The organism is Pseudomonas sp. Leaf129 (assembly GCF_001423465.1).
In the GTDB taxonomy this organism is placed as follows: domain Bacteria; phylum Pseudomonadota; class Gammaproteobacteria; order Pseudomonadales; family Pseudomonadaceae; genus Aquipseudomonas; species Aquipseudomonas coleopterorum.
Window position 1 is genome coordinate 172383 of sequence record NZ_LMOC01000008.1, and the last position, 115343, is coordinate 287725.

The following is a 115343-nucleotide window of genomic DNA, read 5'->3' on the forward strand; positions in this document are numbered from 1 at the left end:
GCCGGGCAGCCGTTCGGTGTTGCCACGGTCGTCGATCCAGGCCGAGCGCACGTCGGCCAGGCCCTTGCGCACGTCAATGACGACATTGGGGTCGGTGTAGGGGCCGGAGGTGTCGTAGACGGTCACCGGCGGATTGATCTCGCCGCTGCTGTTGCCGGTGGAAAAGTCAGTCGGGGTGACGTCCAGGCTGATTTCACGCATGGGCACACGGATGTCTGCCCGCGAGCCCTGGACGTAGATCTTGCGCGAACGGGTGAAGGGCTGCACGGAGCCTGAATCGACTTGGGCCGATTCGCTCAAATGCACGGTGTTTTTTGCTTTTGTATTCATCACAGGCTCTCCAGACGGCATCCAGCAGGGAATGTCGGAGCGAACCTGAAAGGCACGGATGCACCCTGTGAACGGATGCTGTGCTTGTACGCGAGGTGCTGTGCAGAAATGCGCGAGACCTCGGACGAAGCACAAGAGGACTCGCCGCAAAGACGAGAAATCTTGTTCCCTACGCAGGCGTTAACCTGATCAGGTTCAACGGGATCCGGATTATCCGATCTCAGCCTCATAGCAAGGCACCCCGACAAGAACGTGCACAGCATAGACGCCCTGCACACGGAACGCCAACCCCGCCTGCAGGTCTTGATGCAGGTCTTGATAGTGCCCGTTGCATCGGACCGATTGTTGTGCGGCGCGCCGCGCTCTACACTCGCCCTGCCCCAAGCCTCTTTCCACAGCTGATGTCCAGACCCAGCTTACAGACCAAGGATTGCCCCCATGCTGCGCAGTAGATTTCCCTCGGCAACGGCCCTCGCCCTGGCCGTGTCCGGTGCCATCCCAGGCCTGGCCCTGGCGCAGCAGGCACCGTTGGCGAGCATGACCGATCTGGTCAGCGTCTATCAGGAAGCGGTACTGAACAACGCCGACCTGGCCGCCTCGCGGGCCGACTATGCCGCGCAAAGCGAAATCGTGCCGCAGGCGCGCGCCGGTTTGCTGCCCAACCTGTCGGCCGGTTACGACATCAACGACACCCGCACGGCGCTGGACCAGCCCTCGGCGGTGTACAACCGCAGTGGCAATTCCTACCGCGCGCAATTGAGCCAGCCGCTGTTCCGTGCCGACCGCTGGTTCCAGCTCAAGGCGGCCAAGGCGGTCGACGAGCAGGCTGCAGTGCAGTTGTCGGCCACCGAGCAGAACCTGATTCTGCAAAGTGCCCAGGCCTATTTCTCGGTACTGCGCGCCCAGGACAACCTGGCCACCGCGCGCGCCGAGGAGAATGCATTCCGGCGCCAGCTCGATCAGTCCCAGGAGCGCTTCAACGTCGGTCTTTCCGACAAGACCGACACCCTGCAGTCCCAGGCCAGCTACGACACCGCCCGGGCCAACCGGATCATCGCCCAGCGCCAGGTGGAGGATGCGTTCCAGGCCCTGATCACGCTGACCAACCGTGAATACAATTCGATCCAGGGCATCGTTCACACCCTGCCCGTGCTGGCGCCGATACCCAATGACGCCAGTACCTGGGTCGATACCGCTTCGCGGCAGAACCTCGATCTGCTGGCCAGCAACTACGCCGTGGAAGCCGCCGAGCAGACCTTGCGCCAGCGCAAGGCTGGGCATGCGCCGACGGTGGATGCGGTCGCGCAATACCAGAAGGGCGACAACGACAATCTGGGTTTCAGCAACCCATCGACCCTGCCGGGCGTCAGCTATGGCAGTGATGTGTCGCAGCGCAGCATCGGCGTGCAGTTGAACATTCCGATCTACAGCGGTGGCCTGACCAGCTCGCAGGTACGTGAAGCCTACGCACGGCTCACGCAAAGCGAGCAGCAGCGCGAAAGCCTGCGTCGGCAGGTGGTGGAGAACACGCGCAACCTGCACCGCGCGGTCAATACCGATGTCGAGCAGGTGCAGGCGCGCAAGCAGTCGATCATCTCCAACCAGAGCTCGGTGCTGGCCACCGAGATCGGCTATCAGGTGGGGACGCGCAACATCGTCGACGTGCTCGACGCGCAGCGTCAGCTGTACAGCTCGGTGCGCGACTACAACAACACCCGCTACGACTACATTCTGGACAACCTGCGCCTCAAGCAGGCGGCAGGCATCCTGAGCCCGGGCGACCTGCAGGACCTGACGCGCTTCCTCAAGGCCGACTACAACCCGGACAAGGATTTCCTGCCACCGGACCTGGCCAAGGCCGCCGAAGCGCTGCTCAAGCCGCCAGCGAAACCATGACCTGACGCGACGCTGCTGAACGGCTTGCGCAACCCTGTAGCAGCGGCGCGAGCCGCGTTGGGCGGTGATGCGGGGTGTCAGGTGAATCGCGTCGTCAGTGACGCGGCTTGCGCCGCTGCTACAGGGGGGGTGTGAGCAGCGTCGGGCGGTGATGCGGGGTGTCAGGTGTGCGGCGTCTGGCGGCCGGCGGTGATGCGGGGAATATTCGGGAGTGGAAAAAAGAAAACCCCGCCGAAGCGGGGTTTTGCAGACTGTTTCCCATGACATCCATTTCCGTCCGCCGTCCTGGCAGAAATCCTACGTGTCCCTGTTATATCTAGGCGCATCCTGCGCAACGTCCTTGGAGAGAAGATTAACCGTGGATCCAATCCTCGGATATAGCTCAAAGACACCGCGTGACGTAAGCCAAAGCTTACACCGTCAGAACTGCGCCTCATCCAGCAGAAACAGCGACGTACTGCCGGCATCGACGGCGGCCGCCAGCGAGTGAACCCGTGGCAACAAACGCGCGAAGTAAAACCGCGCCGTGCCCAGCTTGCTGGCGTAGAACGCCTCGTCCTGCCGGCCCAGCGCGGCGCCGGCCATCCTTGCCCACATGTAGGCATAGGCGGTGTAGCCAAAGGCCTGCAGGTACTCGACGGACGCAGCACCAATCTCGCGCGGATCGTTCCCGGCCCGGTCCAGCACCCCGGCGGTCAGCGCATCCAGACGGTCCAACGCCTGGATCAACGGCTGGGTGAACTCCTGCAATGCGCCTTCGGCCTGGGTCGCGTAAGCCCGTACCTCCTCGGAGAACAGCTGATAGAACGCGCCGCCGTTGCCCACGACCTTGCGCCCCATCAGGTCCAGCGCCTGGATACCGTTGGTGCCTTCGTAGATCTGGGTGATGCGCACATCGCGGACCAGCTGCTCCTGGCCCCATTCACGGATATAGCCGTGGCCGCCGAATATCTGCTGCCCATGCACCGTGGTTTCCAGGCCCAGGTCGGTCAGGAACGCCTTGGCCACCGGTGTCAGCAAAGCGACCATATCCTCGGCGCGCTTGCGCGTGGCCGGTTCTTCGCTGTACTTGGCCGTGTCCAGTTGCAACGCAACGTAGGTGGAAAAAGCACGCCCACCTTCGTTGCAGGCCTTCATGGTCAGCAGCATGCGCCGCACGTCCGGGTGGACGATGATCGGGTCGGCCATCTTGTCGGGCTGGGCAGCACCGCTGGGTGAGCGACTTTGCAGCCGGTCGCGGGCATATTCCACGGCGTTCTGGTAGGAGCGCTCGGCCGACGCCAGACCCTGGATACCAACACCCAGGCGCTCGTAATTCATCATGGTGAACATGGCCGCCAGACCTTTGTTCGCCTCGCCGATCAGGTAACCGGTGGCGCCGTCGAAGTTCATCACACAGGTGGCCGAGGCCTGGATGCCCATCTTGTGCTCGATGGAACCGCACGACACGGCATTTCGCGCGCCCAGGTTGCCGTCGGCATCGACCATGAACTTGGGCACCAGCAGCAACGAGATGCCCTTGGGACCGGGCGGTGCATCGGGAAGCTTGGCCAACACCAGGTGAATGATGTTCTCGGTCAGGTCGTGTTCGCCGCCGGTGATGAAGATCTTCGTCCCGCTGACCTTGTAGCTGCCGTCGGCCTGCGGTTCAGCGCGGGTGCGGATCAGGCCGAGGTCGGTGCCTGCATGGGCTTCGGTCAGGCACATGGAGCCGGCCCAGGTGCCCGCATACATCTTGGGCAGGTAGGTCCGTTTGAGCTCGTCGCTGGCGTGAGCGTTGATGGACAAGCAGGCACCGGCCGTCAGCATCGGGTACAGGCCGAACGCCAGGCTGGCCGAGTTGACCATCTCCTCGACCTGCGCCGAAATCACCTTGGGCATGCCCATGCCACCGTGGGCGGGCTCGCCGCCGACGCCGACCCAGCCGCCCTCGGCATAGGTCTGGTAGGCCTGGAGGAATCCAGCCGGGGTGGTGACCACGGTATCGCGCCAGTGACAGCCCTCTTCATCGGCCGCACGGCTCAACGGTGCGATCGCCTGGGCCGTGACCTTGCCGGCCTCTTCGAGGATCGCCTCCATGGTTTCCACGTCGACGCTGTCGGCCAGGCCCGGCAGTTGGGCCCAGTGACTGGCGACGTCGAATACTTCATTCAGAACAAAGCGCATATCGCGCAAGGGAGCTTTGTAGTCCGCCATGGCTAACTCGCAGGAATTCGAGGGCTGAAGTTCGAAAGCCGGGCGGCGCGCTCGGGTCGACGCGCGCCGCAGGCTGGTTGGCCTGTCAGTAGGAAAGGCCGAAGTGCGCTTCGTCCATGGCCATCAGGTTGCCTGCGCCGGACAGCATGGCGGCAACGTGAGTGCGGGTGCGCGGCAGGATGCGCTGGAAGTAGAAGCGCGCAGTCTGCAACTTGGCCGTGTAGAACGCCGCATCGCCATGACCCTCGGCAAGTTTCTGCGCCGCTACGCGAGCCATGTCGGCCCAGAAGTAGGCCAGGCAGGCGTAGCCCGAATACATCACGTAGTCGACCGAGGCGGCGCCGACTTCTTCACGGTCCTTCATGGCGGCCATGCCGACCTTCATGGTCAACTCGCCCCACTCCTTGTTCAACTGCGCCAAGGGGGTGACGAACTCGGCAACCGCTTCGTTGCCTTCGTTGGCCTGGCAGAACTTGTGCACGATGCGGGTGAAGCCCTTGAGCGCCTCGCCCTGGGTCATGAGCACCTTGCGGCCCAGCAGGTCGAGCGCCTGGATACCTGTGGTGCCTTCGTACAGCATGGAAATGCGGCTGTCGCGTACGTTCTGCTCCATGCCCCACTCGGCGATGAAGCCGTGTCCACCGTAGATCTGCACGCCGTGGTTGGCGGCCTCGAAGCCCACTTCGGTCATGAACGCCTTGGCGATCGGGGTCATGAACGCCAGCAGGGCATCGGCACGTTTGCGCTCTTCCTCGTCCTGGCTGAACTTGAGCACATCCACCAGCTTGGCGGTGAAATAGACCATGGCACGCGTGCCTTCGGCGAAGGCCTTGATGGTCAGCAGCATACGGCGCACGTCCGGGTGCACGATGATCGGGTCGGCGGCCTTCTCCGGCGCCTTGGGGCCGGTGAGAGAGCGCATCTGCAAGCGGTCGCGGGCATAGCGCAGACCACCCTGGAACGCCACTTCGGCGTGTGCCAGGCCCTGCAGAGCGGTACCCAGGCGCGCGGTGTTCATGAAGGTGAACATGCAGTTGAGGCCCTTGTTGGCAGGGCCGATGAGGTAGCCGGTGGCGCTGTCGAAGTTCATCACGCAGGTGGCGTTGCCGTGGATGCCCATCTTGTGTTCCAGCGAGCCACAGCTCACCGCATTGCGCGCGCCGATCGAACCGTCTGCGTTGGACAGGAACTTGGGCACGATGAACAGCGAGATGCCCTTGGTGCCAGCCGGGGCATCGGGCAGGCGTGCCAGGACGATGTGCACGATGTTGTCGGCCATGTCGTGTTCGCCGGCAGAAATGAAGATCTTCGTGCCGCTGATCGCATAGCTGCCGTCGGCCTGGGGTTCGGCCTTGGTGCGCAGCATGCCCAGGTCGGTGCCGCAGTGCGGCTCGGTCAGGCACATGGTGCCGGTCCACTCGCCGGACACCAGCTTGGTCAGGTAGGCCTCTTGCTGCTCGGGGGTACCGTGGGCGGAAATGGTGTTCATCGCGCCATGGGACAGGCCGGGGTACATGCCCCAGGACCAGTTGGCACTGCCGATCATCTCGCTGACCGCAAGCCCCAGGGATTCGGGCAGGCCCTGGCCGCCGTGCTCGACGTCATGGGCCAGACTCGGCCAGCCGCCTTCGACGAACTGCTTGTAGGCTTCCTTGAAACCGGTCGGCGTCTTCACGCCGTCCTCGCTCCAGGTGCAGCCTTCGATGTCACCCACGCGGTTCAGCGGTGCCAGTACCTGTTCACAGAACTTGGCGCCTTCTTCGAGGATGGCATCGACCATGTCCGGCGTTGCGTCCTGGCAACCGGGCAGGCTTTGATAGTGCGCTTCGTAGCCGAGCAGCTCGTCGCGGACGAAGCGAATATCACGCAAGGGGGCCTTGTAATCAGACATAGCGATAAACCTCTGCTGAACTCCGGTGGGTTCGACCTGCGACAGGTTGTCGCTATCAAACGGGTGTTTGAAACATACGTTTACGCCTGGGCAAAGTCAATACCCGCCCGGCGCCGGACGACGGCATCGCGCCTGCCAGTAGCAGCGCGCATCCGGCCTGCAGAAACGGGTACAGCGAGGTATTCAGCGGGTAGCGTGCGGGTTAGAGCGGCGTGCCGAGCAGCACGTTGGCAGGATCGAACCAGACATTGACCGGCTCGCCCTCACGGACCGGTCCGAGCGGTGACAGTGCGCAGAGGGTCTGCCCATTGGCCAGCCCGATGCGCATTTCACAGGGCCCCTGGTCCTGGAGCAGAACTTGCTCCAAGAGCCCTTGCAGGCAATTGTGACCGGGGACACCGGCGACATCCACCGGCAGCACGCAGAGCCAACCGGCCTTGATCAAGGCCACCACCCCGGCGCCCGGGGCCAGCGACAGGGTTTGCGTGCTGTCATGGGTGATCTGGGCACGCAGGTTCAGCCCTGCACCAAGATCAAGGGTGATGTGGTCGTTGCGACCTTGCGCCTCGATGGCACTCACACGGCCATGCAACTGGTTGCGCGCACTGGTGCGCAGCATCAGTCGGCCGAGCAGGTCCAGGTCGTTGGCGTCTTCGGCGGCTTCGAGGACCTGCGCCTGCAGCGCTTGAAGTTTCTGGTAGAGGCGCAGCATGCGCTGCCCTTCCTCGGACAGTCGGGCGCCCCCGCCGCCCTTGCCGCCCACGACGCGCTCGACCAGGGGCGTGTGAGCCAGGTTGTTGAGTTCGTCGATGGCGTCCCAGGCGCCTTTGTAGCTCAGGCCGGCGGCCTTGGCGGCGCGGGTGATCGAACCCTGCTCGGCAATATGCCGCAACAGCTCGATGCGTTGCGGACGACGTGCGATGTGTTGGGCCAGCAAAGGGGACAAGGTCATGGTTCAAGGCTACTCGGCCTTGGCCGTGCGCGCCAGACAGTAGACGTCCACGCGCGCGGCGCCGGCCTTGCGCAGCAACACTGCCAGGGCCTGGGCCGTGGCGCCGGTGGTGATCACGTCGTCGACCAGGGCCACGTGCAGCCCTTCCAGCCTCGCGTGAGGCATCACGGAAAAAGCGTGTTGCAGATTGTGCAGCCGGGCCTTGGCACCCAGTTCCTGCTGGGCTCGCGTTTCGAGCGTGCGCTGAACGAGGGTCGAATCGCAGTCGATATGCAGCGCCTTGGACAGCCAGCCAGCGAGCATTTCAGCCTGATTGAAACCGCGCTTGCGCAGGCGTTTGCGGCCCATGGGCACCGGGATCAGCAATTGCGGGCGCGGCAGATCCTCGTTGAAACGGTGGTCGAGCCAGTGGCTGGTCAACTCTGCCAGCAGGCGCCCGTAGGGCCACTGGCTGTTGTGCTTGAAACGTGTGATCAGGCTGTCGACGGGGAAACCGTAATGCCAGGGGGTTTCCACCTTCTCGAAGGCGGGCGGGCGCCGCCGGCACGGGGCGCAGGTGAATCCGCACATGGCCAGCGGCAGGGCACACACCACACATTGCTCGTCCAGCCAGGGCAGATCGCATTCGCACGACTCGCAGAGGGCATAGGGGTTACCCGAAGCGCCATCACACAGCAAGCAGGACTGATCACTTTTTATCCACTTGTAAACTGAGGTATTGACAGCAGGTTGACAGTACATGGCGCTTCCTTAATCATGCCCGCATTCGACTCAATAGCCGCGTTGCGCCCATGGACATTCCGTGTCCTGGGCTTGACCGAGCATAAACAAGGAATCGCCGATGAGCGCCAGTACAACTGCAACCGTTCGTCACGACTGGACCCTGGCCGAGGTCAAGGCGCTGTTCGTGCAGCCTTTCAACGACCTGCTGTTTCAGGCGCAAAGCGTGCATCGCGCGCATTTCGACCCCAATCGGGTCCAGGTCTCGACCCTGCTGTCGATCAAGACCGGCGCCTGCCCCGAAGACTGCAAGTACTGCCCGCAGTCGGGGCACTACAACACCGGGCTGGAAAAAGAAAAGCTGATGGAAGTGCAGAAGGTGCTCGAAGAAGCCGCCCGCGCCAAAGCGATCGGTTCGACACGATTCTGCATGGGCGCGGCCTGGAAGCACCCCTCGGCCAAGGACATGCCGTATGTGTTGCAGATGGTTGCCGGGGTCAAGGCCATGGGCCTGGAAACCTGCATGACCCTGGGCCGGCTGGACGAAGACCAGACCAAGGCACTGGCCCAGGCCGGGCTGGACTACTACAACCACAACCTGGACACCTCGCCGGAGTTCTACGGCAGCATCATCACCACCCGCACCTACGGCGAGCGCCTGCAGACCCTGGCCCACGTGCGCGACGCCGGCATGAAGATCTGCTCGGGCGGCATTCTGGGCATGGGCGAGTCGCTGGACGACCGCGCCGGGCTGCTGATCCAGTTGGCCAACCTGCCGGAGCATCCCGAGTCGGTGCCGATCAACATGCTGGTGAAGGTCGCCGGCACCCCGCTCGAGAACGCCGAGGATATCGATCCGTTCGACTTCATCCGCATGCTGGCCGTGGCGCGCATTCTCATGCCGCAATCCCACGTGCGTCTGTCCGCCGGGCGTGAGGCGATGAACGAGCAGATGCAGGCACTGGCCTTCCTGGCCGGGGCCAACTCGATCTTCTACGGCGACAAGCTGCTGACCACCGCCAACCCGCAGGCGGACAAGGACATGCAGTTGTTCGCCCGCCTCGGGATCGCCCCAGAAGCGCGCGAAGAACACGCTGACGAAGTCCATCAAGCGGCCATCGAACAGGCCCTGGTCGAACAGAAGAGCAGCGACCTGTTCTACGACGCTGCTTCCGCCTGACCCTGCGCCGGCCCAAGCGGCCGGCGTTCGCCCACTGCCATTCGAGGCCTGCATGCCCTTCGACCTCAGCGCGCGCCTGGCCGAGCGCCGCGCCGCCGACCTCTATCGTCAGCGTCCATTGCTGCAAAGCCCGCAAGGGCCGCGCGTGGTGGTCGATGGCCAACCGCTGCTGGCCTTCTGCAGCAACGACTACCTAGGTCTGGCCAACCACCCCGACGTGATCAAGGCCTGGCGCGAGGGCGCCGAGCGCTGGGGTGTGGGCGGCGGCGCGTCCCATCTGGTAGTCGGCCACAGCAGCCCTCACCATGCGCTGGAAGAGGCCCTGGCTGAATTCACCGGGCGCCCGCGGGCGCTGCTGTTCTCCACCGGCTACATGGCCAATCTGGGGGCGGTCACTGCCTTGGTGGGGCAAGGCGATAGCGTGTTGCAGGACCGTCTCAACCATGCTTCGCTGCTGGACGCCGGGCTGCTCAGCGGCGCGCGCTTCAGCCGTTACCTGCACAACGATGCAGCCAGCCTGGAAACACGCCTGGCCAAGGCCGTCGGCAACACGCTGGTGGTGACCGATGGTGTGTTCAGCATGGACGGCGACCTCGCCGAGCTGCCACGACTGGCCGCCGTTGCCCGCGCCAAGGGCGCCTGGCTGCTGGTCGACGATGCCCACGGGTTCGGTGCCCTGGGCGCTACCGGCGGCGGTATCGTCGAGCATTTCGGGCTGGGGATGGACGATGTGCAAGTGCTGGTCGGCACCCTGGGCAAAGGCTTCGGCACTGCAGGCGCGTTCGTGGCGGGCAGCGAGGAACTGATCGAGACCCTGGTGCAGTTCGCTCGGCCCTACATCTACACGACCAGCCAGCCACCGGCGCTGGCCTGCGCCACCTTGCGCAGCCTGCAACTGCTGCGCAGCGAACACTGGCGACGCGAGCACCTGGCGAGCCTGATCACCCAGTTCCGACACGGCGCTGCCCAGTTGGGCCTGACCTTGATGGACAGTTTCACGCCCATTCAGCCGATTCTGGTCGGCGATGCCGGCCGTGCCTTGCGCTTGTCGCAGCTGTTGCGCGAGCGCGGATTACTGGTGACGGCCATTCGCCCGCCGACCGTGCCTGCCGGCAGTGCGCGGTTGCGGGTGACGCTTTCGGCAGCGCACAGCAGTGCCCAGGTCCGGCAATTGCTCGATGCGCTGGCTGAATGCTACCCGCTGCTGGGAGCCGAACATGTCTGATCGCCTGATCCTGCTGCCCGGCTGGGGCCTGGGTACAGATGCGCTGGAGCCGTTGGTCGCTGCGCTGCAGCAGCTCGGTGAACCGGTGCCGGTGCAGATCGAACCCTTGCCCACGCCAGACGCTGCGGGGCTTGCCGGTTGGCTGGATGCCCTCGACGCACGCCTGCCGGACGGTGTCTGGCTGGGTGGCTGGTCGCTGGGGGGCATGCTTGCCGCCGAGCTCGCGGCGCGCCGGGGTGAACGCTGCCCCGGCCTGTTGACCCTGGCCAGCAACGCTTGTTTCGTGGCCCGCGCCGACTGGCCGGATGCAATGCCCGCTGAGACGTTCGAAGCCTTTCTGGCCGCTTGCGCGGCGGATCCGAAAACCCTGCTGAAGCGCTTCGCGTCGCTCTGTGCGCAAGGCGGCGCTGATCCCCGCGGGCTTTCTCGGCGACTGGCGGTTGCTGAGCCGGCTTCGACACAGACGTTGGTCGAGGGCTTGCACGTGCTCGCGGAGCTGGATACCCGTGCCGCGTTGCAGGCGTTTGCCGGGCCGCAACTGCACCTGTTTGCCGGGAGCGATTCGCTGGTGCCCGTCGGGGCAGTGAGTGCATTGCGCAAGCTGGTGCCGGAGGCCCAGATCGGCGTGGTCGAGCGGGCCAGTCATGGGTTCATGCTGGAGGACCCGGATAGGGTCGCCGGTGCAATTGGGGCCTTTGTGCATGAGTAAGAGGAACGGTATTGCGTTTGGCGCGAGGTCTGGGGTGGCAGATGACGCGGCTTGCGCCGCTGCTACAGGGGGTGAGGTGAGGCGGGAGACTGCGCTCGGGTTGCCGGAAAAGCGGCTGGTGGCGGCGTCGTTCTCCAAGGCGGCGGCGAGCTATGACAGCGTCGCGCAATTGCAGCGGGACGTGGGTCACTCATTGCTCACTCGACTGCCAGACGACCTGCAACCCTGGCAATGGCTCGACCTGGGCAGCGGCACCGGCTACTTCAGCCGTGTTCTGGCCCAGCGTTTTCCAAGCGGCGTCGGTGTGGCGCTGGACATTGCCGAAGGCATGCTCAGCCACGCGCGGGTACAGGGTGGTGCCACCTGGCATGTGGCTGGCGATGCCGAGCAACTGCCGTTGCGCGACGGCAGCTGTGGTCTGATCTATTCCAGCCTGGCGGTGCAATGGTGCAGCGACTTCGCCGCCGTGCTCGCCGAGGCTCGCAGAACCTTGCAACCCGGCGGCGTCCTGGCCTTTGCCAGCCTGTGCGCGGGTACACTGCACGAGCTGCGGCAAAGCTGGCGAGCGGTGGATGGCCGAGTGCACGTCAACCGCTTCCGTGAATTCGCCGACTACCAACGCCTGTGCGCCGACAGCGGCCTGGAGGTGCTGGGCCTGGATAACGTATCCCATGTGCTGCACTACGCCGACGTGCGTGGTCTGACCCATGAACTCAAAGCGCTGGGTGCGCACAACCTCAACCCCGGTCGCCCCGACGGCCTGACCGGCCGCGCGCGCATGCTCGGCCTGTTGCAGGCCTATGAAGCCTTTCGTGTACCCCAGGGGCTGCCAGCCACCTACCAGGTGGTCTACGCTGTGCTGCGCAAACCCGTCGAGCAAGGACAATCCTGATGAGCGCCTATTTCATTGCCGGTACGGACACGGACATCGGCAAGACCACCGTGGCCGCCGGCCTGCTGCACGCTGCCAGCCTCAAGGGTCTGAGCACGCTGGGCGCGAAGCCCGTTGCCTCGGGTTGCGAGGTGACCCCCAAGGGCCTGCGCAACAGCGACGCGTTGGCCTTGATGGCCCAGAGCTCGCTCAAGCTTGAGTACGCGCAGATCAACCCGGTCGCCTTCGAACCTGCAATCGCCCCCCACATCGCCGCCCGCGAGGCCGGCGTGGCCCTCACCGTCGGCTCGCTGTTGGCCCCCATGCGTGAGGTGCTGGCCCGGCAGGCCGACTTCACCCTGATCGAAGGCGCTGGTGGCTGGCGCGTGCCGCTGTCCGACCAGGCCAATCTGTCGGACCTGGCCATTGCCTTGAAGCTGCCGGTGATTCTGGTGGTGGGCGTGCGCCTTGGCGCTATCAGCCATGCGCTGCTGAGCGCGGAAGCCATCGCCCGCGACGGCCTGCAACTGGCCGGTTGGGTGGCCAATATCATCGAACCGAAAACCTCACGCCTGGAAGACAACCTCGCCACCCTGGCCGAACGCCTGCCGGCCCCTTGCCTGGGTCGCGTGCCCTACCTGAAGAACGCCAGCGCACAGAGCGTGGCCGAATATCTGCATATCGAGCTTCTTGGGTAGCAAGGCTCAAACCTGCAACGCGGGTGCGCCGTATTGACTCGATAGTGCGTCGGCCGTCAGTAGCTGCATGCTTTCCAGAGTGGCTTGGGCAAACAGCAGGCGGTCGAATGGATCGCGGTGAATGGGCGGCAGCTTTTCAACGGCCATGCCATGGGCTGCCGTGATCGGCAGTTCGTGGTAGCCATTGAGCAATAGCTGACGGCGCAGACCCGCCGTATCGATCACTATACCGCTGCGGCTGAGGCCGTTTTTGATAGCCACTTCCCATAGGCTTGCCGCGCTAAAGTAAACCTCGTGATCCAGATTGGCGATCAAGGATCGAGCCTTTGAGGAAAGCATTGGGCTGTCCTTGGCGACCCAGATCAGGATATGCGTGTCGAGCAGTAACTTCACACCTTGCCCTCGAAGAGATTGGTGACCTCATTGTCGAGCTCATCAAAGTCTTCCGGAACCACAAGATCAAGCATGAAACCGATACGCTTTGCTTCGCGCTGCTCTGGCGCATCATAGGCCACCAGCTTGGCAATGGGCTTGCCGGCCTTGGCGATGACCACCACTTCACCGGCTGCGGCTTGTTCGAGCAGGCGCGACAGATTGCTCTTGGCGTCGTGAGTGTTGTGGATGGCCATTGGTGGCGACTCCTTTAGCAGGACAGACGATCTGTTGCAGGAAAAGTGATCTCTGCAAGGCAAAACCATGCGATGCATGTAAAGTCTAGCCTAGCCCGACTTCTTAGCTAATGCATTCTTGTGTGTCATTTTCAAACGCGGGTGCGAAGTCGAAGGCCGCTTTGCGTATCTACTGCTCTCCCGCGCCACCAGTTCGCAGTCGAGCAGCTCCAGATGCGGCGGCTCGCCCTCGATGATGCCCAGGCTTTGCAGGACACGAGTCGCCGCCAGCACGCCAATCTGCAGCGCAGGCGGCCTGATGGTGGTCAGGCTGGGCAGGAGCATTTCGGCGAAGGGGTAGTCGCCGAAGCCCATCACCGCGCAATCCTGTGGAATGCGCAGCCCGGCGCGCTGGGCCGCCAGCAAGCCGCCAGCGGCCAGGTTATCGTTGGCGAAGATGATCGCATCCGGTGGTTGCGCGCTCGCCATCAGGGCATGCAGGGCCTGTTTGCCGGCTTCGAAAGGCGCCAGGGAGGGATCGGGAGCGAACACCTGGGGTTCCAGGCCCAGCTCGGCCAGCGTCGCGGCATAGCCGTCTCGACGCTCGAGTGCGCTCAAGTCGCCCGCTGCGCTGTTCTGGACGAAGGCGATGCGCCGGTAGCCTTCGCCGTACAGGTAGCGCACCGAAGTGACGCCCACCTGAGCATGCGAGAAGCCGATCTGCATCGGCGTGCGTTCGGGTTGATAGTCCCAGGTTTCCACCAACGGTATCTGCGCTTGGGCCAGCATCTTCTCGGTGCCGACGCTGTGGAAGTGGCTGGTCAGCACCAGGGCCGCAGGCGACCAGCCAAGGAAGGCACGCACAGCGTTCTCCTCCTGCTCGGCGCTGAAATAGCTGGACGCCAGCAGGACTTGGTAGCCATGCCTGCTCAAGGTATCGCTGAAGCCTTGAATGGTATGGGCGAAGATCGGCCCGGAAATGTTCGGGATGACCATGCCGACGATCTTGCCCCGCGCCGACGCCAGCCCTCCGGCCACCAGATTGGGAACATAACCCAGCTCCGTCACCGCTTGGGCGATGCGCTGCCGATGCTCGTCCGATACCAGGTCCGGTCGATTGAAATAGCGCGACACGGTCATGGCAGAGACCCCTGCGTGGGTGGCCACGCTGGCCAGTGTCACGCGGCCAGCACCACGGCGCTTGCGCTGATGCTTGGGATCGGTCATCTGCCCGCCTCTAATAACTAAAAACCATAAACAGTAGAAATTACGGTATTTGACCGTATAAGCGTTCATCGCCACTATTCGCCATGTTAGCGCTAACCAGCTGACCTGTCTGCTACTCGCTCGAGCGAATGCTGCGCCAATCAAAACAATGTCCAGCCCCTGTTCGAGCGACTCGCCATGCCACAGCGTCAATCTTTCGCGATCAAGACTTCCGTATTGTCCCAAGCCGTCGCTGCGGCCATCACCTTGAGCGCAATGCCCGCCTTTGCCGCCCAGGGCGATGAAGAGTCGGTCAGCCTGCAGGCCGTCACGGTCACGGCCACGCGGCGTGCCGAGTCGCTGCAGAAAGTGCCCGTGGCGGTGTCGGTGGTCGACGGCGAGCAGCTGGAACGGGACAACCGCAACGGCGTTGCGAGCATCGTGCAACAGGTGCCCAGCCTGAATTTCCGCACCGGCGCCTCGAACAAGGACACCTCGCTGTTCATCCGTGGGGTGGGCACCATTTCCACCTCCCCCGGCGTGGAGCCCACCGTGGCCACGGTCATCGATGGCGTGGTGTACGGGCGCCCCGGCCAGGCCACCCTGGACCTGTTGGATCTGGAACGCATCGAAGTGCTGCGCGGCCCGCAAGGCACGCTGTTCGGCAAGAACGCCTCGGCCGGCGTGTTGAACATCGTGACCAAGGCGCCCACCCAAGAGACCCACGGCTACATCGACCAGTCGTACTACAGCGGCAACGAAAGCCGCACCCGCTTCGGCATCGGTGGCAGCCTGATCCCCGACACCCTCAAGGGCTCGCTGACCACGCTGTTCGGCAGCTACGACGGCAACGTCGACAACCGCGCCAATGGTCACGAAGTCAATGGCTACAACCGCAAGGGCGTGCGGGGGAAGCTCGAGTTCACCCCCAATGACGACCTCACTCTTACCTTGGCCGCCGACTACATGCAGAGCCACGACGACGCGCCCAATGGCGTCGTCAGCAAGGCACTCACTCCCGCGTTCGCGGGCGCCCTGGCGCCTGTGTCGGCCAGCGGCCACAGCCGTGATATCGCCAGCGACTACCGCAGCCATGTCGAGGACATCAACAAGGGTCTGTCGGCCCAGTTGGACTGGAACCTGGGCGACTACACCCTGACCTCGATCACCGCCTGGCGCGGCTGGGACAACACCCAATGGCAGGACGGCGACCGCCTGGCGACCATCACCAGCGCCTTCCCCGGCACGGAAGACAAGGGCGACCTGAGCTACGACCAGTACTCACAGGAAGTCCGCCTGGCCTCGCCCAAGGGTGAGTTCGTGGAGTACGTCGGCGGGCTGTTCTACATGCACGGCAAGGACGACGAAACCTACCGCCGCACCTTGGTGACACCGACCGGCAGCCAGCGCGGCGTGGCCGACTATACCACCACCAGCGACAGCTACTCGGCCTTCGGTGAGACCACCCTCAACTTCACCTCGCGGCTGCGCGGCATCGCCGGTCTGCGCTGGACCCACGACGACCTGGAATACGATCACCGTCGCGTGTCGACCTCGGCCACCACCGTCAGCGGCATCCAGCCGGGCACCCGCAGCTCAGGCTCGGTGGATGAGGATGGCTGGTCCGGACGACTGGGCGTGCAGTACGACCTCAGTGACGACGTCATGGCCTATGTCACCTATTCACGCGGGTACAAAGGCCCAGCCTACAACGTGTTCTTCAACATGCAGCCGCGCGACACCGACGCGCTCAAGCCGGAAACTTCCAACACCTGGGAAGCGGGGATCAAGGCCAGCGCCTGGGACAATCGCCTGACCAGCAATCTGGCGGTCTTTCATAGCGAGTACGACAACTACCAGGCGAACTTCTTCGACACCGTGGCCAACCAGGTGGTAACGCGACTGATCAACGCTGGCAGCGTCAGCACCGAGGGCGTCGAGCTGGACTACGCCCTGCAGGCCACGCAGAACCTCAAGCTCTCCGGCGCACTGGCCTACACCCGGGCGCGTATCGATCAGTTCAGTTGCCCGGCCGGCGCGGCCGCTTCCTGCAACGTCGACGGCAAGACCCTGCCCTACAGCCCCGACTGGAAGAGCTACGTGCGCGCCGACTACAGCATTCCATTGGCCAATGGCCTGGATGTGGAGCTGGGGACCGATTACAGCTGGCAGAGCGAAGTGCAGTACGACATCAGCCAGAACCCGGACACCAAGCAAGGTGCCTATGGCATCTGGAATGCCAGCATCGCCTTGGCCGACTACACCAATGGCTGGCGTGTCGCGCTGCTGGGCAAGAACCTGGCCGACAAGTCCTACTCGCCGATGCTGGCCAGTGGCAGCGGCTATATCTACCGCGCCCTGCCCCGTGATGACGAGCGCTACTTCGGCGTGCAACTGCGCAAGGATTTCTGACATGAGCGCCAGACAGATGAAACTGGGTGCCTTTCTGATGGCCACCGGGCACCACGTGGCTGCCTGGCGCCATCCCCAGGTGCCGGCCGATGCAGGGCTCGATTTCCAGCATTATCGGCACCTGGCGCAGGTGGCCGAGGCGGCCTGCTTCGACACCCTGTTCCTGGCCGACAGCGTGGCAGCAGCCACCGGCGACAGCGCCAGCCAGATGGCCCGCTCCGACCATTTCGAACCATTGACCCTGCTCTCGGCCCTGAGCGTGGTCACCGAACGCATCGGTCTGATCAGCACGGTCACTACCAGCTACAACGAGCCCTATCACGTGGCGCGCAAGTTCGCCTCGCTGGATCATCTGTCCGGTGGCCGCGCCGGCTGGAACCTGGTGACCTCGGACGCCGCGGCCGAGGCCGGCAACTTCGGCCGCGACGAACACATCGGCCACGCCGAGCGCTACAGCCGGGCGCAGGAGTTTCATCAGGTGGTCACGGGTCTCTGGGACAGCTGGAGCGCCGATGCCTTCGTGCGCGACAAGGCCAGCGGCCAATACTACGACCCGGCCGGGCGCCGCGAGCTGAACCATGTCGGCGAGCACTTCAAGGTCAAGGGCCCCCTCAACGTCGCCCGCTCACCGCAAGGGCGACCGGTGGTGGTGCAGGCCGGTTCGTCCGAAGCCGGCCGCGCGCTGGCGGCACGGACCGCTGATGTGATCTTCACCGCGCAGCCTTCATTGGCCGCCGCGCAAGCGTTCTACGCCGACCTCAAGAACCGCGCGGCCACGTTTGGTCGTGCCGCCGATGAGCTGAAGATCATGCCTGGGGTGTTCGTCGTGGTCGGCGAAACCCAGGCCCTGGCGCAGGCCAAGTTCGAAGCATTCCAGGACCTGGTGCAACCCGAGGTCGGGGTTGCGCTGCTGGGCCGCATGCTGGGCAACTTCGACTTGTCCGGCTACCCGCTGGACGGACCGCTGCCCGAGCTGCCGCTGACCGACAGCGGCCAGCGCAGCCGTCAGCAACTGCTCAGCGAACTGGCCGAGCGCGAGCACCTCAACCTGGCGCAACTGGGTCGCCGAATCGCCGGGGGGCGTGGGCATTTCAGTCTTATCGGCACTGCGGCGCAGATCGCCGACCAATTGCAGCTATGGTTCCAGAACGGCGCCGCCGATGGTTTCAACGTGTTGGTGCCGCATCTGCCCGGCGGGCTCGAGGACTTCGCACGCCAGGTGGTGCCCGAACTGCAACGCCGCGGCCTGTTCCGCACCCACTACACAGGCACCACGTTGCGCGAGCATCTGGGCCTGCCCGAAATCAACGGGCGCTGATCGGGCGCCCTTCGACATACCTTGAAGCGAGGCTTTCCATGACCTACATCGCTGCCGAACATCGCTACCAGCGCCTGCCCTACCGCCGTGTCGGCCGCAGTGGCCTGGTGTTGCCAGCACTGTCCCTGGGGTTGTGGCACAACTTTGGCGACAGCACCCCGATCGACACCCAGCGCAGCCTGTTGCGCACCGCCTTCGATCTGGGCATCAACCACTTCGACCTGGCCAACAACTACGGCCCGCCCTATGGCAGCGCCGAGATCAATTTCGGCCGTCTGCTGCGCGAGGACTTCAAGCACTACCGTGACGAGTTGATCATCTCCAGCAAAGCCGGTTGGGACATGTGGCCCGGCCCGTACGGCCAGGGCGGCGGCTCGCGCAAGTACATCCTGGCCAGCCTGGACCAGAGCCTGCAACGGCTGGGCCTGGACTATGTGGATATCTTCTACTCGCACCGCTTCGACCCCGACACGCCGCTGGAGGAAACCGCCAGCGCCCTGGCCACGGCGGTGCAACAGGGCAAGGCGCTGTACATCGGCATTTCCTCGTACTCCGGGGTCAAGACCCGTGAGATCGCCGCCCTGCTCAAGGAGTGGAAGGTGCCGCTGCTGATCCACCAGCCTGCCTACAACCTACTCAACCGCTGGGTGGAGAACGACCTGCTGCAGGTCACCGACGAACTAGGCGCCGGTGTCATTGCCTTCACGCCGCTGGCGCAAGGGCTGCTCACCGACAAGTACCTGCAAGGCGTGCCGGCCGATGCGCGGGTCAACCGTCCCGGCGGCGGCTCTTTGCTGCCTGGGCATTTGAGCGAGGCCAACCTGACCCACGTTCGCGCGCTCAACGAAATCGCCCGCCGCCGCGGCCAGAGCCTGGCGCAATTGGCCCTGGCCTGGACCCTGCGCGACAGCCGCGTGACCAGCGCCCTGATCGGCGCCAGCCGTCCCGAGCAGATCATCGAAAACGTCGGCGCACTGGACAACCTCAGCTTCAGCGCCGAGGAACTGGCCGAGATCGACCGCCATGCGGTGGAAGGCGGCATCAACCTCTGGGAAAAACCCTCGACTGCGCAATAAGGGATCGATCACATGAAGACACTCGCTCGCGTGGGCGCCGTGCTGGCCTTGCTGGGCCTGGCTGGCGCCGCTCTGGCCGATCCGGCGGCGCTGCGCATCGGCTATCAGAAGGGCTCGATTGCCCTGGTCCTGGCCAAGCAGCATGGCCTGCTGGAAAAACGTTTCGGGCAGACCCAGGTCCAGTGGATCGAATTTCCCGCGGGCCCGCAGATGCTCGAGGCCTTGAACATCGGCAGCCTCGATGTAGCGGCCACGGGAGATATCCCGCCGCTGTTCGCGCAGGCAGCGGGCGCGGACCTTGTGTACATCGGTGCCGAGCCGGCCAAGCCCCAGGCCGAGACCTTGCTGGTCAAGGACACCAGTACGTTCGCTCAGGTCGCCGACCTCAAAGGCAAGAAGGTCGCCTTTCAGAAAGGCTCCAGTTCGCACAACCTGATCCTGCGGGCGCTGAACAAGGCTGGCCTGAGCTATCGGGACATTCAGCCGGTGTACCTGAGCCCGGCCGACGCCCGGGCGGCCTTCGAACAAGGCAGTGTCGACGCCTGGGCAATCTGGGAACCCTACTCGTCGCTGGCCCTGAGCCAGGGTCATGCGCGGCTGTTGGCCGATGGCAGCGGCCTGGGTCTGGGCGGGCCGATCTACACCGCACGGCGTGCCTATGCCCAGGCCAACGGCGAGTTCATCCACAACCTGCTGGACCAACTCAGCAGCGCGGAGGCACTGACTCGCACCGAGCATGCACAGAGCATCGCAGTGCTGGCCCAGTCCATGGGGCTGCCGGAGTCAGTGGTCGAGCGTTATGTGGACAACCGCCCACCCTCCCCCCGTACGGCCTGTGGATAACGCCGTGATCCAGACCCAACAGGCGACTGCCGACCTGTTCTACCAGAACAAGCTGCTGCCCAGGGCGCTGGATGTTGGCCAGGTGGCGCAGTGAGCCTGTGCGAGGATTAAGCCACGACCTGCAATCTGTTCGTCACAATCCCTCCTTAAGGTACTCGCTGACCTGAAGGGAGATCACCATGAGCCTGTTAGAAGAACACCAAGCCACCGACCTGGAAAAGATCACCGGCCTGAGCCGTCGCCGCTTCATCGGCGCTGGCGCCCTGTGCGGTGCCGCGATGTTCCTGGGCGGCAACCTGCTGACCCGCACGGCCATGGCCAACGCGGTCAGCGCCGGCAACAGCGCATTGCTGGGCTTCACCGGTATTGCCGCGGCCACCAGCGATACCATCAGCCTGCCGCCCGGCTACCAGGCCAGCGTGCTGATCAGCTGGGGGCAGCCACTGCAGGCGGGTGGCCCGGCCTTCGATCCCAGCGGCAACGGCAGCGCCGAGGCCCAGGAAGTGCAGTTCGGTGACAACAACGACGGCATGAGTCTGTTCCCCTTCCCCAACGACGCCAATCGCGCGTTGATGGCAATCAACAACGAATACACCAACTACCGCTACCTCTATGCCCACGGCGGCAGCCCGCAGTCGCCTGAAGAAGTACGCAAGGCCCTGGCCTGCGAAGGCCTGTCGGTGATCGAGATCCAGCGCAAGGGCGGCCACTGGCATTTCGTCCAGGGCTCGCAATACAACCGCCGCGTTCACGGCAACACGCCGATCCGCGTCAGCGGCCCGGCGGCCGGTGATGCCCTGCTCAAGACTGCGGCCGACAGCACCGGGCAACTGGTGCATGGCACCTTCCAGAACTGCGCCAACGGCAAGACCCCCTGGGGCACCTACCTGACGTGCGAAGAAAACTTCACCGACTGCTTCGGCAGCACCGACGCTACCCTGGCGTTCACTCCCGCGCAGAAACGCTACGGGGTGGTCGCGGCGAGCAAGGAAATCAACTGGCACCCCCACGACCCGCGCTTCGACATGGCGCGCAATCCCAACGAACTCAACCGCTTCGGCTGGGTCGTGGAAGTGGACCCGTTCGACCCGACCGCCATGCCGGTCAAGCGCACCGCGCTGGGTCGCTTCAAGCACGAGAACGCGGCCCTGGCCGAAACGCGCGATGGTCGCGCGGTGGTGTACATGGGCGATGACGAGCGTGGCGAGTTCATCTACAAGTTCATCAGCCGCGACCGCATCGACCACCACAACCCCAAGGCCAACCGTGACCTGCTCGACCACGGCACGTTGTACGTCGCCCGTTTCGACAATGGCGACGGCAACCCGGATCGTCCCAAGGGGCATGGCCAATGGGTGGAGCTGACCCATGGCAAGAACGGTCTGGACGCCAGCAAGGGCTTCGCCAGCCAGGCCGAAGTGTTGATTCACGCACGGCTCGCTGCGAGCGCCATGCAGGCCACGCGCATGGACCGCCCCGAGTGGATCGTGGTCAGCCCCAAGGATGGCCAGGTCTATTGCACCCTGACCAACAACATCAAACGCGGCGACGACGGCCAGCCGGTCGGCGGCCCCAACCCGCGCGAGAAGAACGTCTACGGGCAGATCCTCCGCTGGCGCGAAAGCGGCGACGAGCACGGTGCCATGGATTTTGAGTGGGACCTGTTCTTGGTGGCCGGCAACCCCAGTGTGCATCCTGGCCAGGCCAAGGGTGGTTCGTCCAACATCAACCCGCAGAACATGTTCAACAGCCCCGATGGCCTGGCCTTCGACGATGCCGGTCGGCTCTGGGTGCAGACCGATGGCGACACCAGCAACGCCGGTGACTTCGCCGGCATGGGCAACAACCAGATGCTCTGCGCCGACCCGGCCAGCGGCGAGATTCGCCGCTTCATGGTCGGCCCGGTGGGCTGCGAAGTCACCGGCGTGAGCTTCGCCCCCGATCAACGCACCCTGTTCATCGGCATCCAGCATCCAGGTGAAAACGGTGGTTCGACCTTCCCCGAACACCTGCCCAACGGCAAGCCACGTTCTTCGGTGATCGCCATCAGCCGCGAAGACGGTGGGGTGATCGGCGCGTAACATGCCCACCGCTACTGTCGCGTCTGCGCTACCATGGCGAGCCGGACGCGGCAGCCTGCCGCGCGCAGGAGTTCGCATGGCCCACCCTTTTGAAACACTGACCCCAGACCTGGTGCTCGACGCCGTGGAAAGCATCGGCTTTCTCAGCGATGCACGGGTGCTGGCGCTCAACAGCTACGAGAACCGCGTCTACCAGGTGGGCATCGAAGATGGCCAACCGCTGATTGCCAAGTTCTACCGTCCCGATCGCTGGACCAATGCGGCCATCCTCGAAGAACACGCCTTCACCGCCGAGCTGGCCGACTGTGAAGTGCCGGTGGTTGCGCCGATGGTGCACGAGGGCCAGACGCTGTTCGAGCACGCCGGCTTTCGCTTTACCCTGTTTCCTCGTCGCGGCGGTCGCGCGCCGGAGCCGGGGAACCTCGACCAGCTCTATCGTCTGGGCCAGTTGCTCGGTCGTCTGCACGCCGTGGGTGCCACGCGCCCGTTCGAGCACCGCGAAGCGTTGGGCGTGCAGAACTTCGGCCACGATTCGTTGCAGACCCTGCTCGAAGGCAACCATGTTCCGCGCAGCCTGCTGCCCGCCTACGAGTCGGTGGCCCGCGACCTGCTCAAGCGCGTGGAAGAGGTCTACAAGGCCACGCCACACCAAAACATCCGCATGCACGGTGACTGCCACCCCGGCAACATGATGTGCCGCGACGACGTGTTCCACATCGTCGACCTCGACGATTGCCGCATGGGCCCGGCGGTCCAGGACCTGTGGATGATGCTCGCTGGCGATCGCCAGGAATGCCTTGGGCAGCTTTCCGAACTCATGGACGGCTACAGCGAGTTCCATGACTTCAACCCCCGTGAACTGGCACTGATCGAACCGCTGCGGGCGTTGCGCCTGATGCACTACAGCGCCTGGTTGGCGCGCCGCTGGGAAGACCCGGCCTTTCCGCGCAGCTTCCCCTGGTTCGGCAGCGAGCGGTACTGGGGCGACCAGGTGCTGGCGTTGCGCGAACAACTGGCAGCGCTCAACGAAGAGCCACTGAAACTGTTTTGAGCACACACGCGAGGCGTTGTGTCTCACGGCCCGATGTGTAAAGTTGCCGACCACCGCTCAATAACAAAACCATGCAAGCAGGGAGCTCCATGCAAGTCGCCAATCCCCGCCGGGGATACATCCTGGGCCTGAGCGCCTACATCTGCTGGGGGTTCATCCCCCTCTACTTCAAGACCCTCTCGCACTACCCGGCCGTGGAGATCATTGCCCAGCGGGTACTCTGGTCGGCGCTGCTCGGCTCGTTGCTGCTGCTGGTGTGGAAGCATCCCGGCTGGCTGCGCGAACTGCGCGACAATCCCATGCGCCTGGCGATACTGGTCGGCAGCGGTTGCCTGATCGCCGCCAACTGGCTGGTCTATGTCTGGGCAGTGACCCACGACCGAGTGCTCGAGGCCAGTCTGGGCTACTACATCAATCCACTGCTCAACGTCGTGCTCGGGTTGCTGATCCTGCGTGAGCGGCTGCGCCCGCTGCAGTGGGTCGCGGTGGCGCTGGCGGCCATCGGCGTGGCGCAGCAGGTGTGGCAAGTGGGCAGTCTGCCGTGGGTGTCCCTGGCGCTGGCCCTGACCTTCGGTTTCTACGGCCTGATTCGCAAGCGCGCGCCGGTGGCAGCGTTGCCGGGGCTTGTGATCGAAACCTGGTTGCTGGTGCCGCTGGCTGCGGGCTGGCTGCTCTGGCATGGCGATGCCGCCAGCGTCCAGCCAGCGTTCTGGACCACCAGCGAGGCCCTCTGGTTGATGGCCGCGGGCCCGATCACCCTGGTGCCGCTGCTGTGCTTCAACGCAGCCGCGCGCCACCTGCCCTACACCACACTGGGTTTCCTGCAATACATCGCGCCCACCCTGGTGTTGCTGCTGGCCGTTCAGGTGTTCGGCGAACACCTGGCGCCGGCAACGCTGGTAACGTTCATCTTCATCTGGGCGGGGTTGCTTATCTACAGTGTGGATATCTGGTGGAATCGGCGCCAGCGCAGCTGATCAAAAAACGCTCACATGGCTGCAGGCCAGGCCATACAAGACCTGCAGCGAGTTACGCCTAGGTTATCCACAGGCTGGTCCACCTGGATTGTGCACAAGCCCGGCACAACTGTCCGTTTTTTGATCAACGCTCGCAAACCGTTGCAGGCTGTGGGCTCCAGGGCTATCGACACAGGTTATCCACAGCCACGCTCAGGATAAACGTGGATAACCTCAAGGCGCCCCATCCAGTCCCAGCTCTTCACGCGCCAGTCTGACCAACGTATTCATGTCGATCGGTTTGAGCAGAAAATCCACCACGCTGAAGTGCATCGCAGCAATCGCATCCTTCACGCTGGCATCACCGGAAATGATGATGATCGGCAACGCCGCGCGCTCCGATTCGCGCACTTCACGAATGAGATCCAGGCCCGACTCGGGGCCCATGCGCAGGTCGGTGATCAGCAACCCGATGCGTAGGTTGGCGCGCAGTTGGCCCATCGCGCCCATGGCGCTTTCGGCCTGCACACAGGGGATGCCGTGCGCCTGCAGAATCTGCGCGAGCACGTCCCGCGTGTCGCGATCGTCATCGACCACCAGCGCCAGTTGGGGCGGTGTATCCTGAACCTGGCCCAACTCGCTGAGCGCTTCACGCTCGGCATCACTCAACAATGATTCGTGATCGGACATACGTTTCCCGTCATCCATTACCTATCCATCGGCCTTTTGAGCGCCGTTCCACCTTTTAGACTTACGTCCAATGGGCACGTTCGCTCATGCAGTCGACCATGGCCAAACAATAAAGCCAAATTCTCAATAACGACAATTTCCGATTCGACTTATCGGGCGGTAACGGCCATGAGCAAAACCGACGCCTTCACCCAGGCGGGCAAGACCGCAGTGCTGCAGAACATTCACGGTACCGTGCAGTTCCTGCAACGCTTTCCACCGTTCAACCAGATGGAAAACGCCCATCTGGCCTATCTGGTCGAACAGTGCCAACTGCGCTTCTATGCCAGCGGTGAAAGCATCATCAAACCGGCCGACGGCGCTGTCGAGCACTTCTACATCGTCAAGCAGGGTCAGGTGGTGGGCGAACGGCCGCACAGTGCACGTCGCGGGACCGAAACCACGTTCGAGATCACCGCGGGCGAGTGCTTCCCGCTCGCCGCGCTGCTGGGCGAGCGCGCCACGCGCACCGAGCATCTGGCGGCCGAAGACACCTTCTGCCTGCAATTGAACAAACCGGCCTTCATCAAGCTGTTCGCGCTGTCCACGGTGTTCCGTGATTTCGCCCTGCGCGGGGTGAGCAGCCTGCTCGACCAGGTCAACCAGCAGGTGCAGCGCCAGGCCGTCGAAACCCTGGGTACGCAGTACTCGCTGAACACCCGGCTGGGCGACCTCGCCATGCGTCATCCCGTAACCTGCGCCGCTTCGCTGCCGCTGCGCGATGCCGTGCGCCTGATGCACGAACAGCAAGTGGGCAGCATCGTTATCGTCGACGACCTGAAAGCCCCCCAAGGCATCTTCACCCTGCGCGATCTGCGTCAGGCCGTGGCCGATGCAGCCACCGATTTCGGCGCAGCCATCGAGCGGTACATGATTCCCCGGCCCTTCCATCTCAGCCCGGAAGCCAGTGCCTTCGATGCCGCCGTGGCCATGACCGAACGGCACATTGCCCACGTCTGCCTGGTCAAGGACCGGCGCCTGTGCGGCGTGGTGTCCGAGCGCGACCTGTTTTCCCTGCAGCGGGTAGATCTGGTGCACCTGGCTCGGACCATCCGCCACGCTTCGCGGCTTGAACAACTGGTCGCGCTGCGCGGGGAAATCAGCGCTCTGGTCGAGCGCATGCTGGCTCATGGCGCCTCATCGACGCAGATCACCCAGCTGATTACCTTGCTCAACGATCACACCGTCTGCCGGGTGATCGAGCTGGTGCTGCAGGAGCGCGGCGATCCGGGCGTGCCCTTCAGTTGGCTGTGTTTCGGCAGTGAAGGCCGCCGCGAGCAGACCCTGCATACCGATCAGGACAACGGCATCGTCTTCGAAGCCCGTGACGCTGCCCACGCTGCCGAGATCCGCGGCAAGCTGCTGCCGCTGGCGCATCAGATCAACCTGGCGCTGGCGCAGTGCGGCTTCAGTCTGTGCACGGGCAACGTCATGGCGAGCAATCCCGAGCTGTGTCTGTCGCGCCTGGAATGGGCGCGGCGCTTCGCCGGTTTCATCCGCGAGGCGAGCCCGGAAAACCTGCTCAATTCGAGCATCTATTTCGACCTGCGCACGGTATGGGGCGATGACTCGGCCTGTGCACAACTGCGCCGCAGCGTGCTGGAACAGGTCGCGGACAACAGCCTGTTCCAGCGCATGCTGGCGCAGAACGCCTTGCGCCAGCGGCCTCCGGTCGGGCGCTTTCGCGACTTCGTACTGACCCGCCAGGGTAGCGACAAGGCACCCACCCTGGATCTCAAGGTGCAAGGCCTGACGCCCTTCGTCGACGGCGCACGCCTGCTGGCCCTGGCCAACGGCATCGACACCGGGAACACCCTGGAGCGCCTGCGCCAACTGGTCGCAAAAGAGGTCATCGACGCACAGGACGGCGCCGCCTATGAAGAGGCCTACCATTTCATTCAGCAGACGCGCATGCAGCAGCATCAAGCCCAGGCCCGGCAGCACCTGCCCTATTCCAATCGCGTCGACCCGGCCGAGCTCAACCAACTGGACCGGCGCATCCTGCGTGAATCCCTGCGCCAGGCCCAGCGTCTGCAGGCCAGTCTGAGCCTGAGGTACCAGCTGTGAGCCTATTCGACTGGCTACGGGCCAAGCCTGCCTGCGTGCTGGACGCCACTTTGCAGCAACGTGTGGCAGCACTGCCCACGGCTCAGCCTTGGCAAACCTGCAGCCTGCGCGAGCAGCGCTGGGTGGTGCTGGACCTGGAAACCAGCGGCTTGAACCTGAACAAGGATCAGGTGCTGTCGATCGGCGCGGTGGTCATCGAAGATGGCGCGGTGGATTTCTCCCGGCAGTTCGAACGCACGCTGCTGCGCGAGCAACCGCGGCTGGGTGCCAGTGTCTTGATCCATGGTCTGGGCCCCGACGCGATTGCCGCCGGGGACGACCCGGCCGAGGCCTTGCTGGACCTCATGGCCTTCATCGGTGACAGCCCGTTGCTGGCCTTTCACGCGCCCTTCGACGAGCACATGCTCACGCGCGCGCTCAAGCAAAGTCTGGGCTACCGCTTGCAGCACCCATTCCTGGACGTCGCCGCCCTGGCGCCGATGCTGTGCCCGGATGCGGCCCTGCGCGAAGCCGGGCTGGATGACTGGACCGCTCATTTCGGCCTGCAGGTCGGTGAGCGCCATCATGCCAGTGCCGATGCGCTGGTCACGGCAGAGTTGGCCATGCTGCTGTTCAGCCGTGCCCGCCGCCAAGGCCTGGACAGCCCCAGCGCCCTGGCCGAGAAAGTGGCTCAGTGGCGGCGGCGCCAGCAGACTCAGGCGTTCTGACCCGCGAGAAATTGTGGATGCACATGAACGCTACCTGACACGCCTCGATTGCGTTGGCCACTGGCCTTTTTCCCGCTGCCTGTACGTATACTGGTGCGACTACAGGTCGTAACGTCCTGACACCTGATGCTCCATGACCCAGCCATCCCTGCGCGGACGGCTGGGTTCTTTTTGCAGGCCCTGAAATGAAAAGCACCACCATCCGCCGCTGGTCCTTCATCCACACCTGGACCAGCCTGATCTGCACCCTGTTCCTGTTGATGCTGGCTATCACCGGCTTGCCCCTGGTGTTCCATCACGAGATCGAACACCTGCTGGGCGACGAGCCACAGTTCCGCGACATGCCTGCCGACACGCCGCAGCTGGACCTGCAGCAACTGGTTCAGGCCGCTCAGGCCCACCGTCCCGACGAGGTGGTGCAGTATTTCGGCTGGGACGAAGACGACCCTCATGGCGTGTTCGCCATCACCGCTGCCACAGCTAACACCGAGCCCAACCTGTCCCACACCTTCATGCTCGACAACCGCACCGGCGAGGCCATGGAAATGCCATCGGCCAACGGCGGCTTCATGATGGTCATGCTGCGTTTGCATGTGGACATGTATGCCGGGCTGCCCGGCAAGCTGTTGCTGGCGTTCATGGGGCTGCTGTTCGTGCTGGCCATCGTTTCCGGGGTGGTGCTGTATTCGCCGTTCATGCGCAAACTCTCGTTCGGCACCGTGCGCAATCAGAAGTCCACCCGTACCCGCTGGCTCGACCTGCACAACCTGATCGGCGTGGTCACCCTGACCTGGGCCTTGGTGGTAGGAGTGACGGGCGTGATCAGCGCCTGCGCCGACCTGCTGATCAGTGCCTGGCGGGCGGAAAGCCTTACGGCCCTGATCGAACCCTACCGCGACGCACCACCGCTCACGCAACGGGCGCCTGCCACCCGCCTGCTGGACATCGCCCACGGCGCCGCGCCGGGCATGACACCCGACTTCATCGCCTTTCCCGGGACGCGCTTTTCCAGCGAACACCACTACGCGGTATTCATGAAGGGCGGCACCCACCTGACTTCGCACCTGCTGACGCCGGTGCTGATCGATGCCACCACCCTGGACGTCACGGCAGTGGTCGAACGGCCCTGGTACATGGATGCCATGGGCCTGTCGCAGCCGCTGCACTTCGGCGACTACGGCGGCATGCCGATGCAGATTCTGTGGGCAGCGCTGGATGTGCTGACCATCATTGTGCTGAGCAGTGGCGTGTACCTGTGGTGGGTCCGCCGCCGCGCCGCCAAGGCCGCTGGCGTGGAGGCCGCGGCGTGACGAAACGGAAGAAGTCGACGTTCTGGCCGGTGTTCGGCATTCCGCTGGCGATCGGACTGATCGGCGCGGCCGGATTGTTCGCAGCCCTGCTGGGGGATGGCTGGTGGGATGCCCTGGCGTGGGTGGGGTTGGGGATTCCAGCGGTGCTGGGGGGGTGGGGGTTGGTCAGGAGGGGCTGAGGTGGGCCGTGCACCGGTGGGGTTATCTGCGCTTAGGTAACCCAGGATCAGGATGCGCTCCGCACCGCACGGGAACGAGCTATCAGGTTTAACGAGCCGCACCTCAGCGGCTCGCCCCTTGCCAGAGGGCAAGGATCCGATCATGAGTCAGTGAGTCCAGACACAAAGCCGGATGTCCCTCGATCTTCAGGCAGCGTACTTCGTCGGAACCAATTGCCAATAGGTACTCCCGCTTGCCCGCTATTCGCGAATAGTAACCCGCCGTGTAACCGTACATTTTGATACCATTATCTCTATGAAACTCTTTGAGTGAATGTGCACTCCAGGTTGCTTCGAGTATCTTGGCTGGCCAGCGCTGCTGATAGAAACCCGCGCGTAGGGTGAGTTGATTGCCTTCGAGCGTTGCCCGGTTGAAGCCAAGCTGCCAGATCAGAGCCAATGTCAGCCCTGACACAATCGTAGTCACGATCCAGACCGCCAGTGACGAAGCTTCAGTGCTACCAGAAATGCTTTCCAGCAGTATAAAGAAGAGAATGAAAACAGCGAGGCCGGCGACATTGACCAGAATAATTTTACTGTCAACCGCTAGTGTGATTTCCTGATTCATACGATGGCCACCTCCAGTGTTAACTTGCCAATAGACATGCGGTATTTTGCCGAAATGCAGTGAAACTATGGACTTCAAGGATTATTACGACATTTCCGAAGACGCTAGCCGATTGCGTTTGCAGACGGCGTGTGTCCAATGGCTACAAACAATCATGTGATTGGGCTATTTCAAAATATGAAATATTTCAGAACATTTCATTGCACTGGAAAATCTTTGCTTTCGATACGGGACCAAAGACAGCTCACCCGACCAGGTGATTACTGGCCGTTGCAGGACGCCGAATCGGCCAATTGCGCAAATCGATGCGGTTCGGCGCATGTGTGTGTGTGTGTGTGTGGATCAATGCAATCGCTGGAGCAGCTTGCGCAGTTATCATAGGGATACCTCGCGAAGGCGATGGCTTCGTGCATTCGGCGTATGGCCTGATGATGTGTATTGCGAACATAGGCCTCTTCGCGGGCAGAGCCCGCTCCCACAAAAAATCCGCTCACCCGACGCTGTCGAGTCCTACAGAATAAACCGCTCTGCTTTGAATAACTGAAGATTGCGTCCTACTTTGCAGCTAATTCGTCTGATATTCCACTGTTAAAAATCCTACAGTTTTTCGGGACGTAGGGCTGTGCGTAAACGTTGTGTATGACTCAACTCGGTGATATTTATCTGCACCTGGTATCGATGCCAACGGTTTGCTTGGCCTGAACTTCTTGTTTGGCTCGACAGCGCTTCTATCTGAGATAAGGACCCATCAATATGAGGCATTTCCTGACTCAGGCCATAACGCAAAGGCCAGCCCTGTTCGGGGCTACCTTGATCACTGTATTCATCCTGAAGCTTTCGCTGTTTGCACCTGCGCTCTTGCTCGGTGCTGTTATTGACAACCTGTCACTCGACAGCAGCGCTGAAAGCCTGACGATCCCTTATCTGCTTTGTGGTTACGCGCTGGTCATACTGGTGACAGCCGCGGTTGCCCCCATCCAGACGTATGCACTGACTCGACTGGTCCAGCAAACGGTCAAGGATCGATCCATCAGTTGGATAGCAGAAATCTTCAAGAAAGAATTCTGCGTCTTTAATAATTTACGAATAGGCCATTTGATCAAAGCAACGGATCGCGGCATTACCGCTCATGAGCAGATATTGAATTTCTTTATCACCGTTGGGCTGCCCCTGATCATCGAGATCCTCGTCGTCAGCATTCTATTTTTGCACTTTGGCGGCGCCCAACTCTTCGCAGCGCTGTTGACGGCATCGCGCATCTATTTATATGTGTGCCATAGAATCATTCAGTGGCGTACTCGACATATCAACGAGGTCAACGACAGCGAAGACGAAGTCTCTGAACGTCTGTTCAGCACGCTGCGCGCAGCCAGTTCCATCAAGCTGGAAGGGGCTGCTGAACAAACGCTATCCCCGCTCAATCTGGCATTCGAGCGCTACGCGCGTTGCGCTACCACCGTCGCGAGTTCGGCGGCGGCGCTGGGGTCCGCGAAAATGCTCTTCATCGGGCTTTCCACGTGTGGACTTCTGGTGTGGGGCGTTCGAAACCAGGGGATGACAAACCCGACATTGACTATCGGCGAGCTGGTTGCGCTGTGCTCGATTGCGGGTGGATTTCTCACCAACATATCGGGCATCGCCGAAGCCTATCGTTCGGCCCATCAATTCATGGCTGACAAAGTCAAACTGCAGCAGACCCTCAGCCTTCCGCGATTCGATGGACCGGACCGATCCCTGGAGCCTCCGGCAACGCCCATCTCCTCTCTGGAGCTGGCCGCGTGCGAGGTGGCAGGCCGACATCTGACGCTCGACGCCTCCCTGCGGTTCAAGTCCGATGAAAGCGTGGCCATCACCGGCCCCAGTGGTGCAGGCAAGTCCACACTGCTCGAGTTGCTGGCGGGTATGGATGCGGTCTATCGACAGCACCTCTCTCTCAACGGCATGTGCGTTCAGCGGATCCGCGGCGCCTCACAGCTGCGCGCCCTGCGCTACTGCCCGCAAAGTCCGGTATTCCTGCCGGGCGATCTGGAATCCGGCGTGATGTATGGCCATGCCGCCGGACCTGAAGTGCTGGAGCAAGCGCGGAAGTTGTCATTGGAGGCACTTCTCAGCCAGTTGAATCTCAACGATACCGCGTCCAATCTCTCCGGCGGACAGGCCAAGCGACTCAGCCTGCTTCGGCTGCTCAACAGGCCTGGACGCTTCAATCTCTTCGACGAGCCAACCGCTTCGCTCGATCAAGAGCTGGCCATGGCAACGTGGGACACCTTGATGGATGCATTCAAAGGAAAAGGGTTGATCTGCGTCACTCACGATATCGAAGCGTTGGCGCGTTTCGATCGGGTACTGGTTATCCAGCAGGGCAGGATCGTTGCCGATGGGCCATGGCATCTGTTGAGAAGGGAGCAAGGTCTGCTCAACGGCATAGCGGAAATGGCAGAACGCTGAGCGTCAGCCCTGTGCATAACTCGGGCTACGAGCCTGCATTCCTGGCCAAGACAATCCAGGTCCGAGAGCGTTGGATCACAATCAAGTTGGGACGGCTTGACCCCATCTTCAAGCTGATACAGGGTAACTCCTTATCCAAGGAGAACACCTCATGCCCGCCATGACGCTCTATCACAACCCCGCCTCCCCCTTTGCTCGCAAGGTCATGGTGCTGCTGTATGAGACCGGTCAGTTGGAGCGGGTCGCTCTGAAGACGGTGGCGTTGAGCCCTGTCAGTCCGGATGCGTCAGTGAACCAGGACAACCCGGCCGGGAAGATTCCGGCGTTGGTGCTCGAAGACGGCACTACGCTGCATGACAGCCGGGTGATCCTGGAGTATCTGGATCACCAGCATGTGGGCAACCCGCTGATCCCTCGGGAAGGCGCGTCGCGCTGGCGGCGGTTGACGGTGGCGTCACTGGCGGATGCGATGCTCGACGCGGCCGTGCTGATTCGCTACGAGAAGGCCCTGCGGCCGCCTGACCTGCACTGGCCATTGTGGCTGGATAATCAGGCCGAGAAGATCGAACGGGGACTGGCGTATCTGGAGGCCACGGCGGTCGCGGAGTTGAGCGCAGCGTTCGATATCGCCGCAATCGGTGTGGCCTGTGCGCTGGGGTATGTGGATTTTCGCATGCCGGAGTCAGAGTGGCGGCAGCGTTATCCGGGGTTGGCCGGGTGGTTTGCCGAGGTGAGTCAGCGCGAGTCGCTACGCTCGACTATGCCGTCGGCGTGACACGAGCAGGGGTGCTCACGCGACCTCGCACCAGTCCTGTACCTCAAGCCCCTCGACCAAGCGAAACGCCTTGTCACTGGTGACCAGCGTCATCCCGAGCGAAAGGCTATGGGCGGCGATAAGGCCGTCCAATGCGCCCAGACAGTGCCCAAGACTCTCGCCCGTGGCTCGGCTCGAACCATAGGCCTGGGCTGCCTGGCTGCCCCACGGAAGAATATCGATGGTTTTCAGGAACGCGGTCACAATCCCCGCCAACCGCTGCGCAGACGGCCGCTTGGCCAGGCCATAAAGCAATTCTGCCTCGGTGATGGAGGAGATGCACACCGATGTCATGGGCACAGCGCTCAGGTTCTTGATGACACCCGGATGCCCCTTGAGCAGGTGGCTAACGGTATTGGTGTCCAGCATCAGTTGCTTCATTCGGGAATACCGTCGAGTGGATCGCGGTTTCCGCGAGCCATCTGCGTGCGATCGTCGGCGCTCAGGAAATCGTCTGGAACGCCGCCTTGAGCGACAAGTGCCAGAAACTCATCCCATGAGTCGGGCTTTCTGGACAAAATCACATCGCCGGTCTCGGGATCGCGCCGTATGAAGACTTCATTGGTATCGAATCGGAAGGCGGCAGGCAAGCGCACGGCTTGGCTTCGGCCGTTAACGAAGACTTTCGCTGTCTGTGACATATCCATCTCCAGTGCAGGTATACATCATAATATATACCCGCATTGGAGCATGGAAAACGGGAGATTGTTGCTTGCTTTGTAGGCACGCCTATCGGGACGACTGCACGTCGGCCTGCCCCGGCCAGAATCAGCAGTCCGGCTTGTCGGCGACGAAACGGCGGGCGGGGTTGACCGCGGCCTTGAACTCGCGCAGGCCTTTGGCGCCGATCAGCAGGGGGTAGTTGAACTTGCTGCGGTCGACCAGGTTGACCTCGATGGTGCGCTTGACGTCGCCCAGGCACAGTTCCAGGTCCACCACGGGACGCTGCGAGACTTCGGCGCCCTCGCCGTCGTCGTCTTCCTCGGCGCGGTTCTTGATCTTGCTGATACGCGAGATCTTGTGCTCGTACACCTTGTTGTCGGCGTCCTTGGTGGCCAGGCGAAAACGTACCCAATCGTCGCCGTCGCGGGTGAAGGTCTGGATGTCCTTGGCCGACAGCGAGGCAGTCAGTGCGCCGGTGTCCATCTTGGCCTTGAAGACCTGACCACCGATTTCCGGCAGTTTGATGTATTCAAAGCGACCATACAGCGTGGGTTCGGCGGCCATGACCGGCAGCGCCAATACGGACAGCAATGCGAGAACGGATTTCACTGAAGCTTTTCCTTGAGCGAGGGCCGGTGAAGGCGATCGGTGCTGCAAACGGTATGGGTTCAGCATACCCAATGAAAAGTGAAACATTTGTTGACGAAACCGCGTGCCGGAATTGGCTCGGCACTCGCTTGTGCTTATGATTGCCGGCCGTGAATACCCCCGAGTCGTTCTATGCGTCGCCTGCTCACCGGCTGTATGACTGCCCTGCTGCTGTTGCTCAACACCCTGGTGTTCATCGGCCCCCTGCTGGTGTTCGCCCTGATCAAGCTGGTGCTGCCCATGCGTTATCGTGACTGGGCATCGGCAGCCGTGGTGTGGATCGCTGAAACCTGGGCCGAGATCGACAAACTCATCTTCGCTTTGTGCGTGCCGACCCAGTGGGACATACGCGGCGCGGCGGATCTGCGCCAGGACACGTCCTATCTGGTCGTGAGCAACCACCAGTCGTGGGTCGACATTCCGGCGCTGATTCAAGCGTTGAACCGGCGGGCGCCGTTCTTCAAGTTTTTCCTCAAGAAGGAACTGATCTGGGTGCCGCTGCTGGGCCTGGCCTGGTGGGCGCTGGATTACCCCTTCATGAAGCGCTACAGCAAGGCGTTTCTGGCCAGGCATCCGCAACTCAAGGGCAAGGATCTGGAGATCACTCGGGCCGCATGCGAGCTGTACAAGCGCCAACCGGTGACGGTGGTGAACTACCTGGAAGGTACGCGTTTCAGCCCGGCCAAGCGCGATGAGCAGGCGTCACTGTTCAACTACCTGCTCAAGCCCAAGGCCGGTGGCGTGGCTTTCGTGCTGGCGGCCATGGGGCCACAACTCGACCGTCTGCTGGACGTGACGGTGGTGTATCCGGGCACGGCCATTCCGGGATTCTGGAACCTGCTGTGTGGTGATGTGCCGCGGGTGATCGTGGATATCCAGTCGCGCGCCATCGACGCGGAGCTGATCGATGGCGACTACGAAAATGATCCGGACTTCCGCTTGACCGTCCAGAACTGGGTCAACCAGCTCTGGACCGAAAAGGATCAGCGCATCGACGCCTTGCGCGCCGAACTCGATCGCTGATCCAGCGCAGGCTTAGCTGCCCGTCCCGGTGCCCCAGACGCTGCCCAGGCTCTTGAGCAGCGGACCACCGACGCCCTGTTGCCCCAAATATTGCAGAATCACTGGCGCGAACTGGCCGACCATGCCGCTGTTCATGCCTAGCGCGCTGAAGGCGTTGTTCATGTCGCTGGTGGTTTTGACATCGCCCAGGGCGTTGTTCAGGGCGCTGATGTTCTTCTGGTCGGATTTGCCGAGCAGACCGCTCAGACCGCTCAAGCCACCCAGGGCATTGTTGCCCGAAAGCTTGTCGATGCCGGGCACGGACTTGCTCAGTTGTGCATAGTCGGCGGTGCTCAGCTGGTTCTTGGCCAGGCCCAGCATGGCGCCGGTGCCGCCGATGGCCTGGGTCGGAGTGATGTTCAGGGTCGAGCCCAAGGTGTTGAGCAGGCCTGCGGCTTCCGGTGCGGCAGCCACGGCAGCGTTGTTGCCTTGCTTGCCGTTCTGCAGGGTGGCAGCGGCGTTGACCGCGTCGTTCAGGTTGAAAGCGAAGGCCGGACTGGTGGCAACGGCCATCAGGGAAGCCAGGGCCATGGCGCGAGTGATGTTCATTGTGCAGCAACCTCGGGGACAGATAGGCGGACCGTCGTCAAACGGCAGTTCGGTCCCATTATGTTCCTTGAGGGTGAAAATTGTGTAATGGCGGGGAGTTGCGGGAGAGTTCCCCCGGTAGGAGCGGTCGGTGGCCGCGAAAGCAGCACCGCGGTTGTTCAGGAGCACCGCAGCGATTTTTCGCGGCCGATGACCGCTCCTACAGGGTGGGTGTGGGAGCGGGTGTGATCAGGCGGCGCTGAACAGTTTGTGCGGGTCGATGACGAATTTCTTCGGTACGCCCGCGTCGAATTCGCCGTAGCCGCGCGGGGCGTCGTCCAGCGAGATGACTTCCACGCCGACGATGTCGGCGATCTTGATGCGGTCCCACATGATGGCCTGCATCAGTTGCCGGTTGTATTTCATCACCGGCGTCTGGCCCGTGTGGAAGCTGTGCGACTTGGCCCAGCCCAGCCCGAAGCGGATGCTCAGGCTGCCCATCTTCGCCGCTGCATCCACCGCGCCCGGATCTTCGGTGACGTACAGGCCGGGAATGCCAATCTTGCCGGCCACGCGCACCACACCCATCAACGAGTTGAGCACGGTCGCCGGGGCTTCCGCCTTGGCGCCGCTGTGGCCGTGACCGCGTGCCTCGAAGCCCACCGCATCGACCGCGCAATCCACTTCCGGCTCGCCCAGCAAGGCGGCGATCTGCTCGTGCAGTGGGGTGTCCTGGGACAGGTCGGCGATCTCGAAGCCCTGAGCCTTGGCGTGCGCCAGGCGCGTTGGGTTGACGTCACCGACGATGACCACGGCGGCGCCCAGAAGGCGCGCGGAGGCCGCGGCAGCCAGCCCGACCGGCCCTGCGCCGGCGACGTACACGGTACTGCCGGGGCCGACGCCTGCGGTCACTGCACCGTGATAACCGGTTGGCAAAATGTCGGACAGGCAAGTCAGGTCACGGATCTTCTCCATGGCTGCATCGCGGTCGGGCAGTTTGAGCAGGTTGAAGTCGGCATAGGGCACCAGGACGAACTCGGCCTGGCCGCCGACCCAATCACCCATGTCGACGTAGCCATAGGCGCCGCCCGGACGCGCCGGGTTGACGGTCAGGCAAACGCCGGTGTGCTGCTCCTTGCAGGAGCGGCAACGACCACAGGCGACGTTAAAGGGTACGGACACCAGATCACCGACCTTCAGGTGCTCGACGTCGCGACCGGCCTCGATCACCTCGCCGGTGATCTCATGGCCCAGTACCAGGCCGACCTGAGCCGTGGTACGGCCGCGGACCATGTGCTGGTCGGAGCCGCAGATGTTGGTCGAGACCACGCGCAGGATCACACCGTGTTCGATGCGCTTGCCCCGCGGGTCCTGCATTTTGGGAAAATCGATGTTCTGCACTTCGACTTTGCCGGAGCCCAGATACACCACTCCACGATTACCAGACATGCTTTCACCTCGCTGTTTATTGTTGTTGAGCTTGGGTTTTGCGTGCTGCGGTCATGCGTTGATTCGTGTGCTGCCCTGACGCGGTACACCTGACACATCACATCAGGGCCGGACGCGGCTTGCGCCGCTGCTACAGCACCACCGTGCGGTTGGCGTTGAGGAACACGCGGCGCTCGATGTGGTAGCCGATGGCTCGGGCCAGGGTCAGGCATTCGATATCGCGCCCCTTGGCGATGAGGTCTTCGGGGTAGTGACTGTGATCGACCACTTCTACACCTTGGGTGATGATCGGCCCTTCGTCCAGGTCATTGTTGATGTAGTGCGCGGTCGCCCCGACCAGCTTGACGCCTTTGTTGTAAGCCTGGTGGTACGGTTTGGCGCCCTTGAAACCCGGCAGCAACGAGTGGTGGATGTTGATCGCCCAGCCGTCCAGGCGGCGGCACAGCTCCGGTGACAACACCTGCATGTAGCGGGCGAGGATCACCAGTTCGGCGCCGGCCTGTTCGATGACCTGCAGCACCTTGCGCTCCTGCGATGGTTTGTCCTTGGGGTCCAGGGGGAAATGGTAGTAGGGAATGTCGTGCCAGCGCGCCAGCGGCTCGAGGTCCGGATGGTTGGAGATCACCGCGACCACGTCCATGGGCAACTGGCCGATGCGCTGACGATAGAGCAGGTCGTTGAGGCAGTGGTCGGCCTTGGACACCATGATCACCACCTTGGGCCGATACTGCGGCGCAGTCAGCTCGAAGATCATGCCGAAGCTGGCACCGCGTTCGGCCAGCCCGGCGCGAAAGGCGGCCTCGTCGAAACCGTCGGGCTGACGAAACTCCACCCGGATGAAAAAGCGCGACGACAGCCGGTCGTCGAACGAATGGTGCTCGGTGACATAGCAGCCCTGCTCGAACAGGTAGCGCGTGACCGCGTCCACCGTGCCCAATACGCTTGGGCAATCGGCGGTGAGGATCCAGGTATCAGGGGCACGGCTCATGGGTAGTCCTTTGGTGTCGAGGTCGAAACAACTGTAGGAGCGGTCATCGACCGCGAACGGCGCACCGTGGTATGTCTGATGCACCGCGGCGCCGGGTTCGCGGTCGATAACCGCTCCTACAGGGCTGTGAAATTCCGGCGCTGTCAGGCCTGGATGCTCAGCCCATACTCGGCCGAAGCATCCTGCAACCACAGCCACCAGTAGTCGGCGAAGCTGCGGCGGATCAGCAGTTCCCAGGTTTCCTCGCCCGTACGGCGGATGACCAGTTGGGACTTGGCGAACACTGTCCCCACCGCCTTGCCCACCGGGAAGTTGCTGGGGTGCACGTCGTAGCTGGTGGACTTCATCAGCACGTCGCGCACGTTCGGCCCGCTGAGTTCGATCAGCGACTGGCCACCACTGACGTTGACCACCGCCACATGCAGCCCGGCCAATGCCTCGCGCAACCGCTGCTCGGCGGCCAACTCCTCGCCACTGGGGACGATCAGCAGCCACTCGTCCGGGCCTAGCCACTGCAGCGATGTCTCGCCGTTGCTGACCAGGCTCAAGGCGCCCGGCAGTTCCAGGCCGGTGGCCTTGTGCACGGCGCCGGCGAAGGTCGCATCATGACCGTCGCCGCGCAGGGTCAGGTGACCCAGCAGCTTTTTCTCGCGCAGGGTCACACCGGCACCCTGGCGGCCCTTGCCGACCAGGCTGGCGAGGTCGGCGTGGTGAAGCGGGTCTTCGGCCTTGGCGCCCGAGGTGGGGCGTTGCTGGTATACGTTGACTGTGGTCATTTTGCTGCACCTGTCAGTGAATGCTGTTGAAGCCTGCAAGAAGGTGGTGAGCTCCCGTAGGAGCGGTCATCGGCCGCGAAGGGCCTGCTGCAGTTGCCTTGGCACACTGCGGCGGGCTTTTCGCGGCCACTGGCCGCTCCTACAGGCGCCCTGTGCTAGATGTTCTGCCGCTCGCCCTTCGGATCGAAGAACACCGAGGAAACGATTTCGGCTTCGATCACGCTGCCATCGGCCTGGGGCGAGAACACCCGCTCACCCATGCGCTTGAGGCCACCCTTGACCACACCCATGGCGAACGAGTAACCCAGCGAGTTGCTGGCGTAGCTCGACGTCACGTGGCCGACCATGCTCATGGGGATCGCCTGCTTGGGGTCGAACACCAACTGAGCGCCTTCGGGCAACCATTTGTTCGGATCGATCGGCTTGAGGCCCACCAACTGCTTGCGCTCCTCGCGCACGGTGTCTTCGCGATTCATTCCGCGCCAGCCGATCCACGAGAACGGCTTGGTTCGGCCAACGCACCAGCCCATGTTCAGGTCGTCCGGAGTCATCGAGCCGTCGGTGTCCTGGCCGACGATGATGAAGCCCTTCTCGGCGCGCAGCACGTGCATGGTTTCGGTGCCGTACGGGGTCAGGTTGTACGGTTTGCCCGCCTCGATGATCTTCTCCAGTACGCCCATGGCGTAGTCGGCCTGGATGTTGACCTCGTACGACAGCTCGCCAGTGAAGGAGATGCGGAACACCCGCGCCGGCACGCCTGCTACCTGCCCTTCCTTCCAGGTCATGAACGGGAAAGCGTCCTTGTCCAGGTCGATATCGGTCACTTCGCCGAGCAGCTTGCGGCTGTTGGGCCCGGACAGGGTCAGGGTCGCCCAGTGGTCGGTGACCGAGGTGAAGTACACCTTCAGGTCCGGCCACTCGGTCTGCTGGTAGATTTCCAACCATTGCAGAACACGTGCGGCACCGCCGGTGGTGGTGGTCATCAGGAAGTGGTTGTCGGCCAGACAGGCGGTGACGCCGTCGTCGAAAACCATTCCGTCTTCCTTGCACATCAGGCCGTAGCGCGCCTTGCCCACGTCCAGTTTGGTCCAGGCGTTGGTGTAGATGCGGTTGAGGAATTCGCGCGCGTCCGGGCCCTGGATGTCGATCTTGCCCAGGGTCGAGGCGTCCAGCAGGCCGACGCTGTCGCGCACCGCCTTGCATTCGCGGGCAACGGCGCAATGGATGTCCTCACCGCGCTTGGGGAAGTACCAGGGGCGCTTCCATTGGCCGACGTCTTCGAATTCGGCGCCATTCTTCACATGCCAGGCATGCAGCGCGGTGAACCGCACGGGCTCGAACAGGTGGCCGCAGTGACGCCCAGCCACCGCACCGAAGGTAACCGGCGTGTAGTTGGGGCGGAACATGGTGGTGCCCATTTCCGGAATGGTGACGTTCAGTGAGCGGGCGGCAATGGCCAGGCCGTTGACGTTGCCCAGCTTACCCTGGTCGGTACCGAAGCCCAGCGCGGTGTAGCGCTTGACGTGCTCGACCGACTCGAAGCCCTCACGGGTGGCCAGCTCGATGGCGGCCGCGGTGACGTCGTTCTGCAGGTCGACGAACTGCTTGGGCGCACGTGCCGTGTCCTTGTCGTGGGGGACTTGGAACAGCGCAAGGGTGGGCTCCTCGACGCGGCTCAAGACCTTGGGCAAGGTGCCTTCGACAATGCCGAAACCGGTCTCGGACGCGGCCCTTGCCCCGCCTTCGAACCCGTCGGCCATGGCATCGGCCAGGGCATACACGCCGTTCACGCCGCCCACGCACACGCGTTTCTGCGGGGCTTCGCCAGGCACGAAGCCGAGGATGTCTTCACGCCAGATCGGTTTGCCGCCCAGGTGCGAGGCCAGGTGGACCACCGGGCTGTAGCCGCCCGAGCTGCCGATCAGGTCGCAGTCGAGCCACTCGCCGGGGCTGGCCACCTTGTGTGCCCTGACGTCGATGGCGGCGACGCGCGCTGCCGTGACGTGCTTGCTGCCACGGGCTTCGATCACTGCGCTGGACGTGAGGATACGGATGCCCTTGGCGCGGGCTTCCTCGACCAGCGCACCACGCGGGTTGTGCCGGGCATCGGCCACGGCAACCACCTTGAGGCCGGCGTCGTACCAGTCCAGGGCCACGCGGTAGGCATGGTCGTTGTTGGTCGACAGCACCAGCTTCTTGCCTGGTGCCACGCCGTAGCGGCGCACGTAGGTGGAAATGGCGCCGGCCAGCATGTTGCCCGGCACGTCATTGTTGCCGTACACCAGCGGCCGCTCGTGGGTGCCGGTGGCCAGCACCACACGCCCGGCGCGAACCCGGTGCATGCGCTGGCGCACCTGGCCCATCGGTGCACGGTCGCCGAGGTGGTCGGTGAGGCGCTGATGGATGGTCAGGAAATTGTGGTCGTGATAGCCGTTGACCGTGGCACGGGGCAGCAAGGTGACGTCCGGCAGACCCTGCAGTTCAGCGATGACCGCTTTCACCCATTCACCGGCCGGCTGGCCGTCCAGGCTCTCGCGGGTATCGAGCAGCGAGCCGCCGAACTCTTCCTGCTCGTCGGCCAGGATCACCCGCGCACCGCTGCGCGCCGCGGCCAGGGCGGCAGACAGCCCGGCCGGGCCGGCGCCGACCACCAGCACGTCGCAGGTGCGGCTCATGTAGTCGTAGGAATCCGGATCGACTTCGGTCGGCGAGCGACCCAGGCCGGCGGCCTTGCGGATGTACTTCTCGTAGGTCATCCAGAAGGACTGCGGGTACATGAACGTCTTGTAGTAGAAGCCAGGCGGCATCAGCTTGCCGCCGACCTTGCCCAGGATACCCATCATGTCGGTGTTGACGTTCGGCCAGCCGTTGGTGCTGGTGGCCACCAGGCCCTGGTACAGCGCCTGTTGAGTGGCGCGCACGTTGGGAATCTGGGTGGCCTCGGTGGCGCCGATCTGCAGCACCGCGTTGGGCTCCTCGGCGCCTGCGGCAACGATGCCGCGCGGACGCGAATACTTGAAGCTGCGACCGATCACGTCGACGCCATTGGCCAGCAGGGCCGAGGCCAGGGTGTCGCCTTCATAGCCGACGTAGGTCGTACCGTTGAAGGTGAAGGTCAGCTTCTTGCTGCGGTCCAGACGTCCGCCGTTGGACAGGCGATTGACCTGGCTCATGGCTGATCTCCCGAGGCGATTTGAGGGGTTTCGTCGATAGTCTTCTCGACGAACTGGGGCTGGCTGCCGATGCGATAGGTTTCCAGGATTTCATAGGTGACCGTGTTGCGGGTCGCATTGAAATACTGGCGGCAACCGGCGGCATGGATCCACAGCTCGTGCTGCAGACCGCGCGGGTTGTTGCGAAAGAACATGTACTCGCCCCACTGCGCGTCGGTGCACGCGCCTGGATCGAGCGGGCGGGCGATGTGCGCCTGGCCCGAGCAGTGGAATTCTTCTTCGCTGCGAAGCTCGCCACAGTGTGGACAGAAGATGTTCAGCATGATCGTTTCTCCTGTTAGTGGGCGACGGCGGCAGCGCCGTGTTCGTCGATCAGCGCGCCGTTGTGGAAGCGCTCGATGGAAAACGGCTTGGCCAGCGGGTGCATTTCACCGGTGGCCAGGCTGGCAGCGAACACATGGCCCGAGCCCGGTGTGGCCTTGAAGCCACCCGTGCCCCAGCCGCAGTTGAAGAACATGTTCGGCACCGGGGTCTTGGAGATGATCGGGCAGGCGTCCGGCGTGGTGTCGACGATGCCGCCCCACTGGCGGTTCATGCGCACGCGCGAGAGCACCGGGAACATCTCGACGATGGCTTGCAGGGTGTGCTCGATGATCGGGTACGAACCGCGCTGGCCGTAGCCGACCCAACCGTCGATACCGGCACCGATGACCAGGTCGCCCTTGTCCGACTGGCTGATGTAGCCATGCACGGCGTTGGACATGATCACGCTGTCGATGATGGGCTTGATCGGCTCCGACACCAGCGCCTGCAAGGGATGAGACTCGACCGGCAGACGGAAGCCAGCCAGCTTGGCCATGTGCCCGGAGTTGCCGGCGGTGACCACACCGACGCGCTTGGCACCGATGAAACCCTTGTTGGTTTCGACACCGATGCACACGCCGTTTTCCTTGCGGAAACCGATCACTTCGGTCTGCTGGATCAGGTCCACGCCCAGGGCGTCGGCGGCGCGGGCATAGCCCCAGGCCACGGCGTCGTGACGGGCCACGCCGCCACGCCGCTGGACGGTAGCGCCGATGATCGGGTAACGGGTGTTCTTGCTGCAGTCCAGGTAGGGAATCTCTTCGGCCACCTGCTTGCCGTTCAACAGTTCGCCGTCCACGCCGTTGAGGCGGTTGGCGCTGACGCGGCGCTCGGAGTCGCGCATGTCCTGCAGGGTGTGGCACAGGTTGTACACGCCGCGCTGGGAAAACATCACGTTGTAGTTGATGTCCTGGGACAGGCCTTCCCAGAGTTTCATGGCGTGCTCGTACAAGTGCGCCGACTCGTCCCACAGGTAGTTGGAACGCACGATGGTGGTGTTGCGCGCGGTATTGCCACCGCCCAACCAGCCCTTCTCGACCACGGCCACGTTGGTGATGCCGTGGACCTTGGCCAGATAGTAGGCAGTGGCCAGACCGTGCCCACCGCCGCCGACGATGACCACGTCGTAGACCTTCTTGGGGGTCGGCGTGCGCCACATGCGCTGCCAGTTTTCGTGGTGGCTGAGCGAGTGCTTGAAGAGGCCGAAGCCAGAATAACGTTGCATGGTGTTCACTCCACTCTCAGCGGTAGACCGGGAAGTCGCTGCACAGGGCCGTCACGTGGCGGGCCACGTTGGCCTCGACGTCGGCATCGCCCAGGTTGTCGAGGATGTCGCAGATCCAGCCGGCCAGCTCCGTGCACTGGGCCACCTTGAAACCACGACTGGTGACTGCCGGGGTGCCGATCCGCAGGCCCGAGGTCACGAAGGGCGATTGCGGATCGTTGGGTACCGCGTTCTTGTTCACGGTGATGTGGGCACGACCCAGGGCAGCATCGGCGTCCTTGCCGGTCAGGCCCTGACGAATCAGGCTGACCAGGAACAGGTGGTTGTCGGTGCCGCCGGAGACCACGTCGTAGCCGCGCTCGACGAACACTCCGGCCATGGCCTGGGCGTTGTCGATGACCTGCTGCTGGTAGGTCTTGAATTCAGGCTCCAGCGCTTCCTTGAAGCACACCGCCTTGGCGGCGATCACGTGCATCAGCGGGCCACCCTGACCGCCGGGGAACACGGCGGCGTTGAATTTCTTTTCCAGGGCTTCGTTGGCACGGGCCAGGATCAGGCCGCCACGTGGGCCACGCAGGGTCTTGTGGGTGGTGGTGGTGACCACGTCGGCGAACGGAATCGGGTTGGGGTACAGGCCGGCGGCAACCAACCCAGCCACGTGGGCCATGTCGACGAACAGGTAGGCGCCGACCTTGTCGGCGATCTCGCGGAACCGGGCGAAATTCAGGGTCTTGGAGTAGGCCGAAAAGCCGGCGATGATCATCTTCGGCTGGTGCTCGACGGCCAGGCGCTCGACCTCGTCGTAGTCGATCAGACCGGTGTCGGTGTCGATGCCGTACTGGACGGCGTTGTAGAGCTTGCCGGAAAAGCTGACCTTGGCGCCGTGGGTCAGGTGACCGCCGTGGGCCAGGCTCATGCCCAATACGGTGTCGCCAGCCTGCAGCAGCGCCAGGTAGACGGCGGCGTTGGCCTGGGAACCGGAGTGAGGCTGGACGTTGGCATAGTCGGCGCCGAACAGCTGCTTGGCGCGATCGATGGCCAGCTGCTCGACCTTGTCCACATGCTCGCAGCCACCGTAGTAGCGCTTGCCTGGATAGCCTTCGGCGTACTTGTTGGTGAGGCCGCTGCCCTGGGCCTCCATCACGCGCTTGCTGGTGTAGTTTTCCGAGGCGATCAGTTCGATATGGTCTTCCTGACGCTGATCCTCGGCGTTCATGGCCGCCAGCAGGACGTCGTCATAGCCCTTGATCTGATCTTCTTTGCTGAACATCGCAGTCTCCCCAGCGGCGGCGCGGCGCCTGGCTTGTTGGACGAAGGCGACCGTCGGCGGCTGCCCCCTTTGAGAGCGATGGTAGGGCCGGCGCGATCCGACCAAATGCCTGCGCGCGCCTTGCAGAGGTTCGTTTACGACATGGCGCGATCAGGCCAGCGTCAGAGCGCGCGCAACAGCAGGCGAAGGCCCAGCAGGGCAAGGAAATGCAGGGGGTAGATGGCGTAGGCCCAGCGGCGCATGGGGACAACGGCATGGCGCACATCGGTACGCAGCACAAGCAGACCCAGCCCCGGTGCCAGCAGGCAGGCGACGATGCCGCCGATGGCCGGCCAGTAGAGGTGGCGTGCCGATTCGAACAGGTTGCTCCAGGCGTTGGCGGCCAGGCACAGCACGCCCAATGGCAGTGCCCAGTACTGCGGGCGCTGCCAGGCGAGCACGAAGCCCAGCGGCAGCAGCACGCCGGCCAGGCCGAACATCAAGTGGTGGTCGAAGACAATGGCAGCGACGAGTACCGCACAGCCGAGCGCGGCCATGGCCGGTTGTCGCCGTTGCTGCCAGGCCTTGGCGGCCACCAGACCCAGGGCCAGGGTCGGCAGGACGTTGAGGGTGTCGGCGGGATAGACGAACAGGCGGTAGGGGATTTCCGAAAGCGCAGCGAAGATCAGCAACCACGCCAGGTAGCGGCCACCCAGGGGGGCATCCGGGCGACGCGTCAGATTGGCGGCGATGGCCAGGCAGAACCAGGGGAACGCCAAGCGACCCGGTACATAGAGGAAGTCCAGCGACCAGCCGACATAGCGCAGATGGTCGAGCACCATGCACAGCATGGCCAGCCATTTGAGCAGATCCAGGGAGCGGTTGCGGGTCATCTGTGGATAGCCTCAAGTTTGTGGGTTGCTCATGCCGGCCTCTTCGCGGGCAGAGCCCGCTCCCACAGGTGTGATGCCTACGTGGCCGCGAAGATTWGAGCAGGTCCGGGGGCGGTTGCGGGTCATCTGTGGATAGCCTCAAGTTTGYGGGTTGCTCATGCCGGCCTCTTCGCGGGCAGAGCCCGCTCCCACAGGTGTGATGCCTACGTGGCCGCGAAGATTTGAGCAAGTCCAAGGAGCGGTTGCGGGTCGTCTGTGGATAGCCTCAAGTTTGTGGGTTGCTCATGCCGGCCTCTTCGCGGGCAGAGCCCGCTCCCACAGGTGAAGAGGCCCGCCGAGACGACACATCTCTCACAGTTGGTTTACAGTGCTTCCCATACCTAACACCAAGGACCGCCCATGAACGACCAAACCCAACAGTTCGCCAGCGACAACTATTCGGGCATCTGCTCCGAGGCCTGGGCGGCCATGGAACAGGCCAATCAGGGCCATCAGCGCGCCTATGGCGACGACCAGTGGACCGCACGCGCCGCCGATGAATTCCGCCGTCTGTTCGAAACCGACTGTGAAGTCTTCTTCGCCTTCAATGGCACCGCTGCCAACTCCCTGGCCCTGTCGTCGTTGTGCCAGAGCTACCACAGCGTCATCTGCTCGGAAACCGCTCACGTCGAGACCGACGAATGCGGTGCTCCCGAGTTCTTTTCAAACGGCTCCAAATTGCTCACCGCGCGCACGGAAATGGGCAAGCTGACCCCACAGGCCATTCGCGAAGTGGCACTCAAGCGCCAGGACATTCACTACCCCAAGCCGCGTGTGGTCACCCTGACCCAGGCCACCGAAGTGGGCAGCGTGTACCGTCCCGAAGAACTCAGGGCCATCAGCGCCACCTGCAAGGAGCTCGGCCTGAACCTGCACATGGACGGCGCGCGCTTCGCCAACGCCTGCGCGTTTCTTGGCTGCTCGCCAGCCGAACTGACGTGGAAGGCGGGCGTGGATGTACTGTGCTTCGGTGGCACCAAGAATGGCATGGCGGTGGGCGAGGCGATCCTGTTCTTCAACCATGATCTGGCCGAAGATTTCGATTATCGCTGCAAGCAGGCGGGGCAACTGGCTTCTAAGATGCGTTTTCTGTCGGCACCCTGGGTGGGTTTGCTTGAGAACGATGCCTGGCTCAAGCACGCGGGGCACGCCAACCACTGTGCGCAGCTGCTCAAGGCGCTGGTCGAGGGTATACCGGGGGTGGAGTTGATGTTTCCGGTGGAGGCCAACGGCGTGTTCCTGCAGATGCCGGAACCGGCCTTGGAAGCTTTGCGCGCCAAGGGCTGGCGCTTCTACACCTTTATCGGCAGCGGCGGCGCCCGTTTCATGTGCTCATGGGACACCGAAGAAGCCCGCGTGCGCGAGCTGGCAGCGGATATCCATACGGTCATGCGCGCCTGAGCTGCGCTGACGCAAAACCGGTAGGAGAAAACCTCAGGCAGAAAACCGATGGAAGAGCATCTGTGCAGTAAACCTGGGGGAAGAGCATCTGTGGGAGCGGGCTCTGCCCGCGAAGAATCCACCGCGGTGTACCTGAAATACCGCAGCAACCTTGTGGGAGCGGGTCTCTGCCCGCGAAGAAGCCACCGCGGTGTACCTGAAGTACTGCAGTGGCCCTTTCGCCGGCAGAGTGGCTCGCCGCCCGCCCCGCTCCCACAAAGGGGGGGGGTGAGGTGTATCAGACCTCCAGGTAATCCAGGATCCCTTCGGCGGCGTTGCGGCCTTCGAAGATAGCGGTGACCACCAGGTCCGAGCCGCGCACCATGTCGCCGCCGGCGAAGATCTTCGGGTTGCTGGTCTGGTGCTTGAACTGACCCTGTTCCGGTGCCACCACGCGGCCTTGGCTGTCGGTCTGGATGCTATGGTCCTGGAACCAGGCCGCAGGGCTTGGGCGGAAGCCGAAAGCGATCACCACGGCATCGGCCGGGATGATCTCCTCGGAACCCGGAATCGGCTCGGGGCTGCGACGGCCACGGGCATCGGGTTCGCCGAGACGGGTCTCGACCACCTTCACGCCTTCGACCTTGTCTTCACCCACGATGGCGATCGGCTGACGGTTGTAGAGGAATTTCACGCCTTCTTCCTTGGCGTTCTTCACCTCTTTACGCGAGCCCGGCATGTTCGCCTCGTCGCGACGATAGGCGCAGGTCACCGCCTTGGCGCCCTGGCGAATCGACGTGCGATTGCAGTCCATCGCCGTGTCGCCACCGCCCAGTACCACGACCTTCTTGCCCTTCATGTCGACGAAATCTTCCGGCGACTTTTCGAAGCCCAGGTTGCGGTTGACGTTGGCGATCAGGAAATCCAGAGCATCGTGCACGCCAGGCAGGTCTTCACCGGGGAAGCCGCCCTTCATGTAGGTGTAAGTGCCCATGCCCATGAACACGGCATCGTACTCTTCCAGCAACTGCTCGACGCTGATGTCCTTGCCCACCTCGGTGTTCAGGCGAAACTCGATGCCCATGCCGGTGAAGACTTCGCGGCGATTGCTCAACACGCTCTTTTCCAGCTTGAACTCGGGAATGCCGAAGGTCAGCAGACCGCCGATTTCCGGGTTCTTGTCGAACACCACCGGGGTCACGCCACCGCGCACCAGCACATCGGCGCAACCCAGCCCAGCCGGGCCGGCGCCGATGATGGCGACGCGCTTGCCGGTCGGCTTGACCTTGGACATGTCCGGACGCCAGCCCATGGCGAACGCGGTGTCGGTGATGTACTTCTCCACCGAACCGATGGTCACTGCGCCAAAACCGTCGTTGAGGGTGCAGGCACCCTCGCACAGACGATCCTGCGGGCACACCCGGCCGCACACTTCGGGCAGGGTGTTGGTCTGGTGCGACAGCTCGGCGGCCGCGAGGATGTTGCCCTCGGCGACCAGCTTCAACCAGTTGGGAATGAAGTTGTGCACCGGGCACTTCCATTCGCAGTACGGGTTGCCACAGCCCAGGCAGCGGTGGGCCTGATCGGCCGACTGCGCGGGTTTGAAGGGCTCGTAGATTTCCACGAACTCTTTCTTGCGTTGACGCAACAGTTTCTTCTTCGGATCTTTGCGCCCGACCTCGATGAACTGGAAGTCATTACTCAGACGTTCAGCCATTGTTAAAACCTCATCAAACTCTTCAGGCGCATATCACTGCGGGTTGGCACGGGTGCTGGACAGCAGCGATTTCAGGTTGGCGGCCTTGGGCTTGACCAACCAGAAACGACGCAGGTAGTCGTCCAGGTTTTCCCAAAGGTTGCGGCCCCATTCACTGTCGGTTTCGGCGACGTATTCGGCCAGCACGCGTTCCAGGTGAGTACGGTAGGCTTCCATGGCTTCGCCACTGATGCGCTGGATTTCCACCAGTTCGTGGTTGACCCGGTCGACGAAGCTGTTGTCCTGGTCGAGCACGTAGGCGAAACCGCCGGTCATGCCCGAACCGAAGTTGTAGCCGGTCTTGCCGAGCACGCAGACGAAACCGCCAGTCATGTATTCGCAGCAGTGATCGCCCGTGCCTTCAACGACCGTATGGGCACCGGAGTTGCGCACCGCGAAACGCTCGCCTGCGGTGCCGGCGGCGAACAGCTTGCCGCCCGTGGCGCCGTACAGGCAGGTGTTGCCGATGATGGCGCTGTCCTGGGTCTTGAACGGGCTGCCCTTGGGCGGCACGATCACCAGCTTGCCGGCGGTCATGCCCTTGCCGACGTAATCGTTGGCATCGCCTTCCAGGTACATGTTCAGGCCACCGGCGTTCCACACGCCGAAGCTCTGACCTGCAGTGCCCTTGAAGCGGAAGGTCAGCGGGTTGGCATTCATGCCCTGGTTGCCGTGCAACTTGGCGATCTCGCCGGAGATGCGCGCACCGATCGAACGGTCGCAGTTGCAGATGTTCATCTCGAAATCGCCACCGGTCTTGCCCTGAATCGCCGGCAAGGCCATTTCCACCATCTGCTCGGCCAGCAGGCCCTTGTCGAACGGCGGGTTGCGATCCACTTCGCAGAACTGCGGCTTGTCCGCCGGAATCTGGTCGCTGCCCAGCAGTGGGGTCAGGTCCAGGTGCTGCTGCTTGGCGGTTTCACCGGGCAGCATTTCCAGCAGGTCGGTGCGCCCGATCAGCTCGCCCAGGCTGCGCACGCCCAGCTTGGCCAGCCATTCGCGGGTTTCTTCGGCCACATAGGTGAAGAAGTTGATCACCATGTCGACCGTGCCGATGTAGTGGTCCTTGCGCAGCTTCTCGTTCTGCGTGGCCACGCCGGTGGCGCAGTTGTTCAGGTGGCAGATGCGCAGGTACTTGCAGCCCAGGGCGATCATCGGTGCGGTGCCGAAGCCGAAGCTCTCGGCGCCGAGAATGGCCGCCTTGATCACGTCCAGGCCGGTTTTCAGGCCGCCGTCGGTCTGTACCCGCACCTTGCCACGCAGGTCGTTGCCGCGCAGGGTCTGGTGGGTTTCAGCCAGGCCCAGTTCCCACGGCGCGCCGGCGTACTTGATCGAGCTCAGGGGCGAGGCACCGGTGCCGCCGTCGTAACCGGAAATGGTGATCAGGTCGGCATAGGCCTTGGCCACGCCGGCGGCGATGGTGCCCACGCCCGCCTCGGCCACCAGCTTCACCGACACCAGCGCGGCCGGGTTGACCTGCTTGAGGTCGAAAATCAGCTGCGACAGGTCCTCGATGGAGTAGATGTCGTGGTGCGGCGGTGGCGAAATCAGGGTCACGCCAGGTACGGCATAACGCAGCTTGGCAATCAGGCCGTTGACCTTGCCACCGGGCAGCTGACCGCCCTCCCCGGGCTTCGCGCCCTGAGCCACCTTGATCTGCAGCACTTCGGCGTTGACCAGGTACTCGGGAGTTACACCGAACCGACCAGTGGCGATCTGCTTGATCTTCGAGCTGCGCACGGTGCCGTAGCGCGAAGGGTCTTCGCCGCCTTCACCGGAGTTGGAACGCGCGCCCAGGCGGTTCATCGCCTCGGCCAGCGCTTCGTGAGCCTCGGGCGACAGCGCACCCAGGGAAATCCCGGCCGAATCGAAACGCTTGAGGATCGCTTCCAGCGGTTCGATCTGGTCGATGCTCAGCGGCTGGTCGAGGGTCTTGACCTTGAGCAGGTCGCGGATCATCGACACCGGACGGTTGTCCACGATCGCGGTGTATTCCTTGAACTTGCTGTAGTCGCCTTGCTGCACGGCGGCTTGCAGGGTGTTGACCACGTCCGGGTTGTAGGCGTGGTACTCGCCGCCGTAGACGAACTTCAACAGGCCGCCTTGCTGGATCGGCTTGCGCGTGCTCCAGGCTTCGGCAGCGAGGGCTTTCTGTTCGGCTTCCAGGTCGACGAAACGCGCACCCTTGATCCGGCTCGGCACGCCGCGGAAGCTGAGCTCGCAGACTTCCTCGGACAGGCCGATGGCCTCGAACAGCTGGGCGCCGCGGTACGAGGCCACGGTGGAGATGCCCATCTTCGAAAGAATCTTGAGCAGGCCCTTGGTGATGCCCTTGCGGTAGTTCTTGAACACCTCGTAGAGGTCGCCCAGCACTTCACCGGTCCGGATCAGGTCGCCCAGAACTTCATAGGCCAGGAACGGATAGACCGCCGAAGCACCGAAGCCGATCAGCACCGCGAAGTGGTGCGGATCGCGGGCGGTAGCGGTTTCGACAAGGATGTTGCTGTCGCAACGCAGACCCTTTTCGGTCAGGCGATGGTGCACGGCACCGGTCGCCAGCGACGCGTGCACCGGCAGCTTGCCCGGCGCGATGTTGCGGTCGCTGAGTACCAGCAGGGTACGTCCGGCGCGAACGGCTTCCTCGGCCTGATCGGCGATGTTGCGCACGGCGGCCTCGAGGCCCATGGCTTCATCGTAGTTCAGCTCGATGACCTGGCGATCGAAGCCCGGCCGATCCAGGTTCATCAGCGAGCGCCATTTGGCGGGCGAGATGACTGGTGAACTGAGGATCACCCGCGAAGCGTGCTCCGGGGATTCCTGGAAAATATTGCGCTCGGCGCCCAGGCAGATTTCCAGCGACATCACGATCGCTTCGCGCAGCGGGTCGATCGGCGGGTTGGTGACCTGCGCGAACTGCTGGCGGAAGTAGTCGTAAGGCGTACGGACCCGATGGGACAGCACGGCCATCGGCGTGTCGTCGCCCATCGAGCCCACGGCTTCCTGGCCCTGCTCGCCCAGCGGACGCAATACCTGGTCGCGCTCCTCGAAGGTCACCTGGTACATCTTCATGTACTGCTTGAGCTGGTCGCTGCTGTAGAAAGCCGAACCGTGGTCGTTGTCTTCCATGGTCGACTGGATACGCAGCGCGCTCTTGCGCAGCCACTGCTTGTAAGGGTGGCGCGACTTCAGGCGGTTGTCGATGTCATCGGTGTGCAGGACCTGGCCGGTTTCCGTATCGACCGCCAGGATCTGGCCCGGGCCCACACGGCCCTTGGCGATCACGTCCTCGGGCTGGTAGTTCCACACGCCGATTTCCGACGCCAGGGTGATGTAGCCATTCTTGGTGGTGACCCAGCGCGCCGGGCGCAGGCCGTTGCGGTCGAGCAGGCACACGGCATGGCGGCCGTCGGTCATGACCACACCAGCCGGACCGTCCCACGGCTCCATGTGCATCGAGTTGTACTCGTAGAACGCCCGCAGGTCGGGGTCCATGGTCTCGACGTTCTGCCAGGCCGGCGGAATCAGCATGCGCACACCACGGAACAGGTCGATGCCACCGGTGACCATCAGTTCGAGCATGTTGTCCATGCTGGAAGAGTCGGAACCCACGCGGTTGACCAGCGGGCCGAGTTCTTCCAGATCCGGGATCAGATCGTTGGCGAACTTGGTGCGACGGGCCAGAGCCCAGTTGCGGTTGCCGGTGATGGTGTTGATCTCGCCGTTGTGGGCGAGAAAGCGGAAGGGCTGGGCCAGCGGCCACTTCGGCAGGGTATTGGTCGAGAAGCGCTGGTGGAACACGCAGATGGCGGTTTGCAGACGCTCGTCGGACAGGTCCGGGTAGAAGGCCGTAAGGTCGGCCGGCATCATCAGGCCTTTGTAGATGATGGTCTTGTGCGAAAAGCTGCAGATGTAATGGTCGGTGTCAGCCGCGTTGGCCACGGACGAACGGCGACGGGCGCTGAACAGCTTGATCGCGAACTGCTGATCGCTCAGGCCTTCACCGCCGACGAACACTTGCTGGATCTTGGGCAGGCGCTCCAGGGCCAGACGGCCGAGCACGCTGGTATCGATCGGCACGTCGCGCCAGCCGATCAGTTGCAGGCCGGCGGCTTCGATCTCGCGATTCATGTTGTCGCGGGCCGCTTGCGCGCGCACCGGGTCTTGGTTGAAGAAGACCATGCCCACGGCGTACTGCTTGGGCAGCTCGCTGCCGAAATGGTCCTTGGCGATGGCACGCAGGAACAGGTCGGGCTTCTGGATCAGCAAGCCGCACCCGTCGCCGGTCTTGCCGTCGGCGTTGATCCCACCGCGGTGGGTCATGCAGGTCAGGGCCTCGATGGCCGTTTGCAACAGGTTATGGCTGGGCTCGCCCGACATATGGGCAATCAGGCCAAAACCGCAGTTATCCTTGAATTCATCCGGACGATACAGACCTGTTTTCATAGACACATTCTCACCAGGCTGCCTCTTTTCGAGGCAATTTCTTTTCGATTCAACTAGTTACCATGCGCGCCGAACGTACGCCGGCTTTGCGGAGGCAAAAGGGAGGTTATTGTACACAGCGCAACGGGTGGTCACAAATTCAGCGACGAAATCAATAACTCAATTGTCGCAAATGTGAACGTTTCCAGCGAGCTATTGTGATAGCGACTTAGGCTGGATTCTGAATCCCGCAGCTCGACAGCGCAAGCCCGCATGTCTACAAGGCCCGTGCTTGAGCCTTCGATGGCAAACGGTGGGACAGGGACGGCGAAGCCTGCTACACAACGCGTAGCAGGCTCGGGATTCAGATGACGCCGGAGGGTGGGGCGGCGGGGATAGGTGCCGCCCGACAATCAGCGAGCTGTCGCGAGGTCCTGTTGGACGCTGGCGACAGTGCGAGGCCAAGGTTTACCAGCCTGAACCTTGGCTGGCAAGTTCTTGATGGCGGCAACCGCTGCATCGCGGCTGGCGAAGCTGCCGTAGGTGATCACGTAGAGCGGCTTGCCCTGCAGGGTTTTCTTGAAGTAACGGAAGTCACCGCCCTGCTCCTTGACGTAGGCCTGTGCAGCGCCTTCGTTGCTGGTTCCCAGGATCTGCACGACGTAGTTGCTCGGCGATTGACCGGCGTACCAGCTGCCACCGGCAGCAGGCTTGGCGGCAGCAGCGGCAGGGGCCGGCTTGGCGGCCACGGTCGGTGCAGGCGCAGGTGCGGGTTTGGCAGCGGTGACAGGTGCAGGCTTGGTGGTCGCCACCGGCGCCGCCTGGCGTGCAGGTGCAGGCGTCGGCGTGGGTGCAACCGCAGCCGGTGCACCTGCAGGCACGCCTGCAGGTGGCGCGGTAGTGGTGACGGTCGGCGGCTGTGGCGAAGTGTTCACGGCAGCGCCGGTTTCGTCGCCATCGCCCATGCCGGTGGATTCGGCCAGTGGGCCGCGCATGACCGGCTGTTGCCCGTTCATCGGCAACGACTGGGTGCTGCCATTGAATTCGACCGACGGATTGCCGTTGTTGGATTGGGCGGCAGTTGGCTGCCCCTGGCTCATCGGCAACTGGGCCTGTTCGGTGGTGCTCGGCGCCTTGCCATCACGGCTGGGTATCAGCCAGGCGGCGGCCACCGCGACGACGACAACGGCGGAAATCGCCAGTACGTGTTTCTTAGGCATCTTAAACCCCATAGCAGGACGCTTCACCGACGAGCGGCTAGCGATCATGGCCTCGATCAACGTATCACGAGCAACCTGGTTGATGGCCCCTGGCCAACCATCCGAGTTTTCGTGAATGTCGGCAATCTGGTCATTGGTGAGCAACTGGATACCCTTCCCGGCGCCTTCCAGACGCAGCGCCAGGTATTCGCGGGTTTCCTCGAGGCTGTACGGTTGCAGCTCGATCACGTGGAACAATTCCTGCCCGGCGCTGAACTGCTCCAGGCCCGCGATCAAGGAAGGCTCGCCGAACAGGAACACGTGAGGGCGCCCGTCCGCAGTGCCCGCCGCCAACGCCAGCAGGGCTTCGAGTGCGGATTCGTCGAGTTGTTCCGCGTCGTCCACCAGCAGGTAGACTTCCTGCCCGGTAAGCCCCAGCTGGACGATCTGCGCCAGCATGGCCGGCACTTCCAGGGTATTGAGGTTGAGCGACTGGGCGACCTGGGTCAGCACGCTTGCGGCATCGCCGGCACCACGCGCCGAGACCACGATGCTTTGCACCGACTGCTTGTTGGTACTGGCGACCAGGGCCTGACGCAGGAGCGTCTTGCCACTGCCGTGCGGGCCGGTGACTACCAGCAACAGCTGGCTGTAGCGCGCCAGATGGTGCAATTGCCCCAGCACCGGCTTGCGCTGGGCCGGGAAGAATTTGAAGCCAGGCACCCTTGCGGCGAAGGGGTCATGATCCAATTGGTAGTGGCCGAGAAAGGCCTCATCGGCATGCAGACTTGTCATCGAACTCTCGTAGAACAAAGGTGAATCGTTGATGGGTTGCTGGCATCACGTCCTGCTGGAATACGCCGGGCTCAACACCTGTGGGAGCGGGGCGGGCGGCGAGCGCCTTCACAATCAGGCTTCCAGCCCGGCGACGATGGCGCGGTAATCCGCTTCCAGGGTCGCCTGAAGCACATCATGCGGGTAGTCGGCGGTGATCACCGCTTCGCCCAGGCTGCGCAGCAGCACCAGGCGCAGACTGCCATCCAGCACTTTCTTGTCGATCGCCATGTGCTCGAGGAAATCGGCCGGCGTCATTTCCGCTGGCGGCACCACCGGCAAACCGGCGCGCAGCAGAAGACGAATGCCGCGGTCCCGCTCGGCCTGGGTGATCCAGCCCAGGCGCATGGACATCTCCAGCGCCATCACCGTACCGGCCCCCACGGCTTCGCCGTGAAGCCACACACCATACCCCATATGGGTCTCGATGGCGTGGCCGAAAGTATGCCCCAGGTTCAGTGTGGCCCGCACACCCGACTCGCGTTCGTCCGCCCCGACCACGCGGGCCTTGGCTTCGCAGGAGCGAGCGATGGCCACCGTGAGGGCGGCCTGGTCGAGCGCCCTGAGGGCATCGACGTGATCTTCCAGCCAGCCCAGGAACGGCTCGTCGCAGATGAAACCGTACTTGATCACCTCGGCCAGACCCGCCGACAGCTCGCGCGGCGGTAGCGTGGCCAGGGTCGTGGTGTCGATCAGGACCGCCTGCGGCTGATAGAACGCGCCGACCATGTTCTTGCCCAGCGGATGGTTGATGCCGGTCTTGCCGCCCACCGACGAGTCGACCTGGGACAGCAGCGTGGTCGGCACCTGGATGAAATCAACGCCGCGCTGATAGCAGGCGGCGGCGAACCCGGCCATGTCGCCGATGACGCCGCCGCCCAGGGCGATGACCGTGACGCGTCGATCCAGCCGTGCGGTGAGCATGGCATCGAAAATGGTCTGCAGGGTTTCCCAGTTCTTGAAGGCTTCGCCGTCTGGCAGCACCACGGGCACCACCGAGTAGGCACCCAGGGTCTGGGTCAGGCGATCCAGGTAGAGCGGCGCCACCGTGGCGTTGGAGACGACCGCCACCTTTCGCCCGGCAATGTGCGGGGCCAGCAATGAGGCTTGATCGAGCAACCCTTCGCCGATGTAGATCGGATAGCTGCGCTCGCCGAGGTCAACCTTGAGTGTCTGCATCTGTCCCCACTCTTGTTTTTCTGAAAACCGCTGCCATGGAATCACGGTAGCGCCAAACGATCCTGCAAGCGCCGCGAACACCTTCGGCTACACGCACCTCAGCGCGGCGGCAGGCGTTGCAGACGTTCGAGGATATCGAGCACCACCATGCGCGGCGGACGCTCGTCGGTCTGCACCACCAGATCGGCGATCTCGCGGTACAGCGGATCGCGCACCGCCAGCAGGGCCCGCAGCGTGGCCTCTGGATTAGCGGTACGCAATAGCGGCCGATTGCGATCACGCGCCGTGCGGCCCACCTGTTGCTCCACAGAGGCGTGCAGGTACACCACACGCCCACCGGCGTGCAGTGCCTGGCGATTGGCGTCGCGCATGACGGCGCCACCGCCGGTGGCCAGCACCAGACCGTCGAATTCGCACAGCTCGGCCAGCATGGCCTGCTCGCGATCGCGAAAGCCGACCTCGCCTTCCTGGTCGAAGATCCACGGGATATTCGCCCCGGTACGGGTCTCGATTTCCTTGTCGGAATCCTTGAACGGCAACCGAAGCTCTTTGGCCAGCAGACGGCCAATGGTGCTCTTGCCTGCACCCATTGGCCCAACAAGTATCAAATTTCGCACAGAATCAACGACTCACAGCAATCGCCTGGTTATTCATGATACGCGGTGTCAAGAATACCAGCAGCTCGGATTTGGCTTCCGACACGACATCCCGACGGAAAAGGCGCCCAACATACGGCACGTCGCCCAAAAAGGGCACCTTGTCCACGGTTTTACTTTGCGTGTTGGAGAAAACCCCGCCAATGACGATGGTTTCGCCGTCGTTGACCAGCACCTTGGCGTTGACCTCGTTCTTGCTGATGGGCGGCACGCCCAGTACGGCGTTCAGGTAGTCGGGCTCATCCTTGGTGACCTTCACTTCCATGATGATGCGGCTGTCCGGGGTGATCTGCGGCGTCACTTCGAGCGAGAGCGAAGCCTCCTTGAACGATACCGTTGTGGCACCGCTGGAACTGGCTTCCTGATACGGCACCTCGGTGCCCTTGAGGATCTTCGCGGTTTCCTTGTCGGAGGTCACCACCTTGGGTTGCGAGACGATCTCGCCGTTGCCGGTGCTCTCCATGGCGCTGAGTTCGAGGTCCAGCAGGACGTTGTTGGTCACGAAGCCCAGGCCGATGCCGGAGGTCGCATCGGCGGCGCCCAGATCGATGAAGGGCGTGTTGCTGCCTACGTCGGCGCCGGTGTTGCCGGCTTCGTCGCCGTTGTTGTCCAGGCCGTAGGCAGTCCAGTTGTGCTTGCCACGCAGGTTGGTCGAGCCGCCCCAGCGCACGCCCAGCGCCTTGTCGTAGCCGACGTTGGCCTCGACGATGCGGGCTTCGATCATCACCTGCCGTACGGGGATGTCCAGTTGGGTGACGATGCGGCGCAGTTCGTCGAGGCGGTCCTGGGTCTGGTAGGCGATGATGTTGTTGGTGCGTTCGTCGACCGTGATCGAGCCGCGCTCGGTCTCGACGTTTTCACCGCGAGTTACCGACTGGAACAGCTTGGCGATGTCGGCAGCCTTGGCGTAGTTGACCTGCATCAGCTCACGGCGCAGCGGCGCGAGCTCCTGGATCTGCCGTTGCGACTCCAGTTCCTGGCGCTCGCGGGCAGCGATCTCATCGGCCGGCGCCACCAGCAGCACGTTGCCGACCTTGCGCTTGTCCAGGCCCTTGGTCTTGAGCACCAGGTCCAGCGCCTGGTCCCATGGCACGTTCTGCAGGCGCAGGGTGATGCCGCCCTGCACGGTGTCGCTGGCCACCAGGTTGAGGTTGGTGAAGTCGGCGATCAGTTGCAGCACCGAACGCACGTCGATGTCCTGGAAGTTCAGCGACAGCTTCTCCCCGGTATAGACGTTGCGCTCGACGTTGCGCCGCGCCACGTCCTCGTTGGTCAGCGGTCGCACGCTGATGGTCAGGCGATTTTCGGTCTGGTACGAGGAGTAGTCGAAGGTGCCACTGGGTTCGATGGACACGGTCGCGCCATTGGCGCTGGCCGAGGAATTGACGAACTGCACCGGGGTGGCGAAATCCTTGACGTCCAGGCGCACACGCAACGCCTCGGGCAGTTGCGTGCGGGCGAAGTTGAGGAGGATCTTGCCGCCCTGCTCTTGAATGTCGGGGCTGATGGTCGGGTCACTGAGATCGATGATCACATTGCCTTCGCCCAGTTCGCCGCGCTGGAAATCGACGTTGCGAATGGCGCGTCCGGCCGGCACCGCCGCTCGCGAGGTCGCCGGCGCCGGCGAAGACACCGCTGCCGGTCGCGGCGCAGGCCGGGGCGTGGCTGGCGTAGAGGTCGGGGCCGGCAGTGACGTGCCCTGCAGCGCAGCGGCGCCCTCGCCCACCAGCACGAACAGGTCGTTGCCCTGCACACGGGTGCTGTAAGGCGCCAACTTGGTCAGGTTGACGATGACCCGCGTACGGTCGGTGGCCTCGACCACGACCACGCTGCGAGCGTTGCCCACACCCAGGTCTCGGCTGCGCGCGCCCAGTTGGCTGGTCACACCGGGCAAGTCGAGGGCGATGCGCGCCGGTTGCTCGGTGGTGTAGCCGCGCGGTGCCGTGACCGGACCGTCGAACGAGAGCTTGAGCTCGACACGATCACCGGGCAGGGAAGCAACGTCGAGCGTCTTCAAGTTCGCGGCCATGACAATCGGTGAAAGCATCGCTATCCCTAGCGAAATACCGAAGGCTGAGAGAATCCTGTTCATTTTCGAGTTCCACTAGACATGCTTGACCCAGCCCTTTACGAGCGCTCTTTGAGCGGGATGGTGCGAGGCCGCTCCAACCAACCACCATCCCCATCGGGAACGATTTCAATGACATCGACCTGGGCGTCACTGATGGCGATGATCCGCCCGTCGTTGCGACCCAGGTAATCGCCTACCTTCAGTCGATGCACGCCACCGGCACCACGCATCAGGGCGTAGCGTCCGCCGGCGTTGCCCAGCGTACCGACCATTTCGAATTCCTCGATGTTGAAACCCTCCAGGAATTGCTTGACCCGCGTCGTGTCCGGCTTGATGAGCCTGGAGCCCTTCTGCCTGTTCACCAGTTCGATCTTGATCGGTGGCTGGAACGGGCTGCGCAACGATGCAGCCTCGTAGCTGAACGCCTGATAGGGCGCAAAGCGCGGTATCGGTTCGATCTTGCCCTTGGGCCGTGCCTTGACCTCGGCCATGAATGCATCCAGGTCGGCGAAATCGCCGCCGCCACCACAACCGGCCAGCACCAGCGTGCATAGCGCCAGACCTGCCACGAAAACCGCCCTCATTTCGCTTGCCCCTGTGCCGGTACCGCATTCGTCCCAGGCAGGCCTTGGTCATTGTAACGGTAGGTCTTGGCCAGGATGCTCATGCGCAGCTGGCTGTTGCTGGCCTTGGGATCCACTGGCTTCACTTCGAAATCGTGAAGGGTGACGATCCGCGGCAGGCTGGCCACACCGCTGACGAATGTGGCCAGGTCATGGTAGGTGCCGGTCACGCTGATCTGTATCGGCAGCTCGATATAAAACTGCTGGGTCACTTCAGGCAACAGTTTTATTTCCTCGAACTCCAGCCCCGAGCCCAGACCGGTGCGGGTGATGTCTTCGAGCAGACCCGGAACCTCGGTGTCGCTGGGCAACTGTCGCAGCATGGCACCGAACGAGGTTTCCATCTCTTTCATCTGTTCGGTATAGGTCTCCAGGTTCGCCGCCTGGAAAGCCTTGGTGGAGAACTGCTCCTTGAGCGTAGCCTCCTGGTCGGCCTGCTGCTGCAACTGCGCTTCCAGGTCGGAGATGTGAAAGTTGTAGCCCAGGCCCAGAATCAGTGCCATCAGCAGCACGCCGGCGATCACCTTGACGGCATTGGGCCAGGATCCGATGTTGTTGAGGTCCAGCTCGCTGAGCTCGACCTTGCGCAGGCTGTCCATCCAGCTCGAAGGGTTCATTTGTCATCCCCATCGGCCGGCACCGGCGCCGTCTGGCGCACGGTCAGTTGGAAACTGTTGGCGCCGTTGACGTCGGCACTGGTGTTGGCCTTGACCTCGTTGAGGGTCGGGGCTTCCAGCCAGGGCGAGGCATCGAGGTTGCGCAGCAGGTCGGACACGCGATTGTTGGTTTCGGCAGCGCCGGCAATGGCGATGTTCTTGTCGGTCATCTTTACGTCGGTGAAGTACACACCGTCGGGCAGCGTGCGCGCCATCTGGTCGAAGATGCGCCCGATGATCGGCCGGTTGCCCTGCAGGTCCTGGATGGTCTTCATGCGCTCGAGCAACTGCTTGCGCCGCGCCTTGAGCTCGCTGATCGACTTGATGCGCTGGTCGAGCAGGACGATCTCGGACTGCAGGTGGGCATTGCGCGCCGTCTGGATGTCGATGGCATTGCCGATGAATCGGTCTGCCAGAAAGATGATCGCGATGGCGCCTACCACTACACCGGCCATGGCCATCAGAAAGTGTCGCTTGCGCTCTTCACGCAGCTGCTCGCGCCACGGCAGCAGGTTGATCCTTGCCATCTAGTCGAAGCTCCTCAGCGCCAGGCCACAGGCGATCATCAGGGCCGGTGCGTCACTGGCCAGGGCGCCGGCATTGACTCGGCTGCTCAGGGCCATGTCGGCGAACGGGTTGGCCACCAGGGTCGGAGTGCCCAGGCGTTGCTGGATCAGCCGATCCAGACCGGAAATGGAGGCAGTACCACCGGCGAGCATGATGTAGTCGACATCGTTGAACTGGCCGGCGGCGAAGAAGAACTGCAGCGAGCGCGACACCTGCTGCACCACGGCGTCCTTGAACGGCTGCAGCACTTCGGCCACGTAGTCGTCGGGCAGCCCGCCCTGCTTCTTGGCCAGGCCGGCTTCCTCGTTGGACAGGCCGTAGCGGCGCTGGATTTCCTCTGTCAGCTGGCGCCCGCCGAACAGCTGCTCGCGGGTATAGATGATGCGGCCGTTGTGCAGCACGCTGAGTGTGGTCATGGTCGCGCCGATGTCCACCACGGCCACGGTCAGGGCCTGATTGCCCCCGGCCAGCTGCGCGGTGAGCAGGCCGAAAGCGCGCTCCAGGGCATACGCCTCGACGTCGACCACCTTGGCGCTCAGCCCGGCCAGGGCCAGGGCGGCCTCGCGCACCTCGACGTTCTCCTTGCGACAGGCGGCCAGCAGGACTTCCACCCGCTCCGGATTGCGCGCCGAATAGCCCTGCACCTCGAAGTCGATGGCGACTTCTTCCAGCGGATAGGGAATGTACTGGTCGGCCTCGACCTTGAGCTGGGTTTCCAGTTCGTCGTCAGACAGCCCGGCGTCCATCTCGATGGTCTTGGTGATCACCGCAGAACCGGCCACGGCCACGGCCACGATGCGGGTGCTGGTGCGCGCCTTGACCAGCACGCGGCTCAAGGCGTGGCCGACGCCCTCAAGCTCGGCGATGTTCTTTTCGACCACGGCATTGGCCGGCAGCGGCTCCACGGCATACGACTCGACCCGGAAACGGTTGCCCGTGCGGCTCAGCTCGAGCAGTTTGACCGATGTGGAACTGATATCGATGCCCAATAGCGAATGTGCTTTCTTGCTGAAGAGTCCACGCACAACCGATTCCCTATTACTATCCGCGACTTACGGACCCTTTGTCGTACGGGGCATTTAATAGCAGTCTTGACAGAAGCGCAAATGACGCTCCGGGCCGAAAAATGCTTATAATGCCCAGCGTTTTTTCCACGTACCGCGTGCTGCGCTTAACTCATTCTTTTATCTGGAAATCCAAAAGCCTTGATACGCCTGCTGAAGTTTTTCTGGTGGTCTTTCCTCGCCGTGTTCTGCGGGCTGTTGCTCGTGCTCAGTGGGGCATTTCTGTATCTTAGCCCCAGCCTGCCGTCTGTCGACGCCCTGCGCAGCGTAGAGCTGCAGATCCCCCTGCGGGTGTTCAGCAGCGACGGAAAACTGATCGCCGAGTTCGGCGAGATGCGCCGCTCGCCGATCAAGTTCGCCGAGATTCCGCCACATTTCATCCAAGCCCTGTTGTCCGCCGAGGACGACAATTTCGAAAACCATTACGGCGTCGACCCCAGCAGCCTGATGCGCGCCGCCTCGCAGCTGGTGCGCAGCGGTCATATCCAGACCGGCGGCAGTACCATCACCATGCAGGTCGCCAAGAACTATTTCTTGACGTCCGAACGCAGTTTTTCCCGCAAAATCACTGAAATCCTTCTTGCCTTGCAAATCGAGCGCCAACTTACCAAGGACGAGATTCTCGAGTTGTATGTGAACAAGATCTACCTGGGCAACCGGGCCTACGGCATCGAAGCCGCAGCACAGGTGTACTACGGCAAGTCGATTCGCGACGTCAGCCTGGCGCAGATGGCGATGATCGCCGGCCTGCCCAAGGCGCCGTCGCGCTTCAACCCGCTGGCCAACCCGGTGCGCAGCAAGGAGCGTCGCGACTGGATCCTGGGGCGCATGTTCCGCCTGGGCAAGATCGACGAAGCCAGCTACAACGCCGCCATCAGCGAACCGCTCAACGCCAGCTACCACGTGCCCACGCCGGAAGTCAGCGCGCCGTGGATCGCCGAGATGGCCCGCGCCGAGATGGTCGGGCGCTACGGCAGCGACGCCTACACCCAGGGTTTCAACGTCACCACCACGGTGCCCAGCAACCTGCAGGAAGACGCCAACCACGCCATCAGTGCCGGGCTCATCGCCTACGATCAGCGCCACGGTTACCGTGGACCCGAAGCGCGCCTGCCGGGCAAGACGCCACGCGAGTGGGCGGTCGAACTGACCCGCCAGCGTCCGTTGAACGGCTTGGAGCCGGCCATCGTGACCAAGGTCGACAAGACCGGGATCGTCGTGCTCACCCGTGACGACAAGCAGGAATCGATCGCCTGGGACAGCATGAAATGGGCGCGCCCGTTCATGAACACCAACAGCGTCGGGCGCATGCCGACCCAGCCTGCGGACGTCGCGCAGGTCGGCGATTTGATCCGCGTGCAGCGTCAAGACGATGGCACCTTGAAGTTCAGCCAGGTACCGACCGTGCAGAGCGCGCTGGTGTCGCTGGACCCGCGTACCGGTGCCATCCGCGCCCTGGTCGGCGGCTTCTCGTTCGAGCAGAGCAACTACAACCGCGCCATGCAGGCCAAGCGCCAGCCAGGTTCGAGCTTCAAGCCGTTCATCTACAGTGCCGCGCTGGACAAGGGCTACACGCCCGCCAGCCTGGTCAACGATGCGCCCATCGTGTTCGTCGATGAATCGGTGGACAAGGTCTGGCGACCTAAGAACGACACCAACACCTTCCTGGGCCCCATCCGCCTGCGCGAAGCGTTGTACAAGTCGCGCAACCTGGTGTCCATCCGGGTTCTGCAGAGCCTGGGCGTGGACAGCACCATCGACTACATCAGCAAGTTCGGCTTCAACAAGCAGGACCTGCCGCGCAACCTGTCACTGGCGCTGGGCACCGCGACTTTGACGCCGATGGAAATCGCCACTGGCTGGAGCGTGTTCGCCAACGGCGGCTACAAGGTTTCGCCCTACCTGATCGAGCGGATCGACAGCCGCAACGGTGAAACCCTGTTCCGCGCCAATCCGCCGACCGTACCGGCTGACGAAGTCGCGGCCGCGTCGCCCCAGCCCGCGCCAGGCACGCCTGCGCCGGAGCCGGCACCGATCGGCGTCGACGCGACCCTGACCCCAGGCGCGCCACCGGCACCGGTGATCGCCGAGCGCGTCATCGACGGGCGCACCGCGTTCATTCTTACCAGCATGCTCGAGGACGTGATCAAGAAGGGCACCGGGCGCCGCGCCATGGCGCTGGGCCGAACCGATCTGGCCGGCAAGACGGGGACCACCAACGATTCGAAGGATGCCTGGTTCTCGGGCTACAACACCGACTACATCACCACCGTGTGGTCCGGTTTCGACCAGCCCGAAACCCTGGGCCGGCACGAGTTTGGCGGCACCGTTTCGCTGCCGATCTGGATGACCTACATGGGGGCCGCACTGAAAGACAAACCTGCCCACGTGCAGCCCGAGCCCGAAGGCATCCTGAGCCTGCGGGTGGACCCGATCAGCGGCCGTGCGGCTGCCCCGGGCACACCCGGCGCCTACTTCGAACTGTTCAAGAGCGAAGACACCCCGCCCTCCAACAGCGAGTTCGGCGGCAGCAGCGCACCAGGCAGCCCGCTCCCGGCCGATGAATCGGCGCCGATCGATCTGTTCTGATCAAACCGGCCCTGTGGTCGCAACGGCCAATCCCCGATCTGGTTTACACCTGCTTCGGGGTTGGCCTGCTTGATCCAGGTGTTGTCGACATAGCCTGATGCAAATGCATTCAGGTTACTGGCTTGCATCGAATTGACGCGCACCAGCCGCATCAGTAGCATCGAAGCCAACCACAACCTCCACGCCTCGGGCGGGCCTTGGCCTGAACTGCGCACCAGGGGGTTTCTTTTTGTCCGCAATAAAGTGAGCAGGATGCTCCGATGGCCTCACAGATAGCCTACACCAAGCACGCTAAAGCCCCCCTCGATCTACTCGCACATCTTGAGGCCAAAGGCTTGGCCGTCCCTCAACCAGAAAGGGCTCTGCACGCCCTACAACTGATTGGCTACTATCGATTACTCATCTATATGCGGCCACTTCAGAGCAACCGAGACAGGTTGTTTTTCTCAGGCGTCGAGTTCGATGACATTCTGGCGCTTTATGATTTTGACAGACAGCTCAGGCTTATCTGTCTGGACGCGGTTGAGCGCATAGAAGTAGCAATGAGAGCTGCAATCATCAATACGCTGGCGATCGATCCGGTGGCGGGCCCTCATTTCTACCTGGATTCGGCACACTTCATCAACACGCAGGCGCATGCGTCGTTCATGCGTGCGGCGACCGACCCCACCACATGCAAACATCAAGCTGTCGAGCACTACCTCGATACCTATGACTCACCTCCCTACCCACCTATTTGGGTCGTCTTGGAAGCAACGACATTCGGGCCATTGTCTTATCTGTACGCAAGCCTGCTTCTACCCTACCGAAAAGCCATCGCCAAAGCCTTCGGCTTCGACGAGAAGATATTGGTCACCTGGTTCAGAAGTATCAACTTGCTACGAAATGTCTGCGCTCATCACTCCCGCCTCTGGAACAAGAACAATTTGGTCAACGCACCAGGCGTCGCGAAATCGCTAAGGGCGGAGTTTCCAGACCATACCGATCGAGGCCGGGTCGCAGCGCGGGCTGTGCCCTTGGTAGCACTTCTGGCAGTGATCGATCCAGAGTCGGACTGGAAGCAACGATTCAGGAGTGTCCTGCTCAGCGCTCCCGCCGCCATGGCAAAAGCCGGGTTGGACATGTCGGTGATGGGATTCCGACCTGGCTGGGATACAAGGAGATTTTGGATCTGACGTAAAGCGTGGACCTCCTGTCGCCATGTGCCGATAGACGATCCACAAAAAAGCCCCGACTCTCGCGAGCCGGGGCTTTTTTCATGGGGCGTGCAAGGGATCAACCGTTGAACACGTCATCCACGCTTTTGAGCGGATAGTGCTTGGGGTACGGCAGGGTGGCTACACCGGTCTCGATCGCGGCCTTGGCCACGGCGTCGGAGATCAGGGTGATCAGGCGTGGGTCCATTGGCTTGGGAATGATGTACTCGCGGCCGAATTCCAGGGAGATGCCGCCGTAGGCATCGCAGACTTCCTGAGGGACCGGCAGCTTGGCCAGTTCGCGCAGGGCGTTGGCTGCGGCGATCTTCATCTCTTCGTTGATGCGCTTGGCGCGGACGTCCAGGGCACCACGGAAGATGAATGGGAAGCCCAGGACGTTGTTGACCTGGTTCGGGTAGTCGGAACGGCCTGTGGCCATGATCACGTCGTCACGGGTGGCGTGCGCCAATTCCGGGGAGATTTCCGGATCGGGGTTGGAGCAGGCGAACACGATCGGGTTGGCCGCCATCGACTTCAGGCCTTCGGCGCTCAGCAGGTTCGGACCCGACAGACCGACGAACACGTCGGCGCCCTGCAAGGCATCGGCCAGGGTGCGCTTGTCGGTGGTGTGGGCGAAGACCGCCTTGTACTGGTTCAGGTCGTCACGGCCGGCGTGGATCACGCCGGTGCGGTCGATCATGAAGATGTTTTCGATGCGAGCGCCCATGCTCACCAGCAACTTCATGCAGGAGATGGCCGCAGCGCCGGCGCCGAGGCAAACGATCTTGGCGTCTTCCAGGGTCTTGCCAGCGATTTCGAGGGCGTTGATCATGCCCGCCGCGGTGACGATGGCGGTACCGTGCTGGTCATCGTGGAACACCGGAATGTCGCACTGTTCGATCAGGGCACGTTCGATCTCGAAGCACTCGGGCGCCTTGATGTCTTCCAGGTTGATGCCGCCGAAGGTGATCGAGATGCGCTTGACGGTGTCGATGAAGGCCTGTGGGCTTTCCGAGTCCACTTCGATGTCGAAGACGTCGATGCCGGCGAAACGCTTGAACAGAACGCCCTTGCCTTCCATGACTGGCTTGGAAGCCAGTGGGCCGAGGTTGCCCAGGCCCAGGATGGCGGTGCCGTCGGAGATGACCGCTACCAGGTTGCCCTTGCCGGTGTACTTGTAGGCCAGTTCAGGATCGCGACCGATTTCGCGAACGGGCTCGGCCACGCCTGGGCTGTAGGCCAGCGACAGATCACGAGCGGTGGCAGTGGGCTTGGTGAGTTCGACGCTCAGTTTGCCTGGGCGTGGATGGGCATGGTACTCGAGAGCGGCAGTTTTCAAATCTGACATGGGGGCGTTCCGCTTTTACTGTTGGTCTGACGAGACCCGCGAGGATACGCAAGATGCCTACACCCGACAAGACTACCCAGTCACTTGCGTCAAGGCCCCTGGCCTACGACTTTCGGCGGGTATGGCCAGGTCCGCGAAAGGCCTGTTCAAGGCCTGCGGATCAACCAATGCCTCGCCGCCGTCGACAGGCTCAGGGCTGTATCTGCACCATGGCGGGGTCGCTGACCGGCAGCATCCAGCGCAACTGCCCTGCGCCCTGATTGCCGCGCCGGCTGCGATCCAGCACCCAGCCGCGCGCCTCGACCTGGCGACCTTCGAGGGTATCGAGCCAGCCGTCCGGGAACAGCCCGAACACCTTGGGCGCGACGTGCAGCACCACCGAGTCGTCGAGTTCGATCCAGGCCCCGGCGCGGTTGCGCTCGACCTTGCTGACGCGCCCACCGAGCAGGGCAAAACCGGCGCGCTCCACCTGCGCGGCAGCAATGGCCGGCGACTGACGCCAGATGCCCAGCCCGGCCTGTCGCGCCGCACGTTCGGCACTCTGCTGGCACGCGATCTGGTCGACGTTGGGCGCCACCGCGACCTGCAAGGCCAGCCCCTCGGCCAGCAATTGCGCCTCGAAGTTCAAGCCGCCGCGGCCATAGACGTTGGCCAGGGTGCGCTCATAGCGATCCTTGCTTTCGCGACCTAGCTGCAGGCCGACCAAGCCGTCGCTGTCATCGACCAGTGCCTGCAACCGGCGCCGGGCAGCCACCGCATAGGGCTCGTCACTCTGCCCCTTGCGACCGATCTCAGGCGCATTGATACCAATCAGCCGAACGCTGCGACCATCCTGCAGGCGCAGGGTATCGCCGTCGATGACCTGCCGTACCTGAGCGGTGCTCAGCCCGCCCGGAGCCGGGCAGTAGACCTCGGCCTGTGCGGCGCCCAGCCAGAAAACGCCCACAAAAAAGGCGCCCACACGGGGCGCCTTCTTCAACAGCGAGAGCAAACCAATCAAGCTTTCTTGGCGCCGAAACCGCCGAAACGCTGCTTGAAACGGTCAACACGACCGCCAACGTCCAGGGTTTTCTGCTTGCCGGTGTAGAACGGGTGGCATTCGGAGCAGACGTCGAGGCTCAATGGCTTGGCCAGAGTCGAACGGGTCTTGATGACGTTACCGCAGCTGCAGGTAGCGTCGATGGCTTCGTATACTGGATGGATATCGGCTTTCATGGTGACTTCCTCAGGCTGCGTGCCGCCACCCGACACCATTGTCGAGTACCGCACGTAATTAGGCCGCGTATATTAACAGAATCCGGCGAACACGCAAGTTGTCGCTTGCGCCGACCGTCGTCTGCTAGGCTGCGCACCTCGAATCCTTCGAGCGCGGTCACCCGTCGTGACCCTGGCTCCGCCCACGATTGCAGTCGCCTCCACTCAAGAGAATTCCCGCGTGCCCGACGTCATCCTGCGCCTCGCCCTGCCCTCGCCGCTGCGACGCCTGTTCGACTACAAGGCGCCCGCTCACACGGCGCAGACCGTGTTCACCCCGGGCATGCGCCTGCGGGTACCGTTCGGGCGGCGGGAGATGATCGGCATACTGGTCGAGGTGGTCAGTCACAGCGAGGTGCCGGCCGACAAACTCAAGCCGGCCATTGCCCTGCTCGATCCGGTCAGCCCGCTGCCGCCTGCGCTGTTCAAGCTGTGCCTGTGGACCTCGCAGTACTATCAGCACGGCCTGGGTGACACCCTCAGCTGGGCACTGCCGGTGCTGCTGCGCCAGGGGGAACCGGCCGAGGCCCGCCAGGAGCGCTTCTGGCACGCCGCCGCCGATGCGCGCCTGGACGACCCGCGCATTGCCCGCGCGCCCAAGCAGCGCGACGCGCTCAAGACCCTGGCCCAGCATCCCCATGGCGTGGCGCATCAGCTGTTGAGCAAGCTGCAGCTGAACAAGGACAGCCTCGACCTGCTGCTGGCCAAGCAACTGGTCAGCGTCGAAGTGCGCCGCCATGGCCCCGGCCCACGCGCGGAACACTGGCTGGCGCAACCGGAACTGCCGCTCAACGAAGAGCAACGCGCCGCCTTCGAGGCGATCCGCGCCAGCCTGGGTGGCTTCCACGCGTTTCTCCTCGCGGGCGTGACCGGCAGTGGCAAGACCGAGGTGTACCTGCAACTGATTCACGAGTGCCTGGAGGCCGGCAAGCAGGCCCTGGTGCTGATCCCGGAGATCAACCTGGGGCCGCAGACCCTGGCGCGTTTCGAACAGCGCTTCAACGCACGCATCGCGCTGGTGCATTCGGCGGTCAATGACCGCGACCGTCTCGACGCCTGGCTGGCCGCCCGCGACGGCGAGGCCGACATCATCATTGGCACCCGCTCGGCGCTGTTCACGCCCATGAAGAACCCTGGGCTGATCATCATCGACGAAGAACACGACGGCTCCTATAAACAGCAGGAAGGCCTGCGCTACCACGCCCGTGACCTGGCGCTGGTGCGCGCCAGCCAGGAGGACATTCCCATTGTCCTGGGTTCGGCCACGCCATCCCTGGAAAGCCTGCACAATGCCTACACCGGTCGTTACGGCCTGCTGCGCATCGACCATCGCGCCGGCGGCGCCCAGCAGCCCAAGTTCCTGCGCCTGGATGTGAAGAGCCGACCGCTGGACAGCGGCATCAGCGGACCGATGCAGCAGGCCATCGGCCAGACCTTGGCCAACGGCCAGCAGGTGCTGGTGTTTCTCAACCGCCGCGGCTTTGCCCCTACCCTGCTGTGCCACGATTGCGGCTGGCTGTCCGAGTGCCCGCGCTGCGATGCGCGCACGACCGTTCACCAGCGCTCGGGCGAGTTGCGCTGCCATCACTGCGGCCATGTCGAACGCGTACCGCGCCAGTGCCCCAAGTGCGGCACCGTGGACCTGCGGCCGGTGGGCGCCGGCACCGAGCGCGCCGAGGAGCGCCTGGCGATCCTGTTTCCCGACTACCCGGTGCTGCGCGTCGACCGCGACAGCACCTCGCGCAAGGACGCGATGAACCAGCTGTTCGCGACCATCCAGAAGGGCCAACCGTGCATCCTGATCGGCACCCAGATGCTGGCCAAGGGGCACCACTTCCCACGGGTCACCCTGGTGTCGATCCTCGATGCCGACGGAGGGCTGTTCTCCGGTGACTTCCGCGCCAGCGAGCGCATGGCGCAATTGATCGTTCAGGTGGCCGGCCGCGCCGGGCGCGCGGAAGAGCCGGGCAAGGTGATCATCCAGACGCACCTGGCCGACCATCCGCTGCTGGTGCAACTGACCGAGCAGGGCTACTTCGCCTTCGCCGAGCAGGCCTTGGCCGAACGCCGCGCCGCCGGCCTGCCACCGTTCGCGCACCTGGCACTGTTGCGCGCCGAGGCCCACAAGCCGGGCCAGGCCGAAGCCTTTCTGGACGAAGCCTGCGCCGCCGCCGAAGCCTTGGTGGCGCAACTGGCACTGGGCGGTCTCGAACTGCTGGGGCCCGTACCAGCCCCCATGGAACGCCGCGCCGGACGCTACCGGGCGCAGTTGCTGGTGCAGGCGACGCTGAGAGCACCGCTGCACCGCTTGCTCAATGCCTGGATGCTGCAACTGGAGCAACTGCCGAGCGGGCGGCAGGTGCGCTGGTCGCTGGATGTGGACCCGGTGGATTTGTATTGAGATAGGCGCACCTGAGGCGCGGATCGGCGGCGTCTGCTGACGCGGCTTGCGCCGCTGCTGCAGGGGTGGTGGCTTGCAGGGGGGGATTTGCGGGTTGGCAACCCCTGCCAACAACCGGATAATGCCCAGTTTTTCCACCCGCGCATCCAGCACCGCCGTACCCGCGGTCGACCGAGAACCCCATGAAAGACACCATTCGCCAGCTGATTCAACAAGCCCTGACCCACCTCGTCGCCGAAGGTGTGCTGCCAGAAGGTCTGACGCCGGCAATCCAGGTGGAAAACTCGCGAGACAAGAAGAACGGCGATTTCGCCAGCAACATCGCCATGATGCTGGCCAAGCCTGCCGGCATGAAGCCACGTGACCTGGCAGAAAAGCTGATTGCCGCGCTGCCGGCCGATGAGGGAGTGAGCAAGGTCGAGATCGCCGGTCCCGGCTTCCTCAACTTCTTCCAGAACAGTGCCGCCCTCGCCGCGCGCCTGGATGATGCACTGGCCGATGCCCACATCGGCGTGCGCAAGGCCGGCCCGGCGCAGCGCGTGGTGGTCGATCTGTCAGCGCCGAATCTGGCCAAGGAAATGCACGTGGGCCATCTGCGCTCGACGATCATCGGCGATGGCGTGGCCAATGTGCTGGAGTTCCTCGGCGACACCGTGATCCGCCAGAACCACGTCGGTGACTGGGGCACGCAGTTCGGCATGCTGCTCGCCTACCTGCAGGAAAAACCCGCCACGAGCGACGAGCTGTCCGACCTGGAGAATTTCTATCGCGCAGCCAAGCAGCGCTTCGACGAGTCCGAGGAGTTCGCCGAGCGTGCCCGCGGCCTGGTGGTCAAGCTGCAGGCCGGCGACGCCGAGTGCCTGGCGCTGTGGAAGCGCTTCAACGAAATCTCCCTGTCCCACTGCCAGAGCACCTATGAGCACTTGAACGTCAAGCTGACCCCGGCCGACGTGATGGGCGAAAGCGCCTACAACGACGACCTGGCCAACGTGGTCGCCGACCTGCGCGCCAAGGGCCTGCTGGTGGAAAGCAACGGCGCGCAGTGCGTGTTCCTCGAAGAATTCAAGACCGCCGAAGGCACCCCACTGCCGGTGATCGTGCAGAAGGCCGGTGGCGGTTATCTGTATGCCACCACCGACCTGGCTGCGCTGCGCTATCGCAGCAACGTGCTCAAGGCCGACCGCGCGCTGTACTTCGTCGATCAGCGTCAGGCCCTGCACTTCCAGCAGGTGTTCGAGGTGGCGCGCCGCGCCGGTTTCATCAGCAATGGCATGCAACCCGAGCACATGGGCTTCGGCACCATGAACGGCGCCGATGGCCGCCCGTTCAAGACCCGCGACGGCGGCACCGTGAAGCTGGTCGACCTGCTCGACGAAGCCGAGCAACGCGCCTACACCCTGGTCAAGGAAAAGAACCCCGAGGTCGCCGAGGCTGACCTGCGGGTGATCGCCAAGGCCGTGGGGATCGGCGCGGTGAAATATGCCGACCTGTCCAAGCATCGCACCAGCGACTACAGCTTCAACTTCGACCTGATGCTCAACTTCGAAGGCAATACCGCGCCGTACCTGCTGTACGCCTACACCCGCGTGGCCGGGGTGTTCCGCAAGCTGGGCAAGGATTTCGCGGACGTCGAAGGCCAGATCGTGCTGGAAGCCGAACACGAGAAGGAATTGGCGGCCAAGCTGGCGCAATTCACCGAAGTGCTGAACACCGTCGGTGAGAAAGGCACGCCCCATGTGCTGTGCACTTACCTGTACGATGTGGCCGGGCTGTTCTCCAGCTTCTATGAGAACTGCCCGATCCTGGCGGCCGAAACCCCCGCTCAGCAACAAAGCCGCCTGCGCCTGGCGGCGCTGACCGGCCGCACCCTCAAGCAAGGATTGGCTCTGTTGGGCCTGGAAACACTGGAGCGTATGTAAGTTGGCTGCCAAGAAGAAACCTGCACCCAAACGTGGCGCCAGCCGCAATTCCGCACCTGCCAAGAAGCCCATCCCGGGCTGGCTGTGGCTGGCGATCGGCCTGAGCGTGGGCGCGTTCGTGGTGTTCCTGATGAAGCTGGAGCCGGGCAACGGTGACGTCAAGCGCGTCAAGGCCGAGCAGGCGAAGGCGGAGAAGATCGCCGAGGCGAACAAGACCCCGCCCAGCCCTCAGGCACCGGTCAAGCCCAAGTACGACTTCTACACCCTGCTGCCGGAATCGGAGGTCATCGTGCCGCCCGAGGCGGTTCCCGAGAAGACACCACCGATCCCGGCCCAGGCACCCGTCACGCCGGCCGAAGCGGCCAAGATCGATACCGCACGCGCCCAGGCGGCGCTCAGCGGTGCGACTCCGCCGCCGGCCCCGCCCGTGATCAAGCCCGCAGCGACCACCCAGTTCTATCTGCAGGCCGGTTCGTTCCGCAAGCAGGCGGACGCTGACCGGGTGCGGGCGCAGATCATCCTGCTGGGGCAGTCGGTGAACGTCGAGTCCGGGACGGTCAAGGAGGACACTTGGTACCGGGTGCTGGTGGGTCCGTTCAGCAACCGCGAGCAACTGACCGTGGCACAGAAGCAACTGGCGGGCAGTGGATTTAGTAACCTGCTGTTGCAGCAAAGGCAGATTCGGCAGTAAGTGCATGCATCGGCGGGGCGTCCTTCGCGGGCAGAGCCCGCTCCCACACAGCCCGCGCTCACAGGCGCGCGCAGCATCTGTGGGAGCGGGGCCCAGTGGGGGCGGGGCGGGCGGCGAGCCCTCTGCCCGCGAAGGGCACACTGCAAATTTCCTGATACGCCGCAAGCTGTCCCCGCGCACCCCACAACCCGCAAAGGTTGAAATCCTCTCACCTACCCCCATATCCGTTTCCATCAGGGCATTTTCGCCCCGCTGCGTGGAGACTCTCCCCTTGACCACCATCGTTTCAGTCCGCCGTCATGGCAAAGTCGTCATGGGCGGCGACGGCCAGGTTTCCCTCGGCAACACCGTGATGAAAGGCAACGCCAAGAAAGTCCGGCGCCTGTACCACGGTCAGGTCATCGCCGGCTTTGCCGGTGCCACCGCCGACGCCTTCACCCTCTTCGAACGTTTCGAAGGTCAACTCGAGAAACACCAGGGCCATCTGGTCCGTGCCGCCGTGGAGCTGGCCAAGGAGTGGCGCACCGACCGCTCGCTGAGCCGCCTGGAAGCGATGCTGGCCGTGGCCAACAAGGATGCGTCCTTGATCATCACCGGCAACGGTGACGTCGTCGAACCCGAAGACGGGCTGATTGCCATGGGTTCCGGTGGTGCCTTCGCGCAAGCCGCTGCCAGCGCACTGTTGAAGAAGACCGAATTGGGCGCTCGTGAAATCGTCGAGACTGCCCTGGGCATCGCTGGCGACATCTGCGTGTTCACCAATCACAACATGACCATCGAGGAGCAGGATCTCGCCGAGTGATCAGTCGCCGCGGCCACCTGGGATGATCTTCACAGAAGACCACGCGCACTGAACCTTCGAGTCCGGAACACACCATGTCCATGACCCCCCGCGAAATCGTCCACGAACTCAATCGCCATATCATTGGCCAGGACGATGCCAAGCGCGCCGTCGCCATTGCCCTGCGCAACCGCTGGCGGCGCATGCAGCTGCCCGAAGAGCTGCGCGTCGAAGTGACGCCCAAGAACATCCTGATGATCGGCCCGACCGGCGTCGGCAAGACTGAAATCGCCCGTCGCCTGGCCAAGCTCGCCAATGCGCCGTTCATCAAGGTCGAAGCGACCAAGTTCACCGAAGTCGGCTACGTGGGCCGCGATGTCGAATCGATCATCCGTGACCTGGCCGATGCGGCCATCAAGCTGCTGCGTGAGCAGGAAATGGTCAAGGTCCGCCATCGTGCCGAAGACGCAGCCGAAGAGCGTATTCTCGACGCGCTGCTGCCTGCTGCCCGTGCAGGCTTCAACGAAGAGCCGGTGAGCAACGATTCGAACACCCGCCAGCTGTTCCGCAAGCGTCTGCGCGAAGGTCAGCTGGACGACAAGGAAATCGAGATCGAAGTGGCCGAGCAGATGGGTGGCGTGGACATCTCCGCGCCTCCCGGCATGGAAGAAATGACCAACCAGCTGCAGAGCCTGTTCGCCAACATGGGCAAGGGCAAGAAGAAAAGCCGCAAGCTCAAGGTCAAGGACGCGCTGAAAATGGTCCGCGACGAGGAAGCCGGTCGCCTGGTCAATGAAGAAGAGCTCAAGGCCAAGGCGCTGGAAGCGGTCGAGCAGCACGGTATTGTCTTCATCGATGAAATCGACAAGGTGGCCAAGCGCGGCAACGTGGGTGGCGCCGACGTGTCCCGTGAAGGCGTGCAGCGCGACTTGCTGCCGTTGATCGAAGGCTGCACGGTCAACACCAAGCTGGGCATGGTCAAGACCGACCACATCCTGTTCATCGCTTCGGGCGCCTTCCACCTGAGCAAGCCGAGTGACCTGGTGCCCGAGCTGCAGGGTCGCCTGCCGATTCGCGTCGAACTCAAGGCATTGAGCCCGCAGGATTTCGAGCGCATCCTGAGCGAGCCTCATGCGTCGCTGACCGAACAGTATCGCGAGCTGCTGAAGACCGAAGGCTTGAACATCGAGTTCGTGCCCGAAGGCATCAAGCGCCTGGCCGAGATCGCTTGGCAGGTCAACGAAAAGACCGAGAACATCGGTGCCCGTCGCCTGCACACGCTGCTGGAGCGGTTGCTGGAGGAAGTCTCGTTCAGCGCCGGTGACATGGCTGCCGCGCACAGCGAAGCGCCGATCCAGATCGATGCCGATTATGTGAACAGCCATCTGGGCGAGCTGGCGCAGAACGAAGACCTGTCGCGCTACATTCTGTAATACGGCCTGTCATGCCGTGGTGCGGCCTTCGCGGCCGCTGACCGCTCCTACGGGACGCGGCCCGCGGGCAACGTCAATGATCGTTCCCGCAGGCTGGGTTTCTAGGAGCGGTCAGCGGCCGCGGAGCAGGCACTGCTGGGATATCGAGAACGACCATGAGCAAAATCCCGAGCGCCATCAACCTGCACAAGGCCTCCAAGACCCTGAGCCTGACGTATGGCCCCGACGAGGTGTTCCACCTGCCCGCCGAGTTCCTGCGCGTGCACTCGCCGTCCGCCGAGGTTCAGGGCCACGGCAAGCCGATTCTGCAGGTGGGGAAACTGGGGGTTGGCCTGACCAAGGTGGAACCAGCTGGCCAGTACGCTTTGAAGCTGACGTTCGACGACGGCCATGACAGTGGCCTGTTCACCTGGGATTACCTGTATCAGTTGGCGCTGCGCCAAGAGCAGCTCTGGGCCGACTACCTGGAACAGTTGCGCGCCGCCGGCAAATCCCGCGACCCCGCCGAATCCGTGGTGAGGTTGATGATCTAGGCCGCCAGGGCCTTGTCCAACGCCTTTTCGATCTCGCTCTGGATCGTTCCGCTCATCATCGCCAGCATCATGCCCAACTTCAGGTCGATTCGAATCGCTTCGTCGTCGATCTGCACAGTTCCCTGCGCGCCGCTGCGCTTGACCGCCACCGTATCGCCCTGCCAGGTGGCCTGCACGTCATAGCGGTCGATCAGCTTCTGCACAACCACTTCAGCCTTCTGCCGCGCCGCATCGCGGCCCAGATTGTGTTTTCGTTCGACGTTGATCTGGGTCATCGGAGACTCCGGGTAATGGGTTCAATGGCGCACAGTTTAACGCGGATGCCCTGGCAATCCATCGCGCCAAGACAAAGCGCCCTTGTGCGGCTTAGAATGGTGCGTAATTTTTCCTGGTGACAGCGATATGAATGATCAGCGCAAAGGCGGCGATGCCGAACCCACCACTCACTTCGGCTACAAGCACGTACCGGAAAGCCAGAAGGCCGAAAAAGTCGCCGAGGTGTTCCACTCGGTAGCGGCCAAGTACGACTTGATGAACGACGTACTGTCCGGCGGCATGCACCGGTTGTGGAAGCGCTTCACCATCGAGCTGTCCGGCGTGCGCGTGGGTAACCGGGTGCTGGACATCGCTGGCGGCACGGGCGATCTGGCACGCAAGTTCTCCGATCTGGTCGGGCCGACCGGTCAGGTCGTACTGGCCGACATCAATGCCTCCATGCTCAAGGTCGGTCGCGACCGGCTGCTCGACCGTGGCGTGGCTGGCAACATCGAATTCGTTCAGGCCGACGCCGAAAAGCTGCCGTTCCCCGACAATCACTTCGATTGCGTGACCATCGCCTTCGGTCTGCGCAACGTCACGCACAAGGAAGCGGCCATCGCCTCCATGCTGCGTGTGCTCAAGCCGGGCGGTCGCCTGCTGGTGCTGGAGTTCTCCAAGCCTACCAACAAGCTGATGTCCAAGGTCTACGACGCCTATTCGTTCGCCTTCATGCCGCTGGCTGGCAAGCTGATCACCAACGATTCGGAAAGCTACCGCTACCTCGCCGAGTCGATCCGCATGCACCCCGATCAGGAAACCCTCAAGGCCATGATGGTGCAGGCCGGTTTCGACCGCGTCACCTACCACAACATGACCAGCGGCATCGTCGCGCTGCACCGCGGGATCAAGCCCTGATGTTGCTCGGCGGCCTGATCGCCAGTGTCGAACACGGTCTCAACCGTGTGCTGCGTCTGGACGCCACGGCGCTGCCGCGCCTGGCGCACCTGCATGGCAAGGTGATTGCCATCCAGGGCCGCCAGCCTTCCTTTACGCTCTACGTCCTGCCCAGTGCCAATGGCCTGATGCTGGCCCAGCAATGGGCCACGCCGGCCGACTGCACCTTGCGGGCGCCGGCCGCCAGCCTGGTGCAGTTGGCGCTGCGCAAGGACAAGACCGCCGTGCTGCACAGCCCTCAGGTCGATCTGGACGGCGACAGCGCTGCCCTGCTCGAGCTGGTGAAGGTGCTGCAAGACCTTGAACTGGACTGGGAATACGAAGTCTCACGCTGGCTTGGCCCGGTGCCGACCTCGTTGCTGGCCGGACACCTGCGCAACCGCACGGGCTGGACCCGTGAAGGTCTGGCCACGGCGACCCAGAATTTGGGCGAATACCTGGCCGAGGAAGCGCGTACTCTGGTAGGCGAGCAGGAAGCCCAGGCCCGTTTCAATGAGCTGGATGCTTTGAAAGTCGATGTCGAACGCCTCGAGGCGCGTATTGAGCGCCTCGCCCGATCCCACAACTCCAGCGATAACGCATGAAGCTGCTTGCCGTCCGCCGTCTGTTGCGCATCCAGCGCGTCGTGATCCGCTACCGCCTCGATGACCTGATGTTCGCCCTGCCACTGCCGTGGTGGCTGAAGATCACCCGTTTCGCCATGCCTTGGCGCTGGCTGCCGCGCAGCCGCCAGGAGCTCAACCGAGGCGCGCGGCTGCGCCTGGCGTTGCAGGACCTGGGACCGATCTTCATCAAGTTCGGACAGATCCTCTCCACCCGCCGCGACCTGCTGCCCGAAGACATCGCCGATGAGCTGATGCTGCTGCAGGACCGCGTACCGCCGTTCGATCCCAAGCAGGCCATGGCCCTGATCGAACAGCAGCTGGGGGCGAAGATCACCGACGTGTTCAGTCGCTTCGACGTCGAGCCGCTGGCTTCGGCCTCGGTGGCCCAGGTCCACGCCGCGCGGCTCAAGACCGGCGAAGAGGTGGTGGTCAAGGTCATCCGTCCGGGGCTCAGGTCGGTCATCGGCCAGGATCTGGCCTGGCTGTTCCTGCTGGCTCGTCAGGCCGAGCGACTGTCGGCCGACGCCCGCCTGCTGCACCCGGTGGACGTGGTCGCCGACTACGAGCGGACCATCTACGACGAGCTCGACCTGCTGCGCGAGGCGGCCAACTCCAGCCAGTTGCGGCGCAACTTCGAAGATTCGGATCTGCTCTACGTGCCCCAGGTGTACTGGGACTGGTGCCGGCCCAAGGTGCTGGTGATGGAGCGCATCTACGGCGTACAGGTCACCGACATGGCCGCCCTGGCCGACCAGCGCACCGACATGAAGCTGCTGGCCGAGCGCGGTGTCGAGATTTTCTTCACCCAGGTCTTTCGCGACAGCTTCTTCCACGCCGACATGCACCCGGGCAACATCTTCGTCAGTACCGTGGCGCCCTGGAGCCCACGCTACATCGCCATCGACTGCGGCATCGTCGGCAGCCTGACCCCCGAAGACCAGGATTACCTGGCGCGCAACCTGTTCGCCTTCTTCAAGCGCGACTACCGCCGCGTCGCTCAATTGCACATCGATTCGGGTTGGGTTCCGGCGGAAACCAAGCTCAACGAATTCGAAGCGGCGATCCGTACCGTGTGCGAGCCGATCTTCGAGAAGCCGCTCAAGGACATCTCCTTCGGCCAGGTGCTGATGCGCCTGTTCCAGACCGCGCGGCGCTTCAACATGGAAGTGCAGCCGCAACTGGTGCTGTTGCAGAAGACCTTGCTCAATATCGAAGGCCTGGGCCGGCAGCTGTACCCGGACCTGGACCTGTGGAGCACCGCCCAGCCGTTCCTCGAACGCTGGATGCGCGAGCGGGTCAGTCCGAAATCTTTGTTTCAGAATGTTCAATCGCAGGTCGAGCAATTGCCGCATCTGGCCAATATGACCCGCGATCTACTCGAACGGATGTCTCAGCCTCATCGCAAGGATCCACCACCGCCCTGGGAGCAACGCCATGATCGGTGGGCCCTGCGGCTGCTCGGCGGTGCCTTGCTGGTGGGCGGCACAGTGACCGCCGTCTCCGGCATTGCCCTGGACAGTGTGCAGGCCTGGCCGGCCTGGTTGATGCTGGCATCGGGCTTGTACCTGGTCGTGCGCCGATAGCCAGTGGCGCCATCGGCTGGCACACTAGCCCTCTCTGTTGTCGGAGTCGCACATGAAAGACTGGCTGGACGAGATCAAATGGGACCGCGACGGCCTGGTGCCGGCGATTGCCCAGGATCACAAGACCGGGCGCATCCTCATGATGGCCTGGATGAACCGCGAAGCACTGGCGCTGACCGCCGCCGAAAACCGGGCCATCTATTGGTCACGCTCGCGTGGCAAACTGTGGCGCAAGGGCGAGGAGTCCGGCCACGTGCAGAAGCTGCATGAACTGCGCCTGGACTGTGACGCCGACGTGGTCGTGCTCAGCGTCGAACAGATTGGCGACATCGCCTGCCACACCGGCCGCCAAAGCTGCTTCTATCGGGTCTTCGAGGACGGCCAATGGACCGTCGTCGATCCGGTTCTGAAGGACCCCGATGCCATCTATCACACAGGCCATGGCCATGAATGACACCCTGGACCGCGTTGCTGCGGTACTCGAAGAACGCAAGGGCGCGAGCGCCGACAGCTCCTATGTCGCCAGCCTGTACGCCAAGGGTTTGAACAAGATTCTGGAAAAGCTGGGCGAGGAATCGGTCGAGACCATCATTGCCGCCAAGGACGCTGCGCACAGCGGCGACTGCAGCGATGTCATCTACGAAACCGCCGATCTGTGGTTCCATAGCCTGGTCATGCTTGCACAACTCGGCCAACACCCACAGGCTGTACTCGATGAACTGGACCGCCGCTTCGGTCTGTCCGGTCACGATGAGAAAGCCGCCCGCCTGCCGTCAGCCTGAAATGTCTTTTTGGAGGAGTTGAATCATGGGTCTGTTTGATTGGAAACACTGGATCGTCATCCTGATCGTCGTGGTATTGGTCTTCGGCACCAAGAAACTCAAGAACCTGGGCACCGACGTGGGCGAGTCGATCAAAGGCTTTCGCAAGGCCATGAACGACGACGACAAACCGGCTGCCGAACAGCCCACCCAGCCGGTGCACCCGCAGGCCAGCTCGCCGCTGACCCCGCCGCACACCCTCGACGGCCAGCATCAGAAAGTCGAAGAACCCATCAGGAAAGACTGATCAATGTTCGGTATCAGCTTCAGTGAACTCATGCTCGTGGGCCTCATCGCCCTGTTGGTGCTGGGCCCTGAACGACTGCCCGGCGCCGCGCGAACCGCAGGGCTGTGGATCGGGCGTCTGAAACGCAGCTTCAATGCGATCAAGACCGAAGTCGAACGCGAGATAGGCGCCGACGAGATTCGTCGTCAATTGCACAACGAGCACGTGCTGTCGCTGGAGGAGCAAGCGCGCAAGATTCTCGACCCGCAGCGTCCTGCGCGGCCGAGCGAGCCTCCTGCGCCGCTGGCCGAGCCCATCGCGCCAGGAGCTCAGGCACAGCCGGTGCTGGACCGCGATGCGGTGAGCGCCGCCGTCACCCCGACCAGCGTAGCCACTGCCGCGCAACAGGCCGACGTGATCGAGCGCGATACCAGCAGCGCCGCAGCGGTCGCGATACCCGTCACCTCCAATGAACCTACACAGCCACCGCGAGCCCCATGAGCGAAATTCCGGAAAATGACCAGCCCATGCCGCTGGTCTCGCACTTGACCGAACTGCGCACGCGGCTGCTGCGCTGCGTTGCCGTGATCTTTCTGGTCTTCGCCGGGCTGTTTTCGTTCGCCCAACAGATCTACACCCTGGTATCGGCGCCGCTGCGCGAATACTTGCCCGCCGGCGCAACGATGATCGCCACCGACGTGGCCTCGCCGTTCCTCACCCCGTTCAAGCTGACCATGATGGTCTCGCTGTTCCTGGCCGTGCCCATCATCCTGCATCAGGTCTGGGGCTTCATCGCACCGGGCTTGTACAAGCATGAAAAGCGCATCGCCATACCGTTGCTGGTATCGAGCATCTTCCTGTTCTATGCCGGGATGGCCTTCGCTTATTTCCTGGTCTTTCCGCTGGTGTTCAAGTTCTTCGCCAGTGCCACGCCCGTGGGCGTGACCATGGCCACCGACATCGCCAGCTACCTGGATTTCGTCATGACGCTGTTCTTCGCCTTCGGCGTGGCGTTCGAGATTCCCGTAGCAGTGGTGCTGCTGGTGTGGATCGGCGTGGTCGACGTGAAGTACCTGCGCAAGATTCGTCCCTATGTGATCATCGGCTGCTTCGTGGTCGGCATGATCCTGACCCCACCGGACATCTTCTCGCAGACGCTGTTGGCAGTGCCGATGTGGCTGCTGTTCGAGATCGGCATCCTGTTCGGCGCCCTGATCCGCAAGCGGGGTGACGAACCCGCCGAGGAAGACGATCGCAACGATCAGCCGCCCGCGACCCAGGCATGAACCTGCTGCTGCTCGAAACGGCCGATTTCATCGCGCCGGACAAGGTGGTGTTGCGCGACCGCCGCTTCACCCATATGCAGGCCGTGCACCGCGTGGAGCTGGGTGACAGCCTGCGGGTAGGCAAGCTCGACGGCCTGATGGGCCGTGCCGAAGTGGTCCGTCTCGAGGGTCACGAAGCCGAGCTGGACGTGGTGCTCGACCAGGCACCACCGGCCAAGCTGCCGCTCACCCTGATCCTCGCGCTGCCCCGGCCGAAGATGCTTCGTCGGGTATTCCAGACCATTGCCACCATGGGGGTCGCCAAGGTGGTGCTGGTGAACAGTTACCGGGTCGAGAAGAGCTTCTGGCAGACCCCGTTTCTGGAACCCGCCGCCATTCGCGAACAACTTGTGCTGGGGCTGGAACAGGCCCGCGACACGCAGCTTCCGGAAGTGGTGATCGAAAAGCGCTTCAAGCCCTTCGTCGAAGATCGCCTGCCGGCACTGTGCGCTGGCACCCTGGGCCTGGTCGGGCACCCCGGCGACTATCCGCCCTGCCCCCGCCAGCTCGTCGAGCCGGTCACGCTGGCCATCGGCCCGGAAGGCGGCTGGATTCCTTACGAGATCGATCTGCTCAAGGAGGCGGGCCTGCAGCCTGTCCAGCTGGGCGAACGCATTCTGCGGGTTGAAACTGCCGTGGCGGTCTTGCTCGCCCGGCTGTTCTGAAGCGGCTACTGCTGAAGGTGGCAGCGGCCGCCGCATTTAGTTACATGCCACTATCGAGTTTCCTCCATTCACGCCGATGCCCTTGAACTGCCGACAATCACGCCGTCGGCCTGAAAGGGAGCTTCAATCATGTCGAACACCTTTGCCCGTTACCTGGGCAATCTGAGCGTCAATCTGAAACTGGGGATCGGTTTCGGGTTGGTGCTACTGCTTACGCTGCTGATCGCCGCCACCGGCTGGTTTGGCTTGTCCCGCTTGATCGAGCGGGCCGACAAGATCACCAGCATTTCCATACTCGATGACCGCATGCGCGACCTGCGCATCGCTGCTCAATCGTTCGAATTGCAGAAAGGCAGTTCCGGTGCCGACACCGTCACTCGCCTGCTCGATGAGCTCAATGCCAACCTGGTGATCGCACAGCACACCCTCGTGATGTCCGAAGATATAGAGCTGGTCGAGCAGGAAATAGCGGCTACCCAGGCCTATCGCCAGGCATTCGCCGCGTCGCTGCTGTCGATCCAGGGTCGCGAAGCCGCCCGCAGTCAATTGGGCAGCACCGCCGACCGCGCCGTCGCCGAAGTCAATCAGGTGCAGGCAGCCCTGCTCGGCCAAGGTGGCCTGTCGGCGTTCAGCACGCTGGTGGAAACCAGTCGGCTGATCCAGCAAGCTCGCTTCCAGGTGCGTGGCTACACCTACAGCGCCAAGGACGAAGCGCGCCAGCCGGCACTGACGGCCATCGACCAGGCGATCGCCTCGGTCGCCGCTGCACAGGCCAGCGTATCCAGTGAGTTCACCGGTCGTCTGCAGCAAGCCGGGGAATCCTTGAGCGCCTACCGCGCCGCGGTGGCGCAATTCAGCGAGAATCAGCAGGCCACTTTTCAGAGCATCGACAAGATGACGACGTTGGGGACCTCACTGCTCGATCTGAGCGATCGACTCGGCGACTCGCAGACCGCCAAGCGCGATGCCGATACGGTCCGCGCCAAAGCGTGGCTGGCCACAGCGGCAGCGTTGGCGACCCTGCTCGGCATTGCCGCGGCATGGGCCATTACCGCGCAGATCGTCGGCCCCTTGCGCCAGACCTTGGCCAGCGTCGAACGGGTTGCGTCCGGCGACCTGAGGCAGTCGCCCGCCATTACCCGGCGTGACGAACTGGGCCAGGTGCAGCTGGCCTTGCAGCGCATGACCTTGAACCTGCGTGAACTGGTGGGCGGCATCAGCGAAGGCGTGACGCAATTGGCCAGCGCGGCCGAGGAGTTGTCCGCGGTCACCGAGCAGACCAGTGCCGGGGTCAATGCGCAGAAGGTCGAAACCGATCAGGTCGCCACCGCCATGAATGAGATGGCCGCTACCGTGCAGGAAGTCGCGCGCAATGCCGAAGAGGCGTCCGAGGCCGCTGTGGCTGCCGATCAGCAGGCACGCGAAGGCGATCGGGTGGTCAGCCAGGCGGTGGGGCAGATCGAACGTCTGGCGGCCGAAGTGCTGCATTCAAGCGAAGCCATGAACCAGTTGAAGCAGGAAAGCAGCAAGATCGGCGGTGTACTCGATGTGATCACCTCCGTGGCCCAGCAGACCAACCTGCTGGCCCTCAACGCGGCGATCGAGGCGGCCCGCGCCGGCGAGGCCGGCCGTGGATTCGCTGTGGTGGCTGATGAAGTACGCAGTCTGGCCCAACGTACCCAGCAATCGACCGAAGAGATCCAGGCGTTGATCGCGTCCCTGCAAACAGGGACTCATCAGGTGTCGAGCGCGTTGGACAGCAGCCGGGAAATGACCGACAGCAGCGTGCAACTGGCTCGTCGTGCCGGCCAGTCGTTGAGCGACATCACCCGCACGGTGTCGGCGATCCAGGCCATGAATCAGCAGATCGCGGCAGCGGCGGAGCAACAGAGCGTGGTGGCCGACGAGATCAACCGCAGCGTGCTCAATGTGCGCGAGGTTTCCGAGCAGACGTCGGCGGCGAGCGAGGAGACCGCAGCGTCGAGCATCGAGCTGGCGCGGCTGGGGACACACCTGCAGGGGTTGGTGGGGCAGTTCAAGGTTTGAGGTTGGGTGGTGGGCTTGCGGGCCTCTTCGCGGGCAGAGACCCGCTCCCACAAGATCACCGCAGATTCTTGTGGGAGCGGATCTCTGCCCGCGAAAAGGTCAGCAGCCAGTCAGCCAGGCAACAGACCCACAACTCCTACCGTACTCCTGTGGGAGCGGGGCGGGCGGCGAGCCCTCTGCCCGCGAAGAGGCCAACACAGCCAGTCAGCCAGGCAACAGACCCACAACTCCTGCCGTACTACTGTGGGAGCGGGGCGGGCGGCGAGCCCTCTGCCCGCGAAGAGGCCCTACAGTCACCCAAGCAGCAGAACTACAACACCTGCCGCAAGAACGCCTGTGCCCTGGGGTCCTTGGGTGCATCGAAGAACTTGGCCGGAGGCGCGTCTTCCAGCAAGCGGCCGTGATCGAAGAACAGCACCCGGTCCGCCACTTCCCGAGCGAAACCCATCTCATGGGTAACGCACACCATGGTCATGCCTTCCTCGGCCAGGGTCTTCATCACTTCCAGCACTTCACCGACCATCTCCGGGTCGAGCGCCGAAGTCGGCTCGTCGAACAGCATCACCTTGGGGTCCATGCACAACGCGCGGGCAATGGCCACGCGCTGCTGCTGGCCGCCGGACAGCCGTGACGGAAACGCATCGGCCTTCTCGCCGATGCCGACCTTGGCCAGCAACGCACGGGCCTTGGCCTCGCGCTCGGCCTTGCCGCGCTTGCGCACCACCTTTTGCGCCAGGCAGAGGTTTTCCAGCACGGTCATGTGCGGAAACAGGTTGAAGTGCTGGAACACCATGCCGACTTCGCGCCGATAGGCATTGATGTTGGTCTTGGGGTCATCCAGGCGCAGGCCGTCGATGCTCACCGAGCCCTGATCGAACGCCTCCAGGCCATTGAGGCAGCGCAAGAACGTGGACTTGCCCGAGCCCGAAGGCCCCAGGACCACCAGTACCTCGCCCTTGGCCACCTGAGTGCTGACCTGATCCACCGCACGTACCACCTGGCCGCGGGTATTGAACACCTTCAACAGGTCGCGTACTTCAATCACTTTGCGCAAGCCTCCGCTCGAGCCGGCTGGCGAAATACGACAGCGGCAGGTTGATGACCAGGTACAGGGCTGCCACGCAGAACCAGATCTCGAACGTCGAGAACGACGTGGTGATCGCCTCGCGCCCACTCTTGGTCAGCTCGGTGATGGCGATCACCGAAACCAGCGACGTGTCCTTGACCAAGCTGATGAACTGCCCCGCCAACGGTGGCAATACACGCTTGAACGCCTGCGGCAGGATCACGTAACGCATCGATTGGCCGGCATCCAGGCCCAGCGAACGGGCGGCCTCGCCCTGCCCCTTGGCGATGGACTGCACGCCCGAGCGCACGATCTCGGCAACGTAGGCGCCGGTGAACAACGCCAGTGCCGCAACACCGGCGAACTCGCGCGAGAGGTTGAGCACGGTACCGATGAAGAAGTAGAAGATGAATATCTGCACCAGCAGCGGCGTGCCGCGCACCAGCTCCACATACACGGTGGAAAGATGGCGCAGGGTGGGATTGCTCGACAGCCGGCACAGACCGGTGACCAGACCCAGCAGCAGCCCGACCACGCCCGACACCAGCGACAGCCACAGGGTGGTCCACAAGCCCCAGGCGATCGGTCCGGCCGTCCAGTGCCGGGTCACGCCGATCTGATCGCCTTCGGACACGTCATCGCCCTCCTGCAGCACAACGCTGCTGGCGTCCACCCGCAACACCTGCTCGCCGCCGTCTTCATCGCGCAGGGTCACTTGCGCCTGCCCGCCCTGCCGAGTGATCTGTTCGACGCTGCCGTAGCCTTCGGCGCGCTGCGGCTGTTCGGCCTGGTAGACGAAGTATTGCGGCACCCGATTCCAGTGCCACTCGTAGGAGATGCGCGAGGTCGCGGCGTACAAGCTGAAAGCCAGGCCGATGAGCACCAGCGCGGTCAGCCCGTGCCAGGGCCATTGGGCTTTGTGGTGTTTGATCACAGGGGGTTCAATCCGCTAGAAGACCGACGCGCGGGGCAAACCCGCGCGTCAGGGAGAGTCTGGCCAGAGGCGCAGTCACTGCATTTCGTTGAGCCAGTTCTTGTTCACGAACCACTTCTTGTGGATACGATCGTAGCTGCCGTCTTCACGGGCCTGGCGCAGGAAGTTGTTGATGAAGTTGAGGCTGTCGTAGTCGCCCTTCTTCAAACCGAACGCCAGCGGTTCGTAGGTGAAGGGCTCGTCGAGGTAGACCAGCTTGCCGTTGCCGACCTTATCCACCGCCACCACGTTGTAGGGCGAATCGTAGATGAATGCGTCGGCCTTGCCGTTGACCACATCGAGTACCGCTTCGGGCTCGTTGTCGTAGCCATGGTATTGCGCCTTGGCGATCAGCTTGCGCGCCACGAACTCACCGGTGGTGCCTACTTTGGAAGTGATGCGGTAGTCCTCCGAGTTCAGGTCCTTGTAGGTCTTGATCTTCTCGGCCAATTCCTTGCGAATCAGCAGGGTCTGGCCGACGACGATGAACGGATCGCTGAAGTTGATACGCAGGTTGCGTTCCTGGGTCAGGGTAAGGCCGCTGCCGATCATGTCGAACTTGTCGGTCATCAGGGCGGGAATGATGCCGTCCAGGCTGGTCGATACCAGTTCCAACTTGACGCCCATGGACTTGGCCATGGCCTTGAGCAGGTCGACTTCGAAACCGATGATTTCGCCACGCTTGTTGGTCATCTCGAACGGCATGTAGGTGGGGTCCATGCCCACGCGCAGTGTGCCGCGCTTGACCGCTTCATCGATAGCGCCCGCGTGCGCCGAACCCACGGCCGCCATGGCCATGACGCCGAGCAGCAGCATCGACAGATACTTGTTCATCACCAATTCCCCTAGCCAACTTCGGGCACGACCCGGCCTGGGCGCACCATTTCGGGGTGCGATCCTAACTCAAACGGGGGTCTGGACAAAGTTCGGTACTGAAATTAGTGCCGGATGGCACTGTTGGGGGGCATGGCGGGAATATCGAGGTGCAGCATTCGCGGGCAGAGGGCTCAGCCGCCCGCCCCGCTCCCACAGAAGTGCTTTTGCTACTTGTGGGAGCGGGCTCTGCCCGCGAATGAGGCCAACACGGTCAGGCGTTCTGCAAGCCTGTTGCCGGTACAGCGCCGAGCGGTTGCACGGGCTGAGCCGAGCGTTCCGCCTGCTTGGACTGACGCCAGGCATCCAGCCAGGCCGTGTTCTGATCGGCCCAGACATGCTCATGCAGACGCGAGATCGCCACCGGATCGCTGAGCAGCGACATGCGCGTGTTGTTATCGAGCTTCTGCGGACCACCTTGCAAAGCCTGATGGACCCACTGCGCACGCATGCTCTCGATCGGCGCGGCCTTGCCGTGCCGTGCCGTTCCCAAACCATAGGCCAGGGCGTTCTGGCGCGGATCGACGACCGCACGTACGAAACCGTCCTTGAGCGCGTTGTCGCGGTTTTCCTGGGTGTAGCGATCGGTGGAAACCAGTTCCTGCGGCGTGTCGTACTCTTCCGGGATCAGGAACAGCTTCTCCTCTCGAGCCTGCACACCCAGATTGGTCCGGCTGGAAATCACCGATACCGGGATCGACAGCATCAGCGAACCCACGATCGGCGTCAGCCACCACAGGAAGCTGGGGTTCAACCAGATCACCAGGGCAGCCCAGGCCGCACCCAGCAGGGTTTGCGAGCCGTGACGCTTGATCGCTTCGCTCCATGGAGTGGAGTCGTCGTCGCGTTGCGGCGAGTTCCAGGTTGCCGCCCAGCCCAGGAACGCGGCCAGCACGAAACGGGTGTGGAACAGCATGCGCACCGGCGCCAGCAGCATGGAGAACAGCATCTCCAGCAGCATCGACAGGGTGACCTTGAACCGGCCGCCGTATTCTTTCGCGCCCTTGGCCCAGATCAGGATGATGCTCAGCAGCTTGGGCAGGAACAGCAGCACGATGGTGGTGGAGAACAGCGCCACCGCCTTGTCGGGGTGCCATTGCGGCCACAATGGGTACAGCTGTCGTGGCGCCAGGAAGTAGGTCGGCTCCATCAGCGTGTTCACTGCCAACAGGGCCGTGGACAACACCAGGAAGAAGAACCACAACGGTGCCGACAGGTACGACATCACGCCGGTCAGGAACACCGCCCGGTGAACCGGGTGCATGCCCTTGACCAGGAACAGGCGGAAGTTCATCAGGTTGCCGTGGCACCAGCGGCGATCGCGCTTGAGTTCGTCGAGCAGGTTGGGCGGCAACTCTTCGTAGCTGCCTGGCAGGTCGTAGGCAATCCACACGCCCCAGCCGGCACGGCGCATCAGGGCCGCCTCGACGAAGTCGTGAGAGAGGATCGCACCGGCGAACGCACCCTTGCCCGGCAGCGGCGCCAGGGCGCAGTGCTCGATGAAGGGCTTCATGCGAATGATCGCGTTGTGCCCCCAATAGTGCGATTCGCCCAACTGCCAGAAGTGCAGACCGGCGGTAAACAGCGGACCGTACACGCGCGTGGCGAACTGCTGCATGCGCGCATACAGGGTGTCCATGCCCGACGCCTTGGGCGCGGTCTGGATGATACCTGCGTCCGGCGTCGCTTCCATCAAGCGCACCAGGCTGGTCAGGCATTCACCGCTCATCACGCTGTCCGCGTCGAGTACGACCATGTAGCGGTACTCGCTACCCCAGCGACGGCAGAAGTCGTCGAGGTTGCCGCTCTTGCGCTTGACCCGACGACGACGGCGACGATAGAAGATGTGGCCGAAACCACCGGCTTCGCGGCACACCTGCAACCACGCCTGCTGCTCGGCAACGGCGATGTCGGGGTCATTGGTGTCGCTGAGCACGAAGAAATCGAAGCGATCCAGATCGCCGGTCGCCTTCACCGATTCGAACGTGGCGCGCAGACCGGCGAAGACGCGAGTCACGTCTTCGTTGCAGATCGGCATCACCAGCGCGGTACGCGCACCGGCTTCGATCGGCTCATTACCCGCGCTGGCACCGGAGATGCGGTACTTGTCGCGACCGGTGAGCAGTTCGAGGAAGCCCATCAACGCCGTCCAGAACCCCGCCGATACCCAGCAGAAAAGGATACCGAAGAGGATCAGGATGCTGGTCTGCAGGAAGTACGGCAGGACCTGGGTGGCGGTTTGCATGATCGGCTGACGAACCACTTCGTCGAGGTCGACCATGCCCCAGCCCTGGTACGGCATGATGCCTTTCATGTACCAGCCGGCGACGATGGTCTGGCCGAGCATCAGCACCAGCAGGATGTAGCGACGCATCGAACCGACCCAGCGCCAGCGCGCTTTCGGCAGCTCGCGCTTGTCGCTGGTCGGCTCGGGCTTGCTGGCCTTGCCGGTCAGCTTGCGCCATGCCCGAACCAGGACGTTGGTGCGCCAGGGCTCGGGAACCACCAGCGTACGGTGGATCGGTGGCGTGGCCTTGAGCTGCAGGCGACCGCTGGCGTCGACGCCGAACATCTCGGCCTCTTCCAATTCGGCAGCCGAATCCAGCCGCAGGCGCTGTTCGACCGAGTTCTGTGCGCCGAGCACGGCATCGTGCGCCGGGCGCCCGGACAGGCGCTCGTGCAGTTCGGTGAAGGACGTGCAGTCGGCAAGTTCTGCGCGCTGTGCGTCCCCCAGGGGCAATTGAGCCAGGTATTCGCCAAGCGATTCTGGCCGAGCTGGAGAATTAGTCATCGGCGGGCAACTGGTAGCTCCAGGTTTCAGTCAGGACCTGTTCGGTCTTGACCGGTTCGGTAGGTGTGACAGGAGCGGTTTCGGCAGCGGCTTCCGGCGCGGTCGCTGCAGGGGCCTGGGCCACTTCGGCTGGCTTCTCGGCCTTGCCGTGCGCCTTGTCATGCTTGTGCGCAGCCTTGTCTTCGACCGGTTCGGCAGCCTTGACGGGCTCCACCGGCAGATCCTTGACCAGCGCCGCACGCATTTCCACGGCCTTGTTCGGATCCTTGACCTTGACCCGCAGGGTCAGGCGCCAGCCTTTGGTTTCCGGGTTGTAGCGAACGTTGTTCTCGACCAGCTCGGCGTTGTCATCGACGCTGACCTGGCTGCGAACGGCGGCGTCCTCAGGCAGAGCGGCCAGCACCGGACCCTGATAGTCGATCAGGAAGGCGATGCTGCCATCGGCCTGACGAATCAGGTTGGACTGCTTCACGTCGCCGGTCGAGCGCAGGGTCTGGTCGACCCAGGCAATGTCGGGCGAATGGAACTCGTCTTCGTCCATCGTCCAGTGCAGGCGGTAGTTATGCTCCAGCGCCACGCCCGGCTCCGGGATCTTCTCCGGGTTCCAGAACGCCACGATGTTGTCGTTGGTTTCGTCCGCGGTAGGGATTTCCACCAGGTCGACGGTGCCCTTGCCCCAATCACCCTTCGGCTCGATCCAGGCGCTTGGGCGCTTGTCGTAGCGGTCGTCGAGGTCTTCGTAGCGGGAGAACTCGCGGCCACGCTGCAGCAGACCGAAGCCCTTGGGGTTCTCGACGGTGAAGCTGCTCACGGCCAGGTGCTTGGGATTGTTCAGCGGGCGCCACAGCCACTCACCGTTGCCGGCATGGATGGACAGGCCGGTGGAGTCATGCAGCTCGTGGCGATAATTCTGCACACGGGACGGCTGGTTGGAGCCGAACAGGAACATGCTGGTCAGCGGCGCGATACCCAGGCGGCTGACACGGTCACGCAGGAACACCCGCGACTCGACGTCGACGGTGGTGTCCTTGCCCGGACGCAGAGTCAACTTGTAGGCGCCGGTGGAGCGCGGCGAATCGAGCAAGGCAAAGATCACCAGCTGCTTGTCGCCTTCGTTCGGACGTTCTACCCAGAATTCGCGGAATCGCGGGAACTCTTCACCCGACGGCAGTGCCGTATCCAGGGCCAGGCCGCGGGCAGAGAGGCCATAGACCTGACCCTTGCCGATGACGCGGAAGTAGCTCGCGCCCAGCATGGTCATGATCTCGTCCTGCTTGTCCGCCTTGTTGATCGGGAACAGTACGCGGAAACCGGCGTAGCCCAACTGCTCGGTGGACTTGGGATCGAACTGCAGGTCGCCGAAATCGAAACGCGCAGGGTCGTACTTGATTTCATTGACGGCAGTGGCGGTGACTTCGTTGATCTTCACCGGCGTGTCGAAATGCATGCCCTGGTGATAGAAAGACAGCTTGAACGGGGTCTTGGCATCGGCCCATTCTGCGTTCTCGTTGCGGAAACGGATCTTCTGGTAGTCCGCGAACTTCATGTCGCGAAACTCTTTGGGCAAGTTGCTGCGCGGGGTTTCGAATTTCTGACCGGCGAGCTCCTTGGCGCGTCCGGCAACATCGTCCAAGCTGAAGGCCCAGAGTTGGCCGGCGGTGAACAGGCAGAACAGTGCAGACCCGGCCAGCATCGCTTTGCGCAACCGAGTGCGGGGTGTTCTTGAAGCATTTAAAGGACTAACAATCACGAGCAACCCTCGCCGAAAACATATCGAAAAACCAACGGCCAGCAATCTTGCGCCGGGTTGGCGAGCACTGTTCCGACTCCAAAAGGGCTTAATGATTCCCCAAGCGGAGCCAGACACGCTTCAAACTGGAAATACCGGGTAGCAAAACGTGGCCCCCTAGCGCGCGATTATCTAGTACGTCGCGCCACAACGCATCAGGGTAGCCGAAGTATTTATGCTACGAAGAGCGGTCGACGACCGCAAATTCGCCATCAATAGGCCACTAACTTTGTAACAGGAAGGTTACAGGCCCATCATTGGTCAAGCTTACCTGCATATCGGCACCGAATTGCCCTACCTGAACCTGCCCATGCGCTTTTTTTGCAGCCTCGACCAGGTGGTCGAAAAGCGCCTGCGCTAAGGCCGGTGGCGCTGCGGTGGAGAAGCCTGCGCGCAGGCCGCTGCGGGTGTCCGCCGCCAGGGTGAATTGCGACACCAGCAGCAACCCGCCGCCGATGTCCTTGAGCGACAGATTCATCCTGCCCTGCTCATCGCTGAACACTCGATAGTTGAGCAGCTTATGCAGCAGCTTGTCGGCACTGGCGGCGGTGTCGTCCGGTTCGACGGCCACCAGTACTAGCAAACCCTGATCGATGGCGCCTATGGTCTGCCCGGCGACCTCGACACGGGCCTGGCTGACCCGTTGCAGCAGCCCCTTCATGCCTCTTCCAGAGGCAAATCCAGCAAACGGCGCGCCATCTGTTCGGCGGCACGTACTAGCGCATCGGTGATGCCCGGCTCGGAGGCGGCGTGGCCGGCGTCGCGAATCACCTGCAGTTCGCTGTTGGGCCAGGCTTGATGCAGCGCCCAGGCATTGTCCAGCGGACAGATCACGTCATAGCGGCCATGCACGATCACCGCCGGCAAATGGGCGATACGCGGCATGTCGCGGATCAATTGATCCGGCTCCAGGAAAGCGTTGTTGACGAAGTAGTGGGTCTCGATGCGGGCAATCGACAGTGCACGTTGCGGCTCGGAGAAGCGGTCGACCACCAACGGGTTGGGTCGCAGGGTCGCGGTACGGCCTTCCCAGGTGGACCACGCCTTGGCAGCGTGCATCTGGGCGATCTGGTCGTTGCCGGTGAGGCGCTTGTGGAAGGCCTGCAACAGGTTGCCGCGCTCTTCCGGTGGAATCGGCGCGACGTAGTCCTGCCAGTAGTCGGGGAACAGGCGGCTGGCGCCGCACTGGTAGAACCATTCGATTTCCTGCGGGCGGCACAGGAAGATTCCGCGCAGGATCAGGCCATGCACGCGCTCGGGGTGCGTCTGGGCATAGGCCAGCGCCAGGGTCGAGCCCCAAGAGCCGCCGAACAGAACCCACTTGTCGATGCCCAGGTGTTCGCGAATGCGCTCCATGTCTGCCACCAGCCGCCAGGTGGTGTTGTTCTCGATGCTGGCATGGGGGGTGGAACGGCCGCAGCCGCGCTGGTCGAAGGTGACGATGCGATAGACGTTGGGATCGAAGTAGCAACGGCTCTGCGCGTCGCAGCCCGAACCCGGGCCGCCGTGGATGAAGAGCACCGGCAAGCCCTGCGGCGAACCGCTCTCGTCGACATACAGCACGTGCGGCTCTTCCACGGCCAGATCATGCCTGGCGTAGGGTTTGATCTGCGGGTACAAGGTTTGCATCGTGCGCTCCGTTGGAAGTTGGGTCTCTGCCGTCGGCCATCATAAACCCGAATGACCACTCGGCGCATTCTCCCTATCCATTGCAGGGTTTCACAAGCGCTCCCCCACCAGATAGGCGCCACCGGGCACGCCTTGGTGAAGGGCGGCGCGGATGTCCCGGTACAGGTCATCGGCCTGTTGCGCGGTCAAGGACTGGGCATGGTCGCGCAGCACCACCTGCAGCACCAGGTTGTGCTGGCCACGCACGATACCCAGACGCTTGATGGTCAGGGAAGGCAATTCCTCGAACGACCAGCAGCCCCGTATGTGCAGTTCTTCGATCCAGCCGGCGCGATAGCCGGCCACCTGCAGGACACGCTCTGTGATGTCCTCGATGCCCAATCCCGGTTCCACCGCCAGCGACAGGTCACGGCTGATGGCCGGCTGGCGATACAGCGGTTGCCAGGCCTTGAGGTCGCCCATCTGCGCCTGGACCTGGGGATGGCCGTCACGCAGCAGACGAATGTCCGGAACACCCTTGCGCAGCATCGCCAGGCGATCCAGCCCCAGGCGCAGCACCAGACCGCCATGGGCCTGGGGATCGACGTCCAGGCGTTGCAGGAACGCCGGGCAGATGCAACCGCAAGCCAGAATATCCACCGGCGCCTGGCGGGTGACCAGGCTGACATTGAGGCCATCGCGGGTAAAACCGCAGACGCCCGAGCTGTGCGCCCACATGCGTCCCGGCACGGCGATGTCCAGCACGTCGCCTACCAGCCGCAGCAGCTCCTGACGATTGCCCAGCGCGGCGTCGCCCACTACCCAGATGTCCATCTGGTGCGGTTCGGCGCAGTGCCAGCGATCGCGGATGTCGCGACGGAAGGTGATGCCGGGCGCGGCGAGCATGATGGTTTCGCCCGGCGCGCGACGCCCCGCCGCCGCCTGCAGGCCGGTGATGACCGCGCTGCTGGTCTGGGTCCGCAGCAGCAATTCATCATCGACCCAACAGCTGTGAGTGCTGACTTCATCCATCACCTGAGGATCGTCACCGCACAGCTGAAAGTTTTCCACTGCGGAGATGATCCGCGGTCCCTTGTGCACTTCGGCCAGGGGCCAGCCTTGGCGCACCAGACCCGCGAGCAGATCCCTGACCAGCAGGCGTACCGCGTGGGGCGGTTCGCAGGCATCGGTCAAGTCGGCAATGCGCAACGCCTTGTGGATGGCTTCATCGCTGAGGTAGTGCTTGGTGACGGGCATGCAGGCATTCCTTGTTCCTGAACGGATGCCTGCACGCTAGGCAGGGTATTGAGGGACAACAATCGGAAGTTTCTGAAAGAGGCACTTTTCAGAAACTTCCGACAGAAATGTCTGACAGCAATGTCGGCAGACGCTTTCCAGACCCCACCACCGGTTACCTCAAACCGCAACGCTGCGACGCTGCACGAACCGGTCGACGTAATCGTCGGCCGGGTTGTGCAGAATTTCCCTGGCAGTCCCGGCCTGGATCAAGCGCCCATCCTTGAGAATGGCGATCCGGTTGCCCAGGCGAATCGCCTCGTCCAGGTCGTGGGTGATGAACACGATGGTCTTGTGCAGCCGGGTCTGCAATTCCAGCAACTGATCCTGCATTTCTGCACGGATCAACGGGTCCAGAGCACTGAACGCTTCGTCCATGAGGATAATGTCGGTGTCCGCCGCCAGTGCCCGCGCCAGGCCCACGCGCTGGCGCATGCCGCCGGACAGCTGCTGGGGATAGGCACGCTCGTAGCCGTTGAGACCGACCGCCTCGACCCACTGCTGCGCCCGCTCCTGGCACAGCGCCTTGCTCTCACCGCGAACCTTGAGCCCATAGGCGACGTTGTCGAGCACGCTCTTGTGCGGGAACAGGCCGAAGCTCTGGAACACCATGCTGATCTTGCGGCGGCGAAATTCGCGCAGCGCTGGCATGCCATAGCGCAGGATATCTTCGCCATCCACCAGAATCTGGCCACTGGAAGGGTCTACCAGTCGGTTGAAATGCCGCACCAATGTCGACTTGCCCGAACCGGACAGCCCCATGATCACGAACACCTCCCCCGCTGCGATCGACAACGACAGGTCATCGACGCCAACCACGCAACCGGTTGCGGCCAGCACCTGTTCCTTGCTTTGGCCTTGCTGGCTCAGCGCCAGCGCCTCTTTCTCGCGCTTGCCGAATACTTTGTAGACGTTGCGCACTTCGATCTTGGGTGGGTTCATCGGCCTACCTCGTGACGGGGGCGACCATAGGCCTGAGTGATGCGGTCGATTACGACCGCCAGAATGACGATCGCCAGCCCCGCCTCCAGGCCCTTGCCCACGTTCAGCGTCTGAATGCCGACCAGCACGTCTTCGCCCAGGCCGCGCGCGCCGATCATGGAGGCGATCACCACCATGGACAGCGCCATCATTGTGGTCTGGTTGATACCAGCCATGATGCTGGGCAAGGCCAGCGGCAGTTGCACGCCGAACAGCTGTTGCCAGCGGTTGGCGCCGAAGGCATTGATCGCCTCCATGACCTCTCGATCCACCTGGCGAATACCCAGGTCGGTCAGGCGAATCAGCGGCGGTGCCGCGTAGATGACCGTGGCGAAAATGGCAGGCACCTTGCCCAGGCCGAACAGCATCAGCACCGGGATCAAGTACACGAAGCTGGGCATGGTCTGCATGATGTCGAGCAGCGGCATCAGTACCGCACGCAGCCGGTCGCTACGCGCAGCAAGAATGCCCAGGGGAATGGCGATCACTACGGAAATCACCGTGGCCACGAGCATCAAGGCCAGGGTCTGCATGAGCTTGTCCCACAAGCCCACGGCTCCCACCAGAAACAGCAGGCCAACGATGACCACGGTGGTCAGCCATTTGCGCGAGGCATGCCAGGCGATGCCGCCGACGATGGCCAGCATCAGCCACCAAGGCGTCATGCGCAGCAGGCTTTCCAGGTTGACGATGGCCCACAGTAGTGTGTCGGAGATCTGCCGGAACACATCGCCGTAGCGGGTGACCAGCGCATCGACGCCGTCGTTGACCCAGTCGGCGATGGAGAAGGTGAAACTCTCAGGAAACATGGAGCGCTCTCGGGGCAAGGGGCTTCAATACAAGGGGCACGTTACAGCGCCGCTTCGATCTTGCTGGCTGCCGCTTCACTGACCCACGGTTTCCAGACTTCCGGGTGCTCCTTGAGGAACAAGCGCGCCAGCTTGGGCGACTCGATACGCTCGCGGCTCATGCGCGCCAGGTTCTGGTTGAGCAGGTCGATGGGCAGGTTGACCTTCTCGAACACGGGAAGCAACTCCGGCGCGCCTTCGTGGAAGGCTTTGGACAGGCCGACCTTGATGCTGATGGTCTTGTCCACACCGGGCTTTTCCGCCAGCTTGACCACATCGACCTGACCCAGCAGCGGGGTTGGTGACCAGTAGTAGAACAGGATCGGTTCGCCGCGCTTGTAGCTCGACAGCACGGCCGCATCCAGGGCTGGCCCGGTGCCGGGGCGGAAATTGGTGTAGCTGTCCTGCAGACCATAGCTCTTGAGCATTTCGCTGTTTTCCAGCTCGCAGGTCCAGCCCGCCGGGCAGTTGTAGAAACGGCCCTTGCTCGGCTCTTCCTGGTCCTTGAACACTTTGGCGTATTTGCCCAGGTCGGCGATGGCGGCAAGGTCGGGGGCCTTGGCGTCGAGGCCTCGCTTGGCGTCGCCTTCGATCACGTAGCGCGGCACATACCAGCCTTCCACGGCGCCGGTGATCGGTGCGCCGACCCCGACCACCTTGCCCGCCTGCTCGGCCTTGTTCCAGACTTCGCTGCGGCCGACCCATTCCTCGGCGAACACCTGGATATCGTTGCTGCCCAGGGCGCTCTCCATGGTGATCGAGTTGCCGGGCAGGCTGTCGGTCTTGCAGTCGTAGCCATGTTCGAGGACGAATTGCAGCAGGTCGGTGAGCAGCATGCCGCTCTCCCAGTTCAGGCCGGCGAATTTCACCGGCTTGCCCGATTCGCACCAGCCAGCGGCTTGGCTGCTGGTGGCACCGGCCAGCAAGCCCAGAGACAGGGTCGTTGCCAGGAGGGTCTTGTTCAGTTTCATCGGGTCCTGCTCCACATAGGCCATGGTCACGGCGATCTATGGGTGTGACCGCACGATGAGCCATTGTTCTGCGCGACGAACGGCAGATTGGCATATTTGTGCCGTGGGGAGGCCTATTTGGTGAAGCGGCCTTCCAGGCGATGGCGTGATCCGGGGTGGATCAGGCGCGCGGCGGTGACGGGTGTCTTGCCCGACCAGGTACGCCGCAGGATCAGCAGGCACGGTTCGCCACGCTCGATCTGCAGCAGCTCGCACTCGCTGGGGTTGGCCAGCATGGCTTCGACCACGTGCTCGCCGGCAGTCAAAGGTGCCACACGGGTCAGGTAGGCATAGGGGGTTTCTTCGACGAAATCCTGCTGCAGGTACTGCGGGGCGATCTGCGCGTTGACGTAACGATCCTCGATCTGCACTGGGATGTCGTTTTCGTAGTGCACGATGATCGAATGAAACACCCGCTGGCCTTCGCGCATGTTCAAGGTCAATGCGCGTTCGGCACCGGCCGCCTCTTCTTCCAGCAGCACTAGGCGGCTGCTGTGACGATGGCCGCGAGCGGCGATCTCGTCGGCGACGTTGTGCACCTCGAACAGCGCCGACTGGCTTTTCGGCTCGGCCACGAACGTACCCACGCCCTGCATGCGCACCAGCAGGCCTTCGGCCGTCAGCTCGCGCAGGGCACGGTTGATGGTCATTCGGCTGAAGCCCAACTGATTGACCAGTTCGCTTTCCGAGGGCACCCGGTAGTGTGGTGGCCAGGTGCCGTTGAGGATCTGCACCGCGATCATCTGTTTGACGCGGGCATACAAGGGCGCCGGACTTTCGCCCATCTGGGCAGCCAGCGCAGGGACAACAGGCGGAGTCGGCACGGGAATTCCTTGATTGATTCGTAGGGCACAGCGAGCGACATTGTAACGCGACTCGCGCCTGGGCTGTAACGCCACTCGTGCCGGGCGCAAGTCGCGACAGGCCTTATTTGCCGATGTCGGCATCCGCCGCGCGCCAGATCAGGCGACTGGTGTCATAGCCCTGCTGACGTGCCTTCGCCAACATCCGCTCGCGCACTGCGGTGGACACCTGGGGAGTACGTGACAGCAGCCACAGGTACTTGCGGCTCGGATTGCCGACCAGCGCATGCTGGTAGCTGTCGTCCACATCCAAGACCCAGTAGTCGCCTTTGGCCAGGCTTGGCGCCATCCGGGAGAACCAGCTGTCGAACACTACCCACAGCTTGTCGGTCTTGCCCGGGACCTGTGGCGACGCCGTGCCCTTGGCTTCGCTCCATTCACCACTTTCGGTACGGCAACGGTTGAGCACGCCGATATTGCCATCGGTTTGCAGGGTGTAGTGGGCTTCGGACTGGGCGCAGTTACGTTGGAAGAACATGGGCAATCTGGCCACTTCGTACCAGGTGCCTTGATAGCGTTGCAGGTCTACGCTGTCGACGGTGCGCGGCGCCATGCTGGCGTCGGGGGCGTTACTGCAGCCGGCGATCATCAGCGACAGGCACAAAGGTAGCAAGGCGAACTTGCGCAACGACATGGGGGCTCTCCTTGAACAGCAGACACAGGGTGTGTGCTGCTTAGAAGAGCGCAGACCGCGTGGGTTCCAATTGCGACCCTCATGGCTTGTGGGTTGGGGCTTGGGGCCTGTGGGAGCGGGCCTGTGGGAGCGGGCTCTGCCCGCGAAGGCTTCACCGCGATCTGCCTGACACACCGCGTCGATATCTTCGCGGGCAGAGGGCTTGGCCGCCCGCCCCGCTCCCACAAAAGGGGGGGCGGGAATCTGCCGGAGCGTGCTAGCCGCGCGACCTTTACTTGGTGTGGTAGCCGGTCACACGCTCGACTTCCTGCTTGGAGCCCAGGAACACCGCGACGCGCTGGTGCAGGCCTTCGGGCTTGATGTCCATGATGCGCTGGCGGCCGTCGGTCGAAGCGCCACCGGCCTGCTCCACCAGGAACGACATCGGGTTGGCTTCGTACATCAGGCGCAGCTTGCCTGGCTTCTCCGGCTCGCGGCTGTCGCGTGGGTACATGAACAGGCCACCGCGGGTCAGGATGCGGTGCACATCGGCGACCATCGAAGCGATCCAGCGCATGTTGTAGTTTTTCTTCAGCGGGCCTTCTTCACCGGCCAGCAGCTCGTCCACGTACTGGGTCACCGGGGCTTCCCAGTGGCGCTTGTTGGACATGTTGATGGCGAATTCGGCGGTGGTTTCCGGGATCTGAATGTTTTCGTGGGTCAGCACGAAGCTGCCCATTTCGCGGTCCAGGGTGAACCCCTTCACGCCATTGCCCAGCGTCAGGATCAGCATGGTCTGCGGCCCGTAGATGGCGTAACCGGCAGCGACCTGCTGGGTGCCAGGCTGCAGGAAGGCTTGTTCCTTGAGGCTGTCGTTCTGGCTCAGGTGCTCGGTAGGGCAGCGCAGCACCGAGAAGATGGTGCCGACCGAGACGTTGACGTCGATGTTGGAGGAGCCGTCCAAGGGGTCGAACACCAGCAGGTACGCACCTTTGGGATACTGGCCGGGAATCTGGTAGGCGTTGTCCATTTCTTCGGACGCCATGCCGGCCAGGTGACCGCCCCATTCGTTGGCTTCGAGCAGGATGTCGTTGGACAGCACGTCCAGCTTCTTCTGCACTTCGCCTTGGACGTTTTCGGTGCCCATGCTGCCAAGCACGCCACCCAGGGCGCCCTTGGACACCGCATGGCTGATCTCTTTGCACGCGCGCGCCACCACTTCGATCAGGAAGCGCAGATCGGCCGGCGTGTTGTTGCTACGGGTCTGCTCGATCAAGTAGCGACTCAGGGTAACGCGGGACATGGACGACTCCGGAGTAGAAAAGGGGGTTGGGGAAAGCCCGCACAGTTTACACGGGTGCGGTCAAACCTAGCGAGCGCTAGCCACGCCGCGGCAGCTATCAGATAGCTATCAATGGAGATAGTTCGGTAAGGGGGTGTATCAGGTGCACCGCCGCATGCCCTTCGCGGGCAGAGCTCGCTCCCACAATCGGCAGGTGTGGGAGCGGGCTCTGCCCGCGAAGGAAACACCGCGGTTCCCGGCCTTACTCCAGCGCCTGCCAGATATCCTGCGCATACTCGCGAATGGTCCGGTCCGACGAGAACCACCCCATGCGCGCCGTATTGAGCACGGCCATGCGCCACCACTTGTCGGCGTCGTGCCAGGTCTCCTCGACCTTGCGCTGCGCATCCCAGTACGCATCGAAATCGGCACACAGCAGGAAGCGGTCATAGCTGGTCAACGAGTCGACCAAACCGGCGTAGCGCGATGGATCATCGGACGAGAACACACCGCCACGAATGGCCTGCAGAACGTCGTTCAAACGATGAGAAGCAGCGACATCACCATGAGCGCTGAAGCCCCCGGCATGTTTGCGCTCTTCGACCTGGGCTGCAGTCATGCCGAAGATGAACATGTTCTCCTTGCCCAGGAAGTCGCACATTTCCACGTTGGCGCCGTCCATCGTACCAATGGTCAACGCGCCATTGAGGCCGAACTTCATGTTGCTGGTACCCGACGCTTCGTAGCCGGCCGTGGAAATCTGCTCGGACAGGTCGGCCGCCGGAATGATGCTTTCGGCCAGGCTGACGTTGTAGTTGGGCAGGAACACCACCTTGAGCAGACCGCGCACGGTTGGATCGTTGTTCACCACCCGAGCGATGTCGTTGGCCAGCTTGATGATCAGCTTGGCCTGGTGATAACTGGCCGCCGCCTTGCCGGCGAATATCTTCACCCGCGGCACCCAGGCGGTTTCCGGCTCGGCGCGAATCGCCTGATAGAGCGCCACGGTGTGCATCAGGTTGAGCAATTGCCGCTTGTACTCGTGGATGCGCTTGACCTGAACGTCGAACATGGCCTCGGGATTGACCGCCACCCCCACGCGCTCATGAATGATGCGCGCGAGTGCTTTCTTGCTGTTCAGTCGTTGCGCAGCGAACGCCTTGCGGAACTCGGGCTGGTCGGCAAAAGGCTCGAGGTTCTTCAGCAGCTTTTCCGGATTGTCGAGCAGTTCCGGCCCGAGCTTGTCGACCAGCATGGCGGTCAGCTCGCTGTTGGATTGGTACAACCAGCGGCGGAACGTGATGCCGTTGGTCTTGTTGTTGATCCGGTCGGGATAGAGCTTGTGCAGCTCGGAGAACACCGTGCTGCGCATCAACTGGGTGTGCAGGCCCGACACGCCGTTGACACTGTGCGAGCCGAGAAACGCCAGGTTGCCCATGCGCACGCGACGGCCGTTGTCTTCCTCGATCAGCGATACCGCGCGCAGCACATCGACGTCGTCCTGGCCTTTGGCGCGCAGCGAATCGATGTGATAGGCGTTGATCAGGTAGATGATCTGCATGTGCCGCGGCAGCATGCGCTCCATCAAGCCCACGGGCCAGGTTTCCAGCGCTTCGGGCAACAGCGTGTGGTTGGTGTAGGCCAAGGTGTTGACGGTGATTTCCCACGCCGTGTCCCAGGCCAGACCGTGTTCGTCTACCAACTGGCGCATCAGCTCCGCCACTGCAATGGAGGGGTGAGTATCGTTGAGCTGGATGGCGGCCTTGTCGGACAGGTTGAGCAGGCTGTCGTTGCCATTGAGATGACGACGCAACAGGTCCTGCAGGGAGGCTGCAACGAAGAAGTACTCCTGGCGCAGGCGCAACTCCTGGCCAGCCTCGGTGCTGTCGGCGGGGTACAGGACCCGCGAGATACTTTCGGCGCGGGCCACTTCGGCCACGGCGCCGAGGTGGTCGCCCGCATTGAAACGCTCCAGGTGCAGGTCTTCCATCGCCCGTGCACGCCACAGGCGCAGGGTATTGACGCTGGAGCCGCGCCAACCCACCACCGGCGTGTCGTAGGCGATCGCGCGTACGGTCTCGCTGGGCGACCAGACCTGCTTTTGCTGGCCTTCGCTGTCGGTGACGGTTTCCACATGGCCGCCGAAGCTGATCGGGTAGATCACCTCGGGACGCTCGAACTCCCAGGGGTTGCCGAAATTCAGCCAGTTTTCGGTCTGTTCCTGCTGCCAGCCATCGACGATGGCCTGACGGAACAGACCGTGTTCGTAGCGGATGCCATAGCCGTGGGCGGCGACGCCCAGGGTCGACATGCTTTCCATGAAGCAGGCCGCCAGGCGTCCAAGGCCGCCGTTGCCCAGCGCCGCATCGGGTTCGAGCAGGCGAATGCGCTCCAGATCCACGCCCAGGTCGGTCAACGCTTCACGTGCGATGTCCAGCAGGCCGAGGTTGCTCAGGCTGTCGTAGAGCAGCCGACCAATGAGAAATTCCAGGGAGAGGTAATAGACCCGTTTCTGACCTTTGCGGTAGATCTGCCGGGTGTGATCCATCCAGTGCTCGACCATGTGGTCGCGCGCTGCGAGGGCGATGGCCTCGAACCAGTCATGGTCGAATGCGTGATCGGGGTCCTTGCCCACCGCGTAGGTGAGTTTGGCGAGTACAGCAGCGCGAAAATCGGCCACCTCGGCGTCACGGACAAGCGGTTCCTGAGACATGCAATGCGTCCTCGGGGAAATTGACGATACTGGATGGAATACCTGAGCCTAGACGCTTCGACACACACTCAATGCTCAGGTTCGTAACTTTGCACCATTCGCGGGGTTTCGGGCAGAAGGTTGTTCACTTTTTCACCAATGCCGGTATGATCGCGCGCCCTGATCCATCTTGCCTGATGACCTGACGATGAAAAGCTCTTTGATTGCCGCCGCCGAAGTGGACCGCCTGGACACCTGGCAGAAATATTCTGCGCCGATGTGCGGCGCCTGTATCTCGACCTGCTGCACGCTGCCGGTGGAAGTGAAGATCAAGGACCTGATCCGTATCGGTGTGGTGGATGAGTTCGAGAAAGGCGATCCACCCAAGAATGTCGCCAAGCGGTTGCAGAAGGAAGGCATCGTCGAGCGCTTCAACCAGAAGTCGGGCATTTTCACCCTGACGCGCATGAGCAACAACGATTGTCTGTACCTGGACAAGAAAAGCCGCCTGTGCACGATCTACGAAAAGCGCCCGGACACCTGCCGCAACCACCCCAAGATCGGACCTCGCCCCGGCTACTGCGCCTACCAGCCCAAACCGATATCGCGCCAAGGCTGACCCACCCCAGCTCAATGCGGGAGCGGGGTGCCAAAGCCGGCCTCTTCGCGGGCAAAGGGCTCGCCGCCCGCCCCGCTCCCACACTGAGCTGCGGTGTGTCAGGCAGACCGCCCCGGTCCCACAATGGCGGTGGTCATCTGTGGGAGCGGGTCTCTGCCCGCGAAGGACGCGCCGCCGAGTTACCGCCGGTCACCGCTGCCGACTCAATCCCGCCAGCCGCGTCGACAGCGCCTGCATGCCCTGGCTCAGTTCGCTGAGACTGGACGCGTCACGCGCGCCGTCCTCACTGGCCGCGTGAATGCGCACCGCCAGCTCGGTGATTTCCTGAGTGACATGGCTCTGCTCCTGGGCCGCCACGGCGATCTGCTGAGTGCGCTGGACGATGTCGTCGAAACCCACCACCGTGCTGCCCAGCGATACGCTCAGCACACCGGCCTGCTGCGCCACGGTGCGCGTCCGGTCCTCGCCCGCCACCATGGTATCGACCGCCTTTACCGACGCCTGACGCAACTCACCGATCATCTGCTGAATCTCGTCGGCCGACGCCTGGGTGCGCCCGGCGAGGGTGCGCACCTCATCGGCGACCACCGCAAAGCCTCTGCCCTGCTCGCCCGCGCGAGCCGCCTCGATGGCAGCGTTGAGCGCCAGCAGGTTGGTCTGCGCGGAAATCGACTTGATCACGTCGAGCACACCGCTGACGCTCTCGATGTCCTGACCCAAGCGGGTGATGGCGTGAGCCACGCTGGCAATATCGCCGGTCAGAGAATCGATCGTCTGACTGTTCTGCTCCACATGCCCCTGACTCGCGCGCGCCGTCGACAGCGACAGCTGCGCGGTGTCGGAACACTCCGTGGTGTTGGAGGCAACCTCTTGGGCGCTGGACGACATCTCGGTGATCGCGGTGGCCAGCAAGGTATTGTCCTGGCGCTGGGTTTCCGCGCGCTCGGCCATGATCACCGACAGCCGCGCGACATCATCGGACTGCTGCTGCAAGCGCAGCGCCTCATCGGCAATCGCCTTGAGCATGTTGCGCAGGTTGCCGGCGTAGCGGTTGACCGCGCCGCGCAACTGGCCGATCTCATCGACCCGTGCCACGTCCAGTTCTGCGCTGGTGCCACCGCCCTGCTCGCCCAATTTGTCGATCTGTGCCGTGGTTTCATTGATCTGACTGAACACCGCGCGTCCGGCCAGCCAGGCCAGGCCAAACACCAGCGCCAGGATCGGCAGCAGGGTGGTGAGGATATCGATGGTCAACTTGCTGGCAATACCGGTCATGTGTGCCTGGGGCGTGGCCAGGCCCACTGTCCAGCCACTGGCCGGAACCCGCGTGAGGCTGATGTAACCTGCCCCACCCAGCTGCGCATCATGATCCACCTGAAAGGTCTGCGCCTCACGCTGGCCGCTGCTGCGCCACTGGGTGACGGCCTTGAACCAGGGATAGGCGGCGAGCAGTGCCGTTTCGTCAGCAGGCGCCGGCTGCTCGCCGGTGGCCGGGAAATACAGGACCTTGCCGGACGGATCGATCGCAAAGGCATAGCCACCGTTGACCTGCCCATTGGACTTGAGGAAGTCGGCCAGGCCCGTGAGGGTCAGGTCGATGGTCGCCACGCCGGCGAAACGGCCGTCGTGGCTGTAGGGCACGGTACAGGTGGTCATCAGAATCTTGCTGACCGGGTCCTCGTAGGCATCCGACCAAGCGCAGCGACCGGGCGCGGAGGCCTTGCCCTGCACGTACCAGTCGGCGGTGTGATAGTCATCCACAGTGCTGGCGTTGTACTCCTCCGAATACCCCAGGCTCTGGCCGCTGCGCGCCCAATAGAAACTGCGACGGGCCACGCCTGCGCTGAATGCGTCCGGCTCGGGCCACAGGCCACCGCCGGCGATGGCGGTATTGCCCTGGGAATCGATGATTGGAGCCAAGGTACCTTTCACCAGCTCGACGTCCGCTGGCAGCGTCGCGCCCAGGCTCGCCAAGGCAGCGACGCGGCCTTCGATCTCGGCCAGTTCGACCGACAGTTGCCGCGCGATGGCCGTGGCCGACTGCTCGGCGCTCTTGGTGTTGGACTGGATCAGCTTGGGCTCGCCGCTGAGCACCATGACCGCATAGATGGCGGCCGCAGTTACCAGCAGGATAAACACGATGCCAAGGCTGAAGCGGGACATGATCTTGGTGGGTAGCAGGCGCATGGGGCCCCCTTCGGAGGGAATCGATATTGCCTGCGCTATCGGCCTGGGGGTGGAAAACTGGAGGGCGGACGATAGAGGGCTTTGCGGTGCCAAAGCCGGCCTCTTCGCGCGCAGAGACCCGCTCCCACAGTGGCGGCGATCATCCGTGGGCGGCGAGCCCTCTGCCCGCGAAGGCCTCCCTGACACACCCAAGCCCCCTGTGGGAGCGGGTCTCTGCCCGCGAAGAGGCCAGACCTGCTAGCACCCACAGCCATAAAAAAACCCCCGAACGCTTTCGCGCCGGGGGTTTTTTCGATCAACCGGAACTACGAATCAGTTCTTGGCTTTCTTGGCAGCGCGGGTGCGCTCGCCTTCGTCCAGGATCTTCTTGCGCAGACGGATCGACTTCGGCGTGACTTCGCACAGCTCGTCGTCCTGGATGAATTCCAGGGCCTGTTCCAGAGTGAAGCGAACCGGCGGAACCAGAGCGATGGTCTCGTCTTTACCCGAGGCACGCATGTTGTCCAGCTTCTTGCCTTTGGTTGGGTTGACGCCCATGTCGGTGTCACGGCTGTTCAGGCCGACGATCTGACCGTTGTAGATCTCCTGACCGTGCTCGACGAACAGCTTGCCGCGCGCCTGCAGGGTTTCCAGGGAGTAGGTCAGCGCCTTGCCGGTTTCGACCGAAACCAGTACGCCGTTCTGACGGCCGGACATGTGGCCCGACTTCATCGGAGCGTAGCGATCGAAGATCGAGGTCAGGATGCCAGCACCGTTGGTCAGGGTCAGGAACTGGTTACGGAAACCGATCAGACCACGAGCAGGGATGTTGTATTCCAGACGAACACGGCCCTTGCCATCCGGCACCATGTTGGTCAGGTCGCCTTTACGCAGACCCATTTCTTCCATGACCTTGCCCTGGGATTCTTCAGGGGTGTCGATGGTGACGTTCTCGAACGGTTCCTGCTTCTCGCCGTCAACCTGGCGGATGATCACTTCCGGACGACCGACGCCCATTTCGAAGCCTTCGCGACGCATGGTTTCGATCAGTACCGAGAGGTGCAGCTCACCACGGCCGGAGACCTTGAACTTGTCGGCCGAGTCGCCTTCTTCAACGCGCAGAGCCACGTTGTAGAGCAGTTCCTTGTCCAGACGGTCCTTGATGTTACGGCTGGTGACGAACTTGCCTTCCTTACCGCAGAAAGGCGAGTCGTTGACCTGGAAGGTCATCGAAACGGTCGGCTCGTCGACGGTCAGTGGCTTCATCGCCTCGACGGTGTCCGGGTGGCACAGGGTGTCGGAGATGAACAGCGAGTCCATACCGCTGATGCAGACGATGTCGCCAGCAGCGGCTTCTTCGACGTCCACACGGTGCAGACCGTGGTGACCCATCAGCTTGAGGATACGGCCGTTGCGCTTCTTGCCGTCGGCACTGATGGCCACAACCGGGGTGTTCGGCTTGACCGAACCACGAGCGATACGGCCAACACCGATGACGCCCAGGAAGCTGTTGTAGTCCAGAGCGGAGATCTGCATCTGGAATGGACCTTCACGGTCCACGGCTGGCGCTGGAACGTTGTCGACGATCGACTGGTACAGCGGGGTCATGTCTTCGGCCATGTCGTTGTGGTCCAGACCGGCGATGCCGTTCAGGGCCGAGGCGTAGACGACTTTGAAGTCCAGCTGTTCTTCGGTGGCACCCAGGTTGTCGAACAGATCGAAGATCTGGTCCAGAACCCAATCAGGACGCGCGCCCGGACGGTCGACCTTGTTGATGCAGACGATCGGACGCAGGCCGGCTTCGAACGCCTTCTTGGTCACGAAACGGGTTTGCGGCATAGGGCCGTCCTGGGCATCGACCAGCAGCAGCACGGAGTCGACCATCGACATCACACGCTCTACTTCACCACCGAAGTCGGCGTGGCCCGGGGTGTCCACGATGTTGATGTGGTAGCCGTTCCAGTTGATGGCGGTGTTTTTCGCCAGAATGGTAATGCCGCGCTCTTTTTCCTGGTCGTTGGAGTCCATCACGCGCTCGTCGTTGAGCTCGTTGCGCTCCAGAGTGCCGGACTGACGCAGGAGTTTGTCTACCAGGGTGGTTTTACCATGGTCAACGTGAGCAATGATGGCGATGTTGCGTAGATTTTCGATCACTTGTGTATCTCGATCAGAGGATTCGGTTGCCGCGCATTCTACGTGGCGAATATTAATAAACAGCGAATTCGGTCAAGCGGCGCAGTGACTCCCGCGCTGCCTGCAATCGGGAGGGCGATGGCGGATACTTCCGCCATTCAACCCCGGAACTCTATGTCGGACGATAAACGCGCACATTGGCATGTCCCTCACTCAACAAATGGTGAGCATGCAGTCGGCTCATGACGCCCCTGTCGCAATACAGCAAGTACTGGCGTGTGAAGTCCAGTTCCTTGAAGCGGTTGTTCAGGGCATAAAAAGGCATTGCCTTGACCTCGATGCCGGCCAGTGACAATGGCTGGTCTTCCTGGGCATCGGGGTGGCGGATATCGATGACGACCTGTCCGGGCAGCACCTGGCTGACCTCTTCGACTTCGATATCCCGGCCCAGCTGGTCGATGACTTCATCGATGGACACCAGCTTGGCACGCTCCAACGCTCGCTCGAGCACGGCCATGTCGAAAGACTTCTCTTCATGGACAACGCGCGGCAGTTTTGCGCTGGTGGTCGGGTTGACCGAAATCACGCCGCAATATTCTGGCATGTGTTTGGCAAAATCGGCAGTCCCAATTTCAACTGCTTGATCGATGATGTCCTGTTTATGGCTGGCCAGCAGTGGACGCAACACCAATTTGTCGGTGGCGCTGTCGATCGCCGACAGGTTGGGCAGGGTCTGACTGGAGACCTGGGAGATGGCCTCGCCGGTGACCAGCGCAGGAATCTTCAACTGGTCGGCCAGGCGCGTGGCGGCACGCAGCATCATGCGCTTGAGGATCACGCCCATGTGGCTGTTGTCGACCTTGCCGAGAATCTCGCCCAACACTTCTTCGAACGGCACGCTGATGAACAGCACGCGTTGGGAGCTGCCGTACTTCTTCCACAGGAAGTGAGCGACTTCCATCACACCCAGTTCATGGGCGCGACCGCCCAGATTGAAGAAGCAGAAATGGGTCATCAGGCCGCGACGCATGATCTGGTAGGCCGCGACGGTGGAGTCGAAACCACCGGACATCAGAACCATGGTCTGTTCCAGAGCACCCAACGGGTAGCCGCCCAGGCCATCGTGCTGGTCATGGATGACGAACAGGCGCTGGTCACGGATTTCCAGGCGCACCACGACGTCGGGCTTTTTCAGGTCGATGCCAGCGGCGCCGCACTCACGGCGCAACTGGCTGCCGACGGTGCGCTCCACGTCCATCGAGCTGAAGGCATGCTTGCCGGCACGCTTGGCACGCACCGAAAAGATCTTCCCAGGCAGCAGCGGGCCGAAGTGCGCCTTGCACTTGGCCACGATGTCATCCATATCGCCCAGCGGGTATTCGTCCACTTGCAGGAAATGCGCGATACCTGGCGTGCAGCTCAGGCGCTCGGTCATCTCGCGCAACACCTTGGCGTCCGTCAGCTTGGTCTGGACTTCAAGGTTGTCCCACACGCCATTGACCACCAGCTGCGGGTCCAGGTCACGGAGCACCATGCGGATGTTCTTGGCGAGCTGGCGGATGAAACGCTTGCGCACCGGCGGGCTCTTGATGGTGATCTCTGGGAAGACTTTTACGATAAGTTTCATGAAAACAGCGCGCGAAATGCCAGCCTGAAAAGAGGGGCGCGGATTATAGCGGAAATTGCTCAAGGTTTGACCAGTTATCGTACGAACGGCCGAACGCACCATTCTGGACCGCCCGCAAACACCCCGCACCAAACCGGCGCACCCACATTCACCACAGCCCCCTGTAGCAGCGGCGCAAGCCGCGTCCCGCCTTTATAAGCATTGATGCCTAAAACAAAGCATGACGCGGCTTGCGCCGCTGCTACAGGGGAATGTGCTCGAACATAGGGATCGTGCACATCTGCGTTGCACCCATCACGGGGCACTGGCATGCAAATTGCTCCCTTGTGAGGCAGGTTGCCTTGGCCGACTATCGGGCCCGGCATCACTCATATTTGGGGCCCTCACCATAATCGGCCCTATTCCACCCCGGAGGACAACATGTCGAAGTCGGTTCAACTCATCAAAGATCATGACGTCAAGTGGATTGATCTGCGCTTCACTGATACCAAAGGCAAGCAGCAGCACGTGACCATGCCAGCGCGCGATGCACTGGACGACGACTTCTTCGAAGTCGGCAAGATGTTCGACGGCTCCTCCATCGAAGGCTGGAAAGGCATCGAAGCCTCCGACATGATCCTGCTGCCCGACGACAGCACCGCCGTGCTCGACCCGTTCACCGAAGAGCCGACCCTGATTCTGGTCTGCGACATCATCGAACCGTCGACCATGCAAGGCTACGATCGCGACCCGCGCGCCATTGCCCACCGTGCCGAGGAATACCTGAAGTCGACCGGTATCGGTGACACCGTGTTCGTCGGTCCCGAGCCTGAGTTCTTCATCTTCGACGAAGTGAAGTTCAAGTCGGACATCTCCGGCTCCATGTTCAAGATCTTCTCGGAACAGGCTTCCTGGATGACCGACCAGGACGTCGACGGCGGCAACAAGGGCCACCGTCCAGGCGTGAAAGGCGGCTACTTCCCAGTGCCACCGGTCGACCACGACCACGAAATCCGTACTGCCATGTGCAACGCACTGGAAGAGATGGGTCAGGTCGTCGAAGTTCACCACCACGAAGTGGCGACTGCCGGCCAGAACGAAATCGGCGTCAAGTTCAACACCCTGGTCGCCAAGGCCGACGAAGTGCAGACCCTGAAGTATGTCGTGCACAACGTTGCCGACGCCTACGGCCGCACTGCTACCTTCATGCCCAAGCCACTGTACGGTGACAACGGCTCGGGTATGCACGTGCACATGTCGATCTCCAAGGAAGGCAAGAACACCTTCGCTGGCGAAGGCTATGCCGGTCTGTCCGATACCGCCCTGTACTTCATCGGCGGCATCATCAAGCACGGCAAGGCACTGAACGGCTTCACCAACCCGTCGACCAACTCCTACAAGCGTCTGGTCCCAGGTTTCGAAGCACCAGTGATGCTGGCCTACTCGGCTCGCAACCGTTCCGCTTCGATCCGCATTCCTTACGTCAACAGCCCTAAGGGCCGTCGTATCGAAGCCCGCTTCCCGGATCCGGCAGCCAACCCGTACCTGGCCTTCGCGGCCCTGCTGATGGCTGGCCTGGACGGCATCCAGAACAAGATCCACCCTGGCGATGCCGCCGACAAGAACCTGTACGACCTGCCGCCTGAAGAGGCCAAGGAAATCCCGCAGGTTTGCGGCAGCCTGAAGGAAGCCCTGGAAGAGCTGGACAAGGGCCGTGCGTTCCTGACCAAGGGCGGCGTGTTCAGCGACGACTTCATCGATGCCTTCATCGCTCTGAAGAGCGAAGAAGAAATCAAGGTTCGTACCTTCGTACACCCACTGGAATACGACCTGTACTACAGCGTCTGATCCCTGTGATGTGACAGAAAGGCCACCCTCGGGTGGCCTTTTTTCGTTGCGCGGTCGCCACAGCCGCGGTGCACCCGACCTGCCATTTGCTCTATGCTGGCCTCCATGCAAGCGCCACTCAGAGAAGTTTCCATGCGCTCACCCCTAGCCTCGCTTTTACTGCTGTGTTCGCTGCCTGCCGCCGCGCAGATCTACAAGTACACCGATGCCCAGGGCAACACCGCCTACAGCAACCAGCCTCCCGAGGGGCGTGCGAGCCAGACGGTCGAACTGCCGCCGCTCAACAGCGTAGAGTCGCCGCGCAAGTCGGTGCCGGTGACCCTGCCCAACACGGCCGTCCAGGTGCCGCAGACTCAGTACAGCCAGCTGGACCTTACCGGCCTGCCGAGCGACGAGGCACTGCGCGCCAATAACGGTACCTTCGACGTTGGCGTAGCGATCGTGCCCCGCCTGCGCTCGGGGGACCGGCTGCGCCTGGTCCTCGACGGCCAGCCCTACGGCCAGCCGACCAACGTGCCGCGCCTGCAACTGGTGAACGTCGATCGCGGTGAACACAGCCTGGCGGTGCAGGTGGTCGACAGCCAGGAAGCGGTCATCCAGGAAAGCGCCACCGTCACCTTCACGGTGCAGCGGGTTCACCTGCCGTGAGGTACCGGGCCCTGCTCTGGCTGGCATTGGTTACCGCCTCCGCGCAAGCTGCGGTGTACACCTACGTCGACGCCAACGGCAACCGGGTGTTCACCGACCAGCCCGGCAAAGGCGCCGAACGCGTGCCGATGCCGACACGCTCCGGCACCAGCGCACCGGCGACCGCCACACCGCCACGCACCGGCAAGGTGGTCATGCCGAGCAAATCGACGGTGATGCGCTATCAGATGCTGCGCATCCTCGGCCCGCTGCCGGACACCGCCGTGCGCGAGGAAGACGGTTCACTGATCGTCACCCTCACCAGCGAGCCAGCCTTGCAGCCGAACCATCGCTACCGCCTGCTGCTGGACGGTGAAATCGCACAGGCTCCGGGCCGCAGTCCGGTATTCGCCCTGAGCAATGTTGACCGCGGCACCCATACCCTGGCTGCCGAGATCATCGATCAGGACGACCACGTGATCGAACGCACACCTGCCCAGCCGGTTCATCTGCAGCGCATCTCGCTGATCCAGAAGCGCCGTGTCCATCCTTGCCGGACTGCCGATTACGGCGTACGTCCGGAATGCCCGCTCAAAGACAAACCCGAAGACGACTGAGCCGCGACCCGGCGGTTAACACTGGCGCACTCGATTGGTGCACTATCACGGCAGACGAAAGTCGGAACGTGCCATTTTGGTTCGTCCTGGCGGCATGCCACGGGTTTTCGCGCAGACGCTGAGCACCTGTGGCACTCATTTGTACGATCGGCGCTTCTTTTCGGAGCCTTGGTTTGGTTCTTGCATTTTCCCTGCACCAGCGAGTTTGTTTCGCGCGCGAACCCGGGCATTGCCACGGGCGCCCTGTGCCAAAAGAGGTCACCTGTCCCCATGACCATCAGCGATGCCCTGCACCGACTGTTACTCGACAACCTCACCACTGCCACCATTCTGCTCAATGCCGACCTGCGCCTTGAGTACATGAACCCCGCAGCCGAGATGTTGCTGGCGATCAGTGGCCAGCGCAGCCATGGTCAGTTCATCAGCGAACTGTTCACCGAATCGACCGAAGCCCTGAATTCTCTGCGCCAGGCCGTCGAGCAGGCGCACCCCTTCACCAAGCGCGAAGCGATGCTGACCGCGCTGGCCGGGCAGACGTTGACGGTCGACTATGCCGTGACGCCGATCCTCAGCAACGGCGCGACCTGGCTACTGCTCGAAGTGCATCCGCGCGATCGCCTGCTGCGCATCACCAAAGAGGAGGCGCAGCTGTCCAAGCAGGAAACCACCAAGATGCTGGTGCGCGGCCTGGCCCACGAGATCAAGAACCCGCTGGGCGGCATCCGCGGTGCTGCCCAACTGCTGGCCCGCGAGCTGCCCGAGGAAAGTCTCAAGGACTACACCAACGTCATCATCGAGGAAGCCGACCGCCTGCGTAACCTGGTCGACCGCATGCTTGGCTCGAACAAGCTGCCCTCGCTAGCCATGACCAACATCCACGAGGTATTGGAGCGGGTGGCCAATCTGGTCGAGGCTGAAAGCCAGGGTTGCATCACCTTGGTGCGCGACTACGACCCGAGCATTCCCGATGTCCTGATCGACCGCGAACAGATGATCCAGGCGGTGCTCAACATCGTGCGCAACGCCATGCAGGCCATCAGCGGCCAGAACGAGCTGCGCCTGGGCCGCATCAGCCTGCGCACCCGCGCCATGCGCCAGTTCACCATCGGCCATGTGCGCCATCGCCTGGTGAGCAAGATCGAGATCACCGACAACGGTCCGGGTATCCCGGCCCAACTGCAGGAAACCATCTTCTACCCCATGGTCAGTGGCCGTCCCGACGGCACCGGCCTGGGGCTGGCCATTACCCAGAACATCATCAGTCAGCACCAGGGCTTGATCGAATGTGAAAGCCACCCCGGCCACACCACTTTTTCGATCTTCCTGCCGCTGGAACAAGGAGCCGCTTCGTCATGAGCCGTAGTGAAACTGTCTGGATCGTCGATGACGACCGTTCCATCCGCTGGGTACTGGAAAAGGCCCTGCAGCAAGAAGGCATGACCACCCAAAGCTTCGACAGCGCCGATGGCGTCATGAGCCGGCTGGCACGCCAGCAGCCCGACGTGATCATCTCCGACATCCGCATGCCCGGCGCCAGTGGCCTGGACCTGCTGGCGCGCATTCGCGAACAGCATCCGCGCCTGCCGGTAATCATCATGACCGCCCATTCGGACCTGGACAGCGCGGTGGCCTCCTACCAGGGCGGCGCTTTCGAGTACCTGCCCAAGCCGTTCGACGTCGACGAGGCGGTCTCGCTGGTCAAGCGCGCCAACCAGCACGCGCAGGAACAGCAGGGCCTGACCGAAGTCCCGGCATTGACCCGCACGCCCGAGATCATCGGTGAAGCGCCGGCCATGCAGGAAGTCTTCCGCGCCATCGGCCGACTCAGCCACTCCAACATCACCGTGCTGATCAACGGTGAGTCGGGCACC

General features: G+C 63.0%; 97 protein-coding genes, 3 pseudogenes and 1 riboswitch (2 of these 101 cut by a window edge). Of the genes and pseudogenes, 46 read left to right on the forward strand and 54 right to left on the reverse strand.

Annotated elements, in window-relative coordinates; translation table 11 throughout:
* Positions 1 to 330, reverse strand: partial view of a phosphomethylpyrimidine synthase ThiC gene (gene thiC / locus ASF66_RS14835; RefSeq protein WP_056844395.1) — the beginning only. 1575 nt of this gene lie to the left of the window's left edge; only the first 330 of its 1905 coding nucleotides appear in the window; it begins with the start codon at positions 328 to 330; its stop codon lies beyond the left edge, outside the window.
* A 149-nt stretch (positions 331 to 479) separates the two neighbouring features.
* A riboswitch (TPP riboswitch) is annotated at positions 480 to 584 on the reverse strand.
* A 184-nt stretch (positions 585 to 768) separates the two neighbouring features.
* Between thiC and ASF66_RS14840 the strand changes: the two genes are divergently transcribed.
* The gene (locus ASF66_RS14840; RefSeq protein ID WP_049862073.1) at positions 769 to 2226 is read left to right on the forward strand and encodes a TolC family outer membrane protein; all 1458 of its coding nucleotides are present in this window, start codon (positions 769 to 771) and stop codon (positions 2224 to 2226) included.
* 420 nt (positions 2227 to 2646) lie between these two features.
* On the opposite strand, the gene ASF66_RS14845 is transcribed toward ASF66_RS14840, so the two are convergent.
* The 4 genes from ASF66_RS14845 to ASF66_RS14860 form a co-directional block, all read right to left on the reverse strand.
* Positions 2647 to 4422, reverse strand: a complete 1776-nt coding sequence (locus ASF66_RS14845; protein WP_056844396.1) for an acyl-CoA dehydrogenase C-terminal domain-containing protein — start codon at positions 4420 to 4422, stop codon at positions 2647 to 2649.
* 85 nt (positions 4423 to 4507) lie between these two features.
* A complete protein-coding gene (locus ASF66_RS14850) occupies positions 4508 to 6313 on the reverse strand; it encodes a phenylacyl-CoA dehydrogenase (protein ID WP_056844397.1) in 1806 nt (601 codons plus the stop codon).
* Between the two features lie 202 nt (positions 6314 to 6515).
* Positions 6516 to 7265: a TOBE domain-containing protein gene (locus tag ASF66_RS14855; RefSeq protein WP_056844398.1), complete on the reverse strand. Its 750-nt coding sequence runs from the start codon at positions 7263 to 7265 to the stop codon at positions 6516 to 6518.
* 9 nt (positions 7266 to 7274) lie between these two features.
* Entirely contained in the window at positions 7275 to 8006 is a 732-nt protein-coding gene (locus ASF66_RS14860; RefSeq protein ID WP_056844399.1) for a ComF family protein, read from the reverse strand.
* A 100-nt stretch (positions 8007 to 8106) separates the two neighbouring features.
* On the opposite strand from ASF66_RS14860, the gene bioB reads away from it, so the two are divergent.
* The 5 genes from bioB to bioD all read left to right on the forward strand — a co-directional run bounded on the left by bioB (position 8107) and on the right by bioD (position 12668).
* Complete coding sequence (bioB, locus tag ASF66_RS14865; protein ID WP_056844400.1) at positions 8107 to 9165, forward strand: biotin synthase BioB; 1059 nt, start codon at positions 8107 to 8109, stop codon at positions 9163 to 9165.
* Between the two features lie 52 nt (positions 9166 to 9217).
* On the forward strand, positions 9218 to 10390 hold the full coding sequence (gene bioF / locus ASF66_RS14870) for an 8-amino-7-oxononanoate synthase (protein WP_056844401.1): 1173 nt from the start codon (positions 9218 to 9220) through the stop codon (positions 10388 to 10390).
* Positions 10383 to 11099 carry an alpha/beta fold hydrolase gene (locus ASF66_RS14875; RefSeq protein WP_056844402.1) on the forward strand — a complete coding sequence of 239 codons (717 nt, stop codon included), beginning with the start codon at positions 10383 to 10385 and terminating at the stop codon, positions 11097 to 11099. The genes bioF and ASF66_RS14875 overlap by 8 nt, the downstream gene beginning before the upstream one ends.
* A gap of 76 nt (positions 11100 to 11175) precedes the next feature.
* Positions 11176 to 11991 (forward strand): malonyl-ACP O-methyltransferase BioC, encoded by an 816-nt coding sequence (gene bioC / locus ASF66_RS14880; protein WP_056844403.1) that lies wholly within the window; start codon positions 11176 to 11178, stop codon positions 11989 to 11991.
* Positions 11988 to 12668, forward strand: a complete 681-nt coding sequence (bioD, locus tag ASF66_RS14885; RefSeq protein ID WP_049862082.1) for a dethiobiotin synthase — start codon at positions 11988 to 11990, stop codon at positions 12666 to 12668. The genes bioC and bioD overlap by 4 nt, the downstream gene beginning before the upstream one ends.
* A gap of 6 nt (positions 12669 to 12674) precedes the next feature.
* Here the strand turns inward: bioD and ASF66_RS14890 are convergent, their stop codons facing one another.
* From ASF66_RS14890 to ASF66_RS14900, 3 genes and pseudogenes are all read right to left on the reverse strand, one after another.
* Positions 12675 to 13061 (reverse strand): type II toxin-antitoxin system VapC family toxin, encoded by a 387-nt coding sequence (locus ASF66_RS14890; RefSeq protein WP_056844404.1) that lies wholly within the window; start codon positions 13059 to 13061, stop codon positions 12675 to 12677.
* Positions 13058 to 13297: a type II toxin-antitoxin system Phd/YefM family antitoxin gene (locus tag ASF66_RS14895; protein ID WP_056844405.1), complete on the reverse strand. Its 240-nt coding sequence runs from the start codon at positions 13295 to 13297 to the stop codon at positions 13058 to 13060. The genes ASF66_RS14890 and ASF66_RS14895 overlap by 4 nt, the downstream gene beginning before the upstream one ends.
* A gap of 171 nt (positions 13298 to 13468) precedes the next feature.
* Positions 13469 to 14503: pseudogene (locus tag ASF66_RS14900) on the reverse strand (LacI family DNA-binding transcriptional regulator); the annotation flags it as partial.
* A 255-nt stretch (positions 14504 to 14758) separates the two neighbouring features.
* On the opposite strand from ASF66_RS14900, the gene ASF66_RS14905 reads away from it, so the two are divergent.
* The 7 genes and pseudogenes from ASF66_RS14905 (at position 14759) to rarD (ending at position 24240) form a co-directional block, all read left to right on the forward strand.
* Positions 14759 to 16894: a TonB-dependent receptor gene (locus tag ASF66_RS14905; protein ID WP_236707118.1), complete on the forward strand. Its 2136-nt coding sequence runs from the start codon at positions 14759 to 14761 to the stop codon at positions 16892 to 16894.
* A gap of 1 nt (position 16895) precedes the next feature.
* Entirely contained in the window at positions 16896 to 18212 is a 1317-nt protein-coding gene (locus ASF66_RS14910) for an LLM class flavin-dependent oxidoreductase (protein WP_056844407.1), read from the forward strand.
* Positions 18213 to 18250: 38 nt separating this feature from the next.
* The gene (gene mgrA / locus ASF66_RS14915) at positions 18251 to 19288 is read left to right on the forward strand and encodes an L-glyceraldehyde 3-phosphate reductase (RefSeq protein WP_056844408.1); all 1038 of its coding nucleotides are present in this window, start codon (positions 18251 to 18253) and stop codon (positions 19286 to 19288) included.
* Between the two features lie 12 nt (positions 19289 to 19300).
* Positions 19301 to 20225, forward strand: a pseudogene (locus ASF66_RS14920) (aliphatic sulfonate ABC transporter substrate-binding protein).
* Positions 20226 to 20310: 85 nt separating this feature from the next.
* On the forward strand, positions 20311 to 22212 hold the full coding sequence (locus tag ASF66_RS14925) for a PhoX family protein (RefSeq protein ID WP_056844409.1): 1902 nt from the start codon (positions 20311 to 20313) through the stop codon (positions 22210 to 22212).
* 76 nt (positions 22213 to 22288) lie between these two features.
* Positions 22289 to 23263 (forward strand): serine/threonine protein kinase, encoded by a 975-nt coding sequence (locus tag ASF66_RS14930; RefSeq protein WP_049862091.1) that lies wholly within the window; start codon positions 22289 to 22291, stop codon positions 23261 to 23263.
* A gap of 89 nt (positions 23264 to 23352) precedes the next feature.
* Positions 23353 to 24240, forward strand: a complete 888-nt coding sequence (gene rarD / locus ASF66_RS14935; RefSeq protein ID WP_049862092.1) for an EamA family transporter RarD — start codon at positions 23353 to 23355, stop codon at positions 24238 to 24240.
* A gap of 213 nt (positions 24241 to 24453) precedes the next feature.
* On the opposite strand, the gene ASF66_RS14940 is transcribed toward rarD, so the two are convergent.
* Complete coding sequence (locus ASF66_RS14940; RefSeq protein ID WP_056844600.1) at positions 24454 to 24909, reverse strand: response regulator; 456 nt, start codon at positions 24907 to 24909, stop codon at positions 24454 to 24456.
* A 168-nt stretch (positions 24910 to 25077) separates the two neighbouring features.
* Here ASF66_RS14940 and ASF66_RS14945 point away from each other — a divergent pair, with 168 nt between their 5' ends.
* The 4 genes from ASF66_RS14945 to ASF66_RS14960 all read left to right on the forward strand — a co-directional run bounded on the left by ASF66_RS14945 (position 25078) and on the right by ASF66_RS14960 (position 29211).
* Positions 25078 to 27015 carry a putative nucleotidyltransferase substrate binding domain-containing protein gene (locus ASF66_RS14945; protein WP_049862093.1) on the forward strand — a complete coding sequence of 646 codons (1938 nt, stop codon included), beginning with the start codon at positions 25078 to 25080 and terminating at the stop codon, positions 27013 to 27015.
* Positions 27012 to 27722, forward strand: a complete 711-nt coding sequence (locus ASF66_RS14950; protein ID WP_056844410.1) for a 3'-5' exonuclease — start codon at positions 27012 to 27014, stop codon at positions 27720 to 27722. Before ASF66_RS14945 ends, ASF66_RS14950 begins: the two co-directional genes overlap by 4 nt.
* A 185-nt stretch (positions 27723 to 27907) precedes the next feature.
* Entirely contained in the window at positions 27908 to 29032 is a 1125-nt protein-coding gene (locus ASF66_RS14955; RefSeq protein WP_056844411.1) for a PepSY-associated TM helix domain-containing protein, read from the forward strand.
* Positions 29029 to 29211 carry a hypothetical protein gene (locus tag ASF66_RS14960; RefSeq protein ID WP_056844412.1) on the forward strand — a complete coding sequence of 61 codons (183 nt, stop codon included), beginning with the start codon at positions 29029 to 29031 and terminating at the stop codon, positions 29209 to 29211. The genes ASF66_RS14955 and ASF66_RS14960 overlap by 4 nt, the downstream gene beginning before the upstream one ends.
* Before the next feature lie 103 nt (positions 29212 to 29314).
* On the opposite strand, the gene ASF66_RS14965 is transcribed toward ASF66_RS14960, so the two are convergent.
* On the reverse strand, positions 29315 to 29818 hold the full coding sequence (locus tag ASF66_RS14965; protein WP_056844413.1) for a hypothetical protein: 504 nt from the start codon (positions 29816 to 29818) through the stop codon (positions 29315 to 29317).
* Positions 29819 to 30571: 753 nt separating this feature from the next.
* Here ASF66_RS14965 and ASF66_RS14970 point away from each other — a divergent pair.
* Positions 30572 to 32266, forward strand: a complete 1695-nt coding sequence (locus tag ASF66_RS14970) for an ATP-binding cassette domain-containing protein (protein WP_056844414.1) — start codon at positions 30572 to 30574, stop codon at positions 32264 to 32266.
* Between the two features lie 151 nt (positions 32267 to 32417).
* Positions 32418 to 33041, forward strand: a complete 624-nt coding sequence (locus tag ASF66_RS14975; RefSeq protein ID WP_056844415.1) for a glutathione S-transferase — start codon at positions 32418 to 32420, stop codon at positions 33039 to 33041.
* 15 nt (positions 33042 to 33056) lie between these two features.
* Here ASF66_RS14975 and ASF66_RS14980 read toward each other — a convergent pair whose 3' ends face one another.
* The 3 genes from ASF66_RS14980 to rloA2 all read right to left on the reverse strand — a co-directional run bounded on the left by ASF66_RS14980 (position 33057) and on the right by rloA2 (position 34352).
* The gene (locus tag ASF66_RS14980; RefSeq protein ID WP_056844416.1) at positions 33057 to 33461 is read right to left on the reverse strand and encodes a type II toxin-antitoxin system VapC family toxin; all 405 of its coding nucleotides are present in this window, start codon (positions 33459 to 33461) and stop codon (positions 33057 to 33059) included.
* Positions 33458 to 33721 (reverse strand): antitoxin, encoded by a 264-nt coding sequence (locus ASF66_RS14985; protein WP_056844417.1) that lies wholly within the window; start codon positions 33719 to 33721, stop codon positions 33458 to 33460. Before ASF66_RS14985 ends, ASF66_RS14980 begins: the two co-directional genes overlap by 4 nt.
* A 127-nt stretch (positions 33722 to 33848) precedes the next feature.
* Complete coding sequence (gene rloA2, locus ASF66_RS14990; protein WP_056844418.1) at positions 33849 to 34352, reverse strand: retropepsin-like aspartic peptidase RloA2; 504 nt, start codon at positions 34350 to 34352, stop codon at positions 33849 to 33851.
* Positions 34353 to 34523: 171 nt separating this feature from the next.
* Between rloA2 and ASF66_RS14995 the strand changes: the two genes are divergently transcribed.
* Positions 34524 to 35414 carry an acyltransferase gene (locus ASF66_RS14995; RefSeq protein WP_056844419.1) on the forward strand — a complete coding sequence of 297 codons (891 nt, stop codon included), beginning with the start codon at positions 34524 to 34526 and terminating at the stop codon, positions 35412 to 35414.
* Between the two features lie 12 nt (positions 35415 to 35426).
* Here the strand turns inward: ASF66_RS14995 and ASF66_RS15000 are convergent, their stop codons facing one another.
* The 9 genes from ASF66_RS15000 to ASF66_RS15040 all read right to left on the reverse strand — a co-directional run bounded on the left by ASF66_RS15000 (position 35427) and on the right by ASF66_RS15040 (position 46097).
* Entirely contained in the window at positions 35427 to 36002 is a 576-nt protein-coding gene (locus ASF66_RS15000; RefSeq protein ID WP_056844420.1) for a DUF2780 domain-containing protein, read from the reverse strand.
* 228 nt (positions 36003 to 36230) lie between these two features.
* Positions 36231 to 37430, reverse strand: a complete 1200-nt coding sequence (gene fdhA, locus ASF66_RS15005; RefSeq protein ID WP_043191307.1) for a formaldehyde dehydrogenase, glutathione-independent — start codon at positions 37428 to 37430, stop codon at positions 36231 to 36233.
* A 130-nt stretch (positions 37431 to 37560) separates the two neighbouring features.
* Positions 37561 to 38418 (reverse strand): formyltetrahydrofolate deformylase, encoded by an 858-nt coding sequence (gene purU, locus ASF66_RS15010; protein WP_043191308.1) that lies wholly within the window; start codon positions 38416 to 38418, stop codon positions 37561 to 37563.
* Positions 38419 to 38561: 143 nt separating this feature from the next.
* On the reverse strand, positions 38562 to 39194 hold the full coding sequence (locus tag ASF66_RS15015) for a sarcosine oxidase subunit gamma (protein ID WP_056844421.1): 633 nt from the start codon (positions 39192 to 39194) through the stop codon (positions 38562 to 38564).
* 155 nt (positions 39195 to 39349) lie between these two features.
* Entirely contained in the window at positions 39350 to 42367 is a 3018-nt protein-coding gene (locus ASF66_RS15020) for a sarcosine oxidase subunit alpha (RefSeq protein ID WP_056844422.1), read from the reverse strand.
* The gene (locus ASF66_RS15025) at positions 42364 to 42690 is read right to left on the reverse strand and encodes a sarcosine oxidase subunit delta (RefSeq protein ID WP_043191317.1); all 327 of its coding nucleotides are present in this window, start codon (positions 42688 to 42690) and stop codon (positions 42364 to 42366) included. Before ASF66_RS15025 ends, ASF66_RS15020 begins: the two co-directional genes overlap by 4 nt.
* A 14-nt stretch (positions 42691 to 42704) precedes the next feature.
* Entirely contained in the window at positions 42705 to 43955 is a 1251-nt protein-coding gene (locus ASF66_RS15030; protein ID WP_049861776.1) for a sarcosine oxidase subunit beta family protein, read from the reverse strand.
* 16 nt (positions 43956 to 43971) lie between these two features.
* Complete coding sequence (glyA, locus tag ASF66_RS15035; protein WP_049861775.1) at positions 43972 to 45225, reverse strand: serine hydroxymethyltransferase; 1254 nt, start codon at positions 45223 to 45225, stop codon at positions 43972 to 43974.
* Between the two features lie 161 nt (positions 45226 to 45386).
* A complete protein-coding gene (locus ASF66_RS15040) occupies positions 45387 to 46097 on the reverse strand; it encodes a TraX family protein (protein WP_156463201.1) in 711 nt (236 codons plus the stop codon).
* Positions 46098 to 46496: 399 nt separating this feature from the next.
* On the opposite strand from ASF66_RS15040, the gene ASF66_RS15045 reads away from it, so the two are divergent.
* Entirely contained in the window at positions 46497 to 47537 is a 1041-nt protein-coding gene (locus ASF66_RS15045) for a threonine aldolase family protein (protein WP_049861774.1), read from the forward strand.
* Between the two features lie 277 nt (positions 47538 to 47814).
* Here the strand turns inward: ASF66_RS15045 and ASF66_RS15050 are convergent, their stop codons facing one another.
* The 10 genes from ASF66_RS15050 to ASF66_RS15095 form a co-directional block, all read right to left on the reverse strand.
* Positions 47815 to 49233 (reverse strand): FAD-dependent oxidoreductase, encoded by a 1419-nt coding sequence (locus tag ASF66_RS15050; protein WP_049861773.1) that lies wholly within the window; start codon positions 49231 to 49233, stop codon positions 47815 to 47817.
* A 33-nt stretch (positions 49234 to 49266) separates the two neighbouring features.
* On the reverse strand, positions 49267 to 53715 hold the full coding sequence (gene gltB / locus ASF66_RS15055) for a glutamate synthase large subunit (protein ID WP_049861772.1): 4449 nt from the start codon (positions 53713 to 53715) through the stop codon (positions 49267 to 49269).
* A 392-nt stretch (positions 53716 to 54107) separates the two neighbouring features.
* On the reverse strand, positions 54108 to 55688 hold the full coding sequence (locus tag ASF66_RS15060) for an SPOR domain-containing protein (protein WP_056844601.1): 1581 nt from the start codon (positions 55686 to 55688) through the stop codon (positions 54108 to 54110).
* Between the two features lie 114 nt (positions 55689 to 55802).
* Positions 55803 to 56906 (reverse strand): 3-dehydroquinate synthase, encoded by a 1104-nt coding sequence (gene aroB, locus ASF66_RS15065; protein WP_056844423.1) that lies wholly within the window; start codon positions 56904 to 56906, stop codon positions 55803 to 55805.
* A gap of 98 nt (positions 56907 to 57004) precedes the next feature.
* Positions 57005 to 57523 (reverse strand): shikimate kinase AroK, encoded by a 519-nt coding sequence (gene aroK, locus ASF66_RS15070; RefSeq protein WP_056844424.1) that lies wholly within the window; start codon positions 57521 to 57523, stop codon positions 57005 to 57007.
* 4 nt (positions 57524 to 57527) lie between these two features.
* Entirely contained in the window at positions 57528 to 59654 is a 2127-nt protein-coding gene (pilQ, locus tag ASF66_RS15075) for a type IV pilus secretin PilQ (RefSeq protein WP_056844425.1), read from the reverse strand.
* 35 nt (positions 59655 to 59689) lie between these two features.
* Entirely contained in the window at positions 59690 to 60217 is a 528-nt protein-coding gene (locus tag ASF66_RS15080; RefSeq protein WP_049861768.1) for a pilus assembly protein PilP, read from the reverse strand.
* The gene (pilO, locus tag ASF66_RS15085; RefSeq protein ID WP_056844426.1) at positions 60214 to 60873 is read right to left on the reverse strand and encodes a type 4a pilus biogenesis protein PilO; all 660 of its coding nucleotides are present in this window, start codon (positions 60871 to 60873) and stop codon (positions 60214 to 60216) included. Before pilO ends, ASF66_RS15080 begins: the two co-directional genes overlap by 4 nt.
* A complete protein-coding gene (locus ASF66_RS15090) occupies positions 60870 to 61439 on the reverse strand; it encodes a PilN domain-containing protein (RefSeq protein WP_049861766.1) in 570 nt (189 codons plus the stop codon). Before ASF66_RS15090 ends, pilO begins: the two co-directional genes overlap by 4 nt.
* On the reverse strand, positions 61440 to 62504 hold the full coding sequence (locus tag ASF66_RS15095; protein WP_056844427.1) for a pilus assembly protein PilM: 1065 nt from the start codon (positions 62502 to 62504) through the stop codon (positions 61440 to 61442).
* Between the two features lie 180 nt (positions 62505 to 62684).
* On the opposite strand from ASF66_RS15095, the gene ASF66_RS15100 reads away from it, so the two are divergent.
* Entirely contained in the window at positions 62685 to 65132 is a 2448-nt protein-coding gene (locus ASF66_RS15100) for a penicillin-binding protein 1A (RefSeq protein ID WP_056844428.1), read from the forward strand.
* Between the two features lie 260 nt (positions 65133 to 65392).
* The gene (locus ASF66_RS15105; RefSeq protein ID WP_056844429.1) at positions 65393 to 66307 is read left to right on the forward strand and encodes an Abi family protein; all 915 of its coding nucleotides are present in this window, start codon (positions 65393 to 65395) and stop codon (positions 66305 to 66307) included.
* A gap of 100 nt (positions 66308 to 66407) precedes the next feature.
* On the opposite strand, the gene ASF66_RS15110 is transcribed toward ASF66_RS15105, so the two are convergent.
* The 3 genes from ASF66_RS15110 to rpmE form a co-directional block, all read right to left on the reverse strand.
* Positions 66408 to 67676: a malic enzyme-like NAD(P)-binding protein gene (locus ASF66_RS15110; protein ID WP_049861763.1), complete on the reverse strand. Its 1269-nt coding sequence runs from the start codon at positions 67674 to 67676 to the stop codon at positions 66408 to 66410.
* Between the two features lie 190 nt (positions 67677 to 67866).
* Positions 67867 to 68637 (reverse strand): thermonuclease family protein, encoded by a 771-nt coding sequence (locus ASF66_RS15115; RefSeq protein WP_442962778.1) that lies wholly within the window; start codon positions 68635 to 68637, stop codon positions 67867 to 67869.
* Positions 68638 to 68672: 35 nt separating this feature from the next.
* Positions 68673 to 68891 (reverse strand): 50S ribosomal protein L31, encoded by a 219-nt coding sequence (gene rpmE, locus ASF66_RS15120; RefSeq protein WP_043193699.1) that lies wholly within the window; start codon positions 68889 to 68891, stop codon positions 68673 to 68675.
* A gap of 220 nt (positions 68892 to 69111) precedes the next feature.
* On the opposite strand from rpmE, the gene ASF66_RS15125 reads away from it, so the two are divergent.
* From ASF66_RS15125 to ASF66_RS15150, 6 genes are all read left to right on the forward strand, one after another.
* A complete protein-coding gene (locus tag ASF66_RS15125; RefSeq protein ID WP_049861762.1) occupies positions 69112 to 71331 on the forward strand; it encodes a primosomal protein N' in 2220 nt (739 codons plus the stop codon).
* A gap of 182 nt (positions 71332 to 71513) precedes the next feature.
* Complete coding sequence (argS, locus tag ASF66_RS15130; RefSeq protein ID WP_056844430.1) at positions 71514 to 73250, forward strand: arginine--tRNA ligase; 1737 nt, start codon at positions 71514 to 71516, stop codon at positions 73248 to 73250.
* 1 nt (position 73251) lies between these two features.
* A complete protein-coding gene (locus tag ASF66_RS15135; RefSeq protein ID WP_056844431.1) occupies positions 73252 to 73941 on the forward strand; it encodes an SPOR domain-containing protein in 690 nt (229 codons plus the stop codon).
* 271 nt (positions 73942 to 74212) lie between these two features.
* A complete protein-coding gene (gene hslV, locus ASF66_RS15140; protein WP_043191380.1) occupies positions 74213 to 74743 on the forward strand; it encodes an ATP-dependent protease subunit HslV in 531 nt (176 codons plus the stop codon).
* Positions 74744 to 74817: 74 nt separating this feature from the next.
* Positions 74818 to 76155 carry an ATP-dependent protease ATPase subunit HslU gene (hslU, locus tag ASF66_RS15145; RefSeq protein ID WP_056844432.1) on the forward strand — a complete coding sequence of 446 codons (1338 nt, stop codon included), beginning with the start codon at positions 74818 to 74820 and terminating at the stop codon, positions 76153 to 76155.
* Positions 76156 to 76310: 155 nt separating this feature from the next.
* Entirely contained in the window at positions 76311 to 76688 is a 378-nt protein-coding gene (locus ASF66_RS15150) for a gamma-butyrobetaine hydroxylase-like domain-containing protein (RefSeq protein WP_056844433.1), read from the forward strand.
* Here the strand turns inward: ASF66_RS15150 and ASF66_RS15155 are convergent.
* Entirely contained in the window at positions 76685 to 76963 is a 279-nt protein-coding gene (locus tag ASF66_RS15155; RefSeq protein WP_043191383.1) for a polyhydroxyalkanoic acid system family protein, read from the reverse strand. The two genes, ASF66_RS15150 and ASF66_RS15155, sit on opposite strands and share 4 nt — an antisense overlap.
* Before the next feature lie 127 nt (positions 76964 to 77090).
* On the opposite strand from ASF66_RS15155, the gene ubiE reads away from it, so the two are divergent.
* The 11 genes and pseudogenes from ubiE to ASF66_RS23285 all read left to right on the forward strand — a co-directional run bounded on the left by ubiE (position 77091) and on the right by ASF66_RS23285 (position 85171).
* Complete coding sequence (gene ubiE, locus ASF66_RS15160; protein ID WP_043191385.1) at positions 77091 to 77861, forward strand: bifunctional demethylmenaquinone methyltransferase/2-methoxy-6-polyprenyl-1,4-benzoquinol methylase UbiE; 771 nt, start codon at positions 77091 to 77093, stop codon at positions 77859 to 77861.
* On the forward strand, positions 77861 to 78484 hold the full coding sequence (locus ASF66_RS15165) for a ubiquinone biosynthesis accessory factor UbiJ (protein WP_056844434.1): 624 nt from the start codon (positions 77861 to 77863) through the stop codon (positions 78482 to 78484). The genes ubiE and ASF66_RS15165 overlap by 1 nt, the downstream gene beginning before the upstream one ends.
* Positions 78481 to 80088: a ubiquinone biosynthesis regulatory protein kinase UbiB gene (ubiB, locus tag ASF66_RS15170; protein WP_049861756.1), complete on the forward strand. Its 1608-nt coding sequence runs from the start codon at positions 78481 to 78483 to the stop codon at positions 80086 to 80088. The genes ASF66_RS15165 and ubiB overlap by 4 nt, the downstream gene beginning before the upstream one ends.
* A 52-nt stretch (positions 80089 to 80140) precedes the next feature.
* Complete coding sequence (gene hisI, locus ASF66_RS15175; RefSeq protein WP_056844435.1) at positions 80141 to 80542, forward strand: phosphoribosyl-AMP cyclohydrolase; 402 nt, start codon at positions 80141 to 80143, stop codon at positions 80540 to 80542.
* A complete protein-coding gene (locus ASF66_RS15180) occupies positions 80535 to 80870 on the forward strand; it encodes a phosphoribosyl-ATP diphosphatase (RefSeq protein ID WP_049861754.1) in 336 nt (111 codons plus the stop codon). The genes hisI and ASF66_RS15180 overlap by 8 nt, the downstream gene beginning before the upstream one ends.
* Positions 80871 to 80895: 25 nt before the next feature.
* The gene (locus ASF66_RS15185) at positions 80896 to 81156 is read left to right on the forward strand and encodes a twin-arginine translocase TatA/TatE family subunit (protein ID WP_049861753.1); all 261 of its coding nucleotides are present in this window, start codon (positions 80896 to 80898) and stop codon (positions 81154 to 81156) included.
* Positions 81157 to 81159: 3 nt separating this feature from the next.
* The gene (gene tatB / locus ASF66_RS15190) at positions 81160 to 81636 is read left to right on the forward strand and encodes a Sec-independent protein translocase protein TatB (protein WP_056844436.1); all 477 of its coding nucleotides are present in this window, start codon (positions 81160 to 81162) and stop codon (positions 81634 to 81636) included.
* The gene (gene tatC, locus ASF66_RS15195) at positions 81633 to 82421 is read left to right on the forward strand and encodes a twin-arginine translocase subunit TatC (RefSeq protein ID WP_056844437.1); all 789 of its coding nucleotides are present in this window, start codon (positions 81633 to 81635) and stop codon (positions 82419 to 82421) included. Before tatB ends, tatC begins: the two co-directional genes overlap by 4 nt.
* The gene (locus ASF66_RS15200; RefSeq protein ID WP_056844438.1) at positions 82418 to 83125 is read left to right on the forward strand and encodes a 16S rRNA (uracil(1498)-N(3))-methyltransferase; all 708 of its coding nucleotides are present in this window, start codon (positions 82418 to 82420) and stop codon (positions 83123 to 83125) included. Before tatC ends, ASF66_RS15200 begins: the two co-directional genes overlap by 4 nt.
* A gap of 129 nt (positions 83126 to 83254) precedes the next feature.
* Positions 83255 to 84316: pseudogene (locus tag ASF66_RS23280) on the forward strand (methyl-accepting chemotaxis protein); the annotation flags it as partial.
* A 141-nt stretch (positions 84317 to 84457) separates the two neighbouring features.
* Positions 84458 to 85171 (forward strand): methyl-accepting chemotaxis protein, encoded by a 714-nt coding sequence (locus ASF66_RS23285; RefSeq protein WP_375143236.1) that lies wholly within the window; start codon positions 84458 to 84460, stop codon positions 85169 to 85171.
* 310 nt (positions 85172 to 85481) lie between these two features.
* Here the strand turns inward: ASF66_RS23285 and ASF66_RS15210 are convergent, their stop codons facing one another.
* The 15 genes from ASF66_RS15210 to ASF66_RS15280 all read right to left on the reverse strand — a co-directional run bounded on the left by ASF66_RS15210 (position 85482) and on the right by ASF66_RS15280 (position 103877).
* A complete protein-coding gene (locus ASF66_RS15210; RefSeq protein WP_056844603.1) occupies positions 85482 to 86216 on the reverse strand; it encodes an amino acid ABC transporter ATP-binding protein in 735 nt (244 codons plus the stop codon).
* Positions 86209 to 87171 carry an amino acid ABC transporter permease gene (locus tag ASF66_RS15215; RefSeq protein ID WP_056844440.1) on the reverse strand — a complete coding sequence of 321 codons (963 nt, stop codon included), beginning with the start codon at positions 87169 to 87171 and terminating at the stop codon, positions 86209 to 86211. Before ASF66_RS15215 ends, ASF66_RS15210 begins: the two co-directional genes overlap by 8 nt.
* 75 nt (positions 87172 to 87246) lie before the next feature.
* On the reverse strand, positions 87247 to 88044 hold the full coding sequence (locus ASF66_RS15220; RefSeq protein WP_049861738.1) for a transporter substrate-binding domain-containing protein: 798 nt from the start codon (positions 88042 to 88044) through the stop codon (positions 87247 to 87249).
* A 253-nt stretch (positions 88045 to 88297) separates the two neighbouring features.
* Positions 88298 to 90874 (reverse strand): glucans biosynthesis glucosyltransferase MdoH, encoded by a 2577-nt coding sequence (gene mdoH, locus ASF66_RS15225; protein WP_056844441.1) that lies wholly within the window; start codon positions 90872 to 90874, stop codon positions 88298 to 88300.
* Entirely contained in the window at positions 90867 to 92624 is a 1758-nt protein-coding gene (locus tag ASF66_RS15230) for a glucan biosynthesis protein G (RefSeq protein ID WP_056844604.1), read from the reverse strand. Before ASF66_RS15230 ends, mdoH begins: the two co-directional genes overlap by 8 nt.
* Positions 92625 to 92886: 262 nt before the next feature.
* A complete protein-coding gene (gene dtd, locus ASF66_RS15235) occupies positions 92887 to 93324 on the reverse strand; it encodes a D-aminoacyl-tRNA deacylase (RefSeq protein WP_056844442.1) in 438 nt (145 codons plus the stop codon).
* Complete coding sequence (gene pip / locus ASF66_RS15240) at positions 93321 to 94292, reverse strand: prolyl aminopeptidase (RefSeq protein WP_056844443.1); 972 nt, start codon at positions 94290 to 94292, stop codon at positions 93321 to 93323. Before pip ends, dtd begins: the two co-directional genes overlap by 4 nt.
* Before the next feature lie 90 nt (positions 94293 to 94382).
* On the reverse strand, positions 94383 to 95528 hold the full coding sequence (gene srmL, locus ASF66_RS15245) for a PheS-related mystery ligase SrmL (protein WP_056844444.1): 1146 nt from the start codon (positions 95526 to 95528) through the stop codon (positions 94383 to 94385).
* Positions 95529 to 95687: 159 nt separating this feature from the next.
* Positions 95688 to 96509: a quaternary amine ABC transporter ATP-binding protein gene (locus ASF66_RS15250; protein WP_056844445.1), complete on the reverse strand. Its 822-nt coding sequence runs from the start codon at positions 96507 to 96509 to the stop codon at positions 95688 to 95690.
* Entirely contained in the window at positions 96506 to 97357 is an 852-nt protein-coding gene (locus tag ASF66_RS15255) for an ABC transporter permease (protein ID WP_049861732.1), read from the reverse strand. Before ASF66_RS15255 ends, ASF66_RS15250 begins: the two co-directional genes overlap by 4 nt.
* A 41-nt stretch (positions 97358 to 97398) precedes the next feature.
* Positions 97399 to 98367: an ABC transporter substrate-binding protein gene (locus ASF66_RS15260; protein WP_049861747.1), complete on the reverse strand. Its 969-nt coding sequence runs from the start codon at positions 98365 to 98367 to the stop codon at positions 97399 to 97401.
* Positions 98368 to 98480: 113 nt separating this feature from the next.
* Positions 98481 to 99191, reverse strand: a complete 711-nt coding sequence (gene hutC / locus ASF66_RS15265; protein ID WP_177327972.1) for a histidine utilization repressor — start codon at positions 99189 to 99191, stop codon at positions 98481 to 98483.
* Positions 99192 to 99333: 142 nt separating this feature from the next.
* Entirely contained in the window at positions 99334 to 99858 is a 525-nt protein-coding gene (locus ASF66_RS15270; protein ID WP_442962782.1) for a lipocalin family protein, read from the reverse strand.
* Between the two features lie 316 nt (positions 99859 to 100174).
* Positions 100175 to 101185 carry a class 1 fructose-bisphosphatase gene (locus tag ASF66_RS15275; protein WP_049861729.1) on the reverse strand — a complete coding sequence of 337 codons (1011 nt, stop codon included), beginning with the start codon at positions 101183 to 101185 and terminating at the stop codon, positions 100175 to 100177.
* A 241-nt stretch (positions 101186 to 101426) separates the two neighbouring features.
* Positions 101427 to 103877, reverse strand: coding sequence for a glycogen/starch/alpha-glucan phosphorylase (locus tag ASF66_RS15280; protein ID WP_056844447.1), 2451 nt, complete (start codon positions 103875 to 103877; stop codon positions 101427 to 101429).
* Positions 103878 to 104064: 187 nt separating this feature from the next.
* Here ASF66_RS15280 and ASF66_RS15285 point away from each other — a divergent pair, with 187 nt between their 5' ends.
* Positions 104065 to 104475 carry a YkgJ family cysteine cluster protein gene (locus tag ASF66_RS15285; protein WP_049861727.1) on the forward strand — a complete coding sequence of 137 codons (411 nt, stop codon included), beginning with the start codon at positions 104065 to 104067 and terminating at the stop codon, positions 104473 to 104475.
* A 189-nt stretch (positions 104476 to 104664) separates the two neighbouring features.
* Here the strand turns inward: ASF66_RS15285 and ASF66_RS15290 are convergent, their stop codons facing one another.
* The 3 genes from ASF66_RS15290 to thiI form a co-directional block, all read right to left on the reverse strand.
* A complete protein-coding gene (locus ASF66_RS15290) occupies positions 104665 to 106662 on the reverse strand; it encodes a methyl-accepting chemotaxis protein (protein WP_056844448.1) in 1998 nt (665 codons plus the stop codon).
* 312 nt (positions 106663 to 106974) lie between these two features.
* Complete coding sequence (gene typA, locus ASF66_RS15295; protein WP_049861725.1) at positions 106975 to 108795, reverse strand: translational GTPase TypA; 1821 nt, start codon at positions 108793 to 108795, stop codon at positions 106975 to 106977.
* Between the two features lie 151 nt (positions 108796 to 108946).
* Positions 108947 to 110401 carry a tRNA uracil 4-sulfurtransferase ThiI gene (thiI, locus tag ASF66_RS15300; RefSeq protein ID WP_049861724.1) on the reverse strand — a complete coding sequence of 485 codons (1455 nt, stop codon included), beginning with the start codon at positions 110399 to 110401 and terminating at the stop codon, positions 108947 to 108949.
* Between the two features lie 420 nt (positions 110402 to 110821).
* Here thiI and glnA point away from each other — a divergent pair, with 420 nt between their 5' ends.
* The 5 genes from glnA to ntrC form a co-directional block, all read left to right on the forward strand.
* Complete coding sequence (gene glnA, locus ASF66_RS15305) at positions 110822 to 112228, forward strand: glutamate--ammonia ligase (protein WP_049861723.1); 1407 nt, start codon at positions 110822 to 110824, stop codon at positions 112226 to 112228.
* 132 nt (positions 112229 to 112360) lie between these two features.
* Positions 112361 to 112876 (forward strand): DUF4124 domain-containing protein, encoded by a 516-nt coding sequence (locus ASF66_RS15310; protein WP_056844449.1) that lies wholly within the window; start codon positions 112361 to 112363, stop codon positions 112874 to 112876.
* A complete protein-coding gene (locus ASF66_RS15315; RefSeq protein ID WP_056844450.1) occupies positions 112873 to 113472 on the forward strand; it encodes a DUF4124 domain-containing protein in 600 nt (199 codons plus the stop codon). The genes ASF66_RS15310 and ASF66_RS15315 overlap by 4 nt, the downstream gene beginning before the upstream one ends.
* 270 nt (positions 113473 to 113742) lie before the next feature.
* Complete coding sequence (gene glnL, locus ASF66_RS15320; RefSeq protein ID WP_043191452.1) at positions 113743 to 114828, forward strand: nitrogen regulation protein NR(II); 1086 nt, start codon at positions 113743 to 113745, stop codon at positions 114826 to 114828.
* Positions 114825 to 115343 carry the 5' portion of a nitrogen regulation protein NR(I) gene (ntrC, locus tag ASF66_RS15325; RefSeq protein ID WP_049861720.1) on the forward strand. 918 nt of this gene lie beyond the right edge of the window, so 519 of the gene's 1437 nt are visible here — the first part of the coding sequence; the start codon lies at positions 114825 to 114827; the stop codon falls past the right edge of the window. The genes glnL and ntrC overlap by 4 nt, the downstream gene beginning before the upstream one ends.

Excerpts from the sequence above, each read along its gene's own strand:
- pilO (WP_056844426.1), bottom strand. The coding sequence starts at position 60,873 with ATGAACCCTTCGAGCTGGATGGACAGCCTGCGCAAGGTCGAGCTCAGC.
- ASF66_RS15185 (WP_049861753.1), top strand. The coding sequence starts at position 80,896 with ATGGGTCTGTTTGATTGGAAACACTGGATCGTCATCCTGATCGTCGTG.
- rarD (WP_049862092.1), top strand. The coding sequence starts at position 23,353 with ATGCAAGTCGCCAATCCCCGCCGGGGATACATCCTGGGCCTGAGCGCC.
- ASF66_RS14905 (WP_236707118.1), top strand. The coding sequence starts at position 14,759 with ATGCCCGCCTTTGCCGCCCAGGGCGATGAAGAGTCGGTCAGCCTGCAG.
- ASF66_RS14850 (WP_056844397.1), bottom strand. The coding sequence starts at position 6,313 with ATGTCTGATTACAAGGCCCCCTTGCGTGATATTCGCTTCGTCCGCGAC.
- fdhA (WP_043191307.1), bottom strand. The coding sequence starts at position 37,430 with ATGTCTGGTAATCGTGGAGTGGTGTATCTGGGCTCCGGCAAAGTCGAA.
- ASF66_RS14980 (WP_056844416.1), bottom strand. The coding sequence starts at position 33,461 with ATGAAGCAACTGATGCTGGACACCAATACCGTTAGCCACCTGCTCAAG.
- ASF66_RS14860 (WP_056844399.1), bottom strand. The coding sequence starts at position 8,006 with ATGTACTGTCAACCTGCTGTCAATACCTCAGTTTACAAGTGGATAAAA.
- ASF66_RS15000 (WP_056844420.1), bottom strand. The coding sequence starts at position 36,002 with ATGAACATCACTCGCGCCATGGCCCTGGCTTCCCTGATGGCCGTTGCC.
- ASF66_RS14930 (WP_049862091.1), top strand. The coding sequence starts at position 22,289 with ATGGCCCACCCTTTTGAAACACTGACCCCAGACCTGGTGCTCGACGCC.
- ASF66_RS14975 (WP_056844415.1), top strand. The coding sequence starts at position 32,418 with ATGCCCGCCATGACGCTCTATCACAACCCCGCCTCCCCCTTTGCTCGC.
- ASF66_RS14910 (WP_056844407.1), top strand. The coding sequence starts at position 16,896 with ATGAGCGCCAGACAGATGAAACTGGGTGCCTTTCTGATGGCCACCGGG.
- ASF66_RS15165 (WP_056844434.1), top strand. The coding sequence starts at position 77,861 with ATGTTGCTCGGCGGCCTGATCGCCAGTGTCGAACACGGTCTCAACCGT.
- mgrA (WP_056844408.1), top strand. The coding sequence starts at position 18,251 with ATGACCTACATCGCTGCCGAACATCGCTACCAGCGCCTGCCCTACCGC.
- purU (WP_043191308.1), bottom strand. The coding sequence starts at position 38,418 with ATGAGCCGTGCCCCTGATACCTGGATCCTCACCGCCGATTGCCCAAGC.
- ASF66_RS15015 (WP_056844421.1), bottom strand. The coding sequence starts at position 39,194 with ATGACCACAGTCAACGTATACCAGCAACGCCCCACCTCGGGCGCCAAG.
- tatB (WP_056844436.1), top strand. The coding sequence starts at position 81,160 with ATGTTCGGTATCAGCTTCAGTGAACTCATGCTCGTGGGCCTCATCGCC.
- ASF66_RS15090 (WP_049861766.1), bottom strand. The coding sequence starts at position 61,439 with ATGGCAAGGATCAACCTGCTGCCGTGGCGCGAGCAGCTGCGTGAAGAG.
- ASF66_RS14995 (WP_056844419.1), top strand. The coding sequence starts at position 34,524 with ATGCGTCGCCTGCTCACCGGCTGTATGACTGCCCTGCTGCTGTTGCTC.
- hutC (WP_177327972.1), bottom strand. The coding sequence starts at position 99,191 with ATGGGCGAAAGTCCGGCGCCCTTGTATGCCCGCGTCAAACAGATGATC.
- ASF66_RS15220 (WP_049861738.1), bottom strand. The coding sequence starts at position 88,044 with ATGAACAAGTATCTGTCGATGCTGCTGCTCGGCGTCATGGCCATGGCG.
- ASF66_RS15020 (WP_056844422.1), bottom strand. The coding sequence starts at position 42,367 with ATGAGCCAGGTCAATCGCCTGTCCAACGGCGGACGTCTGGACCGCAGC.
- dtd (WP_056844442.1), bottom strand. The coding sequence starts at position 93,324 with ATGAAGGGGCTGCTGCAACGGGTCAGCCAGGCCCGTGTCGAGGTCGCC.
- srmL (WP_056844444.1), bottom strand. The coding sequence starts at position 95,528 with ATGCCCGTCACCAAGCACTACCTCAGCGATGAAGCCATCCACAAGGCG.
- ASF66_RS14965 (WP_056844413.1), bottom strand. The coding sequence starts at position 29,818 with ATGAATCAGGAAATCACACTAGCGGTTGACAGTAAAATTATTCTGGTC.
- ASF66_RS15150 (WP_056844433.1), top strand. The coding sequence starts at position 76,311 with ATGAGCAAAATCCCGAGCGCCATCAACCTGCACAAGGCCTCCAAGACC.
- ASF66_RS23285 (WP_375143236.1), top strand. The coding sequence starts at position 84,458 with ATGAATGAGATGGCCGCTACCGTGCAGGAAGTCGCGCGCAATGCCGAA.
- ASF66_RS15275 (WP_049861729.1), bottom strand. The coding sequence starts at position 101,185 with ATGTCCCGCGTTACCCTGAGTCGCTACTTGATCGAGCAGACCCGTAGC.
- hisI (WP_056844435.1), top strand. The coding sequence starts at position 80,141 with ATGAAAGACTGGCTGGACGAGATCAAATGGGACCGCGACGGCCTGGTG.
- rpmE (WP_043193699.1), bottom strand. The coding sequence starts at position 68,891 with ATGAAAGCCGATATCCATCCAGTATACGAAGCCATCGACGCTACCTGC.
- ASF66_RS14845 (WP_056844396.1), bottom strand. The coding sequence starts at position 4,422 with ATGGCGGACTACAAAGCTCCCTTGCGCGATATGCGCTTTGTTCTGAAT.
- glnA (WP_049861723.1), top strand. The coding sequence starts at position 110,822 with ATGTCGAAGTCGGTTCAACTCATCAAAGATCATGACGTCAAGTGGATT.
- ASF66_RS15080 (WP_049861768.1), bottom strand. The coding sequence starts at position 60,217 with ATGAGGGCGGTTTTCGTGGCAGGTCTGGCGCTATGCACGCTGGTGCTG.
- glyA (WP_049861775.1), bottom strand. The coding sequence starts at position 45,225 with ATGTTCAGCAAAGAAGATCAGATCAAGGGCTATGACGACGTCCTGCTG.
- ASF66_RS14940 (WP_056844600.1), bottom strand. The coding sequence starts at position 24,909 with ATGTCCGATCACGAATCATTGTTGAGTGATGCCGAGCGTGAAGCGCTC.
- ASF66_RS15180 (WP_049861754.1), top strand. The coding sequence starts at position 80,535 with ATGAATGACACCCTGGACCGCGTTGCTGCGGTACTCGAAGAACGCAAG.
- ASF66_RS15200 (WP_056844438.1), top strand. The coding sequence starts at position 82,418 with ATGAACCTGCTGCTGCTCGAAACGGCCGATTTCATCGCGCCGGACAAG.
- thiI (WP_049861724.1), bottom strand. The coding sequence starts at position 110,401 with ATGAAACTTATCGTAAAAGTCTTCCCAGAGATCACCATCAAGAGCCCG.
- ASF66_RS15060 (WP_056844601.1), bottom strand. The coding sequence starts at position 55,688 with ATGACAAGTCTGCATGCCGATGAGGCCTTTCTCGGCCACTACCAATTG.
- tatC (WP_056844437.1), top strand. The coding sequence starts at position 81,633 with ATGAGCGAAATTCCGGAAAATGACCAGCCCATGCCGCTGGTCTCGCAC.
- ASF66_RS14970 (WP_056844414.1), top strand. The coding sequence starts at position 30,572 with ATGAGGCATTTCCTGACTCAGGCCATAACGCAAAGGCCAGCCCTGTTC.
- ASF66_RS14985 (WP_056844417.1), bottom strand. The coding sequence starts at position 33,721 with ATGTCACAGACAGCGAAAGTCTTCGTTAACGGCCGAAGCCAAGCCGTG.
- glnL (WP_043191452.1), top strand. The coding sequence starts at position 113,743 with ATGACCATCAGCGATGCCCTGCACCGACTGTTACTCGACAACCTCACC.
- ubiB (WP_049861756.1), top strand. The coding sequence starts at position 78,481 with ATGAAGCTGCTTGCCGTCCGCCGTCTGTTGCGCATCCAGCGCGTCGTG.
- ASF66_RS15290 (WP_056844448.1), bottom strand. The coding sequence starts at position 106,662 with ATGCGCCTGCTACCCACCAAGATCATGTCCCGCTTCAGCCTTGGCATC.
- ASF66_RS15285 (WP_049861727.1), top strand. The coding sequence starts at position 104,065 with ATGAAAAGCTCTTTGATTGCCGCCGCCGAAGTGGACCGCCTGGACACC.
- argS (WP_056844430.1), top strand. The coding sequence starts at position 71,514 with ATGAAAGACACCATTCGCCAGCTGATTCAACAAGCCCTGACCCACCTC.
- ASF66_RS15030 (WP_049861776.1), bottom strand. The coding sequence starts at position 43,955 with ATGCAACGTTATTCTGGCTTCGGCCTCTTCAAGCACTCGCTCAGCCAC.
- ubiE (WP_043191385.1), top strand. The coding sequence starts at position 77,091 with ATGAATGATCAGCGCAAAGGCGGCGATGCCGAACCCACCACTCACTTC.
- gltB (WP_049861772.1), bottom strand. The coding sequence starts at position 53,715 with ATGAAAACAGGTCTGTATCGTCCGGATGAATTCAAGGATAACTGCGGT.
- pilQ (WP_056844425.1), bottom strand. The coding sequence starts at position 59,654 with ATGAACAGGATTCTCTCAGCCTTCGGTATTTCGCTAGGGATAGCGATG.
- aroB (WP_056844423.1), bottom strand. The coding sequence starts at position 56,906 with ATGCAGACACTCAAGGTTGACCTCGGCGAGCGCAGCTATCCGATCTAC.
- mdoH (WP_056844441.1), bottom strand. The coding sequence starts at position 90,874 with ATGACTAATTCTCCAGCTCGGCCAGAATCGCTTGGCGAATACCTGGCT.
- ASF66_RS14925 (WP_056844409.1), top strand. The coding sequence starts at position 20,311 with ATGAGCCTGTTAGAAGAACACCAAGCCACCGACCTGGAAAAGATCACC.
- bioB (WP_056844400.1), top strand. The coding sequence starts at position 8,107 with ATGAGCGCCAGTACAACTGCAACCGTTCGTCACGACTGGACCCTGGCC.
- ASF66_RS14955 (WP_056844411.1), top strand. The coding sequence starts at position 27,908 with ATGAAAAGCACCACCATCCGCCGCTGGTCCTTCATCCACACCTGGACC.
- ASF66_RS15255 (WP_049861732.1), bottom strand. The coding sequence starts at position 97,357 with ATGTTTCCTGAGAGTTTCACCTTCTCCATCGCCGACTGGGTCAACGAC.
- hslU (WP_056844432.1), top strand. The coding sequence starts at position 74,818 with ATGTCCATGACCCCCCGCGAAATCGTCCACGAACTCAATCGCCATATC.
- ASF66_RS15105 (WP_056844429.1), top strand. The coding sequence starts at position 65,393 with ATGGCCTCACAGATAGCCTACACCAAGCACGCTAAAGCCCCCCTCGAT.
- ASF66_RS15250 (WP_056844445.1), bottom strand. The coding sequence starts at position 96,509 with ATGAACCCACCCAAGATCGAAGTGCGCAACGTCTACAAAGTATTCGGC.
- ASF66_RS15280 (WP_056844447.1), bottom strand. The coding sequence starts at position 103,877 with ATGTCTCAGGAACCGCTTGTCCGTGACGCCGAGGTGGCCGATTTTCGC.
- ASF66_RS15260 (WP_049861747.1), bottom strand. The coding sequence starts at position 98,367 with ATGAAACTGAACAAGACCCTCCTGGCAACGACCCTGTCTCTGGGCTTG.
- ASF66_RS15045 (WP_049861774.1), top strand. The coding sequence starts at position 46,497 with ATGAACGACCAAACCCAACAGTTCGCCAGCGACAACTATTCGGGCATC.
- ASF66_RS14840 (WP_049862073.1), top strand. The coding sequence starts at position 769 with ATGCTGCGCAGTAGATTTCCCTCGGCAACGGCCCTCGCCCTGGCCGTG.
- ASF66_RS15025 (WP_043191317.1), bottom strand. The coding sequence starts at position 42,690 with ATGCTGAACATCTTCTGTCCACACTGTGGCGAGCTTCGCAGCGAAGAA.
- ASF66_RS15155 (WP_043191383.1), bottom strand. The coding sequence starts at position 76,963 with ATGACCCAGATCAACGTCGAACGAAAACACAATCTGGGCCGCGATGCG.
- ASF66_RS15110 (WP_049861763.1), bottom strand. The coding sequence starts at position 67,676 with ATGTCAGATTTGAAAACTGCCGCTCTCGAGTACCATGCCCATCCACGC.
- ASF66_RS15050 (WP_049861773.1), bottom strand. The coding sequence starts at position 49,233 with ATGGCTGAACGTCTGAGTAATGACTTCCAGTTCATCGAGGTCGGGCGC.
- ASF66_RS14855 (WP_056844398.1), bottom strand. The coding sequence starts at position 7,265 with ATGACCTTGTCCCCTTTGCTGGCCCAACACATCGCACGTCGTCCGCAA.
- ASF66_RS15270 (WP_442962782.1), bottom strand. The coding sequence starts at position 99,858 with ATGATCGCCGGCTGCAGTAACGCCCCCGACGCCAGCATGGCGCCGCGC.
- ASF66_RS14945 (WP_049862093.1), top strand. The coding sequence starts at position 25,078 with ATGAGCAAAACCGACGCCTTCACCCAGGCGGGCAAGACCGCAGTGCTG.
- pip (WP_056844443.1), bottom strand. The coding sequence starts at position 94,292 with ATGCAAACCTTGTACCCGCAGATCAAACCCTACGCCAGGCATGATCTG.
- ASF66_RS15310 (WP_056844449.1), top strand. The coding sequence starts at position 112,361 with ATGCGCTCACCCCTAGCCTCGCTTTTACTGCTGTGTTCGCTGCCTGCC.
- ASF66_RS14875 (WP_056844402.1), top strand. The coding sequence starts at position 10,383 with ATGTCTGATCGCCTGATCCTGCTGCCCGGCTGGGGCCTGGGTACAGAT.
- ASF66_RS14895 (WP_056844405.1), bottom strand. The coding sequence starts at position 13,297 with ATGGCCATCCACAACACTCACGACGCCAAGAGCAATCTGTCGCGCCTG.
- ASF66_RS15040 (WP_156463201.1), bottom strand. The coding sequence starts at position 46,097 with ATGACCCGCAACCGCTCCCTGGATCTGCTCAAATGGCTGGCCATGCTG.
- bioF (WP_056844401.1), top strand. The coding sequence starts at position 9,218 with ATGCCCTTCGACCTCAGCGCGCGCCTGGCCGAGCGCCGCGCCGCCGAC.